Here is a 115,343-nt window from a genome sequence, read left to right as displayed (position 1 = left end):
TGAGCGTCTAGAGTTTTTAGGTGACTCAATTTTGAGTTTTGTGATTGCAAATGACTTATACCACCGTTTTCCAAAAGTAGACGAGGGCGATATGAGTCGTATGCGAGCAACGCTTGTACGTGGAAATACATTAGCAGAAATCGCACGTGAATTTGAACTCGGTGAGTGTTTACGTTTAGGGCCGGGGGAATTAAAAAGCGGTGGTTTCCGTCGCGAATCTATCCTTGCTGATACTGTTGAAGCACTGATCGGTGGTATTTTTTTAGATAGTGATATCCAAACGATCGAAAGAATTATTTTAGATTGGTATCAAAGTAGACTGATTGAGATCAGTCCGGGTGATAAGCAAAAAGACCCGAAAACAAGGTTACAAGAATATCTGCAAGGGCGCCATTTGCCACTACCTAATTATTTGGTTGTTCAGGTTAAAGGCGAAGCTCACGATCAAGAATTTACGATCCACTGCCAAGTTAGTGGTATTGACCAACCTATTAATGGTGTTGGCTCAAGCCGTCGTAAAGCAGAGCAAGCAGCAGCAGAGCAAGCATTGAAAATTTTGGAGCTTGAATGAGTGAATTACAATCCCACTGTGGTTTCGTTGCCATAGTTGGACGGCCAAATGTTGGTAAATCGACATTATTGAATCAATTACTGGGGCAAAAAGTTTCGATTACTTCGAGAAAGCCACAGACGACTCGCCATCGTATTATGGGGATCCATACAGAAGATAATTACCAAATTATTTATGTTGATACCCCAGGACTTCATATTGAAGAAAAACGTGCAATTAACCGCTTAATGAACCGTGCTGCATCCAGTTCAATTGGTGATGTTGAATTAGTTATTTTTGTCGTTGAAGGGACTAATTGGACCGCTGATGATGAAATGGTATTGACCAAGTTATCTAGCTTACGTTGCCCTGTTATATTAGCAATTAACAAAATTGATAATGTGACTGATAAAACGATACTATTGCCTCATATCAGTATGATCAGTCAGAAAATGAATTTTTTAGATGTTGTTCCGATTAGTGCTGAAAAAGGTACTGGTGTGGATACAATTGCTAAAATTGTTAAACAGCATATCCCTGAAGCTGTACACCATTTTCCGGAAGATTACATTACTGACCGTTCGCAGCGTTTTATGGCGTCTGAAATTATCCGTGAAAAGCTGATGCGTTTCTTGGGTGATGAGCTGCCATATTCGGTGACGGTAGAAATTGAGCAATTTAAGGTGACAGAGTCAGGTATTTACCATATCAATGGCTTAATTCTTGTTGAGCGTGAAGGCCAAAAGAAAATGGTTATTGGTAACAAAGGTAGCAAATTAAAAACCATTGGTACCGAAGCGCGTATCGATATGGAAAGAATGTTTGATAACAAGGTGCACCTTGAGCTTTGGGTTAAAGTTAAATCAGGCTGGGCTGATGACGAAAGAGCATTACGTAGCCTAGGTTATGTTGACGACCTAAAATAGTAGGTGGCAAAGTGAGTGGTTGGCAGCGTGCGTTTGTACTCCATTCAAGGCCTTACAGTGAGACGAGTTTATTGCTCGATTTCTTTACTGAAGGCGAGGGGAAAATACGTTTACTCGCAAAAGGCGCTCGTCGTAATCGCTCACCATTAAGGGGCTGCTTACAGCCCTTCACACCTTTGCTAATCCGTTGGGGAGGCAAAGGTGAAATCAAAACCTTAATTAATGCAGACCCGGTTTCTTTAGCCCTCCCTTTAACAGGAACCGTTCTATATAGCGGTTTATACCTTAATGAATTAACCGCGCGTGTATTAGAATTTGGTACACCGTATTCTGCACTATTTTTTGATTATCTCTCCTGCTTACAAATCCTTGCTGCAAGTGAGCACACTCCTGAATTTGCCTTGCGTCGCTTTGAGCTAGCTTTGCTTTCTTACCTTGGTTATGGTGTCGATTTTTTACATTGTGCTGGTAGTGGAGAACCTGTTGCTGACACAATGACTTACCGGTATAGAGAAGAAAAAGGGTTTATTGGCAGTTTGGTTATTGACCAACTTAGTTTTACAGGTAAACAGCTTAAAGCACTGGCGAGTCGCGAATTTCCTGATGCGGATACGCTTAAAGCAGCAAAACGTTTTACTCGACTTGCTTTAAAGCCTTATTTAGGTGGAAAACCTTTAAAAAGCCGAGAATTATTTCGCCAGTTTACTTATTCGCCAGTTGCGCAGAACAAACAGAGTTGAAATTGTTTTTAATTTTATTTTTACCTAGTTTGTTATACAGCTAATACCACTATATATTTCTGTCTCATGTATCTTTTTAGCTGAACTGGCTTTATCAAACAATATATTTTTTTGTCGATATAAAATCTTACGAAGCGCTTCGCAAAAATAAAATACAACTGCTGAAATAGGGTATGTATATTGGAATTTGCTTCGAATGATGAGAGATTTATTCCCTCAACACAGGAAATTACAGTAGGATAGTAGGTAGATGAGTTTATTAGCGTTTACTAATGGGGAATAAAAAATGGCAGAGCTTTTGTTAGGCGTAAATATCGACCATATTGCAACGGTTAGAAATGCAAGAGGAACCCAATACCCTGATCCAGTACAAGCTGCGTTCGTTGCAGAACAAGCGGGAGCTGATGGTATCACCATTCATTTACGTGAAGACCGCCGTCATATTACGGATAGAGATGTCACATTGCTAAATGAAACCATTCAAACTCGAATGAATCTTGAAATGGCGGTGACGGATGAAATGGTAGAGATTGCTTGTCGTATTAAGCCTACATTCTGCTGTTTAGTACCTGAAAAACGAGAGGAAGTGACAACGGAAGGCGGCTTAGATGTTGCAGGGCAAAAACAGAAAGTTGCAGATGCTGTTAAACGCCTCACGGAAGCGGGTATTTTAGTTTCATTGTTTATTGATGCAGACCACGCACAAATTGATGCTGCGCAAGAGTGTGGTGCTCCCTTTATTGAAATCCACACAGGAGCTTATGCAGACGCTAAAACAGAACAGGAGCAAGAACTTGAGTTTCGCCGTATTCATGATGGCGTTATATATGCGGCGAGTAAAGGAATTAAAGTCAATGCAGGTCATGGCTTAACCTATCATAACGTTCAACGTATTGCACAGTTGCCTGAAATTTATGAGCTTAACATTGGTCATGCAATTATTGGCCGAGCATTGTTCAGTGGGTTAGCTCAAGCCGTTGCTGATATGAAAAAAATTCTGTTGGAAGCGCGCAAATAATGGCAATTGTAGGGTTAGGCACAGATATTGTGGAAATTGCTCGTATTGAATCTGTGATTGAACGTACAGGTGACAGCCTTGCGAAACGAATTCTAACGGAGGCTGAGTTAGTCCAGTACCAACAACAATCAAAACCAGCCCGTTTTTTAGCAAAACGCTTTGCAGTTAAAGAAGCCGCAGCAAAAGCATTAGGCACAGGGATCCGCAATGGCCTTGCGTTTAACCAATTTGAAGTTACTAATGACAAGCTTGGGAAACCGTTATTGAGTTTAAGTGATGAGGCATTAAAGTTGGCTAATTGTATACATGCAACGCACTTTCATGTTTCGATAACCGATGAGCGGCATTATGCGGTAGCTACCGTGATAATTGAAAGTACTATAAAGAATTAAAGTATTTCTAATCAGTAGAAAAATATAGGTTATTTACTGCTTGCTTGATTAGCCAATAAATAACCTATTAAAATAAAGGATATATTATCCTAAATAAAAGTAAAATATTGTTTGTAAGTTAAATATCTATGCTTAAGTTATGTAATAAAATAGTTTATCAATTAGTTAATAGAAAAACTGGCTGGATAATAATGCATCGCTTTGTAATTACTCTAATTAAAAACTATTTTCCATGGTGAAATTATATTATTCTTTTACGAATTTTCTAATTTCCCATTCTAAAGTTCGCTGAGATTGTTCGTAAAAGTAGAAAAAGCCATTTGCAGCATAAATTGCGGTTCCTTGCTTAGATTTTCTTTTATAGCCAAGAGAGTCAAATAGTTTTATAGAACCATTTGCATAAATAGTAAATATATCTAATCTAGACTCAGTGGTATTTGTACATATAAGGAATTGTTTACCTTGATTAGGTTCATAAACTACTTGGAGGTCATCATGGAAAGTATCTAACACTCCATCTTGCACAAGATTTTTAAGATCTATTCTTCCATCTTTTGTTATTTCATAAATAACAAAAGACTTGTTCTTAGCTATACCAATAAAGTAATTATAGTCTTTTACAGTATAAACTAAGCTTGTAGTGTAATAATCATTAAATTTACTTTTTTGAACACTTTCATTTGATTTGGTCATAATATCCCTCTTTGTAAATTGGTAAAAATGAGGGGTTAATGTATCAAGAAATATTGATTTTAATAATAACAAATATTATCAAAATATAATGTTAATTATTATCTTTATTGAAAAATTCATTTTAATAAAATGCATAGTATGGAGATATTTATTGTTTTTGTTATTAAATATTGGCAATTAATTGTATAAAATAAAATTTATACAATTTTAAGCTGATAAGAATCCATCATAGGAAGTAAAATATCGCTAAAGATCATTGTGTCATATCTTTTCATAATGACGAATTCTTAACATAATATTAGAAATTTAAATTTTGTCTGCGTGGTGAATCATGACAAATTTATCCCATAGTTGCTCTTGGCTTTCGATATGATTGGGATCAATAATGATAGTATTGTTTATGGGACATACTGATTGGCAGGTAGGCTTATCATAGTGCCCTACACATTCAGTGCATAGGTTTGAGTCAATCTCATAAATTTCGTTACCCATAAAAATGGCATCATTTGGGCATTCAGGTTCACACATATCGCAATTGATACAGCGTTTTGTAATTAATAAAGACATATCAGTGACTTATACTCTGCTAAGTTAAAAAATAGTAACTTATACCTTGCACCTATTCGTTACTTCTATTCGATTCTTGTGTTTTTATGCAACCATTTTACATTGAAAAGCTTGAAAAAGTAATACTAAATTACAATACTTATTTTTTATATTGTTTAAATGTAAGCTTTATTTAAGTTTATTTTTATGCAGAATGGTTATTTTTCTATGAAAAAATAGAAATTTGCAAAAGAAGTTGTGTAGTTAAATCTATGAAAATGAACCGTTTGATATTATTAAAGGATTTTTATTGTTCTTTGACTGTGGGTTTTATTCTCAATAAAATCTGGAATATATTTTTAATGGAAAGATTTTTATTTAAAAATATATTGAAAGTGATTTTTTTAGCTAAAATTTGAATGTTAATTGTACTGTTTATCCACTAGTAAATAATCCGTTATTTTTCGGTTTTTATGGTGAAATATGATTGTTTATATCAATAAGGGCCTTTTAATCAGACCCTTATCCATTTTAAATTTTAACCTAAATATAATTCGGTGTTATTATTCCTCTATTGAATAGCTATGGATTTTCCAGTTTTTATCTTTTTCTGCTTGGCTATATATATGAATAAGACCATTAGCGACATAAAGCGTTGCTGATTGAATTGTATCTCCAACGTTGAAGTTATCAATATAGATCGGTTGTATACCTGCTTTATCATCTATTTGGTACAATTCGACAATTTTTTCATTTAAATTATATCCATATAAGTACTGTTTATTTTTTGCAGAATCATAGAATGCTTGAATATTACTAAGGTAGGATTTTAGTTTCCCTTTTTGTACTGGTGCATTCGGGTCAACTTTACCATTATCTGCCATAGAATATACAACGTAAGTTTTATCTTTTGAGTGACCTAAAAAGTAATTACGTTTAGCGGCACTAAAAGTCATCGTTGTTGGATAGAAATCTTCGAATGCACCATTTTGTACTAAGGTTCTAATAATAAGCATATATTTATTCCTTTTGTTGTTAATAATGAATAACAATGTGATTGCCTAGTAATCATAAATAAATAAGTTTGATTTAAAATAATCTTTATTATTAGTTCATTTCATATATCTAATTAATTGAATAAATATTCACAAAGAGTGAAAGTTATGATAAAAATAATAAAAAAGATAAAGGGTCAAAAATATGTTCGAAAATCTTGGTGTCCTTAACTTCTGGACTTATTTGGCAGGGTTAGTTTTAATCATTATTGTACCAGGACCTAACTCATTATATGTATTAAAAACAAGTACATCGAGTGGCACTCGGTTTGGTTACCGAGCTGCTCTAGGGGTATTTACTGGAGATGCAATATTAATTTTCCTGTCATTTATCGGTGTCGCTTCAGTGATTAAAGCATCTCCAACATTATTTATGATAGTTCGCTATTTAGGTGCGGCTTATCTACTATATTTAGGCGGTAAGATTTTATATAGCACATTTATGCGTAAAAAATCGAAACCAGACGGCATTGACGCTATCCCAATTAAAACAGAAAAACACTTTACTCGTGCCCTAGTGCTGAGCTTAACAAACCCGAAAGCAATTTTATTTTATATTTCTTTCTTTATACAATTTGTTGACTTTAATTACTCACATGCATGGGTACCTTACCTTGTACTTGCGACGATTTTAGAATTAGTGAGTTTTTTATACCTGAGCTTATTGATTTTTAGTGGCTATTTGATTGCGCGTTTTTTGCGTGAAAAACAACTCCTTGCAAAGCTTGGAAATTGTACGGTAGGCGCCTTCTTTATGGGGTTTGCAGCTAAATTAGCGATTTTTAGCAATTAAAATTAGGTTGCTATTACAGAGATAAAAGCATTTTAATTGCGGTCATTCTGACATTTGAGGATAATCCCGTGTAAAACGCATTGACCAGAGGTAAGAGTGACGCAAATAGAAATTGATGAATATTGGATGCAACAAGCCATTGAACTTGCGCTAAAAGCGCAAGATCTCGGCGAAATTCCTGTTGGCGCGGTCTTAGTTAAAGACAATCGTTTAATTGCTTCAGGCTGGAATCGTTCTATTATTGACCATAATCCAACAGCACATGCTGAAATTATGGCTCTGCAACAAGCAGGGCAAGTGTTGTCAAATTATCGGCTATTGGATACCACATTATATGTAACATTAGAGCCTTGCATTATGTGTGCAGGCGCAATGATCCACAGCCGTATTAATCGTGTCGTTTATGGTGCTAAGGATTTTAAAACTGGCGCTTGTGGTTCCTACCTAGATATTATGGGGCAAGCAGGGCTAAATCATTATGTGGATGTGACTGGTGGTGTTCTAGAAGATCAATGTTCTTCAATGCTGAGTGCTTTTTTTAAATTGCGTAGAGCGCAAAAAAAAGAACAAAAGCGCTAACACAGTAAAATTTAGCGCATTTATTTCATTTCAGTATGATTTATAGCGGGTTTTCAGGTGCTTCTGGTGGCGAGATAGGTGTTTCATCATCGGCCTCATCGGTATTTTGTGATGGGTGTAATGAAAGTAAATATTTTCCTAGTGGCAGCCTTTTTTCATCAAGAGTTTTAGATGGCTGCGCCGCAGAACTCATTTTCCCTAGGTTGGTTACACTAACTTTGTCAGGAATAGGGGACTGATTTTGCATTGCTTGAGATTCAGTTGTGGTATGGTTCTCAGGAGAAATCAAATAAATAAGTGACTTTTGTGCGATATCAAGTGCATGCTGCTTTCTTTCTTGGCTTTGTAAGTAACCCACTAAACTTTGATGATAACGACGAATATTCTCAACATAACGATAAGCTTCGTGGCCACGTGCATAACCATAAGTGAGTTGTGAGTAATATTTTTTCTGCGTCAATAAAGGTAAACGGGCTTTTACATCTAACCACCGGTTAGGGTCTCCGCCTAACATTTCAGTTAATTTACGGACATCCTGCATATGCCCATAGCCCATATTATAGGCGGAAAGGGCAAACCAGATACGGTCATCCTCTTCGATGGTTTCAGGTAAACGCTCCATTATATAAGCAATATAAGCGGCGCCGCCCTTTATGCTTTCTTCCGGGTCTAACCTATCCACAATACCCATTGTTGTTGCGGTTGGCTTTGTTAGCATCATTAGCCCGCGTACCCCTGTAGGCGAGGTCGCTAAAGGATCCCAATGGGACTCTTGCCATGCAATAGCCGCTAATAATTTCCAGTCAATTACCTGAGCATATTTTTCAAATAGAGGTTGATACTCGGGGAGTTTATTATCAATGGCTTTAATAAATGCCATTGTGTCGAAATAATCGAAAGACTCTACATGGCTGAAATATTTTTCATTAAGACGTGCAAGTAATTCGCTTTCATGGCTAATGTTGAAGAAATCAAGCAACGCAGCATCTAAACTGTTTTCTTTACTACGACGCATGTACCAAGTAACAGCATGATCATCCAATAAATCAAAAGCAACCGCTAATTGCGGGTGAATACGTTGCTGTAGTGCAACTGCAATAGAGTCTTCTAATGTGTAGTCAACCTCACCATCGGCAACCATTTCAAGGATTTGATTAGTATTGTATTTTGAGGTTTCTTCCCATTTTAGGTTTGGGTATTCTTTAGCGAGCTCTTTCAAGGTACTTGCATGCGCCGTACCCGCCGTCACCAATAATTTACCATTTATTTCATTGAAGTTTTTGGGGCGATTTGTTCCTTTGCGATAGATGAGTTGTTGAGTGACATTGAGATAACTTGGACCTGTTTTCGTTTTAGCTAAACGGTCTTTGTTATACAGTAAACCCGCAACCGCGATATCGGCATCGCCATTTTCAAGGTCATCAAATATTTGCTCGAATGTTGGGCGAATGGTTATCTTGAGTTTAACTCCTAAGTATGAGGCAAAGCCTTGAGCTAGCTCGTAGTCGAACCCACGCAGCTGTTTTTGCTCATCAATATAGATAAGTGGCGAGCTAACGGCACTAATACGTAATTCACCTTGAGAAATAATTTTATTAATTTGTGAATTCTGCGTATTGGGCCATCGGACGTTAAAACCGATGACCATAGTTGCTAGTAGCGCGATGACCACGATAATTAAATAGTTAACTTTTAAGTTATTCAAATAATAGTTTCTCGTGCATTGACTGGTGCTGTATGTCCATAAAAGAGTATGGCTAAGTAATGGTTATAATTCCAGTAGTCGGCTATTTTGCTCAACATTTAGGAACGGTGCAACCTATATTATCGTATTTAGCACAGAATAATATTTAACTAATCGCTTCATTTTTAATCACGCAAACGGTTTCGTATTGATGAACATTGCTTTATAATGTGTTCCGGTTTCCCTGCTTTCATGTTCAGGGCTGGCGTTTAAAAGAGAGAAATTAAGACGATGGAAATTTTGCGTGGTTCACCTGCTCTATCAGCATTTCGTATTACCCGCCTTTTGGCGCTGTTTGTAGAAAAACAGCTTCCTGTCACGGATATCTATGCTGAATATATGCACTTTGCTGAATTATCAGCGCCGTTGAGTGATAGTGAGCAAGGCAAACTGAGCAGTTTGTTAAAGTATGGTCCTTCTCTGGCTGAGCATGACCCATTTGGTAAGCTTATTTTAGTCACTCCTCGTCCAGGAACTATCTCTCCGTGGTCTTCAAAAGCCACCGATATTGCACATAACTGTGGCCTTGGCCAAGTAAAGCGTATTGAACGTGGTATTGCTTATTATGTTCAAGGTGATGCATTGACCCAAGAACAGTGGCATGAAGTGATCGCCATTTTGCATGATCGCATGATGGAAAGCATTTTCTCTTCTTTTGAACAAGCGAGCGCACTGTTTGTGCAGCAACAGCCGGCACCAATGAAATCTATTGATGTGATTACGGGTGGTCGACTTGCATTGGAAACAGCAAACAGGGAAATGGGCCTAGCGTTGGCTGATGACGAAATTGATTACCTGTTAGAGGCGTTTACGGGGTTAAAACGTAATCCAACGGATGTTGAGCTCTATATGTTTGCGCAAGCGAACTCTGAACATTGCCGCCACAAAATCTTTAATGCAGACTGGGTGATTGATGGTGAAGAACAACCTAAATCACTGTTTAAAATGATTAAAAATACGTTTGAAAAAACACCTGACTATGTTTTATCTGCTTATAAAGATAATGCTGCAGTTATGGAAGGTTCGTCTGTTGGCCGCTTTTTTCCTGAACCTCAAGGACGTACATACCGCTACCACCAAGAAGATGCTCATATCTTAATGAAGGTGGAAACTCATAACCATCCAACAGCGATTTCACCTTGGCCAGGAGCAGCAACAGGCTCTGGCGGTGAAATTCGTGATGAAGGCGCAACAGGGCGCGGCGCGAAGCCAAAAGCCGGTTTAGTCGGTTTTTCTGTTTCTAACTTACGCATTCCTGGTTTTGAACAGCCTTGGGAAGAAGATTTTGGTAAACCAGAGCGCATTGTGACGGCTTTGGATATTATGATGGAAGGGCCATTAGGCGGTGCAGCATTTAATAATGAATTTGGTCGCCCTGCGTTATTAGGCTATTTCCGTACCTATGAAGAAAAGGTCAATAGCCACAATGGTGAAGAGCTTCGCGGCTATCATAAACCGATTATGTTAGCAGGCGGCATAGGAAACATTCGTGCGGACCACGTGCAAAAAGGTGAAATTACGGTCGGTGCCAAACTCATTGTACTGGGTGGCCCTTCGATGAATATCGGGCTAGGTGGTGGAGCCGCGTCATCAATGGCATCTGGTCAATCAGACGCAGATCTCGATTTTGCTTCGGTACAACGTGATAACGCAGAGATGGAACGCCGTTGCCAAGAAGTGATCGATAGTTGCTGGCAGCTTGGTGATGATAACCCTATCTTATTTATCCACGATGTGGGTGCGGGGGGTTTATCGAACGCAATGCCAGAATTGGTGAGTGATGGAGGCCGTGGTGGACGTTTTGAGTTACGTAAAATACTGAATGATGAGCCGGGAATGAGCCCTCTGGAGGTTTGGTGTAATGAGTCACAAGAACGTTATGTGATGGCGGTTTCACCTGAACAGCTTCCTGTCTTTACGGCGATTTGTGAACGTGAACGTGCACCGTTTGCCGTGATCGGGGAAGCCACTGAAGAGCGTCATTTAATATTGAATGATGAACATTTTGCTAACCAACCTATTGATATGCCTCTGGATGTTTTACTAGGTAAAACACCAAAAATGCTGCGTGATGTAACAACATTAAAGGCAGAGCCTGATTCATTAGATAGAACAGCGATCAATTTAAATGAAGCGGTTAAACGTGTTCTACATTTACCTGCAGTTGCTGAAAAAACATTCTTAATTACCATTGGTGACCGCACCGTTACAGGTATGGTTGCACGTGATCAAATGGTTGGCCCATGGCAAATTCCTGTTGCTGACTGCGCGGTCACTACCGCTAGCTTAGATAGCTACTATGGGGAATCCATGTCAATTGGTGAAAGAACACCGGTGGCATTAGTGGACTTTGCTGCATCAGCACGAATGGCAGTGGGGGAAGCATTAACTAATATCGCATGTTCTTATGTGCAAGATTTAAAACGCGTTAAATTGTCGGCTAACTGGATGGCAGCGGCGGGGCACCCTGGTGAAGATGCGGGTCTATATGAAGCGGTTAAAGCGGTAGGAGAAGAACTGTGTCCTGCATTAGGTTTAACTATCCCAGTTGGTAAAGACTCCATGTCAATGAAAACGCGTTGGCAGCAAGATGGCGAAGAACGCGAAATGACCTCGCCACTTTCTTTGGTGATTAGTGCATTTGGCCGTGTTGAAGATGTTCGCTTAACAGTGACACCTGAATTAAAAGTAACTAATGATAATGCCTTGTTATTAATTGACCTTGGGCAGGGCAATAATGCGCTGGGTGGTTCTGCACTTGCACAAGTTTATCGCCAATTAGGCAACAAAGCACCGGATGTACGTAGTTCGGAGCAGCTGTTAGGTTTCTTTAATACTATTCAGAAGTTGTTATCAGAGCAAAAACTTCTAGCCTACCATGACCGTTCAGATGGTGGTTTATTCGTCACTTTAGTGGAAATGGCTTTTGCGGGTCATTGCGGTATTAATGTTGATATCAGCTCTTTTGATGAAGACACACTTGCAGCGTTATTTAACGAAGAGTTAGGGGCAGTCATTCAAATTAATGAAGCCGATAGGGCGCATGTAGCAGAATGTTTCGAACAAGCGGGGCTTGCAGGTTGCGTTCATTATTTAGGTTCTGCAATACATGATGACGCCGTGATTATTAATAGTCGAGATACGGTTGTATATCGTGAATCACGTAGTTTATTGCGTCAATGGTGGGCTGAGACCACTTGGCAAATGCAACGCCTGCGTGATAACGAAGTGTGTGCAGATGAAGAACACACCATGAAACAAGATAACCAAGACCCTGGTTTGAATGTGAAACTGACGTATGACATTGAAGAAGACATCGCAGCGCCGTTTATATTATCCGGCGTGCGCCCTAAAGTGGCTGTTTTACGCGAACAAGGCGTGAACTCGCATGTGGAAATGGCCGCTGCTTTTGACCGTGCTGGTTTTGATGCGGTTGATGTGCACATGAGTGATTTACTTGCAGGTAACTTGTCTTTGGAACAATTCCAAACATTGGTGGCTTGTGGTGGTTTCTCTTATGGGGACGTATTAGGTGCGGGTGAAGGTTGGGCAAAATCTATTTTATTCAATAATAAAGTTCGTGATGAATTTGCTGCGTTCTTTAACCGCCCAGACACCTTATCTCTTGGGGTGTGTAATGGTTGCCAGATGATGTCGAACTTACATGATCTGATCCCAGGCGCAGAATTCTGGCCTCGCTTTGTGCGTAACCGTTCAGAGCGTTTTGAAGCGCGCTTTAGCTTAGTTGAAATTGCGAATAGCCCATCGTTATTACTGCAAGATATGGCAGGCTCTCGTATGCCTATTGCCGTTTCTCATGGTGAAGGACAAGTGGAAACACGTGCAGCTGCACATTTACAGCAACTGGAAGATTACGGGTTGGTGGCGATGCGTTTCGTGAATAACTATGGTCAAGTGACTGAGCAATATCCAGCTAACCCGAATGGGTCAGTTAATGGTATTACTTCTGTGACATCGAAAGACGGCCGTGCAACGATTATGATGCCTCATCCTGAGCGTGTTTTCCGTACGGTAAGTAATTCATGGCACCCAGAGAATTGGGGGGAAGACAGCCCATGGATGCGTATTTTCCGTAATGCACGTAAACAATTAGATTAATGAGTATTTTAATAAATTAGCCGCTGAGCTAAATTGAATGCAAGCACGCTATCGTTAGGTATAAAACTAAAACGATAGCGTGCTTTTTTATTATTTAAATATTAATTAATTTTAAATTGGTTTTATGAATGAATCTCTTGATATATCAGATTAACTTTTTAATTAAAAAATAAATTAAATGTTAAATTATTGAATGCTAAATACGGCTAATTTAATTAATGGATTAGTCATTTACATTCAAATAAAATTTAACGAGTATTAATATGAATGCTATAAATAAATTAAAGGAAGCTATTCATTCAAACAAGACAATCGTAGGTTTAAATTATCGTGATAAAGGAGATGTATACATTAATTTAATGAAGAAAAACCTTGATTTAGGTGAAGGTAAAGGGCATGAAATCAAATTGGAATATACTAATAATGTACTTTTTTCAGGGGAGATAAAATCCAATTTATTTATAAAAGGGAATAAAAACAATAATGTATTAGATGCGGGGGAAATGAAAGCGTCTATTAATGGATATGGTGGGAATGATCACCTTATTTTTAGGGCGGGTGTTGCGAGAGGTGGAGATGGTGATGATAATTATTATTTACGCCGTTATCAATGGAAGAATGTTAAAAATAGAAGTATAACTAAATTAAATGCAAGAATCGTTGAGAACACAAAAGATAAGAGTGATGTTCACTTAGGGTATACTTTAGAGGAAATAGTTAACGTAAAACGCATAGATAATGACCTAGAATTAACAATAAAGGCAAAATCGCCATATAAAATCTCAGATGTTTTAGAACTAAATATTACATTAAAAAATGCTTATCAAGATACTTTAAATGGAAAAAAACTAAAACATCATTACCAGCTCTATACACATGATGGGTTTTGTTTAAATCCAATTTTAAATAACAGTAGTGATAAAAAAAATTCGGAAAAATTCTATGAGATTACCTATCTTCAAGATAATGATTATTTTAAGGGAAGTGATGAAAGTGATAAAGTCAAAATCAATCAAGAAAAGCAAAATATAATCATTAATAATCATGGATATTTTTCTCCTGCATGGGGTAACTTCAATTTTAATGGAAATATTAAAAACCTAACTTATACAGGTAGTGATCATAATGACCATTTAGTTATGGTTAATAGGAATAGCTATATTATTGCTACAAAGGGGAATGATATTTACCAGTTAAAACACAGTGATCTTGTGCCCTCGGAATTGGTTATTGACCTTGGTAATATGAAAGGGAATGATGGCCGTAAAAACAGTATTATTATAAAATTACCTGATGAATATGAAGACCAGTTACGTACAGATGGTCAATCAATATACGTTACTAATATTTTCGATGATAGAAAACTGGATATAAAATTTGTTGGCTATGAAAATAATGAATTTCAGCATATATATATTAAGGATGCAAATGATAATTTAATTAAGATTAATTTAAATAACGAAGGGCATGAAATAGCAACTAAAAAGATAACCAGTTTATTTACTGAACAATCGGATAAATTCAACCTTAGAAGGAAAGGGGACTATCTAGAGGCTATTGTTGATGCATTAGGTGGGGATGATTCCATTTATAATCATAGTGAATTTGGAATGATAGCTAATGGCGGTAATGGTAATGATAAACTTATAGCATATAAAGGGATGAATGTTTTATATGGTGGGTCGGGGAATGATGTTATAGATGGAGGTATGCAAGGGGATTTATTACTTTCGGATTTAGGTGATGATATTTTAAATGGCAATCATGGTAATGACCACTATATTGTTGATGGTTCCAAAGGTACTGGAACAACAATTATCAATGATACCAATGGTATTAATGATATCCACTTAATGTATTTTAATAAAGAATATAAAGAAGTAGAAGAGAATGGAATAAAGTATCAGGTGTTTACATCAATTTCAACATTACGTGAGGTGAAAATAAAGATAATATCGTCTAACGAAATAAATAAAAATCACATTCACCATTATGACAAACTTCCTGATAATATTCCTAACGATGTCAAAGAAAGTATGAGCCATATGGTAAGGTACCTGGCTGAGCAAAAAAAATTCTGGGAAAGAGAGTATCCACTAATACCTTGGCAGCCGATATTTGAATTTAAAGGTTTTTTTGAAAACACAAATTACTCAATAAGAGATTTATCTTCACTAGAGATTAATATTAAGAAGGATTCAAAACCTTTTCAGTTAGTTATGAGTTTAACTGGCAATCAACATAAAGTAGTCGATAAAAGCAAACACGGACGGGTATTTAAAGCAAAGATGGATATAGGAAGTGTATCTGTTGTACACAATAATGCTGGCCATAATGTTTTGTATGCTGAAGAAGGAAATATCGATTTATCCGGTGGTGATGGAAATGATGTGCTTATTGCTAACGGTCATAGTGGGGAATTAAGTGACCAAAAAGGAGAGAATACGTTTATTGTTAATGGGGAATTCGTAGGGAAGAGTATTATAAATCACTATAGTGATAAAGACACGATACACTTAATTAGCTTTAATAGAACACCAGAAATCTTAGAACCTGATGACCGAAATGAAATAGCCCGCCATGTGTACAGTTCAGAGTCCGGCTATAAAGTTACGCTTATCCAACGCAAAAATAACCAAGCGCCAGTTGTTGTCCATCATAATTCATTACCCGGTACGCGAAAATATACAACAGCTCAAAAGCTTGATTATTTAGTAAATACTTTAGCTGAAATGCGGTTACAAGATGAATATAACAGCGTTGGGACTCTTGATTTTGAAAGAATAAATAGTGATTGGCAACCCGTTCAGCTTGTGAACGATTTTTTGTCGAAGGGATAAGTATAAAAAGAATAGTATGTTAATGAGTTACTGGTTTTAAACGTTGTAGAGTGAATAAAATCAAAAGCCCTAAAATATTCTGTTGATTTTAGGGCTTAACTAGAAACATATTTAGCGTAGTTTAGGCCCAAAAACGGTCGATTTGCTCACGTAATGCTTCTGCCGTTTTTTTACCTTTTTCGCCCACTAATGCACGGCCAGCAATAAAGGCTTTGGCCTTGATACCGTTAAATAAATGGATATCCTCCGGCACGATACCGCCAGTAATGGACAACTCTAGTCCTAAATCAGACAGTTTGCGCATTTTTTCGATATCTTCAATGGTCCAGCCAATACCGGCGAGTTCAGCATCGCGGGAGCGGTGGTAAATCGCTTGGGAAATACCTAAATCGACCCAATTTTTGGCATCTTCAAAAGTCCAATTACCATAAATTTCAATTTGGATCTCACGATCAAACTCATCGGCAACTTTTTTACAGGCAGCAATAGTCGCAATATGAGCAGCTGCAGAGACCGTGATCCAATCTGCTCCTGCTTCAAATGCCATTCTTGATAAAATGGCGCCACCATCCGTCGTTTTCATATCACAAACAATAATATGGTTTGGATATTTCTGACGGAGTGTCGAAACGGCTTTCATGCCTTCTGCGAAAGCTAAAATGGTACCCACTTCGATAATGTCGACAAAAGTGTGTACATTGTCAGCCACTTCGAGTGCGGCAGGTAAGTTGGTTTGGTCTAAAGCAATTTGGATCAAAGGCTTTGTCATTGTGATTGTCCTAAAATATTTTCATGGATTAGACGTGCAAGGCCATCACCGTTATTATCTGTAGCACAGACGGAATTCGCATGTGATTTCACTGTGTCATCAGCATTTTTCATTGCAACTCCTAGACCCGCTAGCTCAATCATGGAGATATCGTTGTGGTTATCACCAACAGCAATAACTTGTTTTGAGTCATAACCCTGAGAGTGAAGATATTCCGCTAAACGCGTTCCTTTGTTATTGCCTTTTGCGGCAAAGTCGAAACGGTTTGACCATGACTTTTCGGCATTAAAAGTTTGTTTAATCCAAGGGGAATTTAAGAAACGTTCTAACGTAGACGGTTCACCTTCGACGACGAACTTCCAAATATAGTCAGCCTGCTGGACTTGTTCTTCAAATGAATCAATGCGATAAATTTTCGGCGGATGGCTCATGGTTGGGTCGTTAGCCCACTGTTCCATTGCACTCATGTAATCGATAGGGTCGATTTTTGAATACACCATGGCATCGGTGATATACATCACCATTTTCAGTTTATCGTTCTGCGCTAATTCGATGAATGTCAGTGCATTTTCTTTGGTAAGGGCATTGTGCGTGATGACTTTTTCATTTTGGTAATCATAGATATAAGTACCATTGCAACAAATAATCGGCGTAGTTAGCCCGAGTTCATCATAGTAAGGACGGGCAGCGGTATGGTGGCGGCCAGTGACTATCATGACGTGGCATTGTTTTGCTGCTTGTTTAATGGCTTGTTTGACTGCAGGGTGGATTGTATGTTCTTGAGTTAAAACCGTTCCATCCAAATCAAGCGCTAATACTTTATACATAGTTGATTACCTCTATCGCTAATTAATGATTCTCTTTTATTATCATTAAATTAGCATAATGCTTGATCAATAACCTGATAAACATCATCAATCGTGCGGCAACGGCGTAGTTTTTCAAGATCAACGCCGGTTTCACTGTCTTCATCATCGAGAACACGAGTGACTTCCATCAGACCTTCCATATGTTCATCGGATGAACTTCCTGCCAAGGTAATAAGTACGTCAACAGGCTCATCTTCGCCATCAAAAACAATCGGTTTTTCCAGTGTGACTAAAGCAAAAGCGGTTTTCAGTACCCCGTCTTCAGGCCTAGCGTGAGGAAGGGCTAAACTAGGTGCGATACAAATATAAGGTCCAAGTTTTTCAATACTGCTGATAATTGCTTCATGATAGCTAGGTTTTATCGCACCTGAAGCGATGAGCAAGTCTGTGCCTATCTTAATTGCATCACGCCAGTTGTCAGCGGATGCCTGTAGTTGTATCGAATTATTGTCGATTAATGATTGTTTAAATCCCATCATTGCCTTCCTATTTTTCTACATTAAGTGAATAGATACCGTTATGAGCGATATCTATACCCATGAGTGATGCTATTTATTACCTATAAAATTGGTATGTATGATATCGAGTAGTTCATCACCGAATGAGTTGGGGTTGAGCATATTTTGTACGCCAAGAATGAATTTACCATCACCGGGATCCATTTCTGAGCTTAAATGTTTAGATGAAACAATAATATCTGTAGCGATTAATTTTGATTTATAGTCAGATACGGCGCAGGAATCCATGATGTGCGGGATACCTTTTTTCTCAAGATACTGGCCAATTTTCATCTTCATCATCATGGAAGAGCCTTGTCCATTGCCGCAAACCGCTAATATGCGTACAGGCTTAGCACCGCTATGTTCAATAGATGCCGCTTCGGCTTCTTCAATGGTTTCTATTTCTCTTTCAATTGGATTTTGTGCATCTTCTTCAGCACGTAGTTTCTTCGCAGCAAAATACATATAGATAAGGGAGAGGGCGACAACGACAAAAAAGAACATTTTAGAGAAGGACAAACCCTGCATAATGACAGGGAAAGCTAATGCCCAATCAGCCATTCCCATCCAACCACTGAAATCAGTCCCCTGGCGATTGATAAGATCAATGGCCCAAGCAGACCCTAAAATCTCAATGATCCCCATGGCAAAACAGACTTTCATCACCGCTTTCCAGCCGCCAAAATGGTTGGCAAAGATCCCAATAGTGGCATTGGAGAAAAACATCGGGATAAAACCGGGAATAATCATAATTGGTGAGTTAAACGCCAACATACCCAACACAGCCACAAATTGGCCGATTGCCCCCCACATAAAACCAAATACCATGGCATTAGGTGAGAATGCATAGATAGCCGCACAATCAATGGCGAGCACGGCGTTAGGAATGACACGTTCGGAGATCCCTTTAAAGGCCTCAGAAAGCTCTGCAACAAACATGCGCACACCCGTTACAATGATTTGAATAGCTACGGCAAATTTTAAACCAGTTTCAATAATATAAATGGTCCAGTGAGTGGTACCTGCCATGGTTTGTAGGTTGGGAATGCCAAAAGAAATCAAAATAACGCCAAAGAATAAGGTCATCACAATGGCAGTAGCGGAAATGCTGTCGTGAAAAATATGCAGCCATTTGGGCAGTTTTAAATTATCTACACTGTCTTTTTTATCGCCCAGTTTAGGAGCAACTTTGGTTGCTATCCATGAAGCAAATTGTTGCTGATGACCAATAGAGAACCCAGCACCTCCCGTCACTTCTTGCGTCGGTTTAAACATAATATTGGAAGAAATTCCCCAATATAGCGCCATTAAAACTGCGGAATACAAAATAGTTTCCCACATGCTTGATCCGAGAACAAAATAGAAAACAGCGATCAAGCCTGCTTGTTGAAACATAATATGCCCTGTCAGCATAATGGTACGAATACCCGTGACGCGGCGGAAAAGGACTAAAAGAATATTAATTGCGAGAGCTAATAACACGGTATAGCCTACCCATGAATAGTTATCACCCATGGTTTCCATCGTCGCCATCATTGATGTATATGGGTCAATGACTGACCCTGTAAGTCCATGGTATTCAGACATTTTTTCAATAACGGGTTTGAAGCTTGAGACTAAGGTACTGGCACCAACCCCCACTAGCATAAATCCAACAATCGTTTTAATTGTTCCTTTTAAGATTGTGGTGCCATCACGCTTTAACAACCAGTAACCGATAAATGTGACTAAGCCTAGCAGTAGAGGCGCTTTGGTCATTACTTGGCTGTAAAAAATATAGAAAGCGTCGTATAAAAAATCCATATTTTTACCTCTAATCAAATTGTATTTGTAATTTATCTGGGTCAGAGATTAATCATATTGATCGTATCTGGTGTTATTGCGATATAATCATTTAAAGCGATTAATCAGTCTCGCAAAAATCAAATGTGATCATATGTAATCACGAATTGCTCTTTTTTGATTGTTCTCATTTGTGCGTTTTTTTACCAGCAAAAAAACAAATAAATGGCGACCTGATCACGTAAAATTTAAAATATACTTGTATATCAATAGTGTAAATTTATTTATGTCAAATATTGTGTTTTTACCTGAGCAAAGGTTGACAATAGTAAGTGAGATAAATAGAATCAAAACTAATCACTAATAATCATTATGAATCATAATGCATCATCAGGATGATTATTAACTAATAAGGCGATGATTATGAATGAAGTGCAAAGACACAATGAAATATTGTCGTTATTGGAAACACATCGAGTGATCAATGTTTCTCATATTACCGAACAGTTTAGTGTGTCTCCTGCAACAGCTCGTCGTGATATTTCAAAGTTAGATGGGCAAGGTAAATTGCGAAAAGTCCGTAATGGCGCTGAACGTATTGAAAATAAAAAGCGTAAGTGGACACCGTTAAACATCAACAGTACTGAACACTATGAAGAAAAATCTGAAATCGCAATTAAAGCAGCAGCGCTTTGTCTTCCAGGGGAAAGTGCTGTCATTAACTGTGGTTCTACCGCGTTTATGTTAGGGCAGCAATTGTGCGGGAAAAACGTGCAAATTGTGACTAATTATTTTCCATTAGCGAGCTATTTGATAGACCAAGACCATGATGACGTCATTTTAATCGGCGGGCAGTATAACAAAGCACAAAATATTTTTTTGAATCCGGCTTTGAACACGTTAATGGGTTATGCAGGTAACTGGATGTTTACTTCAGGTAAAGGGTTAACGGAGGCCGGCTTATATAAAGCTGACATGCTAACTGCGGTAGCAGAGCAGCAAATGCTTGACCAAATTGATAAATTAGTCGTTGTTGTAGACAGTTCCAAAGTGGGTCATCGAACCGGAATGTTATTCTGCCCAGCTAATAAGATAGATGTTCTTATCACTGGAAGAAATGCTAACTCTGAGGTTATCAAAGCGATTGCTGCACAGGGCACGCGAGTGATACTGGTTTAATTCCACCGTATACCTAATTTTTAAAACTTAAACTAATTCTGCCGCCATGCCTTAATTTCTCGATTAAGGCATCAGGCTCCCTACATCTAAAATTCTGGAAAAAGGTATTATTACTATGAGCAAAGTAAATGAAATCACACGTGAATCTTGGATTTTAAGTACGTTTCCTGAGTGGGGAACGTGGCTAAATGAAGAAATTGAAAAAACGGTTATTGAACCTAATACCTTTTCAATGTGGTGGCTAGGATGCACAGGAATTTGGTTAAAAAGTGAAGGAAATACCAATGTTTGTATCGATTTTTGGTGTGGAACAGGGAAAAAAACACAGAAAAACCCATTGATGAATAAGCAACATCAAATGATGCGTATGGGAGGGGTGGAAGCGCTACAACCAAACTTACGAACCGCGATTTTCCCTTTAGACCCGTTTGCCATTAAAGAAGTTGATGCGATTTTAGCGTCTCATGACCATGCTGACCATATTGATGTCAATGTGGCCGCGGCGGTAATGCAAAATTGCGGCGACCACGTTAAATTTATAGGTCCTCAAGCCTGTGTGGATTTATGGATTAAGTGGGGCGTACCAGTAGAGCGCTGTGTAGTCGCCAAAGTTGGCGATGTACTTGAAGTAGGGGATATGAAAATCCGTGTGTTAGATTCATTTGACCGCACAGCATTGGTGACATTGCCACAGGGCGTTTCTTCCACGGATAAGCAAATTTTAGATGGCATGGATTCTCGTGCAGTAAACTACCTGATAGAAACAACTGGCGGCTCTATTTATCATTCAGGCGATTCACATTATTCAAACTATTATGCGGCGCATGGTAATCGTTACAATATTGATGTCGCACTGCTTTCTTTTGGTGAAAACCCACGTGGTGTGACCGATAAAATGACTTCATCGGATATTTTGCGTGCAGCAGAGTCATTAGATTGTGAGCGGGTTATTCCATTCCATCATGATATTTGGGCAAACTTCCAAAATGACCCGCGTGAAATAGAAGTGTTGTGGAATATGAAAAAAGAGCGCCTGCAATATAAATTTGCCCCGTTCTTCTGGCAAGTGGGTGGGAAATATACTTATCCAACAGATAAAGACCGCATGCATTATCAACATTTCCGTGGCTTTAGTGATATTTTCAAAAATGAACCTGAATTGCCATATAAAGCATTTTTATAATTAAATTCTATAAAAAAAACAACGTTTAAGGAAACTTAGACGTTGTTTTTTTTATGAAATTTAACATATAGGCATTAAAATAATATGCATTATCAATATATTTATTGTTAATATGGTTTTGTTTTTTATTTTATCTATAGGTATTGACCACCTTAATTTAATATTCTTTAATTCTAGCATTATCAATGCGGATAACATTTTTATATAAATTAAATTTATTTAAGGTGAAAATATGATAAATGAAATAATGTTGCATGACTTAACCGAACGTATATCTTCAATTAGTGAAGAAATTGCGATGTATAATGAGGATGAAGAGATTGTATTAGATGAGTGGATATTAAACTAATGCCGCAATATGCGGCATTATCAAAGGAGAGATAAATATGTATAGTTTTATAGCAAAGCCAATGATAAAACGCTCCCATCATATTATTGAATCTGATAATGGAAATATTTGTATCGGTGAGATCCCTGGTAAAGCTAAGATAATCAAGGCTCCTCCTGAATGGGTTAAAGTCGTATTATCTAAATTAGATGGCGAACATACATTACCGAGAATAATAAAGGAGTTACTAAATAAAAATTTAAATGTTAATGAAAGTGAAGTAATCGATTTTATTAGAAAAATGATGTCATGTGGCTTAATTGAAGATAATATGATTTCATCAGCGAGACTTAGTTCTAGGGAGATTGAACTATACGATCGTCAATTACTACAGTTTTCTTTGGTCGATAATGATAATTTACCATCGATAAAGTATCAAGAACGTTTAAAAAAAAGTAGAGTTCTAATTTTAGGAATGGGTGGGTGGGGAACATGGTGTTCATTACAACTTGCATTAGCGGGTGTTGGAACATTAAGAATTGTTGATGGTGATATTGTCGAATTATCAAATCTAAATAGACAAGTCTTATATACGGAGGATGATATTGGGAAAAGTAAAGTTGACTCGGCTGAAAACGGAATATATAGGCATAATAAACACACTAAAATAGAAAAATATTTTGAGTTTTTAACGCCAAATGAACAGAGAGTTAATGATTTACTTAATAATGTTGATATGGTTTTGCTAGCATGGGCAAGTTTAGGTTACTACAAAAAAAATACCGTTGAGGAAATAGTACATAAAGTTGCTATTAATAAATCGATACCTGTCATTGAGCTTGGTGGTGACCCTCATGAAATATCTATAGGCCCTATTTATTTAAATAATCAAATAGGAAGAACATACTTTGATGTTAAACATCAAATAAAAAAAGCCTTTTATAGTAATGACTCGACAGTAAGAGAGTTCCAAGAAGCTAGAATGAAACAACAGTTTTTAAATGGAGTAAGAAAAGTTAATGCTTGGCAAAGCTCGCCGTCACTAGCTGCAATGTCAGGGTTAGTGGTTGACCAAGTCATTAAAGTTATCACTAAGTATGATGCTATCTCACTGGAGGGAAGAAAAGTTAAAATATCACTTAGAGACTTTAGCTTTATAGAGGAGAACCTATTCAATGGGAATAAATAAGCATAAAAAAACATTTTTGAGTAATGGATATACGAGTTTTGCAATAAAAAATTTTTTCCCTGAATTTGAAATTAATCTAAGCTTAATTAATAGTATTGAAGAAGATAAATGGAGTTTCATTATAAAAAATCGGCGAGGTGTAAATGATTTCTATCTTTCTGATACCAACATAGATAGTATTAATTATGAAAAAACAATTGCATCTGAAGATAGAGATAATGGCGATTTTTCATTTTCATTTAAAAGAATATGTTTCAATGATATGAAAGTAATTCTTTTTGATTTAATTTCAGTTGTTAATGATATTAAATTTAAAAATTTTCTAAGTGAATTAACAGGAAGTAAAATAAGTATGATATCAAATATATATTTAAGTAAGTTTGATAAAGATGATTTTTTAACTACACATTGTGACTCTGATGATGGCATAGGTATCGTGATTAATCTAACGAAAGAATGGAATTCAAATTATGGCGGGTTAACAATGATACTGGATCAGGATAAAAAAATAATTTTAGATACATTCATACCCACATATTTAAATATTTTAATTTTTGATACAAAAAGAAGAAAAATCCCTCATTTTGTTTCTACAATAACATCTAATATAGAGTACGGAAGAATTGCATTAGTTGTGAGGTACAATGAAAGCAGTTAAAATTCTTCTTTGTGCCACTTTAATATCATTAATATGGGGGAGTGCATTCCCTATATCAAAAATAGCCATTGAGCAAGTAGGTGTATGGGCTTTTAGAATTTATTCATTAATTATTTCAGTCATTTTTTTGTGTTTTGCGTTTATCTTTTTTTGTCGATGCCGATTTAATGTTCGAGATTTCGTAAAAAGTATTCCACTTGGTTTTTTAAATGTTTTTTTAGTACCTATATTAAATGGCTTGGCGTTAAAACACACAGAAGCTGTAAAAGCATCCGTTCTTATTTATACAATGCCAGTAATAGCAACATTTTTGTTGGGTATACTGAATAAGCACATTGAAATTCGTTCAGTATTTGTATCTTTGTTATGCACTAGTGGAGTTTTTATATTTATATCACCGGTTGGTATAGGTACTGGTGAAGCAATAATTATATTAAGTGCATTAGTGTGGGCTCTAGGAACCATTTTATCTGAAAAGGTTGTCTTGAAAATAAGCCTAACCGAAAAAGTATTTTACCAAAATATAATATCATTGATTTTTCTTGTTTTATTGATTCCTTTTTTAAATGTTGATGTAAATACATTGATTAATATAGATTTTGAATTTTTTATAGTTGTATATATCCCTATCATTTACATGGGGCTGGCTAATGGTGTGGTTGTTTATGTTCTTTGGTATTACATGATAGGACATGGTGGTGCAAAACTTTCATCATATTCAATTCTGATTTCACCAATCATTAGTGTCATGATCTCATCCTATCTTTTAGATGAGTCTATGACAATTTCAATGATAATCGGTATGTTATTTATTTTGTTAAGTATGCTAATTGTTTTTTTAGAAAAAAATAAAGTTTGACATTGGAATAATAGCTAACACGCTTTTGGTGCTTATCTTTTTATCGGGGCTGCGTATCCCTCCTCCTTTTATGGGGGGAGGGGTATATGCTACTCACATGTTAGGCTATCCTGTTGTTGGTAGGCTAGTTTTCATTGTTCTTGAACTAGGTTACTTCCCTGTATTTTATTCACCTGTTATCTAAAAACATTTATTATTATTTAATTACTCAAGAATAAACATGCCGTATGGGTGGATCTGCAAATAAAGTTTTTCCCCAATAGTGGGTTGCAACTGCGTCGCATTAATTTGCAGCAACATTGATTGATCATGCCAATCAACAGTGACTTCGTATTGAGGTCCCATATAGGCAACATGAGTAACCGTGCAGCGTTGGCTATCTTCGCCTTGCAAACTTAGTGTGATGGCTTCAGGACGGACCCCCACAGTCACCGCAGTTTTATCTGTAACAAACTGCTCTGGACGCGGTAAGCGATAATTGAAAATATCGACGGAATCAGCACTGAGTGTTGCAGGGAAAATATTTGCATCCCCCATAAAGCTCGCCATAAATTTTGACGCTGGCTGGCGGTAAAGCTCTTGCGGTGAACCTAACTGCATGATTTTCCCTTTATTCATGACCAATACCATGTCAGAAACCGCAAAGGCTTCGCTTTGGTCATGGGTGACATATAAAGAGGTGATATTGAACTGTTGCTGTAACTCACGAATTTTTTCACGCATGCTACGACGCAAATTTGCATCCAAGTTACTTAATGGCTCATCAAATAATAGCACTTTAGGCTTGAGTATCAGCGCACGAGCTAAGGCTACACGCTGCTGCTGACCTCCAGAAATTTGGTCAACGAAACGGTCAGCAAAGCCAGCTAAATCCACTAACTCCAATGCTTCATCAACCCGCTTTTTAATTTCCGCTTTGGGTAAGCCTAACATTTTTAAGCCATAACCGACGTTATCCCCTAACGACATATGTGGGAATAGGGCGTAGGATTGGAAAACCATACAAATATCACGCTGTTGAATTGAACGGTCAGTAACATCTTCACCATCAATAAACATACGGCCTTCGGTGGGTTTTTCTAACCCCGCCACTAGGCGTAATACGGTAGTTTTACCACAACCAGATGGGCCGAGTAGGGTCACCATGCTACCTTGCGGAATTGAAAGACTTAAATCATCGATGACGGTGTTGTTGCCAAAGCGTTTAGTCACATTTTTTAGTTCAACAAAATGATGTTGTGTCATGTCAGTTACTCCATGATTACTGTGCATTTTTGGCTTTGGAACGTGAAACACGGGCTTCGCCAATCAAATAGTCAAATAAGAAAATAATTGCCAGCATTACGACAATCAGGATTGAGCCATAGGCAATGGCAACGCCATATTCACCGTCTTCTACACGGTTCAAAATATAGGCTGTAGCGACGCGAGTATCAGGAGTAACCAAGAATACAATCGCACTGACCGTGGTGATCGCACGGACAAAGCTATAGATCAGCGCTGATAAAATGGCTGGGCGCAACAATGGCAGTAAGATAAAGAAGATGGTACGCATTGAACCCGCTCGTAAGCTGAGTGATGCTTCATCCAACGATTTATCAATTTGGCCTAAGCCTGCAATACCTGCACGGATCCCGACAGGAACGTTACGCATGGTCATTGATATAATGACGATAGCGGCAGTTCCCGTTAAATAAAACGGGGAATCGTTAAAGGCTAAAATGTATGACACACCCGCAACAGTTCCTGGCACCGCAAAGCACAGCATCGTGGTAAATTCGATAGTCTTTTTACCGCGGAACTCTTGGCGAACCACAATATAGGCGATAAGTAAGCCAAGAATCGCGGTGATGGGAGCGGCAATACCAGCGTACAGAAGCGTATCCAACAATGACGGCCACGCACCATCGCTCATACCTTGACCGAATAATTTAATAAAGTTATCGAAGGTTAAAGTGTAATCAACACCCCAGTTAACAGTGAAGCTACCGTAGAAAATACTGCCGTATAACAAGACGTTAAATGCAACCCAAATCGCTAAGAAAGTGGTTACGATAGTAATTAATGACGTTGGTAACGGTTGAACATCACCACGGTAAGATTTTCCTGATACGGTGACATAGGAGCGTTTACCTATCCACATATACTGAACACAGAAGACTAATAGTGAGAACACTAATAGTGATGCACCCAAGGTACTGGCGGCTTGATAATCCAGTTGTGAACCAGTGATATAAAAGTAAATTTGCGTTGCGAGTACGTCGAAGTTACCGCCTAAAACCAATGGGTTACTAAAGTCAGCGAGCGATTGTACGATGACGATTAAAAATGCGTTCGCCAAAGCAGGTTTCAGTAATGGCATAAAAACATTAAAGAAAGTTTGGTAACGGTTGGCACGTAAAGTATAAGACGCTTCTTCTAAAGATGGGTGAATGGTTTTAATCGCACCGTCTAAAATCATGAATGACATTGGAGTGAATGCCAGTACTTGCGCTAACCAAATACCCGTAAAACCATATAGCCAGTTGGTATTTTCCAGACCCATATAGGTCGCAAGGAATTCAGTAATATAGCCCGAACGCCCCATCATCAAGGTGACCCCTAGGCCAACCACAAATGGCGGAGTGACGATAGGCAAAATAGAAAAAACACGGCCAATGATGGCAGAGCGCTTAGCAATACGCGTCGTATAAATGGCTAAAATTAAGCCAAAGAAAGTACAGCCAGCCCCTACCGCTAACGATAAAAATACTGAGTTAATAATAACTTGGACAATGTGAGATTGCGTCAGAATTGCCACAAAGGCGAATGGTGCAAAGTCCCCATTCCCATCAGTAAACATCGGAATGAAAATAGCGACACTCGGGAACACAATAAACAGGGTTATCAAAGCAACAACGGTGATCAGCGAGCCAATAACGAATTGGTCTCCACCGAGCCACTCAAGGCGGGTTAACGCCAGTGTCATCACCATACCCAAGGCGATAAATAGTACAATAGTTGAGTAACCTAACCCTTTTCCTTCAAAATAAGAGGTTAAGATCACCACGGCTGCGGTGACAACTGCTACGCCAATATCGAAATAATGCCGTGTTTTATGATAACGATCCGCTGGTGTTAACGGGCGAATAAATAAAATGGACGGTAATAAATACCAAAGCCAGCTAATGTTTAGTCCACTCCAACCGTAAGCTGCTATGATTTCGTCTTGTGTTGAGTCAAGTACGCCATAGTCTAAGCTCCAAGAAGGCAGCAACGCGAAACCTAGCCAAGCAATCAACAGCCAAAAAAATATGCTATCTTTTTTGGTTGGGGTCGATAAGGTTAGGGTTTGAGACATAGTTCCCCCTAAGCTCGTCATATTTTGCGTTGTCACGGTGTTGGCTTCACTTCGTTACCCTAGTCACATACTTACTGTATGCGCCTAGGGATAACGTTATGCGCCGCTGGCGACAACTCAAATTATTCAGAGCTTAATTAAATTTAATTTTTATTTTAGTTTAGTAAGAGCTCAGTGCGGTGGATGACCACCGCACGAGATAGCTATTTGCTCATTTTGACTTCTGTTACCCATTTATTGATAAGGTTCTTACGGACATCAGCATCACCGTATTTGTCCATATCATAATTAATTAGGTTTAACTCATTGAGTTTTAATGAAATAGGAGAGGACTCTGCCGTTGTATTGGTTAAGATTTGATAAGATTTACCTTCTTTCCAACTTAACTCTTGGGCTTCTTTCGATAAGACGAAATCAACAAACAGTTTCGCATTATCCATATTGCGTGCATTTTTCAGGATGCTGATCCCGCCAATTTCATAGCCAGTACCTTCGCATGGTGCGATAAGCTCTAATGGCGCGCCATTTTCCACTTCTAATGAATAATCATGTAAGAAACCAATACCAATGGCGGACTCACCGCGGGCGGCATTACGTGCTGGGGCAATACCTGACTTAGTATATTGAGAGATATTCGAGTTTAATTTTTTCAGGTAATCAAAGGCTTGCTCATTACCCCATAATTGGTCGAAAGTGGCTAATGCGGTATAAGCAGTTCCTGAACTTTGTGGGTCTGCAATTTGAATCTCACCTTTATATTCAGGTTTAGTTAAATCTTTCCAGCAAGTAGGGATAGGTAAACCTTTCTCTTTTAGACGGTCTTTGTTAACGCCAAACCCTAAAATACCGATGTAAACAGCGGAAGAATAATTGCCTTTACGCTTTGCGGGATCTTGGAACTGCGGCATGATCTCAGCCAGATTTGGTGATTTGTATGGTTCAAGCAAATCCATTTCCCCGGCTTGTGAATGAGGGTCTAATGTACCGCCGTACCACACGTCAGCTTGTGGGTTACGTTTTTCAGCTTCGATTTTGGCTAACGTACTGCCAGAACCATTACGCACAAAGGTGGTTTTGACATCATATTTCTTAGCAAAAGCCTGCGTTTCCGTTTCACACATGGCGTTAGTGGCGCTACAGTAAACAACTAAACGGCCCGCAGCATTTGCAGTGGTAGTAATCGCTGCGAGGGATAAGCCAGCAGCAACAAGCGTAGAGAGAGTTTTCAGTTTCATTGTCAGTCCTTTATTCAGGTTTTATTATCAGAGGGTGAAACAGTGCCTGCTAAATGCTCTCGTTTGCTGACATTGGCAATCAATAGAGGCATTAGCAGTAATCCCATCAAAGCCGCAGCACTCGCTAGTAAAGAAAACATTCCTGACCAACCATAGTGTGCAATGACTTGAGAGAGTGGCCATCCCGCAATTGCAGCGCCTAAATAGGCATACAATCCAAGATAGCCAGTTACCGCTCCAGCTGCTTTTTTATGACAATATTCTGTTGCAGCTAGACCGATTAACATTTGTGGACCAAAAACAAAAAATCCAATCGCAAAGAAACATGCAGCCAATAAAGCATAGTGATGAATTGGCGTTAACCATAAGGCACTTACTGAGACACAAAGACCCAATGAAAACAGCAGGATCATGGGCGCTCGTTGGCCACGAAACAGAATATCAGAGCCCCAACCAGAGCAGAGTGCACCTAATAATCCGCCCAGCTCAAATAACGATAATGTTGCATTCGCACTGAGTAAATTGGTGCCATGTTTTTCTGTTAACCATAAATTTCCCCAATCGTTTATCGCCATGCGGATCAGATAAACCAAAATATAGGAGAAGCCCAGTAACCAAATCATACGGTTAAAAATGATGGCATCTTTTAATATTACTAGCATTGGCATTGGCGGTGATAAGCGTTCTTGGCGCATTTCCAAGACATCGTGTCGCCACAGCCCAACACTTGGTAGTTGCTCTTCTTGCGGTGTGCCGCGTAATTGGCGACACAACCATAGCCCAATGATGACACCAATGATCCCGGGAACAATTAAGGCCATTTGCCAACTGTATTGGGTTGCTAATAATGCCGTCAGCAAGGGAAGCAACATTCCCCCTAGATTGATGGAGATATTCCACAGTCCCCACCAAAACCCGCGTTCATTGCGTGAATACCAGTTCGTTAGAATGCGTGCACAAGGTGGCCAGCCCCAACCTTGAAAAAAGCCGTTTAGTGTCCAGACAATTAATAACGCTGGAAATGATAAGCAGTAGGCAAAAATAATATTCAGTAGCCCTGTCATCACTAAACCGGCACCCATAAACCAACGGTATCCTGTGATATCGTGGAAGATCCCCGATAAAAACTTAGAAATACCGTAGGTTAAATAAAAGGCAGTCGCTATCCAGCCAATGTCGCTTTTATCGAGAAACAGCTCGTTTTGCATCACAGGCATCACGAAATTAAAACTCTTTCGCGTAAGGTAAAAAGTGGCATAACCAATAATCATTGATAGCATTAAGCGGCGACGCCAAAAACGATACGTGTTATCCAGACTCAACGTGTCTTTACCTGTCATAGGGCGGTTTCTCTTGTTAGGCAAAATGTAATCAAATTTTTAACAAAAAGGATGAGAGAAGGTATTAGAGGGCTAGGAATTATTCCTAGTTTTACGATGTTTTATCTCAAAATGTGGGCAAGTTAACACTTATTTGTGTACCGTTTAGGGTTGTTAGTGTCCAGTCACCGCCTAAGGCTCTCACTCGCTCTTCAATACCGCGCAAACCAAAGCCACTCGTGCGTTTGCTAAATGGAATACCGACACCATTATCATTAACAATAAGCTGGATAGAGTCACCTATTTGCTCAAGTGAAATGTGGATTTGTGTGGCTTTTGCATGTTTACTGATATTGTTAAGTAGCTCTTGAACGAGGCGATAAAGTGTAAACAACACTGTTTCATTGATCGGTGTTGTTTGTAAGCCATAATGAAAGCGGCATTGAATATTATTCTGTGGAAAAGAAAATTCAGCAATTAAGTGTGTTAGTGCATTTTCAAGAGACATTTCATCTAACACAGGAGGGCGCAATTGGCGCAATAATTGCCGCGTAGATTGATGAATTTGCTGCGCTAATTCATTTATTTGACTGGCTGCTTGGTGACTGATGTCATCTGTCGCTGTTTTTTTCACTAGCATCGACTGAATTTGAATAGCAGTAATATTTTGCCCAATTTCATCATGCAGCTCACGGGCAATCACTTTTTTGATATCTTCTTCGGTGTGCACGAGCTGCAACATTAAGTCGCGCCGTGTTTTTAGTTCTTCTTCTAAGCGCTGGCGATAACGTTGTAGATTACTTGCCAGCTGTTTTTGTCGGCTAATTGCTATCCCAAGGCCAATACCAATTAAGGCCTGAGTGCTGAGAAACATTTCTAACTCTTCTAAATCAGCAAATGCACCGTGGAATTGCCGCGCAAAAGTAATGATTAAACTACCTAATAATGCAGAAAGTACGCCACCTTGCCAGCCATAACGATAGGCCATAAAAACGTTAGGAATAAACACCAGTAAGACAATTAACCGTTCAATTTCGGGAGCAAAAAATACTTGGGCGCTGAGCCCAACGACACAAAATAGAAAACACCAAACAATCAAAGAGGTTCGTAATTGTTTATCTGGCGTCCCATAATCAAGTAGCATTTGGTAGTGTTGTTCGTGTAGATATTCATAAATAAGGTAAACAAAAGGAGAAAGTAGTATCCCTCCGGTGAATGTTGTTAGGAATAATTGGCTAATAGAATAAGATGATAACCCACTGAATAATAAAGCATGCAATACACTATTTGCCGCAACGCCTGCGAGTAATAATAATAACCGCTGCCAATATAACGTATAACGCCACCAGATATTTTGAATAACAAAAGCCACACCGAGACTTAATAACGGTGATAACAGTAAAATAGGTTGGAAGAGAAGTTGCTCTGATGATAACCAAAAATTTAATATCCCTTCGCTAAGCAGTAGTGTTGGCCAGTAGCGTCTCCAAAGGATAATCATCAATGCTAGGCGTAAGCCTTGTGGCAGAAATAAAGTTGCCTGAAAACTGTTTTGACTTAAATAAAAGCCGATAATCCACAAGCCAATCCATAACAAGGAATAGGTAAAAAATAAGAAGATGGATTGCAGCGTTAACCGTAAGCTTTTATTCATGCCTGAATTACCGTGAAATTAGGTTATGTTCTAACGCGTAGTGAACAAGGTCGATGGTATTTTCGCATTGCAATTTGCCTAGTATATTTGCGCGGTGAACATGCACGGTTTTATGGCTTAATTCAAGTTGCTCTGCGATCACTTTTACACTCAAGCCAGCAACTAATAAATCAAATACTTCCCGTTCCCGAGGTGTCAATTCATGTAGACTTTGCTGTTGCTTAGGAGAGTGGCGTAGTGCTCGCATAGCATCGGCACATAAATAGCAGCCGCCTTGGTGGACAGAGCGAACCGCTTGCACTAACTCTTCAGGGCCACAGCGTTTAGTTAAATACGCACTGGCTCCCGCATCTAAAGCACTTTGCACAAAGGCTGGGGTATCATAAATGCTCAATATAATGGTGCGAAAATCAGGCTTTTTTTGACGCAACCGTGATAAAAGTTGTAAACCGTTTTCATCTGGCATTGAAATATCCATGATGGCGACATCAATATCTAAATTGAGTAAATTCGGCCATGCTTCTTGGGCATTTGCATATTGCCCAACAACTGAAATATCGGGTTCCAGTGTTAAAAGTTGTGCGAAACCAGAACGCACAACCACGTGGTCATCAACTAAAGCGATTTTTATCATATTTTTTATCAATTTGATGAGTAGGGTATTGGGAAATCTTATATCAAGACGAGAAGAGATAAGCTACTAACATAATTTAGAATTAGGATATTCATCAGAAAAGCAGGAGGAAGTCATGAAAATATGCCAATAGCCACAATACAGCTAAATACTGATAAGGTAATAAAACGAATGCTTGATGTTCTATTACCTGATGGTTATACAGCGTTTGCTTACATTTAAATAGGTAGCACTTCAATGAGCTTAACATGGGTACCTGTGCTAATAATTTGATTAAGCTTCAACCCAGCTTGGGAAAAAAGAGCCTCAAATTCTGCTTTGGTATGCTCACCGCCTTCAGAGGACAATTGAATGCAAATTAAATCGAGCTCTTTACCAAAGTCAGGGGTGTTATCATCGGCAACAATACAATCAACTAAGAGTAGCTTAGCGGTTTCTTTCATCGCACGGCGAATGGTGGTTAAAATTTCAACAACTTGTTCATCCGGCCAATCATGACTGATGTATTTTAATAAAAAGATATCGGCATCTGGGCATTTTTCAAAGAATGAACCGGGGTAAAGAGTCCAACGTGAACTATCGTTTAATGCATGTAGGACATGATTTTCTAACACATGCTCTCTGTCGAATAGAATGCCGTTTACGGTTGGGTTTTGTTGGAGAACTTCAAGAAGTAAACTACCAAAGCCACCTGCAATATCTGCAACAGTGGCATTTTCAGGGAAATTATAATGCTTAACGACATAATGGTTTTCCAAAGCAGACATGGAGGACATTCCATTATGAAAGTTATCAGCTAAATCAGCATTTTTTTCCCAATACTCGAAAAAATTACAGCCAAACAAGTTCTCAAATACAGGTTGTTTTAACGCAAGCTCACCTAACTGATAAAGTGGCATCCAGAAGGTTTGGTCGGTGAGCATTAAGACCGCTTGACGCAATGAATATGGGTGGTTTGCCATCAGGAAGCGGGCTTCTAAATTTAATGCAAACCGTGAATTACCCACAGATTCAAATATGCGGTGGCTCGCGAGTAGGCGTAGTATTTGATTAAGCGTGCGTTCTCGTCCCCCGATTTCTTGTGCCAACTGTTTCGCTGTTTTGGGCCCACTCTCCAAATGCTCAGCCAGATTGAGCTGTACTGCAGCACGTAATGCGGCTTGGTAAGAAAAACCAATGGCTTGTTGTAACACATATTGGCTAGCACTGAGTTCACATGATTTATTGTCTATTATCATCGTTCTATGTTCCATGGAATCCCCTACGATAAATTAATGGAAAAATGAATTCATTTCTTTGGTTTAAGTATTATCTGGTTTTGAAAAATAACAACCTATTCCCTTTAAATAAATTGCTGATTATTTTTAATTTAATTTATTGATTTTCATTAATAATAATGGTTTTGGTTAGTTGTGTGCTATTTTTCGGATGCTAATAAGTTATAAATATATTTAATGTTCTTTGACTGGAATTAACAAATTTGATTATACGTCACCCAAAAATGCGTATGTCTAAAATTGGCGACAGACGCCACTTTAGAGTGTCGTCAAAAGGAGACATTTATCTTATTGATAAATATAGATTTATAAATTTGATGTTTAGGGTGTCTTAAATTAGCGACAATATGGAGAAAGAGATAAGCCGTTTTAGTGTATCCAGAATCAATGAATAGACAGTAAAAAATAAATAATATTATTTTTCAATTAGTTAAAGAATAACTTGAAAAGTTGGCACGGCATGTGCATAATAATACTCAGTTGCTCATTCAACTTCTTATGTAGGTCCAAAATTAGTTGGGTACATACCACATAAACCAAGAATGACGCCAAAGTAAGGTGCCTACCGTCCAACAGCACAGATATTCGCCTACGGGCCTTATCAAACACAGGGCGACACGTGGAGTGAGGCACCACCTATATAATTATCTTTAATGTAAAGATATAATTATATAAAAGCAGTAACCATCAGAGTCGTTGTTATCGCTGGCGGGGTAAAGGTAAGTCCTTTATCCCGCCTTCCTATTTTATGCCCACCATAATGCCCGTCATACTTCGAACCGCAGCGTTGTTACCTGCGTTCAGACACTCTAGTCACATACTTTTGTATGCTACTAGAGATATCTTCACTTGGCGCCTAGCTGCAATTCGAATTATTTAGGACATAGCTAAGTGTTTTATTTTTAAAGAAAAAACTAAAGAAAAGCCGAAAGAATTTATTTAGTAAGACCTATCGATTCTTTTATGCTTTCGTTTATGCGAAAAAGGAACATCCGGAGTGATGAATATACCTATCTGAAAATTATCATTTTTTACCAATTAACTTGGCACGTTCATTGCTTTTTGATTGTTACACTTAGTCTGATTTTAACGCTATGGGACACATAATTTGGATTGTGCTTTTCGCATGACAAAGAGTTCTGCTACCATTGCAATACGTTTAATGGGTATGAGATGAATGTATTGAGTAAATGGCGTTTTTTCCCGCGCTCCTTGCGCCAACTCGTTGTGATGGCATTTTGGCTTGTACTACTTCCTTTATTAGTACTCGCTTACCAGGCGTATCAAAGCCTGGAGCAACTCAGTAACCAAGCTGCCAATATCAATAAAACCACGCTGCTTGACGCACGGCGTAGTGAGGTCATGAGTAGTCTCGCCTTAGAGATGGAGCGAAGCTATCGGCAATACTGTGTTTTACAAGATGCCACCTTGCAAACGCAATATCAGAAACAGTTTGCAGATTACCAGCAAATGTTCGAGCGTCAAAAAACAATCTTACCCACTTCGTCAGACACCTCCGCATTGGCTAACACTTTGGATGTACTTAAAACAGTCACTTGTGAAAATAATGAGCCAACAGAAAAAACCACACTAGCCTTAGAACAGTTTTCTGCCGAAAATGTCTCATTAGTGCAAGAAACTCGAGATGTGATTTTTAGCCGTGGAGAACAGCTACAAAAAGCAATTGCGAATAAAGGTCAATTATTTGGCTGGCAGAGCTTAATTTTATTCTTATTAAGCGCTTTGCTAGTGGCATTATTCACTAGGATGATTATTGGCCCAGTTAAAGCTATCGAACGAATGATTAACCGTCTTGGAACTGGACGCACGATAGCCAATAATATTGAGCGCTTCAAAGGTCCTAGGGAGCTACGGACAATCGCGCAGCGTATTATATGGTTAAGTGAGCGATTAGCATGGCTTGAATCACAACGTCATGAATTTCTTCGTCATATTTCGCACGAATTAAAAACGCCTCTTGCAAGTATGCGTGAAGGAACGGAGTTACTTGCTGATGAGGTAGCCGGGCCATTAACGGTGTCTCAAAAAGAAGTTGTAGAAATTTTGGATCACAGCAGTAAGCATCTTCAGCAACTTATTGAGCAATTACTTGACTATAACCGTAAGCTCGTAGATACCCCACCGGAAGCACAGATTGTTGATTTACAAAAACTCATTGACGATATTGTCAAAGCGCATAACTTACCCGCACGGGCTAAAAACATCAAAACAGAAGTGCGTTTAAAAGTGGATAGCTGTTTAGCTGAACCCTCACTTCTTGGGAGAGTTATTGATAATATCTATTCCAATGCGGTGCACTATGGTGGCGAATCAGGTAATATTTGGATCTCTAGTCGCCAAACTGGCAATAAACTGCTAATTGAAGTTGCGAATACGGGTATGCCAATTCCTGAATCTGAGCAAAGCATGATTTTTGAACCTTTCTATCAAGGTTCATTGCAAAGAAAAGGTGCTGTTAAAGGAAGTGGGCTAGGGCTGAGTATTGCGCAAGATTGTATTAAACAAATGGGGGGCGAGCTTTCTCTTGTTCCCACTAAATCAGCAGATGTCTGTTTTAGAATTGAACTGCCTCTAACCGCAGAGAATGAATAATGGTAAATCGGTCTACAGGTGTTTGGGCGGTACTTTACCGTAATGCATCGTTAAGTAAACATAGTCAAAGAGTACCTTATGTGATGAGACGTACAGGGCTCAATTTTGGGGCGGTCTTATTTTCCCTAATCTTAAGTGGGTGTGTCGCTAAAAATGGTCAGTCACCGCTCGAAACTCTAGCACAAGTCGTTGTGCCTGAGGTAAAAGTTACGGACTACCGGTATACATCATGTGAAACGATCTGGAATAATGACCAACCTACTGCACGGGAAAACGCGCTATTTTGGTTGCGAATGATGGACTGTGCCGATCGCACTGAAACCAGTCAAGCACGTGATGAAGCAGGTAAAATCGAGGTAACAAACTGGTCGAGTGCATTTCAACAAAATATATTGTTGAATTCTGCTGACCCGTCTATTGCTGAGCGCCGCAAAATGCTTGATAGCATCAATACGTACAGTTTGAATTTTCCAACAGCAGTACGGCCATTATTACAATTATGGCGTGAGCAACAAGTCCAAATTATCAACTTGTCTGACGCGGGTGTTCGCTATAAACGCCTACAACAAGAAATGGATACAAAGCTCGACCGCTTGAAAGAAGATAATGCTAAATTGGCTTTCGAACTGAATACGACCTCCCGTAAGCTTGAAAACTTAACGGATATTGAACGTCAACTTTCATCTCGCAAAAAGAGCACGAACGAAACTGAAAAAGAGGTGGAAAATGGGGTTGAAGGAGATAAACCTATTTCCTCTGAAGAGCCAAAGCCTGATAGCAGTGTATCTTCTCCAGTAGAGCAAAACTCATCGGAGAATGAACAAAAATGACGAATCGTAAGTCAGCAAATTTATTACTCGTGGATGATGACCCAAGTCTTCTGAAACTGTTAGGTATGCGTTTGAGTAGTGAGGGTTTTAAAGTCACTACAGCAGAAAGTGGTCCTGAAGCACTAAAAATCTTACAAAAAGAAAAATTAGATTTAGTCATCAGTGATTTACGTATGGATGAAATGGATGGCATGGCGCTTTTCGATGAGATACAAAAAGCCCATCCAAACATGCCTGTCATTATATTAACAGCTCATGGCTCGATTCCTGATGCCGTCGCAGCAACACAACGAGGCGTATTTAGTTTTTTAACTAAGCCAGTCGACAAAGACGCATTATATAAAGCGATTGATGAAGCACTCGCACTTTCTTCAACACCCATGAGTGATGAAGAATGGAGCTCAGGTATTGTCACACGTAGCCCCTTAATGATACGCCTGTTAGAACAAGCGCATATGGTGGCACAATCTGATGTTAGCGTATTGATTAACGGGCAAAGTGGTACCGGTAAAGAGGTTTTAGCGCAGGCGATTCATAAAGCTAGCCCTAGGGCACGTAAGCCGTTTATTGCCATTAACTGTGGTGCACTACCTGAACAATTATTAGAGTCTGAACTATTTGGGCATGCAAAAGGCGCCTTTACTGGCGCAGTCAGTAATCGCGAAGGGTTATTCTTTGCTGCCAGTGGTGGAACGTTATTTTTAGATGAAATTGGTGATATGCCAATGCCATTGCAGGTTAAATTACTGCGGGTATTGCAAGAGCGCAAAGTTCGTCCTTTAGGTAGCAACCGTGATTTAGATATTGACGTACGTATTCTGTCTGCAACTCACCGTAACCTACCAAAAGCAATGGAAAAAAATGAGTTTCGTGAGGACCTTTACTATCGTTTGAATGTGGTTAACTTGCGTATTCCTGCGTTAAATGAACGTTCAGAAGATATTCCATTATTAGCTAATCATCTATTGCGTGAAGCTGCATCACGTCATAAACCTTTTGTACGTAGTTTTTCCAGTGATGCAATGAAATGCTTAATAACAGCGAGCTGGCCGGGCAATGTCCGTCAATTAGTGAATGTTATCGAACAGTGTGTTGCATTAACGACGTCTCCTGTTATAAGCGAAGCACTGGTCAGCCAAGCACTTCAAGGTGAAAATACGGCGCTACCAACATTTGTTGAAGCTCGCAATCAGTTCGAATTGAATTATTTACGTAAGTTATTACAAATGACGAAAGGAAATGTTACTCAAGCTGCCCGAATGGCAGGACGAAACCGTACAGAATTTTATAAATTACTTGGTCGTCATGATTTAGAAGCTAATGATTTTAAAGAATAAATAAGTATTATTTACCACATGGTTGTTATCGATTACATTATGTGGAATAAGGCAATTCATATTCACGCTCCGGGAGAAAAAACACCTTATGAGCCGTAAGCTTAATATTTCACTAGCACAACTTAATTGGTTAGTCGGTGATATCGAAGGCAACTGCGATCGCATGCTGCAAGTTGTGAGTGAACAAGCACCAAACACAGATATTGTCATGTTTTCAGAACTGTCTTTGACAGGGTATCCACCAGAAGATTTAATTTTCCGAGCTGATTTCGAGGACCGCTGTTTAGTACAACTTGACCGTTTGCAAAAAGCTAGCCAAGAAACGGCGATTATTGTTGGTCATCCATGGTATGAAGGGGATGATATCTATAATGCGCTGTCCTTTTTCTATCAAGGTAAATTGCACGCTCGCTATTTTAAACAAGAGTTGCCAAATTATGGTGTGTTTGATGAACCCCGTTATTTCACTGCAGATGAAAAATCCTGCGTTGTTGAATTTAAAGGTTATCAACTCGGTTTATTAATTTGTGAAGACATTTGGTATGACGAGCCAGTAAATGCAGTCAAAGGGGCGGGTGCTGAAATATTATTAACCATCAATGCATCTCCTTATGATATTCATAAAGAGCATATTCGAACCGACTTATTAGTCGAACATTGCAAACGCACTCATATGCCAATTGTGTATCTCAACCAAGTGGGTGGGCAAGATGAATTGGTGTTTGATGGTGGCTCAAAAGTCATTGCGAATAAAGGTAAACAAATCTTTAAATTAGCAGAATTTAAAGAGCAGGTGATCACAGTACAATTTGATGAACTTGCATTGGTGAGCGAAGGTAGCGTATTTATTGAGAATGACCCAGTTGCTCAGGTATACCAAGCTTTAGTTATGTCAACTCGTGACTACATCAATAAAAATGGTTTTAATGGTGCAATCTTAGGGCTATCAGGTGGTATTGACTCAGGGCTAACGGTGGCCATTGCCGTTGATGCTATAGGGAAAGAGCATGTACAAGCTGTCATGATGCCATTCCGCTATACTTCTGAAATGAGTATTCACGACGCTAAAGAGCAAGCTGATTTGCTTGGGGTTGAATTCGATATCGTATCCATCGAACCGATGTTTGATGCCTTTATGGCCCAGTTAACCCCGATGTTTGAAGGAACCGCGGTTGATACCACTGAGGAAAACTTACAAGCGCGTTGCCGAGCGGTTATTTTAATGGCAATGTCAAATAAACGTCGTCGCTTAGTGTTGACGACCAGTAATAAAAGTGAATCTGCTGTTGGTTATTCAACATTATATGGCGATATGGCGGGTGGCTTTGACGTATTAAAAGATGTACCGAAAACTCTCGTCTTTGAGTTAGCTAAATATCGTAATACATTATCTCCAGCAATTCCTCAGCGTGTGATTGATAGGCCACCGTCAGCAGAACTTGCTCCAGGGCAATTAGATCAAGACAGTTTGCCGCCTTATGATGTGTTAGACGCATTATTGGAAGGCTACGTGGAAAAAGACTTGTCAGTTAATGATTTAATCAAACTTGGTTTTGATAAAGACGTGGTGAGAAAAGTTGTACGTCTTGTTGATATTAATGAATATAAACGCCGTCAGGCTCCTGTTGGGCCACGTATTACGATGCGTAATTTTGGTAAAGATCGCCGCTATCCGATCACCTCAGGTTTTGGCCGTAAAAACTGGTCATAACAGGAATTATTTATGAAAAAAATTGATGCAATTATAAAGCCATTCAAACTTGATGATGTTCGTGAAGCATTGGCAGAAGTGGGTATTACCGGAATGACGGTAACTGAAGTGAAAGGCTTTGGACGTCAAAAAGGGCATACCGAGCTTTACCGTGGTGCAGAGTATATGGTTGATTTTTTACCTAAGGTAAAAATTGAAATTGTTGTCCCTGATGACATTGTTGAAAACTGTGTCGAAACCATTATGCAAACGGCCCAAACGGGCAAAATTGGTGATGGGAAGATCTTTGTTTATGATGTAGCTCGAGTGATCCGTATTCGGACCGGTGAGCAAGATGAAGAAGCGATTTAATAAATTACGTTATGTGAAAAAGCGGTAACGGAAAATACACAGGAATGGGATTAGAATTGTGTATTTATTATGCGAGTCCGTTACCGCTAAATTTAGAAAAATGGCAAACACTTAACCATTTAAACCATTTTCTTCAGTTAACATGTTTCAGAGAATGCTCTTCTAAACAGAAGAGCATTTTTTATCCATTAATTGAGGGGTAATACTTTATGTGGTCCAAAACATTCATAGTGAATAGCATCGGCATCGACACCCATTGCAATTAGCTGTTTGCCTACGTGCTGCATAAAACCAACAGGGCCACAGAAATAGAATTGCATGTTCGGTTGTTCAATCCATTCACGTACCAATTCTAAATTCATTAAACCTTCATATTGGTAATCAAACCCGAGACGATCTTCCTCTCTTGGTTGATTAAACCAAATCGCAGATTGGCTGGTTTGTTGTTTTGCTAATAGTTGTTGAATTTCGTGCCTAAAGGCATGAACAGCACCATTTTCAGCGGCATGGAACCAATTAACTTGTGCATTGTGACCTTGTTCTGTTAGATGATTTAACATACTCAGCATTGGGGTTAAACCAACGCCTGCAGAGATCAAGGTAACAGGTGTCTGGTCATCAACATCAATGAAGAAATCACCACATGGTGGGGCGAGCAGTACGCTATCACCTTCATTTAATTGTTGATGTAAGAAATTAGAAACGGAGCCTTGTTCTTCACGTTTTACTGCAATACGGTAGCTACGGCCATTAGGCGCGGTCGTTAGTGAGTATTGGCGGATTTCTTGGTTTTCAAATCCCTGATTGTTGACATAAATAGTGATATATTGGCCTGGACGGTAATCTGCGACGGGTTTCCCATCGACAGGTATGAATTCAAAACTGGTGATTACATCGCTTTGTGGTTGTTTTTGTTTCAATTTAAATTCACGTAAACCCTCCCAGCCTCCAATTTTATCTGCATTCTCTTGGTAAATGACTGCTTCACGACCAATAAAGATATCAGCTAAGACCCCGTAAGCTCTTCCCCAAGCATCAAGCACTTCTTGGCCTGGACTAAGTAGTTCATCGATAGCCGCCAGTAAATTTTCCCCAACAATAGGGTAATGCTCAGGTTTGATATTTAAACTAACGTGTTTTTGGGCAATTTTTTCAACCGCTGAAATCAGTGCTTCAGGAGTTTCAATATTTACCGCATAAGCACAAATAGCGTTGAACAGAGCTTCACGTTGGTCTCCATTCATTTGGTGAGTCATGTTAAAAATATCTTTTAGCTCAGGGTGTTGTTTAAACATCCGATCATAAAAATGTGCGGTTAGTTTTGGCCCTGTTTCAGCGATGGCAGGAATGGTTGATTTAACAATGGCGATGGTTTGGCTATCTAGCATACAGGTGCTCCTGAATTATTTTCATGTTCTCATCGTAGTGAGCGTAAGGCGTCAGTTTTTAGTTTTGTACAAACATATCCTTTTACATCATTGGGATAAGTATATTTCATCCCAATAAATCACTCTTTTTTGAAAGACATAAAGTTTATTTATAAACATGCATTTTAAATACAACTTATAATATTTAAGGTTTTATGTAAAGACTCAAACTGGGAAAATATGTCGGAATTAGGCACATAATGAGAAGGGGCTAACAAATCTGGATGTTTCTACGTTAAAAATTAAAATTTAAGCTATTTTATAGTGGAGCCTTCAGAAGCAAATGAAGTGAAAAAAATTAATGCAATCGTTTGCGTATATTTTTTCTTTAGGGCTATCTCAAGAGAGAAAAAGAGTTTACACTGTGTGTCATTGCGATGAATCGATTTTCAACCTATTGAATTGCTGAGGCAGGAGAAGCGAATGTTAAAGCGTGAAATGAATATTGCTGACTACGATCCAAAATTATGGGAAGCAATGGAGCAAGAAGTACAACGTCAAGAAGAACACATTGAATTAATTGCTTCTGAAAACTATACCAGTCCACGAGTCATGCAGGCTCAAGGTTCTCAGCTAACCAATAAATATGCAGAAGGCTACCCAGGCAAACGCTACTATGGCGGTTGTGAGTATGTTGATGTGGTAGAACAATTAGCGATTGACCGTGCGAAAGAACTATTTGGAGCTGACTATGCGAACGTGCAACCGCACTCAGGTTCACAAGCTAACGCTGCTGTTTACATGGCGTTATTACAGCCAGGTGATACTGTTCTGGGGATGAACCTTGCACATGGTGGTCACTTAACTCACGGTTCACCAGTTAACTTCTCAGGTAAACTGTATAACATCGTGCCTTATGGTATCGATGAAAGTGGTAAAATTGATTACGATGATATCAAAGCGCAAGCTGAAAAACATAAACCAAAAATGATTATCGGTGGTTTTTCTGCGTATTCAGGTGTGGTTGATTGGGCAAAAATGCGTGAAATCGCAGATGGCATTGGCGCTTATTTGTTTGTGGACATGGCTCACGTTGCAGGTTTGATTGCTGCGGGTGTTTATCCAAACCCAGTTCCTCATGCACACGTTGTGACGACAACAACACATAAAACTTTAGCAGGTCCACGTGGTGGATTAATTTTAGCTAAAGGTGGTGACGAAGAGTTATACAAAAAAATCAATTCAGCTGTATTCCCAGGTTCTCAAGGTGGCCCTTTAATGCATGTGATTGCAGGTAAAGCGGTTGCATTGAAAGAAGCGATGGAACCAGAATTCAAAGTTTACCAACAACAAGTGGCTAAAAATGCCAAAGCAATGGTCGACGTTTTCCAAAAACGTGGCTATAAAGTTGTATCTGGTGGAACGGAAAACCATTTGTTCTTAGTGGATTTAGTAGACAAAGATATCACAGGTAAAGATGCAGATGCTGCACTGGGCCGTGCAAATATCACAGTTAACAAAAACAGTGTACCTAACGACCCTAAGAGCCCATTCGTAACGTCGGGTGTACGTATCGGTTCTCCTGCAATTACACGCCGCGGCTTTAAAGAAGCAGAAGCGAGTGAGCTAGCGGGCTGGATGTGTGATATCCTAGACAACCTCAATGACGAAGCGATCATTGAGAGCGTAAAACAAAAAGTATTAGCAATTTGCAAGAAATACCCAGTTTACGCATAATTTAAACGACAATTCGTGATTAAAACCCGCTTCTACATGCATGTATGAGCGGGTTTTTTGCATTGAAAAAAACGGAGGGATGATGGTCATTCCATCAACGCGTTGGCTAGCCATTGATTATTTTACCTATTTTTTTGCCTACAGTATTTTCTTACCATTTTGGTCAGTTTGGCTACAAGGTGAGGGAATTGATGCAGAAATGATTGGTGTTTTGTTAGGGGTAGGGTTAGCAGCCCGTTTCCTTGGCGCGATGTTCATTACTCCTTTAGTTAAAGAGCCCTCGAAACTGATTACTGCACTACGTTTACTTGCAGGGCTTTCACTCATTTTCTCTGTTGGTTTTGCTTTGGGCTCTCATTGGGCATGGCTGCTATTTGTAATGATAGGCTTTAACTTATTTTTTGCACCAATGGTTCCGCTGGGAGATTCACTGGCGGGGACATGGCAAAAACAATTTACCTTTGATTATGGCAAAATTCGCGTCTGGGGTTCGATAGCTTTTATTATTGGCTCCTCATTGATGGGTTATTTAGCAGGTGTTTGGGGTAATAAAGCCATCATGGTGGCGTTGATAGTAAGCTGTTTAGCATTATTACTCGGCGCAATGCTGAAACCAGCAATTATGCCAATGGGAGCGGCGAAAATTGAAGGTGGCAATAAAGTCACTTTTAAACAGTTGATTGCCGATAAAAACGTCGTTAGGTTTTTAATTTGTGTGACCTTATTACAAGGGGCCCATGCAGCTTATTATGGTTTTGCTTCCCTATTTTGGAAAGAGGCGGGTTATTCAGATTTAGTGATCGGTAATTTATGGTCGCTGGGTGTGGTTGCTGAAGTCATTGTATTTATGTTAAGTCACCGTTTGTTCCGGCGTTGGAGTGCGCGTAATTTACTGCTGCTATCCGCATTTTGTGGAATTATCCGTTGGGGGCTGATGGGGGCGTTTACTGCATTACCTGTGTTAATTGTAGTGCAAATTCTTCACAGTGGGACTTTTACGATTTGCCATCTAGCGGCAATGCGCTTTATCAGCGCAAGAAAAGAAAATGAAATTATCCCATTACAAGGTGTTTACTCTGCCCTCGCAACCGGTGGTGGGTTAGCCGTACTGACTATTATTGTGGGGTATATTTATGAACGAGTGCCTGCTCATCATGGTGTAGTTTTCTATTTAATGGCGCTTCTTGCTGTTCCTGCCGTATTTATCCGCCCTAAAGTTGTAGCTCAATCCTAGTATTTATCAACCAAGCTATAAAAGGGTTTATACCTATTTTTATAGCTTGGTTTGGTACTGAATTTGTTTCCCTGTATCGTCAATATAAATCATTGTTATATTTTCCCCATGATTAATTGTGGCGGTTGAAGGGAAGATTTGTGATGAAAATGGCGCAATCATCGAACTTTTTGTAATAGAACGGCTTTCATTATTAGCTAGATAAATATTGGCAATACTTAAAAAATAAGGGGTCGGGTTGTTGACGATAATACCATCTTTAGCTAAATGGAATTGAATGTTATTGATTGAATCATCGGGTTTATTTATAAGAGCAATTGGTCGATAAAAAACTTTAATCCGTGTTTGAATGGCAAATTGCAGCAAATTTGCACTATTTATTTGTTTTGGCTTTGGCGCAATGTCTAATACATTTAAATAAAATACAGACTCTTTATTCGTAGGGAGTTTGTCGCCAATAAAGCGTATTCGTAATTGAACTCCGTCATTTGCCGCGATTTTAGTCATGGGGGGGGTCACAATAAATGGCGCGTTCGTCGTTTCTGGTGTTGAATCGAGGTTACCTTCATCCACCCAGCTTTGAGTCAATGTGGCTTGTTCACTGTAATTAGTAAGTTGAATTCCGACGGCCTTTTTATCGCTAGGAAAAATAATTCGTGTTCCTTGTAAAACAAGGCTCGCACTTGTTTGGACGCTAAAAAATAGTAACGTAGCGAACCCTGTGATTTTAATTATTCCGGTCATAATATTTTCCTTTCTAATTGTATGACATCACCACGGTTGCAGTACTTGAGACTTGTCCTTGAATAACACTACTTGGGTTGTATGCATGGTAATAGGCACCTAAATTTACTGAAAAAGAAGGGGAAATCGGATTTCCCTTGAGAACAGTAAAAATATTTGTTGCCCCACTTTTATCTGCCACGCTATCCGAAAGTACTAATGGTGTATTGAGATTACTTGCGCTAACTAATCGGAAGCCAACACCCTTAGCACCTTGACTAATGGTATTATTCAATGTTGTTTTATCATTTGAGAGCAGGTTGCTACTGGATAAAAAAATAGATACATCACGAGAAGCATTACCACCTGCTAAAAAATCTTGGCAGGTAAAATTAAGTGTAAATGGCGTGTAGCCTGCTCTGGTTACAGTTTTCACCACATTGATACTTACTGGGGGTAGTGCAACGACTAAACCTTGGTTAACAAAATTACAGGTAGTGAGAATGGGATTATAAGTTAAGGTCATTGGTTGTAAGTAGATATCATCGGCACTGGTTGGCCATTGTAGCGTTAACAGAAAAGTGACTAATTTGACTACAATATCTAATAACCACTGTAGAATTCCCAAGCTGGATGCATCAGAGGCGAGTACAATAGGGGTAATTGTGGCGGTACTTCCTGATACTTCGACATAGTTGGTTCCGGGTTTGGTTGTGAGTAAATTAAATTGAACGGTAAAATTTGTATCGAGCTCACTACCTTGATGTATACCTTCCGTAAGGCCGACAACCCTATCTTTTTCTAATGCAGTGACTGTAATTGAGACAAACTGCTTTCCACCATTAAAACCAATAGTGGCTGTTCTGCCTTGGAAAGGGGATGCAATACCGATAGAGTTAGGGAAAAGCAGCCCTCTTGCAGTACAGGTAAAAGTTCCAGGGTAGATTGTTCTGCTATTTTTACTAACTGGAGTCGATGTACTGGTGAGTTCGGTCGATAAATCAAAAGCAATAGCGGGAGCCGTCATCGTAGATGTTTGTCTACAATGTGCGGAGGAATACTGACTATAAGCCAATATACTGGAAAGCATCAGTGCTAAAGTGACTTTTTTCATCATATTTACCTTTATCGACAGAGGTTTTTGTTTTTATCCATCGTATTGAGTAGTGGCTCAATAACACATGTTTGTTTCCCTTTAAGCTTTATGTGCAATGCCATAGGTAATTGCTCACTTTTGATATACATCACGCCAGATTGACCGACATAACCAACACTTTGCTGTTTAGCATCTGTGATTTCTGTACCAAAAGGTAAGCTATCGCCATTAGCAAGCACGCCTCGGATGAGATAAGTTTGTCGTGTATCGGTTTCGAGTTTGATGTAATTCACCGCTCCTTGATATGGACTTACATTGGCCATATTACCGAGCACCTCTGCACCTGCGGTTTTTTCTGTATCTGTTAAGGTATAGGTATTGGTTCTATATGGTGTGGAATTGGCAACTAAAACAACACCTTGTTGGTTGGTTAAGGTGGTTTTATCGGCGTTGACCATCATGTTACTGGCCATTGGTGCGTCAATGATGGTATAGGTTTGCCCTGTTTCCCCTGAAAAAACAATATGTCCAGGGATAGCAACTAGAGTCCCTCTGGCGCCTAAACCAGTTTGGCGGTAATTATTGGCTTCGGTGTAAGATCCTGAAAGCGTGCTAGAGGGGAGCTGATAGCTGGCGTTGCCACCCACTAAGTTATTCCCACCGCTTTGATTTGTTGCAGTTAGCGTATAATTGACTTGGTCATTTTTACCTGCAATACCACTGACACTTAGCGTAGTTTGTTGGTAACGAGAGTCAGTGAAATAACTTCCCATACTAATATTGGCGCGTTTTTCAAATAAAGAAAAAGGAACACTAAAATTGGCATAGATACGTGTTTCTTCTTCGCTGTCGTAATTACGAACACGTGAAACAGACACACTATAGGAAATATCGTTATAGTTGTTGGCATAGCCAGCTTGATATTCACGGCTATTACCGTTTGTATTCCAATAATCACGGTGTGTCCCCGAGATGAATACCGAACCATAACCATCAGCTAATTGTTGGTTTAAATTCAATGTAAATGTATTTTTAGCACGTGAACCGCGTAAGGCGTCATAATTAGTGAGTGAAAGTTCAGGTGGAATATTATTGCCGAGTTTTTCGGATAGCTGGTCTTGATAAGCTTTCCAAGCGCGATAATTGTCTTGAGAATAAATGGCATCAATAAAACTATAGTAACCACTAGTCGAATAACGATATGACGCCAAGGTTAAATTGGTCGACGTTGCGTTAATATATTTGTTATAAGTCAAGCGATAGCTTTGACCTCTATGATCGCCTGAATCTAATTTAGTATTTGCTTGCGTGATATCAGCTGAAATGGCCCCAAAACTAAAATTCCAACCACTCCCAATAACGCCGGAATAGTATTTTTCGCTAAATAACATTCCTGCATAAAGCGTCACTAAATTATTTAAACCATAGTGAAACTCGCCTTGAGTAAATTTGGGTTGGTAATGGGTACTATCGATTTTAGTTTGACCAACAATAAAATTGTAATTGTAGACACCTTGTTTGAGCATATCAGGTACAGCAGAATAGGGCACAGTAAAGGTTTCTTGCCTTCCATCAGCTTCTTGAATAACGACAAATAAGTCACCACCACCAGCACTAGGTTGAAGGTCATTAAATGCAAATTCACCGGGGGGAACGCTCTCTTGATAAACTAGATTATTATTTTGGTACACGCTGACTAAGGCATTTGTTTGAGCGACACCGCGTATAATGGGGACAAAATTTTGACTTGAATTTGGCAACATACTAGCTTCTGTTGCTAAGGCAATGCCTCGAACTCGAATACTATTAAATAGGGCTGCTGGCGTATAAAAATCACCTAATTTCAACCCGGATTTGATTGCACTAAGGGGGCGGTAAACATAACGGGTACTGTTTTTCCATTTTTGGCTACTATGAGAGCTATGTCGATAGCTGGATTCATCTCTAAATTGCCAGGCGCCCAAATTAATGCCTGAATTTAAGGTCGCATAAAAATTGTCACTGCTGGTTTTTGAGTTTTTTTTCTCTTTGTAACTATAATAATTTGTATTATAAGAAAAAATAATTGCAGGCTCGCCATAATTCCAGAGACTGGGGTCAACATAGTTAGCTTCGAGTTGCTTCAGAGCGACTTGAGGGACGATAATATCGAGCCTCAAGTCGTTGATATTAAATTTATATTTTATATTGGGTACTAAATCATCTATAGGAATAAGTGGCTGTTGTTTGGTTTGCTCAATCACCTCAGCAGATAAATTCAGGTTTAATTTCTGTACATCAGCAGCAGCAAGGCTAATCAGTTTGCCATCATTATTGACATCAATTTCAAACTGACCTTTCCAATTATTATTGACATAAAGATCGGCTAATTGTTTACCTGATGGAATGTTATTGTCAGTATAGAATCGTGAAATATCTCCTTGCGCAGATTTGCCAACCAATAGGGAAGTCTCAAACTCGTCCGCTATTGAGTTCTTTTGATAACTTTGCAGTCCTATTAAGATTAGGAGATAGAGATAATTTTCTTTTTTCACGATGATTTCTTCTATTAAAGTTTAATATTTTTAGATTTGAAAACACCATAGTCATCCACATACATTACAATCATGTCGTGGTTTTTTATTATTCCTTTAATAGGGAATTCTTTTTCAGACATAGGGGCAATCATCGCAGAATCAGTTAATGAATTATTTTTATCGTCAGATGGTGTGATAGCTGCAATAGTTAAATGGTATTGCGAGTTATTTTTAACTAATATTTTATTATTTTTAATCTGGTAGCTTGCATTATTAATAACCTCATCGGGGGGGGCAGTTAGCCCAATAGGACGATAAAAAATTTTAATTCTTGAACGTGTGGCTAGTTGAATTGCATTTTTGCCTTTAGCAGATTCTGGCGTTTTAGGAATGTCTAAAACATTTAAGAAAAATACACTTTCAATATTTTCAGGAAGTTTTCCGGGTATTTTTTTAATTTTTAGTTGCTGACCTTGTAAACCTTCAATTTTAACAATAGGAGGGGATAAATAAAAAGGCGCTTCAGAATTCTCAGGTGTGGAATTTTCATCACCGTTATCAATCCATGACTGAACAAGAGAAGATGTTTTGCTGTTATTAGTTAATTGTACAGCAATACTATCAGCGTCAGCAGGATATATAATTCGAGTGCCTGTAATAATAACATTAGAAAATGTTGTGCTCGAAAATAAAATAGTGAGTAATAAAACTAGAGTTTTCATAATAGCATCCATTTAAAGCCAGGCTAATAAAAGCCTGGCTAAGTCATAATTATAAATAGGAAACTGTATATATTACGTTTGATTGCAAAAGACCGACTTTGGCAGCAGTTGCATTAGTTTTATAATAACTGGCTATTAAATTAAGAGTAGCTCCTGTTGCGCCACCAGTGTCAGCCCCTGTAAGGTTAGTATCAAAAGCTACATTGAGTGGAATTGCAGTGGTTGGAGTACTGGTTTTAGATAAACTAAACCCGACGTTTTTGGCAACGGAAGCATCATTTTCATTCACGGAAGTATTCACTAAATACAAACCGGAAGGCGAAATGTTACTTGATGAATAAAAATGTAATTTCAGATTACTGACTGGGACGCTTGCGGGCGCACAATCTGAGAAAGTTAAAGAAAATTGTTTTTGATTTTTAGAAATAACCGTTGCGGCAGTTATCCCTGCATCTGTTACGGTTATTGGGTCAAGAACAACAGTCATATCGGCACTATTTCCGCCATTAATGGTACAGGTTGTATCGCTTATTGCTCCAGAAATTGAAATAATTCCCCCAGCACTATTCGTTATTGCAAGTGCTGAGCCTGATATAACAGATAAAGAAAGTAAAGACAGAGGTAGTATATATCTAGGCATAATTAACCCCATAAGGTCAAAGTAAGATAAAGTTATATAACTTTGATTAACAGCTGAATGTAAAATAGCTGTCTTGTTTTATGCTAGATATAAAATATATTTTTTTCAAATTCAAAATTAAAAAAATAAATAATGAGATTGGTGTGTTTTTTATATGTATGAATTTAATGTAATATTATTTTTTGATTATTTCAGGGTAACTCGTAATAAGTGTATTTGTTGGTGGTTGGCGGTTTGTCTATTTGAATGTTTCTTGTGGTAAGTGTTATTATGACAAGGGTAAAGATCAATTAACTTAATCATAAATTTAAGTAATATTAACTCATGGAATTAAATAAAATTTAATTTATAAAAAATAAGTTGATAATAAAATGGCAAATCATAGGAAATGATTTGCCATTGAAATATACATTTATCTTATAAGCTTGGTAGGAAAGTCGTAAATACAGGCATAAAAGTGACTAAGAGTAAAACGATAATTAATGCAAAGAATAAGGGCATAACTTCACGAATAAAATCAGAAATACGGACACCAGTAATCGATGTAGCTACAAACATGACAGTTCCCATTGGCGGTGTTAAGCAGCCGATAGCTAAATTAAGGATCATGACAATGCCAAAATGGATAGGGTCAATTCCTAATAATTTTACTGTAGGCATTAATAATGGAACAAGGACAATAATTGCGGCATTTCCTTCAATAAACATACCTAAGATTAACAACACCGCATTGACAATCATTAAGAAGACATATGGGTTATCAGAAAAATTGGTCATCATTCTGGCAACATCTTGCGCCACTTGCTCGTTCGTCAATACCCATGCTAATGCGGAACAAGTCATAATAATGAGCATGATACTTGCTGTTGAACGGGCTGTTTCTAAAAATGAGGCAGCAATGTCTTTTAACTTCATTTCACGATAAAAGAAGGTACCAATTACAATAACGTAAAGTACAGCAATAGCACCAGCTTCTGTTGGTGTAAAAATACCAAAGCGAATTCCGCCAATAATGACAAGAACTAATAGGAAAGCAGACATCGCTCCTTTACCTGTTTGGTAAACCTCAGCAAATGTAGGTGCTTTATCTCTAGCTGGCTTATATCCACGTTTTTTTGCAATCAGATAAATTGCAACCATTAAAGCAACGCAGCACATTAATCCAGGAATGATTGCAGCCATAAACATCTTACCAATAGAGACATCAGCGACAAATCCATAGATGATTAATGCAATACCCGGTGGAATTATAGGCGTTATTAATGATCCTGCGGCAGTGACAGCGGCAGAGAAGCTTTTTCCATAGCCTAATTTTGTCATTTCTGGCACTAACATTTTAGATAGCATTGCACAGTCAGCGAGGTTAGATGCAGAAAGCCCGCCCATCATTGTACTTAATAATACGTTAGATTGGGCAAGTCCTCCTGGATAGTGGCCAGACAGAGTGCCAGTAAATTTCAACATTCGTCTGGTAATACCAGTGTAATTCAAAAGGTTACCTAACAAAATGAAGAAAGGGATAGCAAGTAACGTCACATTTTCCCCAGCCCCAATAATGCGTTGTACTGCAATGAGGGGAGAAATGTCACCCGCAGAGAAAAAGTAGGTGAGTAATGCAATCAGTACACTTAAAAAGATGGGAACATTAATTAAAAAGCAGAATATTAATACGATACAGGCGATAATTACTGACATGGTTTATCTCCTTTTATTAATTTACTCATGTCTTCCAGTAAATGTTGGATAGAAAATAACACCATGATGGATGCGCCAATGGGTACAGAAAGGTCGATATAATAATAAGAGACACCAATTATTGGTGTTATTTTGTCTTCTGCGATAATAGAGAGTTCATATCCAAGATAACCAAAAATTGATAAAGCAATAATGGCCATAATATGAGTAACGACCGCAATAGCTAATTGTACTTTTTCAGGAAATAAAGAGGTAATTGCATCAATACTGACATGCATTCTTTTGCCTGCCGCAGATGCTGCGCCAATCATCACCAACCAAATGTAGCAAATGATTAAAACTTCCTCACTCCACATTAAAGGGTCATTAAGAAGCCAACGCATGAATACAGCAAGAATGGTAATAATGACAATAGCGGCAACGGCAAGAGAAGCTACTATATCACTTAATTTCCCCAGAAATTTAAACATAAAAGATCCTTGCGAGAATAATATTTAACCGTTTGTTTTGTAAAAATATTGGCGGTGTTAACCGCCAAGTAATAGGGTTAATTATTAATAATATCTTGAGTTTGTTGATATAAGTTCGCAGACCATTCAGGGAACTCATTATAGAAAGGTTTAGATTTTTCTTTGAAGAGTGTTCTATCTACTTCAACAACAGTAACGCCTTCATTTTTCATTTTCTCAATGATTTCTTTTTCTTGTTGTAAGACTAAATCTGTTAAGAATTGGCCTGCTTCATTTCCTGATTCAACTAAAGCTTGTTGAATATCTTCAGGTAATTTAGCGTAGGTTTTGCTGCCCATGACTAGGTTGGTTACGTTCTCTACATGACCCGTTAAAATCAAGAATTTGGCCGCTTCATGGTGTTTTTGCCCATATAGCACAGGAATTGGGTTTTCTGCGCCATCAATAATTTTAAGATTAAGTGCAGTATAAACTTCTGCTAAAGGTAATGGTGTTGGTGTGGCACCCATTGCCTCTAAACCTTTAATTTGAATTTTATTATTGGGGACGCGAATTTTTAAACCTTTTAGGTCATCTGGGGTTTGGATCATTTTATTGGCTAAGATATGGCGTGAACCATATAACCAATCTTTAGAAACCACGTGAAGGCCTTTTTTATCTAACTGTTGTTCTAAGGAACCATACCAAGGTGAGGCATTTAATTTAAAAATATCTTTATAAGATAGCCCTAAATACGGCCCAAACATAATGCCGTAATCAGGCACATAATCAGAAAAGAATGCACCATCTGCTAAGGTAATTAGTGGGCTACCTAACTTCATTTGTTCGATGACATCTTTTTTGGAGCCTAATTGTGAGCTTGGATAAGGAATTAATTCACCTTCACCATGAGTTTTTTCATTGAATTTTTTTGCCCATTCGTGAATAGCTAAGTCAAAAGGCTCACCAGGGTTATTTTCATAAGCGACTTTTAACTTATATTTAGCATCTGCAAATGCGGCATTTGTCATGCTGCCCATTAATAGCATTGTGCTGAGTGTTAAGCTAAGAAGTTTTTTTCCGTTTAATGTGCTCAGTTTCATAAAGGTATCTCCTGTAGGGGGATTTATTATTTTAAGTATTTATTTTCTTTTTCTAGCCAACGTATTTTTTGCGTAGCATTGATTCTGTACCGCTACTCAGAATTTCAGTGATTTTCTGGCTCACATCATCTTGTAATTGCGGTATTTCGTTGAGGTTTAATCCCCATAAATCAGACATTGCTAGCACATTTTCAGTAAGTTGTTTTACATTTGAGTCATAGAGTTCATGCCAAGCTTTAAAGCTTTCAAGTAAATGGTCATCATCATTTAAAGGAATGAGTTGTTCGGCCTGTTTTCCTCGATAGAAAACAATAAGTGCAGCAAGTGAAAATGAAATGCAATAAGGAATTTTATTGTATTGCCTAACATAAGATATTAATTGAGGTAATAGGCGAGTTTTAAATTTAGTTAACGAGTTTAGTGAAATTGAAATTAATTCATGTTCTATATATGGGTTATTAAAGCGGTCAATAACTGCGGAGGCAAAAGCTGCGAGCTCCGAAGGGTTTTGAGATAAAACAGGAATAACTTCATTATCAATTAAATCTTTAATGAAAGCTAAAAAGATTGGGTTGCTAGTGACATCACGAACAGTTCTGATCCCTGCCAAGTAAGCAACAGGAACCATCGCGGTGTGCGCACCATTTAAGATTGCAACTTTACGTTCTTTGTAGGGCTTTATGTCATCGACTACTTTGATATTTAATGGTAATTCATTCAGTTTTAGCTTCTTCTCTAGTATTTTTGGCCCTTGAATGACAAATAAATAGAAATATTCAGCAGTGACGAGAAAATCGTCTTTATAACCTAATTCTTTTTCTAGTTTCTTAATTTCATTTTTCGGGTAGCCAGTAACGATTCTATCGACTAACGTAGAACAAAACGTATTACTGCTATTTAGCCAAGCAATAAAATCTGCAGGGAGTTGCCAGTCATGTGCATGTTGATTTACAAACTCTTGTAATTTATCGCCATTATAGTCAATTAACTCACAGGGGATGATGAACAACCCTTTGCTACTATCGCCATTAAAATGTTGAAAGCGGTGAAATAAAAACTGAGTAAGTTTCGCTGGAAAACTACTTGCTGGTGTATCTTCTAAGCGTACGTCGTACTTATATACGATTCCTGCTTCTGTAGTGTTAGAGAAGATCCATTGTAATTCAGGATTTTCTGCACATTTTAAAAATTGATCATATTCAGAATAAATCAGTATTTCACGGTTAACCGAATTAATAATTCTTATATTCGAAACGCTTTGTTTTTGTTCATTGATTCCCCTGGTGATGGCAGTATAGAGTCCATTTTGTTGATTAATTGAGGGATTAGATGAGTCAATTGGCCTGACAAGCGTAATGCCACTATTGAAATCTGTTTTTTCATTCAGTTGGTCAATCATCCAGTCGATAAAAGCACGTAAAAAATTGCCTTCTCCGAATTGCAAAATTCTCTCTGGGTATTGCTTATTAGCCATTGACTGTCTATTTAAGTAATCCATGACCATTCCTCTAGTTATTATGTGTATTAATCATCCTGTGTTGATTCAGACTAGAAGTATTTTTTTCTATGGACTATTAATTGCATCAATTTTGTGGAATGAATGGCTTTTTGATGTTTTTATTCTGTTTTTTATCAGTTAAAAACAGATGAATTATTAATTGATTCAATCTATTTAGTAAGTTTGTTCTTTAATTGTATGAAAAATAGTAATATTTTTATTTGTCATAATTTTGATTAATAATAATTTTATAATTAAGTTGTTTTTTTACTAAAAAATTCAGATTTTTTCTGATGTGCATATTATCGAGCCAAAGAATAAGTCATCGTTGGCCATCCATTGGTCTTGTAACTCAATGTAATTTATTCATAAGTTTGTTGTATGGAATTAATCATAGTTCGTTTAGCGGTATCTAAGTGATGTCTAAGTTCATTCATCGCGACAATATCATTACGGCTAATCAAAGCACTTAAAATGGTCATATGTTCTTCAATTGCCAGTACATTTCTTTCTTTTAAATCTGATTCATCCCATTGATATTGAAAGTGAAATATCACAGTGATGATTTCAAGAGACTGATTAAAAAAGGGGTTATTGGCGCCTGATAAAATAAGACTATGTAGTTCATAATCTAGTTGGGAAAAGTCGCGGTAATTGATAGTAACGGTTTCCCGTAGTGTCCTATGTTTGAGTAATAGCTCTTTTGCTAAAATCCAACGATGGTCATCTGGTGGTAAATTTAAAAAATGAGTCAATGCATTGGTTTCTAGTAACTCCCTGAACTCAAATAGTTTTTCTGCATATTCACGTGAAAACTTCATCATATGCCAATTTCCTCGGTGAGTATTTTTAATTAACCCATAGCGGGAAAACTCCACTAAGAACTCCCGAACAATACTAGAACTCACATGACTTTTTTTTGCTAGTTGTAATTCAGTAAAAGTATCCCCAGGCATCAATTCTTTGCGTTTAATCATTTGGTAAAACGCTTTTTCGAATAAGACGATTTGTTGATCAGGGAGACTTGATTCAACAGGAAAGAAATCAGTTTTATTGGGGTAGCGAATGACATGATATTCATTCTCTTGTTTTTCAATGATTTTCTTTTCTAATAAATATTCGAGGGTATGTCTCACGGTGGTTCGACTGATATTAAACATCTCGGCTAAAGAAGATTGTGAGGGAAAGGGGGATGTTAATAAATTTTTATGTATAGCGTCTAAGAATTCATTAATTGACCCATAGCGTATATTTTTACTCCTCACCATTTAAACACTCCTTAGTCTGATTTTTATTCTTTAAAGACCGATTTAAAACCGATTTAAAAACATTTAATCACAAAATTTGGTTGTTAAGTATCTAGTTTATGTTTTTTAAATTAAAAAAGACAGATAAATTGATGGAGGGAAATATGAAACAATTGATATGCCAAGAACCTAAAAAATTAGTTTACCAACAAGTTGCTGAACCTACAGTTCAAATTGGGCATGTAAAAATAAAAATTCATGCGGTTGGAATATGTGGAACTGATATTCATGCATGGGGAGGAAACCAGCCATTTTTTCAATATCCACGGGTATTAGGACATGAAATTTCTGGAACTATTTGTGAGGTTGCACCTGATATCACACAGTGGAAAGTTGGGCAGCGTGTTGCGGTGATGCCTTATGTTGCATGTTACGAATGTGGTGCGTGCAAGGAAGGCAAAACAAATTGTTGTGAAAAAATTTCAGTTATTGGCGTTCACGAGGACGGAGGTTTTTGTGAGTATTTAAATGTGCCAGAGAAAAATGTATTAGCGATTGAAGACACTGTCACAGATATTGATGGCGCCTTGATCGAACCATTTTCAATCAGTGCTCATGCCGTTAGACGTGCGCAGGTTAAACCTCAGGATACTGTTTTAGTCGCAGGGGCTGGGCCGATAGGGCTTGGTGTTGCTGCAATTGCTAAAGCGGATGGTGCTAACGTATTAGTGGCTGATACCAGTGAGGCACGTCGTCAACATGTTGAAAAGGTATTAGGCTTAAAAACGTGCGATCCAGCCGCTGAAAATTACTTATCAAGTATTGAAAGCCATTTTTCAGGTATGCTTGCAGAAAAAGTCATTGATGCAACGGGGAACCAACACGCAATGAACACTGCGGTCAATTTAATTCGTCATGGTGGCTTAATTGTATTTGTTGGTTTATTTAAAGGTAATTTATCGTTTCCAGACCCTGATTTCCATAAGAAAGAGACAACAATGATGGGAAGTCGAAATGCCACTCCTGAAGATTTCAATAAAGTTGCAAGGTTAATGGCTGAAGGTAAGTTATCTAGTGGTATGATGCTAACGCATCAATTTGACTTTAATACCATTGGTGATATTTATGAAAGTGATGTCATTAATAATCGTGAATTAATTAAAGGTGTTATTTTGTTTTAAATAGCAATGTATTTTTAAACAACAAAAAAAACCCACAATAAAAGTGGGTTTTTTGTTTCTAGTTCGTCTCTAGAAAGAATGGGTTAGCGCTTTAATGCTTCCGATAGTTCATCTTTCATGACGGACAGTATGTCTCTAACAACACGTGGGCTACCAGCAACTAAGTTACCGGAGGCTAAATAATTGTGGCCGCCAATAAAGTCAGTCATGATGCCGCCAGCTTCACGCATGATCAGCTCACCAGCCATGAAATCCCACGGTTTTAAACCAATTTCAAAAAAAGCATCGACACGGCTAGAAGCCACATAGCATAAATCTAATGCTGCGGAACCAGTACGACGAAAGTCAGCACATTTGTTAAACATCGCAGTCATGATGTTCATATAGACAGGTGCATGTTGTTTTTGTTTGAAAGGGAAACCTGTCGCAACGATGGCGCCATCAAGGTCACGTTTTTCGTCGATACGAACACGATAACCGTTAAGCTGAGCGCCTTGTCCACGTACTGCGCTAAATAATTCATTACGCATTGGGTCGTAAACAACAGCGACTTCTGTGCGGCCTTTAACGCGCACAGCGATAGAAACAGAAAAATGAGGGAGACGTTTTGTGAAGTTGGTAGTGCCATCCAGTGGATCGATTACCCATTGAATATCATCATCTTTACCAATTAATTCACCACTTTCTTCAGTGATAATAGTGTGGTCAGGATATGATTTGCGGATGATTTCAATAATCAGTTGCTCAGATTCTTGGTCAACGTTAGTAACGAAATCGTTAGTGCCTTTCTGAGTGACTTTAATATTGCTAGGCATTTCATAGTTTTTAGCTATGTGATTACCGGCCTTACGTGCTGCACGTATGGCGATGTTAAGCATCGGATGCATGGGCTTTTTCCACTGGGATGTTAAAGAACGAAAAACTTGAGTGCCGAAGTATATAGATGTTCGTCACAATAAGCAATTTTGTGTTAAGCTATTGCGATAATTTTTTCATTAAACGTATAAACCATGTTAGATAATATCCGTATTGTTCTTGTTGAAACCTCACACACTGGTAATATGGGCTCAACGGCTCGTGCCATGAAAACCATGGGGCTTTCTAATCTGTACCTCGTTAATCCTCTCGTTGAACCTGATTCACACTCTATTGCACTTTCTGCTGGGGCAAGTGATGTTATCGGTAATGCGAAAATAGTTAAAACTCTCGATGAAGCTTTAGAGGGCTGTAAGTTAGTTATCGGCACGAGTGCGCGTTCTCGCACCTTATCTTGGCCAATGGTTGAGCCGCGCGAATGCGGTGTGAAGTCCGTTGAGCAATCCAAAGAATCACCTGTTGCTATCGTATTTGGCCGTGAGCGAGTGGGCTTAACCAACGAAGAACTTCAAAAATGCCAATATCATTTATATATCCCCACAAACCCAGAATACGGTTCTTTGAATTTAGCGATGGCAGTGCAATTGGTGAGTTATGAAATACGCATGGCGTATCTTTCAATGGATGAAAAAAATACGGTAATTGCAGCTGATGATGAGGTAGAATACCCACCGTCAGAAGATGTTGAACGTTTTTATGTCCATCTTGAAAGTGTGTTGAATGAATCAGGTTTTATTCGTAAAGCGCATCCCGGCTTAATTATGAATAAATTACGCCGTTTATTCACTCGAGCGCATATCGAAACCCAAGAGTTACATATCCTGCGGGGTATCTTAACGTCAATGGAAAAATGGGCGAAAAAATGAGGCAAAATCCGTGGTAAAAGCAGGTGAATAATACTTGAGTAAATTAGTCAGGTAAATAGTTGACTAAATTACTCAGGAATGTCACAATCTGACCATAATTTACCACGGAGTAATATGTTATGAGACTCACTTCCAAAGGGCGTTACGCAGTAACTGCGATGTTAGATGTCGCATTACACTCTCAGTCAGGTCCAGTGCCTTTAGCTGACATTTCTGAACGTCAGGGAATTTCCCTCTCTTATCTTGAGCAACTTTTCTCTCGTTTACGTAAAAATGAGTTGGTTTCGAGTGTGCGCGGCCCTGGTGGCGGTTATTTGCTGGGTAGAGACGCAGACCAAATCTTTGTTGCTGAAGTAATCGCTGCGGTAGATGAATCTGTTGACGCTACTCGTTGTCAGGGTAATAAAGAAGGTTGTCAAAATGGCGACCGCTGTTTAACTCACGCATTATGGCGCGATTTAAGCGATAGAATTACAAGTTTCCTTAGCAGCATTAGCCTTGATGAACTGGTTAAAAACCAAGAAGTCATGGTTGTTGCTGATAGACAAGATAATGAACAGCGTAAGACCATGCCAAATGGGATTACACCTGAATCGATTATCAATGTACGTGCTTAAAAATATTAAAAAAATTGCAGTCGATACATCTTGGTGAGTTATTGGACGAAGAGCTAATTTCCGCCATTTGTATCTTTAAAAATTAAAGGCAAGTTAGCTTGTCCTTTGGAGTAAGTGAGCAATGAAATTACCAATTTATCTTGATTATTCAGCAACAACACCGGTTGACCCACGTGTGGCTGAAAAAATGATGCAATGTTTAACAATGGATGGGAACTTTGGTAACCCAGCGTCCCGTTCTCATCGTTTCGGCTGGCAAGCTGAAGAAGCGGTGGATATTGCTCGCAATCAAATCGCTGAATTAGTGGGTGCTGACCCACGTGAAATCGTATTTACCTCAGGCGCAACTGAGTCTGATAACTTAGCGATTAAAGGCGCTGCTAATTTCTATAAAAAGAAAGGCAACCACATCATTACCTGTAAAACGGAACACAAAGCCGTTTTAGATACCTGCCGCCAATTAGAGCGTGAAGGTTTTGAAGTGACTTATCTGTCACCGCAAAGCAACGGTTTAATTGCTATGGAAGACCTACAAGACGCTATCCGCGAAGACACCATTTTAATTTCTATTATGCATGTTAATAATGAAATAGGTGTGGTTCAGGATATCGCAGCTATCGGTGAATTATGCCGTAGCAAAGGAATTATTTTCCACGTTGATGCAACACAAAGTGTGGGCAAATTGCCCATTGACCTAAATGCATTAAAAGTCGACTTAATGTCGTTTTCTGCTCACAAGCTTTATGGTCCAATGGGGATTGGTGCGCTGTATGTTCGCCGTAAACCTCGTATTCGCCTTGAAGCACAGCAGCACGGTGGTGGTCATGAGCGCGGCATGCGTTCTGGGACATTACCTGTACACCAAATCGTGGGTATGGGCGAAGCTTACCGTATTGCCAAAGAAGAAATGGCAGAGGAATCTGAACGCTTACGCGGTTTAAGGTTACGTTTGTGGAATGGCATTAAAGATATCGAAGAAGTTTACCTCAATGGTGATTTAGAACACGGTGCGCCGCACATTCTGAACGTCAGCTTCAACTATGTTGAAGGTGAATCACTGATGATGTCATTAAAAGATTTGGCTGTATCTTCAGGTTCTGCATGTACTTCTGCAAGCCTAGAACCTTCTTATGTACTGCGCGCTTTAGGGATGAATGATGAGCTGGCACATAGCTCAATCCGTTTCTCTTTAGGTCGTTTCACGACAGAAGAAGAAATTGACTATGCAATCAAAATGATTCATGGCGCAATTGGCCACTTACGCGAGCTGTCTCCTTTATGGGAAATGTTCAAAGACGGCGTAGATCTTAACAGCATCGAATGGTCTCACCATTAATCAGACGGTTTCAGGAGTTTAAAAATGGCTTACAGTGAAAAAGTTATCGATCATTATGAAAATCCACGCAACGTTGGTTCGTTTGACAACAGCGACCCAAGCGTAGGAAGCGGTATGGTGGGTGCACCTGCCTGTGGTGACGTCATGAAATTACAGATTAAAGTAAATGATGACGGCATTATTGAAGATGCACGCTTTAAAACGTATGGTTGCGGTTCAGCCATTGCATCAAGTTCACTCGTGACTGAGTGGATGAAAGGCAAAAGTTTGGACGAAGCGGAGTCAATCAAAAATACAGCGATTGCCGAAGAGTTAGAATTACCACCAGTGAAAATTCACTGTTCAATTCTGGCTGAAGATGCAATTAAAGCTGCTATTGCTGATTACAAAAGCAAACGCCAAAGCAAATAAGTTTTTAATCAGTCTATAGGGCAATCCATATTAATAAATAACAACAAGTTATCGTCCTATAACTGGAACAATACCCACGGCGTCTAGGCTAAACATCGCTGAGTTTCTTAGTTTAGAAATAGGGTAGGTATAAAATAATTTGAAGGCGGATGCGACTCATGAGTAGCATCTGCCTTGTTTGTTTCTAAAGTGAGGTTTGCAATGTCTATTTCTCTTACAGAAAGTGCTGCGCAGCGTATTCAATCCTTTCTACAAAATCGTGGAAAAGGCGAAGGCTTGCGTTTAGGTGTAAGAACTTCAGGTTGTTCAGGAATGGCTTATGTTCTTGAATTTGCTGACACAATCAATGAAGAAGACACAGTTTTTGAAGATAAAGGTGTGAAAGTCATCATCGATGGCAAGAGCATCGTTTATCTTGATGGTACTGAGCTGGATTTCGTGAAAGAAGGCTTAAACGAAGGGTTTAAATTTAATAACCCTAACGTCAATAGTGAATGCGGATGCGGTGAAAGTTTTCACGTATAATGCGTTTTATTAAGCCTAATTTTCGGCCAATCTCACTAATTTTAGTTTATTAGTGGTATTGGTAACCGGTTCGAGAAACTGAGCACTTATGGATTATTTTACTCTTTTTGGATTGGCTCCCATCTATGCCATCGATAGCGAGCAACTGACGCTACGTTTTCAAGACTTACAGCGTCAATTCCATCCTGATCGTTTTGCAACCTGTTCTGAACAGGAGAAAATGCAAGCGCTGCAAAAAGCAGCAACCATTAATGCTGCTTATCAAGCCCTTCGTCATCCGCTAAAACGCGCGGAATATATGCTTTCATTGCATGGTTTTGATATTAATAACGAACAACATACCATGCATGACACGGCATTTTTGATGGAGCAACTTGAGCTACGCGAAGAGTTAGACAATATTGAAAACAGTGATGACGCACTTGATCTATTGGCTAAATTTATGCAGAACGTCAAACAAATGCAGCAAGCACGAAGTGCACTGATGGTGACAGAACTAGATGCCATGCAGTGGGAAAAAGCCGCTGATACCGTACGTAAACTACGTTTTCTCGACAAGCTTCAGCAGCAAGCTGAACAACTCGAAGAACGGTTACTAGATGAATTTTAAGAGAAAACGATTATGGCGTTACTACAAATCAGCGAACCCGGTATGACCGCAGCTCCGCATCAGCGCAAATTGGCTGCAGGCATTGATTTAGGTACCACCCACTCTTTGATTGCGACAGTGCGTAGTGGTGAAGCTGCGGCTTTACCTGATAGCCAAGGGCGCTTTTTATTACCATCGATTGTTAATTATCAACCTGAAAATAGATTAGTGGGATGGGAAGCTAAGCAACTTGCCGAACAAGACCCGGTAAATACTATCATTTCTGTAAAACGCATGATGGGACGTTCTCTAACCGATATTCAAAAACGCTACCCCGACTTGCCCTATCAACTGAGTGCCAGTGAAAACGGTTTACCGTTGATTCAAACCGCGGCTGGCCAAGTTGACCCAATCCAAGTTTCTTCTGATATTTTAAGAACACTAGCAAAACGTGCTGAAGAAACCTTAGGTGGGGAAATGGATGGCGTAGTGATCACGGTACCGGCTTATTTCGATGACGCACAACGTCAAGGCACGAAAGACGCAGCTCGCCTTGCGGGGTTGCACGTGTTACGCCTATTGAATGAGCCGACTGCAGCGGCAGTTGCTTACGGATTAGACTCTGGGCAAGAAGGTGTGATAGCCGTTTATGACCTCGGTGGTGGCACTTTTGATGTGTCTATTTTGCGCCTGAGCCGTGGTGTATTCGAAGTGTTAGCAACGGGCGGCGATACCGCGCTTGGTGGAGATGACTTTGACCAAGTACTGGCTCAGTGGATTGCTGAGCAGGCAGGGGTTTCATTACAAGGTGACCATCATTTAAATCGTCAGTTATTAAATGTGGCGACAGAAACCAAAGTTATGCTCAGTAATGCTGAAACTGCGATGATCCAACTTGCTAATTGGCAAGGGGAAATCCGTCGCGAGCAGTTTGAAGCGTTGATTGAAAACTATGTAAAACGCACATTGATGGCTTGCCGCCGTGCGTTGAAAGATGCGGGTGTTGAGGCGCAAGAAGTGCTGAACGTTGTCATGGTCGGTGGTTCGACTCGTGTGCCATTAGTTCGTCAAAAAGTCGGGGAGTTTTTTGGTAAATCACCACTGACATCCATCGACCCAGATAAAGTTGTCGCCATTGGGGCTGCCATTCAAGCGGATATCTTAGTCGGAAACAAGCCTGACAGTGAAATGCTGTTGTTAGATGTGATCCCTCTTTCCCTTGGTTTGGAAACGATGGGGGGATTAGTCGAAAAAGTGATCCCGCGTAACACCACCATTCCCGTTGCTCGTGCGCAAGAGTTCACCACCTTCAAAGATGGTCAAACGGCGATGAGCGTTCATGTGGTACAAGGTGAACGTGAAATGGTCGCAGACTGTCGTTCACTTGCACGTTTTGCTTTACGTGATATCCCCGCAATGGCCGCGGGTGGCGCTCATATTCGTGTCACTTTCCAAGTCGATGCGGATGGGCTACTGAGTGTCAGCGCCATGGAGAAATCCACAGGCGTAGAAGCATCGATTCAAGTTAAGCCATCGTATGGGTTAACGGATAACGAAATTTCAAACATGATTAAAGATTCAATGACTAACGCGCAAGATGACTTAAATGCGCGCCGCTTAGCGGAGCAAAAAGTTGAAGCAGCAAGAGTGCTTGAAAGTTTAACGAGCGCATTAGCCCAAGATGGCAATTTACTGACGCCAGAAGAAGAGTCAGAAATTGATAATGCGGTCAATGAGTTAATTAAAGCGGTTGAGGGTACAGACCCAATCGTAATTGAAAATGCCATTAAACAACTGGATAAGCAATCGCAGGAGTTTGCAGCGCGTCGCATGGATACGTCCATTCGCCAAGCGTTGTCAGGCCATTCTGTGGATGAGATATAATTATGCCTAAAATAGTTTTTTTACCTCATAGTGATTTATGTCCAGACGGTGCAGTAGTTGAAGCACAAGAAGGCGAATCTATTTTAAATGTTGCACTACGCAGCGGTATTGAGCTTGAGCATGCCTGTGAAAAATCCTGTGCTTGTACAACCTGTCATTGCATCGTTCGTGAAGGCTTTGATTCACTGGAAGAAAGCAGTGAACTCGAAGACGACATGTTAGACAAGGCATGGGGATTAGAGCCAGAAAGTCGCCTAAGTTGTCAGGCGCTGGTGACGGATGAGGATTTAGTGGTAGAGATCCCGCGTTATACTATTAATCACGCCCGCGAACACTAATTTTTGTCATACTTCACGCTGTAGCGTTGTTGGCTTCTTTCAAGTACTCGGGTCACATACTTTTGTATGCTCCCCGAGATACTCTCAATCGCCGCCTAGCTACAACGTGAATTATTTTAAAATAATAATAAATCGCCATTAATATGTATTAATGGCGATTTATTGTGTTTGAATTTTTAGGTTATTTTTAATTTTAAAATTATTTAAATATTATAAAGTGGCTTGATTTTATTTATTAGCTGGTTTGATGGGGTAATTTATTTTTTGCTTTTTATGATTTATTTTTTGTGTTATAGGTATGTCCGAATTAAATAATTCCATTTGGTTAAGATGTAATAATTTAACATTTATATAATTGCTAATTAAATAAAATTAGATATGAAAAGGAATTTCACCATGAAATGGAAATATCGTTTTGGTATATCACTTGGTAATATGCTCGAGCATTATGATATTGCAGTGTTTGCAGCAATATCTGTCTATCTTATTAAGGAGTTAAATAAGCTTAATATAGGGAATGCATCTGAAATTATCTGGGGGATATTCGCCTTGAGATATATATTACGGCCCGTTGGTGGATACATTGTTGGGTGCTTTGCCGATAAGTCAGGGAAAAAAGCAGCTTTAATTTTAACAAGTGTAGTGACTGGTTTTTCAACATTACTAATGGCCTTGTTGCCTATTGAATTATTAGGTGGGTATACGCCAATAGTCATGCTGATTTTACAATCTGCATTATGCTTTAGTTTTGCAGGAGAGTATCCATCATTAATTAATTACCTACTTTATAATTGCCCTAAAAATGAAACTTCAAAAGTTTCTGCTTTAGCCGCTATAAGTTCATTATTGGGATTTATAATGGCATTCTTTATCATTTATATGTTAGAAAGTATATTGACAGTTAAGGAAATGGATAGTGTTGGTTGGCGTATTCCTTTACTACTTGGCTTAATAAATATTTTTATCAGTTTTTGGTTTAGAAGTAACCTACCTGAGCAGCCGACTATTAGCATAGAGCAACGGAAAATTAAATTGAAAGAGGTTTTAAGTGTTTTCATTGTTGCAATACCTGCGACAGTGACCTTTTACACACAAAATATATCATGGTCTTTAATTCTAGAATATTTATCATTAGGTGAAAGTAAGAAATATTACTCTTTGTTATCATCATTGTTATTATTATTTTCTGTATTTTTATGTTCTTGGATAACGGATAAAGTTAGTTCTCCAATTAAAGTTTTTAATGTTGGGGTTGTAGGACTAATTATTTTATCCGTCCCGTTATATTATATGATGACTCAGGGTGGGGTTTGGTTAATTATATTATCTCAAATAATTATGACTATTTATATATCTATGATTTGGTGTAATTCTGCTTTTATTCTTGTTCATGCTTCTGGTGGGAAGGTAGCTACGTTAGGCGTAGGCTTTAATTCTACAGTTGTAATATTTGGTGGTTTAACTCCATTAATTATTAATCAATTGTTGGATTTGGGAGTAGTGTATGTGGGGGGCTTCCTATGCTGTTGTGGTTTTGCTTTTTTACTTAATTGGAAATTCAATGGATTAGCGAGTAAGGCGACCTTATGAATATAGAAAATATTTTTATAGAGAATGCATGTAATGAATTAAAAAAACAGTTTGTAAGTGTTTTTGATTGGAATGAAATTGATGTTACTATCAATAAAATAAACACCAAGAATAAGTGTGTGAATATAATATCTAATAATTATGAATGGCAATTAATAGGCTGGGGTGACGATTTAGATTTATTAGTTAATGAGAGGTTAAAATATAGAATTCAATATTGGGATTTTTACTCTAGTCCGTTTCAGAAAACTTTAGCAAAGGCGGCAAAAAATAAATTTAAAATAGATATTTGTAGTCGGTATGGCGATATTTTTGAGATCACCACAATAAATGCTAATAGGCAATTGACATTATCAGATATGATTCAATTTTACAGTTTAAAGCCGATTTTAGCAGATTATGCTCATAGGATATGGTCAAAAACTCCGGAGCTGTTATTACCGCTCAGAGCTTGTGTTCCTATGGCTTCAGAATTAGATGATATAAAAAAAAATGAGAGATCTCAGCTATTATCTGAACACAAATATATGCGTTTTGGTGATATTCGTTTTACACGAAAAGAGATGATAACCATACGGTTATTACTTTCACACTGTAAGGTAAAAGAAATCAGTTATATTCAGGGGTGTTCAGAAGCGACTGAAAATAAACGAATTCAAAGAATAAAGGAAAAGTTGGGTTACCCTTATGTATCATCAAGCGGCCTGTTTACTGCATTAAAAGAGCAAGGTATTACACTGGCTTGCCTGGAAACACTTATCGATTTACCTCTCACAAATAGTATAATGAAGAATAACTGAAAGAGATCCGTTGATATGATTCAAAGGATTATAATTCGAAAAATAATTGTTCGTATAATGAGAGAAAGACATGAGTTTAAAATGGTCAAATAGCCGCGAAATCGGTGAAGCACTGTACGACGCATTTCCAGATGTCGACCCTAAAACTGTACGTTTTACCGATATGCACCAGTGGATTTGCGACTTAGAAGAATTTGATGATGACCCGCAAAAATCGAATGAGAAAGTCCTAGAAGCCATTTTGTTAGTTTGGCTGGATGAGTTCGAATAATCAGCAATTAATATTAAAGACCGAGCAATCATTAGAAAATGTGCTCGGTTTTTTATTTTATATCAGCACTATAATGATATCCCTATTGGTATTTATCAGTTAAGGTAATGCCATCTGCCGACAGAATAAATGGGCTTTTACTGTCTGCAAAAATAGACAAAGTGAGAAAAACGATGACAAAACAAATTATGCCAGTAATGATTTCTTGTGAGCCTGCTGCACCTTGTTGGGGTGAGGGCGCATTGTTAAGCTCTAGTGATAAAGGGATGACAATCCACCTGAAACATGCAGGTAAATTATGTGCAGTACAAAGCGCTGGCCGTAAATTAGATGGCCAAGGGATCCGCAATGTTGCTTTGGCTGGCGAAGGCTGGGATTTAGAAAAAAGCTGGGCATTTTGGCAAGGTTTTCGTGCACCAAAAGGGGCGAGAACGATTGAATGGCCAGTATTACCTGAAGCAGACCGCAAAGAATTAGAAAACCGTATTCGGACCATTGATTGGGTACGTGATGTCATTAACGCACCTGCAGAAGAGTTAGGGCCAGAACAACTCGCACAACGCGCCATTGATTTACTCTGCACCGTGGGCGCACAAGACATTAGCTACCGTATTATTAAAGGCGATGACTTATTAGAACAGGGTTATACTGGTATTCATACGGTTGGCCGTGGTTCAAGTCGCCCACCTGTCTTTTTAGCGTTAGATTACAACCCAGGTGCCAACCCAAATACCCCTGTTTTTGCTGCGTTAGTCGGCAAAGGTATCACTTTCGATTCAGGGGGATACAGCATCAAACCTTCTTCTTCCATGAATTCAATGAAAGCCGATATGGGCGGTGCAGCAACCTTAGCGGGTTCATTGGCACTAGCTATTTCTCGTGGCTTACAGAAACGCGTAAAAATGTTCCTGTGCATTGCTGACAATATGGTTAGCGGCAATGCATTCAAATTGGGTGATATTATTCGTTACCGTAACGGTAAATCCGTTGAAATTATGAATACGGATGCTGAAGGCCGTTTAGTGTTAGCCGATGGTTTAATTGATGCAAGCAAAGAAAAACCAACGCTGATCATTGATGCTGCAACCTTGACGGGCGCTGCGAAAACCGCTGTGGGCAATGACTACCATTCAGTGTTGAGCTTTGATGACAAGTTAGTTGCTGACTTAATGAATGCTTCAGACGCTGAGTTTGAATTATTCTGGCGCTTACCATTAGCAGAGTTCCATCGCCAACAGTTACCATCTGGCTTCGCGGATTTGAACAACATCGCGGCACCATCGCACACTGCAGGCGCAAGCACCGCTGCGGCATTTTTATCGCATTTTGTCGAAAATTATCGTCAAAATTGGGTGCATATTGACTGCTCAGCGACTTACCGTAAATCTGCAGTTAGCTTATGGGCAGAGGGCGCAACCGGTACAGGTGTAAGAACACTGGCAAACTTATTAATCAGCAAATCAAAATAAACTATGTTTGATTAATAACAGGCACGGGAAGATGGCTTTTCGTGCCTATTTTTTTACCTTGACGTATTTGCGAGTATAATAAGCACTTCTTTTTAATAGCAGGGGATTGGCAATGTCGCAGCAATCGAATAATAACAGTTCCAACCAAGAAACTGAGATCCAATTTACTGAATTAACCGTACCGAAAGGCTCATCACTGAAATTAAGTGCGTTAGAGGAACAGCCGCAGGCTATTGTTGAGGCGCTTAGCGAATTTTTTAAACAACACAAAGTGGTGAGACGCGGTTTTATGGTCTCCGCAGTAGAGAGTGATGACGCTGAAGAAATGCCAATATTAATGATAGCGTTAGAGTTTACTGCAGGGGCAGAAAATATTGATTCCATTATTCATGAGGCGGGGACACTTGCTTGTGAGTTTTTAGCCGATGACGAGTCTATTGATTTTTGTGTGGTAAATGAGAATGAGCAAGGTGTTAGCCACTTTATTACTCAACACATTCAGCCTTTTTATCAGCGTCGCCTTGGTAGCTTCTTGCGGGACACAATCCCAGTAAAAAACACCTAATAATTTCATGTATAGAGTGAGGAAAATGCTTTTCTCACTCATAAAATGCATATTGCTCATTTATTAAAGATATATTCTGCTTACTATTTGAAAAATATTATTTCATTTCTCTGTTTTTCTCGTCCATCATTTTTTCCGTTTTGTCTGATAGGTGTTCTTATAACATTCTGTTAAATTATTTCGATAATTGAAACAATATTGGCAATATTCATCTAGACATATTTTTAGCCATTTCCAAGCAAGTATATAGTGGGTTTTAACCTCCTGTTAAAACCTTAAAAAACAGAATAAATTTTAACTAATTAAAGGGCGGGCGGTAATGAAACAACAATCTAGTTGGGCTTCATTGGCGGGTCTAAAAACCAAAAAGCGTTATTTAGCACTTGCGTTGGCGTCGGTTGTGGCATTGGCCGGTTGTGATAATACAGAAGAAGCAACCAAAAATGAGCCAAATGTTTCCACGACAGCGCCAGAAAATCAAACTAAAACAGCGCCAGTTGCAGAGCAGAAAAAAGCAGCACCAAAACTTTCCACTGAAGAAATGGTAAAAAAATATGCAGGGAAAGATCTCACCATTTTGGATGCGTCTGAATTGCAGCTTGATGGTGCGAGTGCCATGGTGGTGACATTCTCTGTTCCACTGCAAGCCAACCAAGATTTTGGCCAGTACATTAACCTTATTGATGTTAAAACCGGTAAGTTAGATGGCGCTTGGGAACTGTCTGATAACCAAATGGAATTACGTTTTCGCCACCTTCCACCGTCTAAAGAATTAAACCTCACCATTAACCCGGGCATTAAAGCGGTTAATGAGCGTACGACGACCGAAAATTTTGAGAAAAAACTTACCACGGCGCAAATCATCCCAACCGTTGGTTTTGCGAGCAAAGGCTCGTTATTACCTAGCAAGGTTGCCCAAGGCTTACCTGTGATTGCCTTGAACGTTGATAAGGTCGACGTCAATTTCTTCCGTGTGGATGAAAAACAATTACCGCAATTTTTAGCGCAATGGCAATACCGCAGTAATTATGAGTATTGGTATTCCGAAGAGTTTCTCGACAAAGTGGAGCTGGCTTATACCGGCCGTTTTGATTTAAATCCAGATAAAAATACCCGCCAAACCATTTTACTGCCGTTGAAAGATGTCAAAGAGTTACAGCAAGATGGCGTATATTTAGCCATCATGCAAAAAGCAGGCAGCTATAGTTATCAATTCCCTGCAACTGTCTTCACATTGAGTGATATTGGTGTATCACTACACAGTTACCAAGACCGTGTCGATATTTTCACGCAATCCTTAGCGAAAGGCTCTGCCATTAAAGGCGTTGAGCTACGTATTTTGGATGAAAAAGGCCAGTTAGTGACAAAAGGTAGCACAGATGGTGATGGTCACGCTCAATTAGATAAATTAGCGGGTGGAAAATTATTACTGGCAACCCATGAAGGGCAAACCAGTATGATTGATCTTACGCAGCCAGCACTTGATTTATCTGAATTTGATATTTCAGGGCCAGAAGGCTACGCAAAACAATTTTTCACCTTCGGTCCTCGCGATTTATATCGCCCAGGTGAATTATTACTGGTAAACGGTCTATTGCGTGATGGCGATGGTAACCCAGTCAAAACTCAGCCAGTTAAAGTTGATGTATTAAAAACAGATGGGCAAGTGGTTCGTAGTTTCGTGTGGCAGCCGGAAGAAAACCAAAATGGGTTATATCAATATCAATTTGAAATTCCTAAAAATGCAGAAACGGGCGGTTGGTCGCTACGTTTTGATTTAGGTGACGGTTCACCGCAACGTTATTACAAATTCAATGTTGAAGATTTCATGCCAGAACGCATGGCGCTGGAAATTGTTGGCAGTGATGTTCCTCGTTTAACTGACCAGTCAGTTGATTTTGATATTCAAGGCCGTTATTTATACGGAGCACCTGCAGCAGATAACCAGTTGCAAGGCCAAATTGTTTTAAAAGCAGATCGTGAAGCGGTAGCAAAATTACCCGGTTTTGAATTTGGCGCTGTCAATGAAGAGGGCTTACCTCGTAAATTAGATGAATTTGACTTGACGCTGGACAGCAACGGTGAAACGGTAATTTCAATTCCAAACAGTAATTGGAGCTCGACTCGCTCACCAATTTCAGCTGTTTTGCAGGCCAGTTTGCTTGAGGCAGGTGGTCGCCCTGTGACGCGTCGTGCTGAGCAAGCCATTTGGCCCGCGGAAAAACTGGTCGGTATTCGTCCATTATTCGCCAAAAAAGAAATTTACGATTACCGCACAGACCGTTATGTCAAACGCCACAATGTGGATGAAAACTCGTTAGCTGAGTTTGAATTAGTTATGGCAGACGCCGCGGGTAATAAACTGGCAGCAGAAAACTTAACCGTGCGTTTAGTGTACGAACGCCGCGATTATTACTGGAGTTGGTCTGAAAGTGCTGGTTGGTCTTCAAATTATGACCAAAAAGACCTCGTCATGGCGAATGAAAATATTGCCATCGCCAAAGACGGTACAGCGAAAGTCTCCTTCCCTGTGGATTGGGGGGCATTCCGTTTAGAGGTATTAAACCCAGAGAATCAGCTCGTTTCCAGCGTCCAGTTCTGGGCGGGGTATTCATGGCAAGATAACACAGGGGGAAGCGGTTCAGTTCGTCCTGACCAAGTGAAACTCAGCCTGAATAAGCCTGCATATTTACCGGGTGAAAAAGCCAAAGTTCGCATTGAATCCCCTAAAGCCGGTAAAGGCTATATATTGCTCGAGTCGAGTAATGGCCCACTGTGGTGGGAAGAAATTGATGTACCAGAAAAGGGCTTAGACGTTGAAATCCCAGTCAATAAAGAGTGGGCTCGTCATGATTTATACGTTTCTGCCGTCGTTGTTCGTCCAGGTGATGACTCTAAAGAAGCCACAGTGAAACGTGCGGTGGGTGTGTTGCATTTACCGATTGCAGATGAAAACCGTAAGATTGCATTGGCCTTAACGACGCCAGACAAAATGCGCCCTAATCAAGACTTAACGGTAAAAATTAAAGCGACAGCGCAAGATGGCAAACCGTTACCTGAAAAAGTGAATGTGCTGTTATCTGCAGTTGATACTGGTGTATTAAATATCACGGATTTCAAAACCCCAGACCCGTATGACGCCTTTTTTGGCCGCAAGCGCTATGGCGTTGATCAGTATGACGTTTATGGCCACTTAATTGAAGGACAAGGTAAGATTGCTAACTTACGCTTTGGTGGTGACAGCGAGGATGCGGCATTAGAGCGTGGTGGTATGAAGCCACTCACTGAAGTGCAAATCATTGCGGAGCAAGCCAAACCTGTCACATTAAATAAAGACGGTGAGGGTGAAATTAGCCTTGCTATCCCTGATTTTAACGGGGAATTACGTGTGATGGCCCAAGCATGGAATGAAAAAGAGTTCGGCCATGCGGATAGCAAAGTGATTGTCGCGGCACCATTAGTGACACAAATGTCGATGCCTCGCTTTATGGCGGGCGGTGATAAGTCTTACTTTGCGCTTGATTTGACCAATATGACGGATAACACACAAAATGTGACTGTTAATTTCAAGGCATCAGGAATGGTGAAACTTGATGGCGTCAGCAGCCGTGAGTTGGAGTTACCAAAAGGCAAACGCACCACCATTAATTTACCTGTCAGAGCAGACTACGGCTTCGGTGAAGGCGAAGTGTCGATGACCATTAATGGCGTGAAAATTCAAGGCGAAGCCAATAAAGACTACAGCAATAGTTGGAAAGTGGGTGTTCGTCCGGCACAGCCAGCAGAAACGGTTTCTTTTGCTACCGCGATTGAGCCAGGTACTTCATGGGCACTGCCAACTAACCAAATTGCTGGCCTGCAACCGGATACCATTGAAGGGCAAGTCCTGTTAACCAGCCGTCCGCCATTAGATATCTCACGTTATATTCGAGAGTTATTTGCTTATCCATACGGTTGTTTGGAACAAACTATCAGTGGTTTATACCCTTCATTGTTCTCAACCCAAGCCGAACTGAATAAGTTAGGAATTAAAACGCAAACAGATGCAGACCGCCATAAAGCGATTGAAATTGGTATTCCACATTTGTTAAGTATGCAACGTAATGATGGCGGTTTTTCGCTGTGGGATAGAAACGGCCGCGAAGAATATTGGTTAACTGCGTATGCGGCGGATTTCTTGAATAAAGCTAATCAACGTGGCTTTACTGTCCCGCAAGAGGCTATAAGTAACGCCAATACGCGTCTACTGAGCTATTTACAAGATGGTAGCCAAATTAACTACCCGTATACGGAAAACCAAGAGGGCGCTCGTTTTGCTACTCAGGCCTATGCAGGTTTAGTATTAGCATCACAGCAAAAAGCACCGTTAGGCGCATTACGTCAACTTTATAACCAAAGAAACGCTGCAGCAAGTGGCTTACCTCTGGTTCAGCTTGGAGTTGCATTGAACTTGATGGGTGATAAATCACGTGGTGAGAGTGCAGTGATTGACGGACTGAAAAAACAACGTAACCGCTACAGCTATGTAGGGGATTACGGTTCGGTGATCCGTGATGACGCGATGATTGTTGCGCTATTAAATGAATATAATTTAATGCCAAAATCCCGTGACCAAAAACTGCAAACTTTGTCTAATAATTTAACTTCTCAACGTTATTTCTCAACACAAGAGAGCAATGCGTTATATTTAGCGGGCCGTTTTTACTTAAATGAAAGTGAAGCACCGTGGAAAGCTACGATTAATGGCCAAGAACCTCCGATGGTCTCAGATAAACCTGTGAGTGAGTTCCTGAGTAAAGATCAGTTGGAGACAGGTTATAGCATCGAAAACAGTGGAACGAATACTCTGTATACACGCTTAAATGTGGTGGGTTATCCACAACATTCACCAAAGCCAAGCTCGAATGTATTAGGTATTACTCGTAGCTACTATGATATGAAAGGCAATCGCATTTCATTAGATAGATTAAGAAGCGGTGAAATGGTGGTGGTTAAATTGGAAGTTCAAGCATCCCAAAGTGTGCCAGATGCGTTAGTGGTTGACTTGCTGCCAGCAGGCTTAGAACTGGAAAACCAAAATTTAGCGAACAGTAGCGCTAATTTGAGTGAGTCCGCGCCGAACTTGCAAGAATTAATTGATGATATGCAGCAATCGCAAATACGCCATATGGAATATCGTGATGACCGTTTTGTGGCTGCGGTTGAAGTTCAGCAATACCGCCCAACTACCTTAGTCTACTTAGCGCGAGCGGTAACGCCGGGTGTGTATAGTATTCCGGTACCACAAGTTGAATCAATGTATGTCCCTGACTGGCGTGCGACTGGCTACTCGGATGGCCAATTAGAAATCGTTCGCTAATCACCTTCTAAAGCCCTTATATTGATACTCAGATATAAGGGCTTTTTTAATTTATTTTCGGTACTCCCATCAATGAAAAAATGGTTACGTCGCACAGGCATTACACTGGTTCTGTTGGTCATTATTTTGCCACTGGCTTTTTTAGCCGCTGATAAAATTTGGCCGTTGCCGATTAAGCAAATTGAAATGGCACGAACCGTGGTTGCAGCGGATGGTACACCATTGTGGCGCTTTGCAGACAAAGAGGGAATTTGGCGCTTTCCTGTTACACTCGAAGAGGTTTCTCCTGATTTTATCGAAGCGTTACTAACGTATGAAGATCGTCATTTTTATCGTCATCCGGGGGTAAACCCGTTTTCGCTGATTAGAGCCGCGGGGCAGTTTGTGAGTTCAGGGCGTATTGTGTCGGGCGGAAGTACCATTTCGATGCAAGTGGCACGGTTAATTGACCCCCATGAAAGAACACTGGGCGGTAAGCTGAAACAGCTTTGGCGTACGGCTCAACTCGAATATCACTATTCGAAAGATGAAATTTTAGAAATGTATTTAAACCGTGCTCCGTATGGCGGAACCATTGAAGGTATTGGCGCAGCTAGCTGGGTATATTTGAATAAGTCACCGGCAAAATTGACGGCGAGTGAAGCGGCATTATTTGCCGTATTGCCGCAAGCTCCGAGCCGTTTAAGACCGGATAGATATCCAGAAAGGGCACAAGCCGCCCGTGATAAAGTATTGGATAGACTAGAGGAATACCAAGTCTGGAGCTCTGAAAAAGTTGCCGATATTAAACAAGAACAAATTTGGTTAGCACCGAGGAAGAACCCACATTCAGCCCCTTTGCTTGCAAGGCGGGTGACCAAAGATACGCAACAGTCCATCATTGAAACCACTATCGATGCCAGTTTGCAAAGGCAACTGGAAGACATGGCCATGAATTGGAAAAACCAACTACCAAAACAAACATCATTGGGAATTTTGGTGGTTGATCATACAGATATGGCAGTGAAAGCATATATTGGCTCAATTGATTTTCAAGATGATAGCCGTTTTGGCCATGTGGACATGATTAGCGCTTGGCGCTCTCCAGGCTCAACGTTAAAACCATTTTTATATGCATTAGCAATGGATGACGGGCTCATCCATGCGGAATCGTTATTACAAGATGTTCCACGGCGCTTTAATGATTACCGTCCAGGGAACTTTGACAGTGGTTTTAATGGGCCAGTGAGTGTTAGCGATGCTCTCGTTCGTTCATTGAATTTACCGGTGGTTCAGTTATTAGATGTGTATGGCAGTAAACGATTTACCGCTCAACTACGCAATGTTGGGACTGAGCTGCGCTTTCCGTTAGGGAGTGAACCAAACTTGTCACTGATTTTAGGCGGCACAGCCACACGGATGGAAGATTTAGTTTCTGCCTATAGCGCATTTGCGCGAAAAGGTAATGTGTCACCGTTACGCTTTAAACCAACCGATGAAATTCGCGATAGGGCGCTGATGTCACCAGGAGCTGCATGGATAGTGCGTCGTATTATGGGCAGGGAAGCACGCCCTGTTCCTGAGGCTAATTTAGCAGGGCAACTCAATTTGGCATGGAAAACGGGAACCAGTTATGGTTATCGTGATGCGTGGGCGATTGGTGTTAATCCGCGTTATACCATCGGCGTTTGGGTTGGTCGGCCAGATGCAACGCCTGTAGCAGGGCAGCTAGGCTTTGCAACCGCTATTCCGATTATGAATCAAATTAATGGCATGTTACTGAGCAAAATCTATCAATCCCACGAACCGCTACCAAAAGATGTGAAACCTGCCAGTGTGAGCCAAGCGGTGATCTGTTGGCCGGGAGGAACTTCATTACTGAAAGATGATAATAATTGCCGCCAAAGGCGTCTTAGTTGGATCTTGGATAACACCATTCCACCCACGTTAATGGCGCGAGACCAAGAGTCACTATTAGGATTAAGACAAAAAATCTGGGTGAATGACAAAGGGCAACAAGTCGCGGCAGATTGCCCAAATGCACAGGAAAAAGAAGTACATTTATGGCCGATTACTGTGGAGTCATGGTTACCAAGCAGTGAGAAACGGGAAAATCGGTTACCTAAGGCGGATTCAGCTTGCCCGCCATTGAAGCTAGAAATGCCGCCATTATTGATTTCTGGTATCCGTGATGGGGAAGTTTTACAGCGTCTACCCGGGAAAACCAGCTTAGATTTACGTTTAGTCACGCAGGGTGGACAAGGGCAGAAATGGTGGTTTTTAAACGGAGAACAAGTGAATACAACCGAGCAAAACGGTTCTATTTTGCTGACACTTGATAAAAGTGGAAACTACCAAATTTCGGTATTAGATTTAAGCGGCCAAGTGACGGCAATGAGCTTTAGAGTGAAGTAATAGATGAAAAACGTGACTTACCCGAAAAAATAGTGTTTTTTGCTATAAAAAGTTTAACAAAATGTTGTTGTGACTGTAGGAAATTGTAATCAGAGCCCCTATAATCATCGCCTTATTTTTCTTTTTCCTAGATATGGTTGCTTTTGAAGTCTAAAAGCCTAACAATAGAATTAGAAATAATATAAAAAACTACAACATGCCTATTTTAAGTTCTTACATCCTAAGTCACAGGGAAGAATAAAGAATAAAGGCCTAATGAATCGCTAAGAGGTTATTTATGACTGTTCAACGTACATTTTCTATTATTAAACCAAACGCTGTGAAGAAAAACGTTATTGGTGCAATCTACAACCGTTTTGAAAGCGCGGGTTTCACAATCATCGCTGCTAAAATGATGCATTTGACTCGTGAGCAAGCTGAAGGCTTCTACGCTGAACACAAAGGCCGTCCTTTCTTTGAAGGTCTGGTTGAATTCATGACTTCAGGCCCTATCATGCTGCAAGTGTTAGAAGGTGAAAACGCAATCCAACGTCACCGTGACCTGATGGGTGCAACTAACCCAGATAACGCATTAGCGGGTACTTTACGTGCAGACTATGCAGACAGTTTCACTGAAAACGCAACTCACGGTTCAGACTCTGAAGAATCTGCTGCACGTGAAATCGCGTATTTCTTCACTGCGGATGAAATCTGCCCACGCTAAGACTTCTTTAACTAATGCATTAGCATTATTGTTATAAAGTTTGTACAATGCGACGCCCTGCTATGATTAGCGGGGCGATTATATTTTTAAGACCGCAAAAATTACGTCGTGCTATACTCACCACTAGCACTGCCGAAAGTGTAACAACGAGGCAATACACCATGTCTGATATGACGACAGATGCACAATGTGCAACTTCTTCCGCTATTTCTGTCACACCAGAAAAAACGAACCAAAAAACCAATTTACTTGATTTAAACCGCAAGCAAATGCGCGAGTTCTTTGCTCAAATGGGTGAAAAACCATTCCGCGCGGATCAGGTCATGAAATGGATTTATCATTATTGCTATGATGATTTTGACCAAATGACCGATATTAATAAAGTCCTTAGAGCAAAACTGAAAGAAGTCGCGGAAATCCGTGCACCGGAAGTTGCTGATGAACAGCGTTCATCAGATGGCACCATTAAGTGGGCAATCAAAGTGGGTGACCAACTGGTTGAAACGGTATATATCCCAGAAGCAGACCGTGCAACATTGTGCGTTTCTTCACAAGTAGGTTGTGCATTGGAATGTAAATTCTGCTCGACGGCGCAACAAGGCTTCAACCGTAACTTACGTGTTTCAGAAATTATTGGTCAGGTTTGGCGAGCAGCCAAAATTATTGGTTCGCTAAAGTCCAGTGGACGCCGTCCAATTACCAACGTCGTGATGATGGGAATGGGCGAACCATTGCTGAATTTGAATAACGTCGTTCCTGCGATGGAAATTATGTTAGATGACTTCGGTTTTGGTTTATCTAAGCGCCGTGTCACGATTTCCACTTCAGGTGTTGTACCTGCACTGGATAAACTAGGGGATATGATTGATGTTGCGTTAGCGATTTCATTGCATGCGCCAACAGATGATATCCGTGACGATATCGTTCCAATTAATAAAAAATACAATATTGAAACCTTCCTCAACAGTGTGAATCGTTATTTAACGAAATCGAATGCTAATGCAGGGCGAGTAACCGTTGAGTATGTGATGTTAGATCACGTGAACGACAGTGTTGAGCAAGCACATCAATTAGCGGAATGTTTAAAAAATACACCGAGTAAGATTAACTTAATTCCATGGAACCCGTTCCCAGGGGCGCCATACGGTAGAAGTTCGAACAGTCGTATTGACCGTTTTTGTAAAGTATTGATGGGATATGGTTTCACCACGATAGTGCGCAAAACGCGGGGTGATGATATTGATGCTGCCTGTGGGCAACTTGCTGGCGACGTGATCGACAGAACAAAACGAACGTTGAAAAAACGCTTAGCAGGGGAACCTATCAAGGTAAAAACAGTCTGATTTATAAATAAGCTTGAATCAGTGAATTAGGTGATGATTTAGGGCGTTTTAGAGTTAGGCAAAACGCCTTTGTTCACCTACAATACGCCTTTGTTCACCTACAATAGTAGAAGCAATAAGAAAAATTTAATTGTTGTTTCAACATGATGATAAATTATTGACGAATAAAGCTGCTCAATGTTCGCTTTATATCTTTTAAACTTGGAAATAGTGTTGCCAGCAAATGACTATCGAAAATAATACCGAACAAGCTACGACCACAGTAGGACAATTATTGACGCAAGCACGTGAGCGCATGGGTCTAACCCAAGATGTTGTTGCAGAACGATTATGCCTTAAAATCAGTACGGTAAAAGAGATAGAACAAGATATTGCTCCCGCTGGCGTGGAACCGACATTTTTGCGTGGTTATATTCGCCTTTATGCTCGTATGGTAGGCATACCCGAGAGCGAATTAAAAACGTATATGAAAACAGAAGAAACCGTTACATTAGCCAAAGTTTCTCCTATGCAAAGTTATTCTTTGGGGAAAAAACGCAAAAAGCGTGAAGGTTGGTTAATGAAACTGACTTGGTTGATTGTGATTGTTCTCATCGCAATGGTTGGCGTATGGTGGTGGCAAGATCATAACGCCCAAAAAGATGAGCTAGTTTCAATGGCAAATCAAAATGATTTGATTTTGTCCCAACAAGATAACAACACCACACCAGTTGAATTACTGACATCAACAGAGGTCGCCTCAACTGATACAGTGCCTGTTGTACCGGAAAATACTCTTGAATTACAAACTCAAGAGCCCGTATTAGCGACTGACCCTATTACTGAGCCGGTCAGAACAATTCCATTACCTAATGCACCACAATCTTCAGTTGCATTAGACAGAACACAAAATACAGAAACGACTGAACCTGTTGCTGTAAGCAGCCAAGCCCTAGTATTGAATTTTACTGGCCAATGCTGGTTAGAAATTCGTGATGCAAATAATAAAATCTTATTCAGTGGCACCAAAAATAGTGGTGATAAGTTGGAACTTGATGGGCCGCAACCTTATCGCTTGAACATTGGTGCACCTGCGAATGTCACTGTACAGTTTCAAGGCAATACTGTTGATTTAAGCCGCTTCATTAAAGCGAAACGTCCGGCAAAATTGAAGTTACCTGAAGCCTAAAAACAGACAGGCAAAAAGAAGCAAACTATATCCGAAAACATCTTTTTTGATAGGCTATAGTTTGCTTTCTTGTGTATAGTTGAGCGTATAAAAATAATCGTTAAAACTATATCACGGTAACAAAGAATATCACGGTAACAAAGAGTACCACGGTAACAAAGAGCACATGGACGTTCGGAGAATTAAACCAAAATGCATAATGAATCACCGATAAAAAGACGTAAATCCACTCGTATCAACGTAGGTAGCGTGCCAGTAGGCGATGGCGCACCTATCGCTGTCCAGTCAATGACTAATACCCGTACAACTGATGTCGAAGCCACCGTTCGCCAAATAAAATCCCTTGAGCGTGTTGGTGTTGATATTGTGCGTGTTTCTGTTCCTACCATGGATGCCGCTGAAGCATTTAAACTGATTAAACAACAAGTTAATGTTCCACTGGTGGCGGATATCCATTTTGACTATCGTATTGCATTAAAAGTAGCGGAATACGGCGTTGATTGCTTGCGTATTAATCCAGGTAATATTGGTAGCGAAGAACGTATTCGCCAAGTTGTTGATTGCGCACGCCACTACAATATTCCAATTCGTATTGGGGTTAATGGTGGTTCCCTTGAAAAAGATATTCAAGAGAAGTACGGCGAGCCAACACCGGAGGCATTAGTTGAGTCAGCAATGCGCCATGTGGACATCTTAGACAGACTTAATTTTGATCAGTTTAAGGTCAGCGTAAAAGCATCAGATGTATTTCTTGCTGTCGGCTCTTACCGTTTATTAGCGAATAAAATCGATCAACCTCTGCATTTAGGTATTACCGAAGCCGGTGGTGCCCGTGCAGGTTCAGTAAAATCTGCAATTGGTTTAGGAATGTTACTGTCTGAAGGTATCGGTGATACCTTGCGTATTTCTTTAGCAGCTGACCCTGTTGAAGAAGTTAAAGTGGGTTTTGATATCTTAAAATCACTGCGGATTCGTTCGCGTGGTATTAATTTTATTGCTTGTCCAACTTGTTCACGGCAAGAATTTGATGTGATTGGTACAGTGAATGAATTAGAACAGCGTTTAGAAGATATCATTACACCTATGGATGTATCGATTATTGGCTGTGTGGTTAATGGTCCCGGTGAAGCGGAAGTTTCTACGCTAGGCGTTGCAGGGGCAAAAACCAAGAGCGGTTTTTATGAAGACGGTAAACGTCAAAAAGAGCGTTTTGATAATGACAACATTATCGATCAGTTAGAGGCTAAAATTCGAGCCAAAGCGGCGATGATGGATGAAAGCAAGCGGATTGAAGTCAACTTAAAAGACTAATTTTGTGTATTCTACTGCTAAGCGGCTCACTGAGTCGTTTGGCATGTTTAGAACAAACACTATATCAATCGTCCGCATTTTTTTCTAAAATCGGTCGCTCACCGTACAAATTGACAGATAAATCCCGATTAGTATCAGTAATTGGTGTTTGTTGATTGAACCAGATGATATTTCGCTCTTATAATCAAACTTATGTAATTCTGAAAATAGAGAAATAAAGTGGGAAAAAATATCCAAGCCATTCGCGGCATGAATGATTACTTACCAGCTGACACGCGTGTATGGCAGAAAATCGAAGCAACATTGAAAAATATTTTACAGGGTTATGGTTTTAGTGAAATTCGTACCCCGATTGTAGAGCAGACCCCGCTATTTCGCAGAGCGATTGGTGAAGTGACGGATGTCGTTGAAAAAGAAATGTACACTTTCAATGACCGTAACGATGAAAGTCTGACATTACGCCCTGAAAATACCGCTGGTTGTGTTCGTGCCGGTATTGAGCATGGTTTGCTGTACAATCAGGAACAGCGTTTGTGGTATTTAGGACCTATGTTCCGTTATGAGCGCCCACAAAAAGGCCGTTATCGTCAATTTCACCAGTTAGGGGCTGAAGTTTTTGGTCTCGCTGGTCCTGATATCGATGCTGAAGTCATCTTAATGACGGCGCGCTGGTGGAAAGCGTTAGGCATAAGTGAGCATGTGACTTTAGAGCTGAACTCGATTGGCTCATTAGAAGCGCGTGCCAATTACCGTGAGGCTTTAGTTGCTTTCTTAGAACAGCATAAAGACAAGCTGGATGAAGATTGTAAGCGTCGCATGTATACAAATCCTTTACGCGTTTTAGATTCTAAAAATCAAGAAATTCAGGCTTTATTGAATGATGCACCTGAACTGTTTGATTACCTTGATGTCGAATCACGTGAGCACTTTGATGGCTTATGTAAGTTATTAGAAGCTGCAGGGGTTCAATATCGTGTTAATCAACGCTTAGTTCGTGGTCTTGACTACTATAACCGCACCGTTTTTGAGTGGGTAACAACGGCACTGGGCTCACAAGGCACAGTTTGCGCGGGCGGTCGATATGACGGCTTAGTTGAACAATTAGGCGGTCGTGCAACACCTGCGGTTGGTTTTGCCATGGGTATGGAACGAATGGTGCTATTAGTCCAAGAAGTGAACCCAGAATTTACAGCGGATGCTTCAGTTGCTGATGTTTATCTTGCTTCTTTTGGCGAAGATAGCCAGCAAGCAGCGATGTTAGTGGCCGAAAAAGTACGTGATGCACTACCAACACTACGGTTAATGACTAACCACGGTGGCGGTAACTTCAAGAAACAGTTAGCTAGAGCGGACAAACAAGGCGCTAAAATTGCACTGATCTTGGGGGAAGATGAAATTAAAAATAGCGAAGTCACATTGAAAGATTTACGCACAGGCGTACAAGAAACCATTTCGCAGCAACTTATGGCGTCACGCATCGCCGAGTTATTAGGTTAAGGAGAGACAAGTGGAAGTCTATACAAACGAAAATGATCAAGTCGATGCGATTAAACGCTTTTTTGCGAATAATGGCGTGGCATTAGTTGTTGGCCTCGTAATTGGCGTTGGTGGTGTATTTGGTTGGAATTACTGGCAGTCTCATAAAACGAATGTACTGCAGGAAAGTGCGCAAAAGTTTGAAGCAGTAAATAGCCAATTACGTTCAGGCTCAGAGCAAGGTATTGTTGCAGCGCAAAAATTCGCGGCTGAAACCGACGATGTATACAGTGCGATGATGGGCTTAGAGCTTGCGCAAATCGCGGTGGATAAAGGCGATTTAGCGAATGCACAAACTGCATTGACCAATGCACTAGCCAAGGCAAAAACCGTGGATATGCAAGATTTAATTAACTTGCGTTTAGCGCGAGTGCAATTAGCCCAAGGTAATGCTGATGGCGCGATAGCGTCAGTTGCAAATATTAAAAGTAAATCATGGCAAGCAACGGCACAGGATGTCCGTGGTGATGCTTTACTCCATAAGGGCGATAAAGCAGGTGCAAAAGCCGCTTATGCTCAGGGGTTAGAAAGTGAAGGCTCTCAATCTATTAGAGGTATTTTGACTCTGAAGTTGAACAACGTATCTAATTCATAAGAAGAAAGGAAACGACAAACATGCAGTTGCGCAAAACACTTTTAGTTGGCCTAGTCGCTTCAGCTTTACTTGCCGGTTGTTCCAGCGAAACTGATTCTATTATCATGGCGCCACTTCCACAGGTTGAAAATCAATTCACCCCATCAATTGTTTGGGATAAATCGGTTGGAAATGGTGTTGAACAATTTTATTCTGAATTATCACCTGTTTGGGATGGTTCAGCGGTTTATGCAGCAGACCGTAAAGGTTTAGTTAAAGCCTTTGAACTCGATAGTGGCAAAGAACTGTGGTCAGTCGATTTATCTAAACGAACAGGTTTTCTTTCTGCTAACTTGTCAGCATTGCTATCCGGTGGTTTAACCGTTGATGGCGACAAAATTTTTGTGGGTACTGAGCGCGGAACCGTTATTGCTCTGAATAAAGAAGATGGCCAAGTTGCTTGGGATGTCGAAGTTGCAGGCGAAGCCCTTTCTAAACCTGTTGTGAGTAACGACTTTGTTATTATTCACACCAGTAATGGTCAACTACAAGCTTTAGATGTCAATAGTGGTGAAATCAAGTGGACCGTTAACATGGATACCCCATCGTTGTCATTACGTGGTGAATCTGCTCCTGCGGTTGCTTTTGGTGCTGCGATTGTCGGTGGGGATAACGGCCGTGTCAGTGCGGTGCTATTGTCTCAAGGCCAATTAATTTGGCAACAACGTATTTCGCAAGTGACAAGTTCGACAGAAATCGGCCGCTTAAATGATGTCGATATGACACCAATTATTGATGACGGTAAAGTGTATGCGATTGCTTATAATGGTACTTTAGCAGCGCTGGATATGCGTTCAGGCCAAATTCTGTGGAAACGCGAGCTTGGCTCAATCAATGACATGGTGATGTCAGGTGAAAACCTGTATCTTGTCGACCAAAATGACCGCGTGTTATCTGTTCGCAAAAGCGATGGTGTAACGCTGTGGACACAGGAAGATCTGTTAAACCGCGGGCTATCTGCGCCAGAAATGTATAATGGTTATCTTGTGGTCGGTGATAAAGAAGGTTATCTGCATTGGCTAGACATGAGTACGGGCGGGTTTGTCGCACAAAACAAATTAAACAGCTCCGGTATTCACAGTCGTCCAGTGGTTGCAAGTGATAAGCTAATGGTTCAGACAAAAAACGGAACAGTTTACCTGTTAACACGTTAATTTTCTGACAAACCGCCAATTTATCGATAAAATCAACGGTTCCTGAAGACAGGAGCCGTTTCGTTTTTTTGTTTTCTGAGTTAAAGCCTCAGAATTCCTTTAGTTAATAAAAGTTGTGAGGCATCTAAAAATGATACCCGTCGTAGCGCTGGTAGGGCGTCCAAACGTAGGAAAATCCACGTTATTTAACCGTTTAACCCGTACCCGTGACGCATTAGTAGCGGACTTTCCCGGTCTGACTCGTGATCGTAAATATGGTCGTGCTGAAGTTGAAGGGCATGAATTCATTATTATTGACACGGGTGGTATCGATGGGACTGAGGAAGGCGTAGAAACGCACATGGCAGCACAGTCCTTGCAAGCAATTGAAGAGGCAGATATTGTTCTGTTTATGGTTGATGCAAGAGCCGGGTTAATGCCCGCTGATGAAGGCATTGCCAAACATCTTCGTAGTCGCAAGAAAAAAACCTATTTAGTCGCAAACAAAACCGATGGAATTGATGTAACTACGGCAATCGGAGATTTTTATTCTCTTGGCCTAGGCGAAATTCACCCGATCGCGGCATCACATGGTCGCGGTGTTACTCAGCTAATTGAACAATCGTTGAAACCTTTTGTGGGAGAAGACGAGGAAGAAGTTGAGCTGACTGAGGAAGAAGAAAATGCGGCATATTGGGCTGAGTTAGAAGCTCAAGGTGAGCTTGATGAAGACGAAGAAGATGACTTCGACCCAACAACATTACCAATTAAATTAGCCATCGTTGGCCGTCCGAATGTCGGTAAATCGACATTAACCAACCGTATTTTAGGTGAAGAGCGTGTTGTGGTGTTTGATATGCCGGGAACTACACGTGACAGCATTTACATTCCAATGGAACGCGATGAGCGTGAGTACATTTTAATCGATACCGCCGGTGTGCGTAAGCGTGGAAAAGTTACAGAAACAGTGGAAAAATTCTCTGTTATCAAGACATTGCAGGCGATTGAAGACGCGAACGTCGTACTCTTAGTTATCGATGCACGCGAAGGTATTTCAGACCAAGATTTATCTTTACTTGGCTTTATCCTCAATGCGGGTCGTTCATTGGTGATTGCAGTCAATAAATGGGATGGTATGAAGCCAGAAGACCGCGAGCACGTTAAAGACATGCTTGAACTGCGCCTTGGTTTCGTTGATTTCGCGCGTATTCACTTTATTTCTGCACTGCATGGTAGTGGTGTGGGGAACCTATTTGAGTCAGTGCAAGAAGCGTATGAGTCTGCAACTCGTCGAGTAGGTACTGCATTATTAACTCGTATCATGAAGATGGCAGAAGATGAGCACCAACCACCGCTTATTCGCGGTCGTCGTGTTAAAATGAAGTATGCCCATGCGGGGGGACACAATCCACCAATTGTGGTGATCCACGGTAACCAAGTTTCTGATTTACCAGATAGCTATAAGCGTTATTTGATGAATTACTTCCGCCGTTCATTGCAAGTGATGGGAACGCCAATTCGAATTCTGTTTAAAGAGGGGGAAAACCCTTATGCAGATAAGAAAAATAAGTTAACGCCAACCCAGTTGCGTAAGCGTAAGCGTTTGATGCAGCATTTGAAAAAACGCTAGTCAATAAGGCACTGATGAAAGATTAATTAGCCCTATTGAACGCATAAAAGCCGTAACAAAGTCATTATGTTACGGCTTTTTAATATTATCTGGATAATACTTTAAGAATGAATATCGACCTTACGTTAATAACATATATCATGATGAACGTAGGGTAAGAATCAAAGATTGAGGAAAATTATGGACACTCGTTCTTCTACACGTTTAAACAAATATATTAGTGAAAGTGGTATTTGCTCAAGGCGTGAAGCTGACCGTTATATTGAACAGGGTAATGTATTTATTAATGGTAAGCGTGCAGGAATTGGCGACCAAGTTTTTGCTGGTGACGTGGTAAAAGTTAATGGGCAATTAATCGAACCGCGTAATGAAGAAGATTTAGTGTTAATCGCACTTAATAAGCCTGTCGGTATTGTTAGTACGACAGAGAGTGGTGAAAAAGATAATATTGTTGATTATGTTAATCATAGTACCCGAATTTTCCCGATTGGCCGCTTAGATAAAGACTCTCAAGGGCTAATTTTTCTCACCAACCATGGGGATTTGGTGAATAAAATTTTACGGGCAGGCAATTCTCATGAAAAAGAGTATTTAGTCACTGTCAATAAACCCGTAACAGATGACTTTATTCGTGGAATGGGGGCTGGAGTACCCATTCTTGGTACAATGACGAAAAAATGTAAGGTCAAGAAAGAGGCCCCTTTTGTTTTTAGAATTACCCTTGTACAGGGGTTGAACCGTCAAATTCGTCGTATGTGTGAGCACTTTGGTTTTGAAGTCACTAAACTTGAACGTGTTCGCATCATGAATGTTAAGTTAACAGGCATTCCTGTCGGGGAGTGGCGTGATTTAACAGATGATGAACTGATTGAATTATTTGATATGATGGAAAAATCTGAATCAGATGTAAAATTGAAAAAGCCACAGAAGTCAGCTTCTGCTAACAAAAGTAATACAAAGCAGAATTCGCCAAGTAAACCTAAAGTAAAACCAGAAAACCCGACACGTAAAAAGTTTACACAACCAGGCAGAAAAAAGAAAAAACGTTAACGTGCAGGTTTGATTAATAAGGCTGAATAAAAGAGTTGTTTTAAGCTCTTTATTATCGGCCTTTATGTTTTATAGAAAAATTAATCTTAAATTAGTTTAATACTGTTTATATAAATTATTGCAGTTTTACAACTAATCCAACATCTAACCAGCTTTGCTGTGTTTTTTGCGCGATATTATCATCAAATAATTTCTTAGCAGCACGGATCGTTGCATCAGCAAATTCGATAAATGTTGCCTTTTTTGTCACCTTGTTGTCAGACACAGCTTCAAGCCAAATTTTACCGGCGATGTCCCATGTATAACCTCCAAGACTCTTAGCTAATAGGTAAAAGGCTCTATTTGGGATACCTGAATTAATATGTACGCCGCCATTATCAACAAAAATAGGTAAATCCTGATATTGAGACATATGACCAACTTGTGGATCTCTAACATCGTCAGAAAGATAATAAGCATCCCCTGGATTTATCATAGAACGTAGTGCCGGCGCGTTTATTTGGTCAATAAATAAATTTTCGCCTAGTAACCAATTAGAAGTATCAGCTGTTTCATTATTTAAATATTGTTTCACCATAATCCCAAGTACATCTGCGACAGACTCATTGAGCGCACCAGATTGGTAAGTATATCTAAAATCAGCTTTTGAACTAATGAAGCCGTGAGCCAGTTCGTGAGCGATTATATCGATGTCATTATAGAATGGACCAAAAACGATTCCATCCCCGTCACCAAAGAAAATAGCTTGAGAATTCCAAAATGCATTAGCGTAGTTTGTTCCATAATGGATAACCGCATTAATATCAGCAGAACAGCCAAAAATTTGGTCAATATTTAATTTTTCCTTAAAAAAGGTACGAATAATGCCAATTGAATTAAATACTTGCCCCGCTGGTTTTGATGGTGCATGAGTATCTTCTTCGCGCATAATCACCGCGTAGTCATCATGTGGCATATGGCTATCAGGTGGAAGTCCTGAACGTTCACAAATTGGCAGGTCGGAATGCCAGTGATTTTTATGTGGGACAGGGCGTTGAGCATCGCGAATAAAGCGATTATAACGCTTTCCTATCATATCTATAGGGCAAGTTGAAAGATTATTGCGGTGGAATAATGCATCTTCATGTGAATAGGTTCGGCTCATAATATCATTGATATGCGTGAGCGTTGATTTTAAGTCTGTATGGCCTGATTTAGTTACTAAACTTGCTAATAAACAAGGTGATAATAATGAACGGCCTAAAATTTGATTCATATTACAACTCCATTCAGTTGGGTGAAATGGAATCATAATCTGTCGTGATTGTTTTGTAACTACCTGATATTTAAGCTTTAAAATCAATTATTGTTATTTTATGTTAGAAAGGTAGAACGGTTATCTTTCTACCTTAATTTATAAACCAGTGTTATTAATTATGGCGAAACCCACTCTTTATTTAAGACTAAAAATTCAGTATAGAGGGCAGCTTCTGGGCTACTAGGTTCGGGATGATAGTCGTATTCCCAGCGAACAAGTGGTGGCATTGACATTAAAATTGACTCTGTGCGGCCTCCGCTTTGTAAGCCAAATAATGTACCTCTATCCCATACTAAGTTGAATTCTACGTAGCGGCCGCGACGATATAATTGGAATTGACGCTCTCTTTCACCCCATACATGATCTCGGCGTTTTTCAACAATCGGGACATAAGCATCTAAAAAACCATTACCCACCGCTTGAGTGAAGCTAAAACAAGACTCAAAACCACCTTGGTTAAGGTCATCATAAAATAGTCCACCAACACCACGAGGTTCATTTCTATGTTTCAGGAAAAAGTATTCATCGCACCAATTTTTATATTTAGGATATACATCAGTGCCATAAGGGCGACATAGATCACGAGCAACGGTATGCCAGTGGATGACATCTTCATGGAAACCATAGAAAGGGGTTAAATCAAAACCGCCACCAAACCACCAAACGGGCTCACAACCTTCTTTTTCAGCGATAAAGAAACGAACATTAGCATGGGTAGTTGGAATGTAAGGATTCAGAGGGTGAATAACGAGAGAGACGCCCATTGCTTGGTAGCTACGGCCAGCAAGCTCGGGCCGATGTGCAGAGGCTGATGCAGGTAACTTTTCTCCTTTAATATGCGAGAAATTAACCCCGGCTTGTTCAAATAATGCCCCTTTAGTTAGTACTCGGCTGCGACCGCCACCACCTTCAGCTCGTTCCCATGTTTGTTCTAGAAAAGTTTCCTTACCATCTAGCTCAGTAATTTTTTGGCAAATAGTCTCTTGCAAATTCTGCAAATAGGCTTTTACGCGATCAATATCTGGGTAATTCATTGTTTTATAATAGAACCATAGCAAAAAAATAATGGTTAAAGTATACCCTTTTGCTCGAAGAAAGGCATATTGAATATTGATTGTGTTGCAAAAGCAGAGATAATGGCAGAAAGATTAGCTTAAGTAGGCAAATGAGATGGAAATACGAGTCTTTCGGCAAAGTGATTATGAAGACGTCCTGACCTTATGGGAGCGTTGTGCTCTCAATGAGTTTTCAGGAGATCCTGAACTCGATATTGAACGCAAATTACAGTGTGGGGCAGACTTATTTTTAGTGGCTGAAGTTGCCGGTGAAGTTGTCGGTACTATTATGGGGGGCTACGATGGCATCCGTGGCACCGCTGTTTATCTTGCCGTTCACCCTGAATATCGTGGCCGTGGTATTGCTAATGCATTAGTGAGTCGACTAGAAAAAAAACTGATAGCCAGAGGCTGCGGAAGAATAGAATTATTAGTGAGTGAAGAGTCTGATGCTGCTATCTGCATGTTTGAAAAAATGTTGTATGAAGAAGAACAACCTGAACGTTTGATTTATTCGAAAAAATTAACGCACGAAACGGATTTTTAAGTTAATTGACTATTTATTTAACTTTCCATGGAATGTTTTAGTAAATAAATTGTCACAATATGCATTATGCGACTCATAAAAGAGGATGATATGTCCCAACATGCAAAGTTGAACAGTAATAATGGATTATCGCCGTTGCTGAAGGTTTCTCTACTCTGTGGAGCTGTCTTGTTATCAGGGTGTGCGGGTGTAAAGGTTTTTTCGCCATCGACTTGGTTTAGTGGCCCTCTGGTGGTTTCTAGCTCTGGGCTTGGTCAAGTGACAAGTTTTACACCAATGCAAGCGGATATCATTAAGAAACAACTTAGTGATCGCTATACATTACGCAGCGGTATGCAAATGGAAAGTGGGGATGTGGTCACAGTTTTCCAAGGCATGAATGACAATGAGGTAAAATTAGAAATAGTCGGCCCTGAGCACGGTTATGTATCACGTATAACCGTGAATGACCCGAATATCGTCACCGAATGGGGGCCTGCAATAGGCACCGAATTTAGCGAAATTTACCAAAAAGCTTTCGGTATATGCGGTTTAGGTGAGCGAGTGAATGACGTTCCGACTATTGAATGTAATTCACCGCAATCAAGTAAAGTGGTTTATCGTTTTACCGGTAAATGGCAAGGGCCAGAAGATTTAATGCCTCCAGATGATGACCTAAAAACATGGCAAATCTCACAAATTATTTGGCATAAATAGTTTTATTTCGTTAATGATATCGCCGGGCCTATTCAGGCTGGCGATATCTTCCCATTAATACTTCTTTTTCGTTGTTTTCAAAGAAATTTCCCCTTTCTTAAATTTTCTTTCTTATAATAGACCTGAAACCTATATTCCCTTGCGTTAAAACAAGGTGAACATCATGGCGATAAGATAGGATATTAATATCGTTTTATATAAGAAATAGGTTATATAACATATTCATTTTACGAGGTTTACCGTATGTCTCATTCTCAAAGTGGTATTTTGAAAGAACATAGCCGTTTTGGTATTTTTATTGAAGCGCAAGTGCAAGAGGGATCTCTGGATGAAGTCAAGTCTGGATGTAAAAGCTTTGTCGAGGCTTTAACCAAATTACAAGCGCAATACCCAGATGATCGCCTCGGCGCGGTTATCGCGTTTGGCTCTGACATCTGGAAACAGCTCGGTAAGGCAAATAGTGCCCCTGAATTGAAACCATTTCACACGCTAGGTAAAGGACTCGCTCCTGCCACTCAACGGGATATGTTTATTCATATTCAATCACTGCGCCACGATATTAACTTTTCATTAGCACAGGCGGCTTTAAAAGCATTTGGTAAATCTATCTCTGTGGTTGAAGAAATTCATGGCTTCCGTTGGGTAGATGATAGAGATTTAAGTGGTTTTATTGATGGAACCGAAAATCCGCAAGGGGAAGAAATTGCGGAAGTCACATTAATCGAAGACGGTGAAGATAAAGGCGGAAGCTATGTTTTAGTCCAACGCTATGAACACGATTTAAGAAAATGGGATCGTTTTTCGGAACATGAACAAGAGAAAATGATTGGTCGGACGAAAAAAGACAGTATTGAGCTGGACGAAGATGCTCGTAATGTTACCTCTCATGTTTCCCGTGTGGTTATTGAAGAAGAAGGTGAAGAGCTTGAAGTTATGCGTCACAGCTTGCCATATGGAACAGCAAGCGGTAAGCATGGCTTATTCTTTGTGGCTTATTGTGCAAGATTACACAACATCGAACAGCAATTATTAAGCATGTTTGGTGAAAAAGACGGTAAATACGATGATTTACTACGTATGACGAAAGCGGTTTCGGGCAGTTATTACTATGCTCCGTCGATTGAGACATTGACGTCTCTGTAGCGTTACTCGTCATTCTTTGCGTTACAGCGTTGTTGGCTACGTAAGATTACCTTAGTCACATACTATTGTATGCTCCTAGGGCTAATCTTCCTTGCCGCCTAGCTGTAACACAAATTATTTAGAGTAACTGTTTATACTTAGCAATTTAAACATAATGATTTGTATTTATTCTATTATTATTAACTCGTTATCATTAATGCTTACTTACTACCTAGTAATGATTTAACTTATAGAATACCCCTCCATTGAGTAATATTCATATCGCTAACTAATTAAAATATCAGTTAATTTTTCTGCTTATGACGTTCATTTCTTTGTTATTCCAATTTGATATATAAAAAGGTGATTGATAGCTACCCAGTTATAACCAAAACAGATACAGTGGTTTTAATCTTAGTCATTTGGGTTTAGTTACGAACAGGTGTGGAATGAAAAAATCATTTTTGAAAAAAACGGCACTCGCGAGTTTGGCAACGGTCTCATTACTCGGCAGCTCGCCACTAATTGCAGCTGAACTGCTTAACAGTTCTTATGATATTGCTCGTGAATTATTTGTGGCATTGAACCCATCATTTGAAAAACAGTGGAATGAAGCTCACCCTGATGACAAATTAACCATCAAGCAATCACACGCAGGCTCATCAAAGCAAGCCTTGGCCATTTTACAAGGGCTAAAAGCAGATGTGGTGACCTACAACCAAGTCACAGACGTACAAATTTTGCATGATAAAGGCAATTTGATCCCAGCAGACTGGCAGGCTCGCTTACCAAATAATAGCTCACCATATTATTCCACAATGGCGTTTTTAGTGCGTAAAGGAAATCCTAAAGGAATTAAAACGTGGGATGATTTAGTCCGTGAAGATGTCAAATTAATCTTTCCGAATCCAAAAACTTCCGGAAATGGCCGTTATACCTACCTTGCGGCATGGGGGGCTTTTAACCAAGAAAATAAAGGTGATAAAGCGAAAACCCGTGAACAAATGAAACAATTCTTGAAAAATGTCGAGGTATTTGATACCGGAGGGCGTGGTGCAACAACATCATTTATTGAGCGGGAGCTTGGTGACGTCCTGATTAGCTTTGAATCCGAAGTGAATAATATTCGCTCTCAGTATGGTGAATCAGACTATGAAGTTATTGTGCCACCAGTGGATATCTTAGCAGAGTTTCCTGTTGCTTGGGTCGACAAAAATGTACAAAAGAATGGGACTGAAGACGTCGCTAAAGCTTACTTAAATTATCTCTATAGCCCACAGGCGCAAGAAATCATCACTCAGTATAATTATCGGGTGAATGATAAAGCGGTAATGAATGCGAATAAGGATAAATTTCCTGAAACTCAGCTGTTTACGGTTGAATCTCAATTTGAGAGCTGGCCAAAAGTGATGGATGTTCATTTCTCCACTGGAGGAGAATTTGACAAATTAATGGCAGAAGGGCGCCGTTAATGAATCGTTCAGGAAAGCGCTTTTTGCCAGGTTTCGGGCTAACGCTAGGTAGCAGTCTATTTTATACCTGTTTGATATTATTATTACCCATGAGCGCATTGGTAATTCAGTTATCAGAAATGACATGGCAGCAGTATTGGGCCGTCATAAGTTACCCGCAAGTGGTTGCAGCGTATAAAGTGACGTTACTGTCAGCGTTAGTCGCAAGTTTGTTTAATGCGGTATTTGGCATGTTATTAGCTTGGATTTTAACGCGTTATCGCTTTCCTGGGCGTTTGTTTTTAGATGGTTTAGTGGATTTACCCTTTGCGTTACCTACCGCTGTGGCAGGGCTGACATTAGCAACCTTGTTTGCAACCTCGGGATGGTATGGGCAATATCTGCACCAGTTTGATATTAAAGTTGTTAATACTTGGCTGGGAATTGCGGTTGCAATGGCTTTTACCAGTATTCCGTTTGTTGTGCGTACGGTTCAACCAGTGTTGGAAGAGCTCGGCCCTGAGTACGAAGAAGCTGCTCAGACCCTAGGCGCAAGCCGTTGGCAAACCTTTCGCCGAGTGGTATTACCGGAGCTTTCACCCGCCTTATTAGCCGGAACGGTTTTATCCTTTACACGTAGTTTAGGTGAATTTGGTGCCATTATATTTATTGCGGGGAATATTGCGTGGCAGACCGAGGTTGTCTCATTAATGATTTTTAGTCAGTTACAGCAATTTGATTATCCGGCCGCCAGTGCTGTCGCCTCAGTTATTTTAGCGGTTTCATTGTTACTGTTATTTAGTGTCAATTTAGTACAAAGTCGCTTCGGTAAACGGTTAGGAGGCAAGTAATGGCGCAAATTACCCCCATTCATACGGCTAGTCGTACCCAAATTAACTGGGGGAAATGGCTATTAATTGCGATAGGTTTATTGTTTTCATTTTTACTATTAGTTATTCCAATTGTTTGGATATTTATTACAGCTTTTCAAAAAGGGTTAGATGTCGTTTTACTGAATTTGGCGGACCCTGATATGCTGCATGCCATTGGTTTAACAGTATTAATTGCTTTAATTACGGTTCCGGTAAATTTAGTCTTTGGTACCATGATGGCGTGGTTAGTGACGCGATTTCAGTTTCCTGGTCGCCAATTATTACTAACCCTAGTTGATATTCCGTTTGCGGTTTCACCTGTTGTTGCAGGTTTGCTGTACTTACTTTTTTATGGCTCAAACAGTTGGTTTGGTGGATGGCTTGAAGGTTTTGACATCCAACTGATGTTTTCATGGCCCGGTATGGCGTTGGTGACTATTTTTGTCACTTGCCCATTTGTGGTACGTGAATTAGTCCCGCTAATGTTAAGTCAGGGTAGCCAAGAAGATGAAGCGGCGGTTTTACTAGGGGCCTCAGGATGGAAGATGTTTTGGCGTGTGACATTACCCAATATCCGCTGGGCATTATTGTATGGGGTAGTTCTAACTAACGCCCGCGCGATCGGTGAATTTGGTGCGGTTTCGGTGGTTTCGGGGGCTATTCGCGGTGAAACATACACCTTACCGTTGCAAGTTGAATTATTGCATCAGGATTATAATACGGTGGGCGCATTTACGGCCGCAGGGATCCTCGCACTAATGGCAATTATCACCTTAATACTTAAAAGTGCATTGCAGTGGCATTTGAGTCGCCAGCAATCTGAATCAGGAGTCCATTAATCATGAGTATTGAAATTGAAAAAATCGGTAAATTATTTGGTAAAACCCAAGTACTCAACGATATTTCACTGGATATTGCATCGGGTGAAATGGTTGCCCTATTAGGGCCTTCCGGTTCAGGAAAAACAACCTTATTGCGTATTATTGCAGGGCTTGAGCAACAAAGTCAGGGGCTATTGCGTTTTCATGGTCACGATGTCAGTAAAATCCATGCTAAAGATAGGCATGTTGGCTTTGTATTTCAACACTATGCATTATTTCGCCATATGACAGTGTTTGATAATGTGGCCTTTGGTTTGACTGTCTTACCAAGAAAACAGCGCCCATCAGCTCAGGCTATTAAAGATAAAGTAACAAAATTGCTGGAGATGGTTCAACTGGGTCATTTGGCTTCACGTTACCCTGCACAACTTTCAGGGGGACAAAAACAGCGTGTAGCATTAGCAAGGGCTTTAGCCGTTGATCCGCAAATTTTATTATTAGATGAGCCTTTTGGGGCGCTCGATGCACAAGTACGTATTGAATTACGCCGTTGGCTACGTCAATTACATGATGAATTAAAATTTACCAGTGTTTTTGTGACTCATGACCAAGAAGAAGCCATGGAAGTTGCAGACAGAGTGGTGGTGATGAGCCAAGGTCATATTGAGCAAGTTGGCACACCGAGTGATATATGGCAGCGGCCAGAAACACGATTTGTCCTTGAATTTATGGGAGAAGTTAACCAAATCTCTGCCCATATCAAAGGTTCAACATTAAATATCGGTGGCTATGATTTCCCACTGAACCATACCAGTGTTCAACAAGGTGAAGTTGACGTATTTTTACGACCTTGGGATATCTCATTGCAGTCTGAAGTGGATGAGCAGCACCGTTTACCTGTAAGGGTCACTGAATCGGGGCCAAGAGGGCATTTTTGGCAATTAACCGTTCAACCGCTAGGTTGGGGGAAAGAGCCGTTGTCAGTGATTTGGCAGTCTGAAAAAACAATCCCCACTCGAGGTGAACGTTATTTTTTAGGCAGCCAGCAGGCAAAGATTTATCAGGGGGAGCAGGCGTTAATTTTTCCACAGCTCGCTGAAAGTGCATGAATATAAAATTCAATAATTTATAACACTAATATATTATATTATTGGTGTTATTTTCTCTATTACCATCTAGGTATATCATCGATAATTAGACTTTATATTTAAAATATTCAGTCTAATCCTTTCTATATTTAAAATTCAACCTAACGTATTGATACTAATACATTAATTGTTTTATTTTTATGCCAAATATAACTGGTAATTCTATAAACTTATTGTAATATAATATATCAATTAGCTATATCAGAAGTGGCAATTAAGATAATCTATTTTTCTAATATGAATGTGAAGAAATTTCAATTTTCACATATCAATATTGGGGTAATATCTTATTTCTATTGTTTCTTATTTATATATAAAAATTATAAGGATGGTAAAGTGTCGGCTCTGGAACAGTTTATCGGTAATACCCCACTAGTAAAACTTCAGCGTTTAACACAAGGGATTGAAGCGGAAATTTGGGTAAAACTTGAAGGCAATAACCCCGCGGGTTCAGTGAAAGATCGTGCGGCATTTTCAATGATTAATGAAGCGCAATTACGGGGTGAAATTAAGCCAGGCGATACGCTAATTGAAGCAACTAGCGGTAATACCGGTATTGCCCTCGCGATGATAGCTGCAGTAAAAGGCTACAAATTAAAATTACTCATGCCTGATAACATGAGTAAAGAGCGACAAGCCTCAATGCAAGCTTATGGTGCAGAACTCATCTTAGTCAGTACGGCTGTCGGTATGGAAGGTGCACGGGATCTTGCTAAAGAAATGGAGCAGCGAGGAGAGGGGAAAGTTTTAGACCAATTTAATAACCCTGATAACCCATTAGCCCATTTTAAAACAACGGGTCCTGAGATTTGGCAGCAAACTAATGGCGCTATTACCCATTTTGTGTCGAGTATGGGAACAACGGGGACCATTACAGGGGTTAGCCGCTATTTAAAATCCCAGTCAGCGGACGTGCACGTTGTTGGCTTACAACCTGCTGAAAAAAGCCAAATTCCGGGTATCAGGCGCTGGTCACCGGGGTACTTGCCCGGCATCTTCGATGGCTCATTAGTTGATAGCGTACTGGATATAAACCAGCAAGAAGCCGAAGAAACCATGAGAGCCTTAGCGAAGGTCGAAGGTATCTTTTGTGGTGTGAGCTCTGGTGGAGCGGTTGCTGGTGCTTTAAAAGTGGCTCAAGCTAATCCGGGAGCGGTGATTGTGGCAGTCATTTGCGACCGAGGAGACCGCTATTTATCAACAGGCGTGTTTAATGGGTGAGTAAATTTGATTGCCACTGGCGTGCAATAAAGTGCCCCATCAATGAAAAACCATCAGGCAAGCCTGATGGTTTAAGCTAATTATGGGTAGTTGAGTTATTTCTTAATACGCATGACGACAGTTTCACCCACTGTCACTGAGCCTGTCAGTTTGTTTAGCTCTTTGATTTCGTCCATATTAGAAATGACAACTGGAGTTAGAACTGATTTTGCTTTCTCTTCTAATAGCGCTAAATCAAACTCAATGATTAAATCACCTTTTTTCACTGCTTGGCCTTCTTCGGCGATGCGTTTAAAACCCTCACCTTTAAGCTCAACAGTATCAATACCGAAGTGAACAAATAGTTCTATGCCATCATCTGATTCAATAGAAAACGCATGGTTAGTTTCAAAAATTTTACCAATTGTACCGTCTACAGGGGCAACGATTTTGTTACCTGCGGGTTTAATCGCAATACCATCACCAACAATTTTTTCTGCGAACACAACGTCTGGAACATCTTCAATATTGACAATTTCACCCGATAAAGGCGCGATAATCTCAATACTGCCACTGCTACTTTTGTCTTCCGAAACGAGTGATTTCAGTTTGTCAAACAGACCCATGGACCTTCTCCTAATCGTTTTATATGGGACCGAACTAATGTGCTGTTCTTAGCATAACGTTTTTTCTTGGATAAAGGTATCTACAAGTTTCATCAATTCATCCGCTGTTGGTTGAGCAAGTGCTTGTTCAGCCAAAGCTTGAGTATCAGTAAAGCTCGCATTGCGAATTAACTTTTTGATACGTGGAATTGAAATTGCGCTCATACTAAATTCATCCAGCCCCATGCCAAGTAGCAATAAGGTTGCACGCTCATCTCCAGCTAATTCCCCACACATCCCAGTCCATTTACCTTCAGCGTGTGATGCATCGATCACTTGCTTAATTAAGTTTAGGACAGCAGGTGACATCGGGTTGTAAAGATGAGAAATCAGTTCATTACCACGGTCGACCGCTAAAGTGTATTGAGTGAGATCGTTCGTCCCAATACTAAAGAAATCAACTTCTTTTGCCAAATGGCGAGCAATAACAGCAGCTGCTGGCGTTTCAACCATCACTCCGACTTCAATTGACTCGTCAAAAGCCTTACCTTCTTCACGTAACTGAGCTTTTAGCATTTCTAGCTCTGCTTTTAGTTCACGAACTTCTTCAACGGAAATGACCATTGGGAACATAATACGCAGTTTACCAAATTTAGAGGCTCTTAAAATAGCTCTTAATTGTGAGTGTAAGATTTCTTTGCGATCAAGACAAATACGAATTGCACGCCAGCCGAGGAATGGGTTCTCTTCTTTCGGCAAATTCATGTATGGCAGGTCTTTATCACCGCCGATATCCATAGTGCGGACAATAACGGCTTGGCTGCCCATTGCTTCTGCAACTGCTTTATACGCCTGAAATTGTTCTTCTTCAGTAGGAAGAGAGTCTCTATCCATGAATAAAAATTCAGTACGATAGAGGCCAACGCCTTCTGCGCCATTGCGTTCTGCACCGGCAACATCACGCACGGTACCAATGTTGGCACAAACTTCAACTTGATGACCATCAAGGGTGATAGCTGGCAAATCTTTTAATTTTGCGAGCTCTTCTTTTTCTTGAAGATATTCATCACGGAAGGCTTTTAGTTTATCGATTTCGGCTTCAGATGGATTCAAGTGGATAGTGTTGTTGACACCATCTAACACAATGAAATCGCCATTTTTAATTTTGCTGGTGGCATCGCTCGTGCCGACAATGGCAGGTAACTCGAGAGAACGCGCCATAATTGAGGTATGCGATGTACGGCCACCTAAATCAGTAATAAACCCTAATACTTTATCTAAATTTAGCTGTGCGGTTTCTGAAGGGGTTAAATCCGCAGCGACTAAAATAACTTCTTCGCTGATTGCACTTAAATCAACGATAGGAATATTTAAGATGTTTTTTAATAAACGTTTACCAATATCGCGTACGTCAGCAGCACGCTCTTTAAGGTATTCATCGTCAAGAGATTCAAGTGCTTGGGCTTGGTCTTCAATAACGGAATATGCAGCTGCATCCGCCGTTTTTTTATCACCTTTGATTAAAGAAACAATTTCTTGCTCCAGCTCTTCATCTTCCAGCAGCATGATATGACCTTCAAAAATCTCAGCTTTTTCGGCTCCAAGATTTTTTTCGGCTTTCTCTTTAATCAAATTGAGTTGTTCGGCTGATTTGTTACGGCCCTCAATAAAACGAGCGATTTCTTTATCAACCTGATCGTCAGCGATTTTTTTTGTGCTAACAACGATAGGATCTTCTTTGAGGATTAAAGCCTGACCAAAAGCAAAACCCGGGGATACTAAAATTCCTGAAATCATAATATTACCTTACTGCTGCTAGTGCTGGGAGTTCTGATGTTGCAGAGACGACAATGAATATAGCTGATTATACAAATGTCCCCGAATGACATCACTCAGGGACATTGAATGAAATCAGTAAATGCTATTTTCCTGCGAAATTATTCTAATTCGCCCATCAGTTTAACTAAATGCTCAACGGCTTCTTTTTCATCTTCGCCTTCAGCAGAAATTGTCACTACTGTGCCTTGTGTTAGGCCTAAGGTTTGTAATTTAAACAAACTTTTCGCGCTAGCGGATTTGCCGCCAGAAATTAAAGAAATGTCGGAAGAGAATGCTTTTGCTTCTTTTACGAATTGAGCTGCAGGACGAGTATGTAGACCATTTGGTGCCGTAATAGTAACTTCTTGCTGAAACATAGTATTTCCTCAATAACTTTCGTTTTTTTAATTACCCAGCCAATTGTAGATGAAATAGACTAGGTTTGCGTATAAGTTAGATTATTAACTTGGAAAAAGGTTTCCTACTTTGTGCGGTATCAACCCTTTTTCTGTTTTTTTGCGAACTCGTAACTTTTTCTCGTTGGCAAATTATTTTACTTGGCCTAGAGATTGGCTAAAAAGTGATTAATTTCGAGGTGCAAAATAATTACTATGTTTAATACTAAACCCCGAATTAGAAATCATCTCCATCCGTGCTAAAGTTTGATCCATGCCACAAAAAAAGCACCATTTAGGTGCTTTTTTAACGATATTGTAACGAAATTATGTTATTCAGCAGAAATGTCAGCAAACAGGACAGTTGACAGATAACGCTCACCTGAAGAAGGTAAAATAACGACAATATTTTTGCCTTTATAAGCAGGGTCAGCGGCAATCTTAGTGGCAGCAGCAATAGCAGCACCCGATGAGATCCCTGCGAGAATACCTTCTTTTTCCATCAGTTCACGTGCGGTTTTAATCGCTTCGTCATCACTGATTTGAATGACTTTATCAAGCAATTTTAAATCTAAGTTACCCGGAATAAACCCTGCACCGATCCCTTGTATTTTGTGAGGACCCGGCTTAATTTCTTCACCCGCCAAAGCTTGGGTAATGACAGGGGATGTTTCGGGTTCAACTGCGACGATAGTTACATCTTTACCTTTGGTATTTTTCAGATATTTTGCAATACCAGTAATTGTCCCACCTGTACCGACACCTGCGACCACAACATCTACATTGCCATCGGTATCTTCCCAAATTTCAGGCCCTGTGGTTTTTTCATGAATTTCAGGGTTTGCTGGGTTATTAAATTGTTGAAGTAATAGGTATTTTTTAGGGTTGCTATTCACTATCTCTTCAGCTTTAGCTATTGCACCCTTCATGCCTTTTGCTCCCTCGGTTAAAACGAGGTTGGCGCCCAATGCTTTGAGCAGTTTACGACGCTCAATACTCATGGTTTCAGGCATGGTCAAAGTCAATTTATAACCTCTTGCCGCAGCGACATAGGCTAAAGCTATACCCGTATTACCACTGGTTGGCTCAACTAACTCTTTGTCTTTATTTAGGATACCTTTTTTCTCTGCGTCCCAAATCATGTTCGCACCAATACGGCACTTAACGCTGAAGCTTGGGTTGCGAGATTCCACTTTTGCTAAAATATTGCCATTACCAAAATGCTTTAAACGGACAAGAGGGGTGTGGCCAATGGTCAACGAGTTATCATCATAAATTTTGCTCATGGGATATCCTTAAAAATCGGTTAGCCAGTAATGTAATCGGTATTAATAAAAAAATAATGAGATGGATTCAACATACGTTAAGAACAAATTAATGCAAATATGATTTGAGTATAAGCTTATAACGTAATGCTATTTTAGATCCAATTGTTCTAAGAAATTTTGCTGAAAATAGGTGAAGTATTCGATGAAAGAAAAGCGCAGGTGATAAACCTGCGCAATGACTGATATATAACAATTGATATATTAGTAGCGTGCGTAACGGTCACGATAGCGGTCAACCCACATCAATGTTGCACCACAGACGGCAACAGGCATGATCACTAAGTTGACAAAAGGCACCATCATTAACAGGCTAACAACGCCACCAAATTGAACATTTCTCATCCGTTCTTTGGCAAGTGCTTGCTTCATTTCACTGAAACCAACACGGTGATTATCAAACGGGTAATCGCAATATTGGATTGACATCATCCAAGCACCAAATAAAAACCACAGTACCGGAGCGACAGTTTGGCCAATACCAGGTATGAAAAATAGGATTAATAACCCAATAGCACGAGGTAAGTAGTAGCCGATTCGGACAAACTCGCGTTTTATCATACGAGGGACATCTTTTAATAACTCAGCCACACCCGTATCTGGTGATGGCTTACCCGTTAGCTCAGCTTCGAGTTTCTCTGATAGCCAACCGTTAAAAGGCGCCGCGATAATATTAGCAACCGTACTAAAGAAATAGGTAAATACAAGCAGTATTGAGATAACGGCGATTGGCCAAATAACATAGTCGAGCCATTGTAGCCAGTCAGGAACGTAACTCATCACTTGGTTTATCCAGCCACCAAGCTTGGTATATAACCACCAAAATGCGCCGCCTAAGAATAAAATATTGGCTAATAGGGGCAAAATAACAAAACGTTTAATACCGGGACGAGTGATTAATCTCCAGCCTTGTGTAAAATAATAAAAACCGGAATGGTCTTTTTGTGTCGAAAATGTCGATTGGGTCATACTTCTTGTTCTCTCCTTTTCGGTTGACCATGTATCATATAGATATGAAATTAGGCTGACTAGCCATTATTCGCTTAAAAAAGCAGCAAATGAAAGCGGAATATTCTCTTTCTTGTAAGAAAATCGTTCTGGGGGTTGCACTTAGAGCCATTGAGAAATAATCTTAGGGTAGTTTCCGCCGTGTTGGCATTATCATTCATCAACTAGAGATAGCAGCGATGCAGGATTTGCGTCTGATATTAGTGGTCGTAGGTGCGATAGCGATTGTCGCTTTATTACTGCATGGTTTATGGACCAGCCGTAAAGAGCGCTCAAAGTTATTTCGTGATAGACCCGTAAAACGTAGAAAAAACGATATGCAAGAGAATTCATCAGAATATGATGATTCTGCATTATTTACTGAAAATCAACCTACTCAGCAAGCGCCTGTTCACTCCGCTGCGACTGAGCCTGTATATCCGGTAAAAAATGAGTCTCCAGTTGAACCTAATATACAGCCACAGGCATCGGTTGAACCTGACATTATTATGAATATGCAGCCAGAGGCTAAATCGCCAGTTCATAATGAGCTTACGATGCACCAACGAACTGAACCTGTTCATGTACCTGAGCAGCTCACCATTAATATGAGTGAAGAAGTGGCAATTGAGCCAGAAGTTCGTACTCAGCCAGTCATTGGTACTGCCGCTGAGCCGCATATTGATTCAACTAAATTGAGCGAAGAGCCTCAGCCGAGTACCTATGAACAAGAGACGCAGCATATTGAGAAGAAAGCTGAGCCGCAGGAAAATTCTGCTACAACAAGTAGCAAGGAGACAGTCCTGGTACTTCACGTAGCCGCTCTTCAAGGACAAGAACTTCAAGGTGAATTGTTACTGCAGAGTATTTTACAAGCCGGTTTCCAATTTGGGGAAATGAAAATATTCCATCGTCATGTGAATCCGTCTGGTACAGGGCCTGTGCTGTTTAGCTTAGCTAACATGGTGAAGCCGGGCTCATTTGACCCTGAGACAATGGCTGACTTTACCACCCCTGGGGTTTCCATGTTTATGATGGTACCGTCTTACGGTGATGCAGGGCAAAATTTCAAACTGATGTTGCAAGCAGCTCAACGTATCGCATCAGATGCGGGAGGGGTTGTTCTCGATGACGAACGCAAAATGCTGACACCTCAAAAAATAGAGGTGTATCACGCACGAATTAGAAACACACTAAATTAAATAAACGTTGAACAAAACCCCCATTATTGGGGGTTTTTTATCTGTATGAGTGAATCATGACTACCAAACAAGAAATAGACGAATTAAAAAAACAGTTACGTCATCATGAATATCAATACCATGTATTAGATGCGCCTGAAATTCCAGACGTGGAATATGACAAGTTAATGCAACGTCTAAAAGAGATAGAGGCGCAGCATCCTGAACTTGTCACCAGTGATTCACCGACTCAACGTGTTGGTGCTGCACCATTAGCTGCATTTGATACCGTACGCCATGAAATTCCTATGTTGTCTCTAGATAACGTTTTTGATGAAGAAAGCTATCTTGCGTTCGATAAGCGAGTTAGAGATCGCTTAAAAAATCATCAAGAACTGACTTTTTGTTGTGAGCTCAAGTTAGATGGGCTAGCGGTCAGTTTGCTGTATGAAAACGGTGAGCTAGTACAGGCCGCGACTCGGGGCGATGGAACCGTAGGCGAAAATATTACAGCGAATGTTCGAACCATCCGCGCTATCCCATTGCGTTTAACGGGAAGCAATATTCCTGATCGCGTTGAGATCCGTGGGGAAGTTTTTATGCCCCAAAAAGGTTTTGAAGCGCTTAATGAGCAAGCACGCAAAACGGATGGCAAAGTCTTTGCAAACCCACGTAATGCAGCAGCAGGTTCTTTACGCCAATTAGACCCACGTATTACCGCCAAAAGGCCGCTTACTTTTTATTGTTATGGTGTTGGGGTGGTTGAAGGTGGCACTTTACCGGATACACATTATGACCGTTTGATGCAATTCAAGGCATGGGGTTTACCGGTTAGTGATTATGTTCAATTACGTGTTGGTCATCAGGCAGTATTGGATTTTTACCATGAAATTGAGCAAGTTCGACCTGAGCTTGGCTTTGATATCGATGGTGTGGTTATTAAGGTTAACTCGATTGCGATTCAAGAAGAGTTAGGGTTTGTTTCTCGAGCACCTCGCTGGGCGACCGCGTTTAAATTTCCAGCGCAAGAACAAGTGACATTATTAAAAGATGTTGAATTTCAAGTCGGGCGTACCGGTGCTATCACGCCTGTCGCGCGTTTAGAGCCTGTGCAAGTTGCAGGCGTCGTGGTCAGCAATGCGACTTTACACAATGCCGATGAAATCGAACGCCTTGGCGTGCATATTGGTGACACAGTTATTATTCGTCGAGCCGGAGATGTTATTCCGCAAATCGTCAGTGTTGTGGTTGATAACCGCCCTGCAGATAGCCGGGAAATTGTTTTCCCAACTCATTGCCCAGTATGTGGCTCTGATATCGAACGAGTCGAAGGCGAAGCGGTAGCGCGCTGTACAGGTGGGCTTATTTGTGGGGCACAACGCAAAGAAGCACTGAAACATTTTGTCTCACGCAGAGCAATGGATGTCGATGGCATGGGCGATAAAATTATCGACCAACTAGTTGAAAAAGAGTATGTCAAAACGCCAGCAGATTTATATCAATTAAGTGCAGGTATCTTAACAGGCTTGGATAGAATGGGGCCGAAATCGGCACAAAATCTGGTTGATGCACTCAATAAGTCTAAACAAACGACGTTAGCTCGTTTTATTTATGCCCTTGGAATTCGTGAAGTTGGTGAGGCAACAGCGGCAAACTTAGCCGCGCATTACACCACACTTGACGCCGTGATGACGGCAGATGAAGAGTCACTAAAAACGGTTCAAGATATTGGCCATGTGGTCGCGAAGCATGTGGTCAATTTTTTCCGCGAACCTCATAACCAAGCGGTGATTGAAGATTTACTGACTAAGGCAAATATTCATTGGCCTGAAGTGAAAGTCGTCAACAGTGCAGAAATAGATAGCCCATTTGCAGGTAAAACGGTAGTGCTAACAGGGTCAATGAGTATCTTGACGCGTGATGAAGCCAAAGACAAATTAGTCGCTTTAGGTGCAAAGGTTTCAGGAAGTGTCTCTAAAAAAACAGATTTGGTGATTGCTGGTGAGGCCGCAGGTTCTAAATTAGCGAAAGCGAATGAACTTGGCATACGTGTTATTGATGAAAATGAATTGATTCGTTTGCTGAATATTCAATAGTGAACTATATTCAATTTGGCTTAGTTGCCTACAATCTCTGTAGGCAACAATTTTGTACGCAGGTTGTTGTAAGTCTTAACTTAAATTCTCAGTAAAATTTCTGTGCAAAAAAAGCGAATACTAGGACTTGTTATAGCTGAAACGTGATCCCCTTCTTCTTTTTGCAAAATACACCTAGTAAGCTTTCATATTAATGTGACCCCCGTCTCATTTAAATGTTGTCTATTACATAGAATATGCACATAGACTGATTCTTAAATTTGTTGGAGTCGCATATGACCTCGATCCTGCATTTCGTTTTATCTTTAGTAGTAATTGCTGCTCTTGCAATTTTAGCTAGTAGTAACCGTAGAGGAATCCGCCCTCGCTATGTTGTTCAACTACTGGTTATTCAAATTGCATTAGCTTATCTGTTCTTAAAATCGAATATTGGCGAATCATTTGTTCTTGGTGTAGCAGGAGTGTTTACCCACTTGCTAGGCTATGCAGCAGAAGGGACTAAATTTATTTTTGGCGGTATGATTGAAGGCAACTTAGCGTTCTTCTTCTTACAAGTGTTATGTCCAATCATCTTTATTTCTGCATTGATCGGGATCTTACAGCACGTCAAAATTCTTCCTATCGTGATCCGTATCATCGGTACCGTGTTATCGAAAGTGAATGGTATGGGTAAATTGGAGTCATTTAACGCAGTCAGCTCATTGTTATTGGGTCAGTCAGAAAACTTTATTGCGTATAAAGACCAATTGAATCGGATGTCAGATCGCAGAATGTACACCATGGCCGCAACAGCCATGTCAACGGTATCTATGTCTATCGTTGGGGCATACATGACCATGTTAGAACCACGTTTCGTGGTCGCAGCATTGGTTCTGAATATGTTCGGTACTTTTGTTGTACTCTCACTGATTAACCCGTATCCACCGGAAGGTGAAGAAGATATTCAAATGAGCAACCTGCATGAAGGGCAAAGCTTCTTTGAAATGTTGGGAGAATATATTCTTGCTGGGTTTAAAGTAGCGATTATCGTTTCAGCGATGTTAATTGGTTTTATTGCCCTCATTGCAATGATTAACGGTATTTTCTCAGCTGTATTCGGTATCGACTTCCAAACTATGTTAGGTTACGTATTCTATCCGTTTGCGTGGATGCTCGGTATTCCTGCTGAAGAAGCCTTACAGGTTGGCGGAATTATGGCAGTGAAAATGGTAACGAATGAATTCGTTGCGATGGATGGCTTACAAGCGATTGCTGGTGGGTTATCTGAGCGCTCTATTGGTATCTTGTCAGTATTCTTAGTTTCTTTCGCTAACTTCTCATCCATCGGTATTATTGCGGGTGCGATTAAAGGCTTAGATGAGAAACAAGGTAATACCGTGGCTCGCTTCGGTTTAAAATTACTGTATGGTTCAACCTTAGTTAGCTTCTTATCCGCAGCCGTTGTTGGGTTAGTTTTGTAATCCACTAAAACATGCTAAATTAAGAAACGGCGTTCAAATGAGCGCCGTTTTTTTATGCTTTGATACAAAAGAGAACTAATAATGGAAAAACAAGATCTCATCGATATGGCCAATACCTATATGCCATTTGGTAAATATAAAGGCTGCGTATTAATTGATTTACCCGAAGAATATTTATTATGGTTCTATAAGAAAGGAGAGTTTCCTGCTGGGCGTTTAGGGCAGTTAATGGAGATGACCCTAGGGTTAAAAATAGAAGGTTTAGAAGGGCTAGTAAAGCCTTTAAAGCGAGGTTAATCGTGCCCCAGTGCGTGAGTAATCTTCTGGCTTAAAGTAATAAATAGCTTTTGTTCTTGGGGCGTTAATGCGGCTTTGACCTTTTCTGCATTTTCAGCACGTCCTGTGGCGGCTCGTTGCAAAAAGTGATGCCCTTTTTCGGTTAAACGGGTGATCAGTTCCCGTCTATCTTCTTCAGATTGATATTGCTCGACAAATTCATAAGATTTCAGAACTCGAAGAAACTTTGATAAATTTTGGCGAGAAAGGCCAAGTGCTTGGCTTAACTGGCTTGGTGTTAAATCCCCTTTTAATCTCAATATTTCTAACACATCATATTGGCCCCAAGTTATTTGCTCAGGGGTAAAGCTAACTCTGCGTGCAACTAGGGTGCATTGCAGTAGCGAAAGCGCATCTTCTAGAGAATTTGGCATTATGGTGATTCCGTAATATTCAGTCTATTGAGTATATATTGATTTTAATAATAAGACGACTTATTGATTAACTTTAGTTAATTAATTATAGTTAACTAAAGTTAATTATAATAGAGGTGAGCTATGGGTAAATTTAATCAGCGAGTTGCGCTTATAACAGGGGCATCGACAGGTGTCGGTTTCACTATTGCACAAAAGCTGTATTCACTTGGCGCGATAGTGGTAATTACGGGGCGTAATGAGGCAGCTTTACAACAAGCCGCTAAAGAAATAGACCCAACAGGACAACGTGTCTATACCATAAAAATGAATGTCGCAAATGCACAAGACTTTAAAATAACAGTTGAAAAAATTGAGCAACAATACGGTGCATTGCACTACTTGGTGAATAATGCAGGGATTACTGGGCCTCATGGCGTCAATATTGAAGATTATCCTTTAGAGGCTTGGCATGAGGTGATTGAGACCGATATAACAGGAACATTTCATGGTTTGAAGTACAGTATTCCTGCGATTTTGCACAGTGGTGGGGGAGCTATCGTGAATTTATCAGCTTGCAATGGGGTAACAGGGATCGCGGGTATAGCACCTTACACCGCAGCAAAGCATGCGGTACTAGGGTTAACGCGTTCAGCAGCCTTAGAAAACGCTCAAAAAGGTATCCGTATCAATGCGGTTGGCCCTGGCTATGTAGAAACACCGAATATTAGCGTATTACCACAGGAAACGCAGCGATGGATGGCTTCAACCCACCCAATGGGTAGAATGGCAACTCGGCGAGAAATTGCTAATGTTGTCGCTTTTTTGTTATCAGAAGAGAGTAGCTTTATAACAGGGGCATTTATTCCTATTGATGGTGGTTATACCGCGCAGTGATGCAAAATAATCAAGGTTTGGCGTCAGCCACAAAATGAGGGAAGACGCCAAAATTACTACCAGTCTACGAGCCTGCTTTTGATCCCTTGGTGGCTAGGGAAATGCGGTAAAACCTCTTCAGCTATTTCTTGTAGTACTTCTAAAGCTGGGCGCTCAGAGTATTGAATTCCAATCGCGGCATGGTTAACTCCCGCAGCTTGCCATTCTTCGAGTAGTTGAATCAAACCGTTACGGCCTGTTCGTAGAGTGAATCCTCCTCGTAATGGAGTGCGTGGGAAATCAGGATCATCGACAAGGTCAATCCATTCATTTGTCATATGTGGCCTAAAGTCATGTTCAGGGATGAGGGCGCGCCAGGCTGCAATTTTCTCCGCTAAACGAAGAGCGCCTTCTGGATGACTGGTAGCTTCAGGATAGGATAACCAACCATCAGAATAGTCGGCAATCCACTGTTTAGATTGGCCTGATCCTCCTGTGACGATTAATGGTATTTGCCCAGCAATTGGTTTCGGGAGTAGCTGTGCTCGATTGAACTCACCTAGTGGGGATTGAATGTTCAGTAACCCATCCGCCAATAACTGCCTAAAGTAATCAACAGCCTGTGCAAATCTTTTTGCACGTTGCTCATAATTAATACCATAAGCAGGAAACTCAATCGCTCTATCTCCTGAGGCGATACCCATTACTAGCCGGTTACCTGAAAGTTGGTCAATTGTGGTGGCCGCTTTGGCTAAATCAATCGGGTGTCGTAATGAAAAAATCGAGCTTCCTGTAACCAATGCAACATTTTTTGTTCTGGCAGCAATAAAGGACAAATAGGTCAGAGGATCAAATAGCTGGCCTGCATCACCAAACAACGGGTCGAATAAGGGAATATCTCGCACCCAAACTGCAGCAAAATTATATTCATCAATATGTTCGATTAACTTTATTTGCCCCTTTAATATCTGAGTATCTCCTTGATAGAAACGTAAGGGCAGAAAAATTCCGACAGTAAGTTTGTTAGGAGAAAACATACGACTATAGCCAATATGAGATGCAAAGGATGATGATGGCTGTGCTTTTTGTTTAGGGAAAAATGGAGATGTATTCATGTCATTGTCCAATATTAGGCTTCTGTAGCAGGGGCGGGTAGAGTGATCCCTTTCATGACTGCGGATCTCAAGGTGACTCGGTCATACCATCTCGTTAAATGTGTGTGTTGGCTAAAATCGAATGCAATAACCTGAGCAATGTGTAACCAGCCGAAATTAGCAATATCTGCGATGGAGTAATCAGAGCCTGCAAGATAAGGTGCATTTTCGAGTTGTTTGTCTAATACCGCGAGTGCTTTGTGGGTCATATTAAAATAGCGCTCCACAATATCTGGCTTTGGTGATTTATCGAAAATAGCGAAGTTTACCCATTGACCTATAATCGGCCCTAAACTGGCAGAATGGAATTGTAGCCATTTAATGGCTTCCCATTTTTGTTTAGGGTCAGCGGGAAGAAGTTGGCCTGTTTTTTCAGCAAGATATAATAAAATTGCGGCTGATTCAAAGAGAGTAATCTCTGTTTGTGGATCATAAATAACAGGAATACGTCCATGAGGATTTAACTGTAAAAAAGCGGGTTGCTGGTGGTCATGATAAGCCATGGCCAGCGAGGTTCGCGTATTATTTAGTGATGTTACCAGAATCTATTGATAAACCAGAAGTTTTAGCATTTTTAAATTGGATTAAATCGGAAGCTAAACAGACTGAAAGTGTAGAAAGTTAATGGTGGAGCTAAGCGGGATCGAACCGCTGACCTCTTGCATGCCATGCAAGCGCTCTCCCAGCTGAGCTATAGCCCCAATTGAAATGTTTTGTATTGTGCCATCTAACAGGGAATTAGATGGTGGAGCTAAGCGGGATCGAACCGCTGACCTCTTGCATGCCATGCAAGCGCTCTCCCAGCTGAGCTATAGCCCCAAACAAAATCTTTTGGACGGGATGCATCATATTCAAGCTAACTTAGAGTGTCAATAAAATAATCGGGTTTTAGGTTTAATTGCTGAAATATAGAACATTTTGCAATCAGTTTAGTCAGGAAAGGAGGGGGCAGAGAACTGGCCCCCAATAAATTAGGGGCCGAAAATTTTAAATTATTGAGCCGAAGCTTCACGCTCAGCGATAAACGCTAAGGCTTTTTCAATACGAGCGATTGAACGGGCTTGGCCGATAGCGTGAACAGTGACATCAAGGCCTGGAGATTGGCCAGCACCTGTCACCGCAACACGTAAAGGCATACCCACTTTACCCATACCTACTTCTAACTCAGCTGCAGTGGCTTCGATGGCCTGATGGACATTTTCTGCTGTCCAATCCGTAATTGCAGCTAACTTATCTTTTACGACTTCTAAAGGTTGACGAGCGACTGGGCGCAAGTGTTTTTTCGCTGCGTCAGCATCAAACTCATTAAAATCCTGGTAGAAATAGTGACAAGATTCCGCCATTTCTTTCAATGTTTTGCAACGCTCACCTAGTAATTTGATTAAATCAACTAATTGAGGACCTGTGCTGGTATCAATATTTTGTTGCTCAATATGCCATGCAAGATAGGTTGCAACTTCTTCTGCTGGTAACGTATTGATATAGTGGTGGTTTAACCATTGCAGTTTTTCAGTGTTAAACGCACTTGCTGATTTACTGATTGCATCAAGGCTGAAATATTCTTTCATTTCTTCAACGGTGAAAATTTCTTGGTCACCATGAGACCAACCTAAACGTACCAGATAATTAAGAAGCGCTTGCGGCAAATAACCGTCATCACGATACTGCATAACGCTAACTGCACCATGGCGTTTTGACAGTTTTTTACCATCATCACCTAGGATCATTGACACGTGAGCATACACAGGCACTGGTGCGCCTAATGCTTTTAGAATATTGATTTGGCGGGGTGTGTTATTAATATGGTCTTCACCACGAATAACATGAGTGATTTCCATATCCCAGTCATCAATTACGACACAGAAATTATATGTCGGGGAGCCATCAGTACGGCGAATGATTAAGTCATCCAGTTCTTGGTTACTAAACTCAATTGGTCCACGAATTTTGTCGTCAAAAATAACGGAACCTTCTTGTGGATTACGAAAACGAACAACGTGTGGTTCATCTGGTGTATGGTTGTGAGCATGATCACGGCAGAAACCATCGTATCGAGGCTTTTCGTTATTTGCCATTTGTTCTTCACGTAACGCTTCTAGACGCTCTTTTGAGCAATAACAACGATAAGCGGTACCCGCATCTAACATTTGGTCAATGACGTCATTATAACGGTCAAAACGTTTAGTTTGATAATAAGGGCCTTCATCCCAATTTAAATTCAACCAGTTCATACCGTCCATAATGGCGTCGATAGCTTCCTGAGTTGAACGTTCTAAGTCAGTATCTTCAATACGCAGGACAAATTCGCCCTGATTGTGGCGACTAAATAACCAGGAATACAGAGCGGTACGTGCACCACCAACGTGTAAATAGCCAGTTGGGCTTGGCGCAAAACGGGTTTTGATTTTACTCATCGAGATTGCCTTAATTGCAAAACATGTTTTTGAAGCGCTTATCTATTTACTGTAGAAGACTAAAAACAAGCACAGTTAACTGGGTAGCAAGTTTGATGTTCTAAACAGTGAAATGTTTAAGCATTGCTAAAATGTGTATCTATTCTATCATCCTACAATGATTCCTCAATCAAGTTATCAGGATAGAAGACAAGAAATTACGCAGTTTCGCCAAATTTGACATAAATAAATGCGCTTTAAAAATAATTTCTGTTTTTGTTCTTAAAAGAACAAAGAGAAAATGATAGGTAATTGATTAAAAAGGCAGCTTTTCTGGTGAATATTGAAACATCTTGATTATTTTTGCAACGAACGATAAAAATCTATTGAAAAAGCGTTGACTCAGAACTCAGTATCCCTATAATGCACCTCCATCGACGACGGGGCGATTAGCTCAGTTGGTAGAGCACCTCCCTTACAAGGAGGGGGTCAGTGGTTCGAGCCCGCTATCGCCCACCACCGTTGACGATGAAAAATAAATAATTGGGCGATTAGCTCAGTTGGTAGAGCACCTCCCTTACAAGGAGGGGGTCAGTGGTTCGAGCCCGCTATCGCCCACCAATTATTTATTACAATGTGATAGTATAAGTCATGAAGTGGGCGATTAGCTCAGTTGGTAGAGCACCTCCCTTACAAGGAGGGGGTCAGTGGTTCGAGCCCGCTATCGCCCACCACTTCATCCGTTACTCGCATTAAAATACAAATTTAGATGGGTCGTTAGCTCAGTCGGTAGAGCAGTTGACTTTTAATCAATTGGTCGCAGGTTCGAATCCTGCACGACCCACCATCTAAACCAGTATAAAATCAGAATTTCCAAGATGGGTCGTTAGCTCAGTCGGTAGAGCAGTTGACTTTTAATCAATTGGTCGCAGGTTCG

98 protein-coding genes and 6 tRNA genes (1 of these 104 running past the window's edge) are annotated in these 115,343 nt (G+C 40.0%); 64 read left to right on the top strand and 40 right to left on the bottom strand.

Annotated elements, in window-relative coordinates; translation table 11 throughout:
* The 5 genes from rnc to acpS form a co-directional block, all read left to right on the top strand.
* A protein-coding gene (gene rnc, locus PSF28_RS16225) for a ribonuclease III (protein ID WP_210837126.1) crosses the window boundary here: on the top strand, positions 1-571 show its 3' portion. Its footprint begins 110 nt before the window's first position; only the last 571 of its 681 coding nucleotides appear in the window; its start codon lies beyond the left edge, outside the window; the stop codon is at positions 569-571.
* Positions 568-1,476 (top strand): GTPase Era, encoded by a 909-nt coding sequence (gene era / locus PSF28_RS16220; protein ID WP_272665920.1) that lies wholly within the window; start codon positions 568-570, stop codon positions 1,474-1,476. Before rnc ends, era begins: the two co-directional genes overlap by 4 nt.
* Positions 1,477-1,487: 11 nt before the next feature.
* Positions 1,488-2,216 (top strand): DNA repair protein RecO, encoded by a 729-nt coding sequence (recO, locus tag PSF28_RS16215; protein WP_210837128.1) that lies wholly within the window; start codon positions 1,488-1,490, stop codon positions 2,214-2,216.
* A gap of 286 nt (positions 2,217-2,502) precedes the next feature.
* Positions 2,503-3,234, top strand: coding sequence for a pyridoxine 5'-phosphate synthase (gene pdxJ / locus PSF28_RS16210; protein ID WP_210837129.1), 732 nt, complete (start codon positions 2,503-2,505; stop codon positions 3,232-3,234).
* A complete protein-coding gene (gene acpS, locus PSF28_RS16205) occupies positions 3,234-3,626 on the top strand; it encodes a holo-ACP synthase (RefSeq protein WP_210837131.1) in 393 nt (130 codons plus the stop codon). Before pdxJ ends, acpS begins: the two co-directional genes overlap by 1 nt.
* 246 nt (positions 3,627-3,872) lie before the next feature.
* Here acpS and PSF28_RS16200 read toward each other — a convergent pair whose 3' ends face one another.
* From PSF28_RS16200 to PSF28_RS16190, 3 genes are all read right to left on the bottom strand, one after another.
* Positions 3,873-4,319: a hypothetical protein gene (locus PSF28_RS16200; RefSeq protein WP_272685345.1), complete on the bottom strand. Its 447-nt coding sequence runs from the start codon at positions 4,317-4,319 to the stop codon at positions 3,873-3,875.
* Between the two features lie 306 nt (positions 4,320-4,625).
* Entirely contained in the window at positions 4,626-4,886 is a 261-nt protein-coding gene (locus tag PSF28_RS16195; RefSeq protein ID WP_210840545.1) for a YfhL family 4Fe-4S dicluster ferredoxin, read from the bottom strand.
* Between the two features lie 542 nt (positions 4,887-5,428).
* Entirely contained in the window at positions 5,429-5,881 is a 453-nt protein-coding gene (locus PSF28_RS16190; RefSeq protein ID WP_272685344.1) for an XRE family transcriptional regulator, read from the bottom strand.
* 184 nt (positions 5,882-6,065) lie between these two features.
* On the opposite strand from PSF28_RS16190, the gene leuE reads away from it, so the two are divergent.
* Both leuE and tadA read left to right on the top strand, forming a co-directional pair.
* Positions 6,066-6,713, top strand: coding sequence for a leucine efflux protein LeuE (gene leuE, locus PSF28_RS16185; protein ID WP_210840212.1), 648 nt, complete (start codon positions 6,066-6,068; stop codon positions 6,711-6,713).
* 96 nt (positions 6,714-6,809) lie between these two features.
* On the top strand, positions 6,810-7,292 hold the full coding sequence (gene tadA, locus PSF28_RS16180; protein WP_210840213.1) for a tRNA adenosine(34) deaminase TadA: 483 nt from the start codon (positions 6,810-6,812) through the stop codon (positions 7,290-7,292).
* 40 nt (positions 7,293-7,332) lie between these two features.
* On the opposite strand, the gene mltF is transcribed toward tadA, so the two are convergent.
* A complete protein-coding gene (gene mltF / locus PSF28_RS16175; protein ID WP_272685343.1) occupies positions 7,333-8,997 on the bottom strand; it encodes a membrane-bound lytic murein transglycosylase MltF in 1,665 nt (554 codons plus the stop codon).
* A 270-nt stretch (positions 8,998-9,267) separates the two neighbouring features.
* On the opposite strand from mltF, the gene purL reads away from it, so the two are divergent.
* Positions 9,268-13,155, top strand: a complete 3,888-nt coding sequence (gene purL, locus PSF28_RS16170; RefSeq protein WP_272685342.1) for a phosphoribosylformylglycinamidine synthase — start codon at positions 9,268-9,270, stop codon at positions 13,153-13,155.
* Between the two features lie 263 nt (positions 13,156-13,418).
* Entirely contained in the window at positions 13,419-15,995 is a 2,577-nt protein-coding gene (locus PSF28_RS16165) for a calcium-binding protein (RefSeq protein WP_272685341.1), read from the top strand.
* A gap of 121 nt (positions 15,996-16,116) precedes the next feature.
* On the opposite strand, the gene PSF28_RS16160 is transcribed toward PSF28_RS16165, so the two are convergent.
* The 4 genes from PSF28_RS16160 to PSF28_RS16145 form a co-directional block, all read right to left on the bottom strand.
* Positions 16,117-16,764, bottom strand: coding sequence for a 3-keto-L-gulonate-6-phosphate decarboxylase UlaD (locus tag PSF28_RS16160; RefSeq protein WP_210840091.1), 648 nt, complete (start codon positions 16,762-16,764; stop codon positions 16,117-16,119).
* Entirely contained in the window at positions 16,761-17,591 is an 831-nt protein-coding gene (locus tag PSF28_RS16155; RefSeq protein ID WP_210840090.1) for a Cof-type HAD-IIB family hydrolase, read from the bottom strand. The genes PSF28_RS16160 and PSF28_RS16155 overlap by 4 nt, the downstream gene beginning before the upstream one ends.
* Before the next feature lie 50 nt (positions 17,592-17,641).
* Positions 17,642-18,109 (bottom strand): PTS sugar transporter subunit IIA, encoded by a 468-nt coding sequence (locus PSF28_RS16150; protein WP_210840092.1) that lies wholly within the window; start codon positions 18,107-18,109, stop codon positions 17,642-17,644.
* A 72-nt stretch (positions 18,110-18,181) separates the two neighbouring features.
* On the bottom strand, positions 18,182-19,936 hold the full coding sequence (locus tag PSF28_RS16145; RefSeq protein WP_272685340.1) for a PTS ascorbate-specific subunit IIBC: 1,755 nt from the start codon (positions 19,934-19,936) through the stop codon (positions 18,182-18,184).
* Positions 19,937-20,338: 402 nt separating this feature from the next.
* On the opposite strand from PSF28_RS16145, the gene ulaR reads away from it, so the two are divergent.
* The 6 genes from ulaR (at position 20,339) to PSF28_RS16115 (ending at position 25,311) form a co-directional block, all read left to right on the top strand.
* Positions 20,339-21,094 carry an HTH-type transcriptional regulator UlaR gene (ulaR, locus tag PSF28_RS16140; protein WP_210840088.1) on the top strand — a complete coding sequence of 252 codons (756 nt, stop codon included), beginning with the start codon at positions 20,339-20,341 and terminating at the stop codon, positions 21,092-21,094.
* A 115-nt stretch (positions 21,095-21,209) separates the two neighbouring features.
* Positions 21,210-22,277: an L-ascorbate 6-phosphate lactonase gene (ulaG, locus tag PSF28_RS16135; RefSeq protein ID WP_210840087.1), complete on the top strand. Its 1,068-nt coding sequence runs from the start codon at positions 21,210-21,212 to the stop codon at positions 22,275-22,277.
* 232 nt (positions 22,278-22,509) lie between these two features.
* The gene (locus PSF28_RS16130) at positions 22,510-22,626 is read left to right on the top strand and encodes a pantocin A family RiPP (RefSeq protein ID WP_272685339.1); all 117 of its coding nucleotides are present in this window, start codon (positions 22,510-22,512) and stop codon (positions 22,624-22,626) included.
* 37 nt (positions 22,627-22,663) lie between these two features.
* Positions 22,664-23,794 (top strand): ThiF family adenylyltransferase, encoded by a 1,131-nt coding sequence (locus PSF28_RS16125; RefSeq protein WP_210840085.1) that lies wholly within the window; start codon positions 22,664-22,666, stop codon positions 23,792-23,794.
* The gene (locus tag PSF28_RS16120) at positions 23,781-24,452 is read left to right on the top strand and encodes a 2OG-Fe(II) oxygenase family protein (protein WP_272685338.1); all 672 of its coding nucleotides are present in this window, start codon (positions 23,781-23,783) and stop codon (positions 24,450-24,452) included. The genes PSF28_RS16125 and PSF28_RS16120 overlap by 14 nt, the downstream gene beginning before the upstream one ends.
* Entirely contained in the window at positions 24,439-25,311 is an 873-nt protein-coding gene (locus tag PSF28_RS16115) for a DMT family transporter (RefSeq protein WP_210840084.1), read from the top strand. Before PSF28_RS16120 ends, PSF28_RS16115 begins: the two co-directional genes overlap by 14 nt.
* A 204-nt stretch (positions 25,312-25,515) precedes the next feature.
* On the opposite strand, the gene fbpC is transcribed toward PSF28_RS16115, so the two are convergent.
* The 7 genes from fbpC to PSF28_RS16080 all read right to left on the bottom strand — a co-directional run bounded on the left by fbpC (position 25,516) and on the right by PSF28_RS16080 (position 34,746).
* A complete protein-coding gene (gene fbpC, locus PSF28_RS16110; protein ID WP_272685337.1) occupies positions 25,516-26,556 on the bottom strand; it encodes a ferric ABC transporter ATP-binding protein in 1,041 nt (346 codons plus the stop codon).
* A gap of 16 nt (positions 26,557-26,572) precedes the next feature.
* Positions 26,573-28,651 (bottom strand): ABC transporter permease, encoded by a 2,079-nt coding sequence (locus tag PSF28_RS16105; protein ID WP_210840082.1) that lies wholly within the window; start codon positions 28,649-28,651, stop codon positions 26,573-26,575.
* A gap of 203 nt (positions 28,652-28,854) precedes the next feature.
* Entirely contained in the window at positions 28,855-29,886 is a 1,032-nt protein-coding gene (locus PSF28_RS16100; protein WP_004912741.1) for an ABC transporter substrate-binding protein, read from the bottom strand.
* Positions 29,887-29,900: 14 nt separating this feature from the next.
* Positions 29,901-31,226, bottom strand: coding sequence for an MFS transporter family glucose-6-phosphate receptor UhpC (gene uhpC, locus PSF28_RS16095; protein ID WP_210840081.1), 1,326 nt, complete (start codon positions 31,224-31,226; stop codon positions 29,901-29,903).
* A gap of 106 nt (positions 31,227-31,332) precedes the next feature.
* Positions 31,333-32,859: an MASE1 domain-containing sensor histidine kinase gene (locus PSF28_RS16090; protein ID WP_210840080.1), complete on the bottom strand. Its 1,527-nt coding sequence runs from the start codon at positions 32,857-32,859 to the stop codon at positions 31,333-31,335.
* Positions 32,860-32,866: 7 nt separating this feature from the next.
* Positions 32,867-33,493, bottom strand: a complete 627-nt coding sequence (locus tag PSF28_RS16085) for a response regulator transcription factor (protein WP_210840079.1) — start codon at positions 33,491-33,493, stop codon at positions 32,867-32,869.
* 218 nt (positions 33,494-33,711) lie between these two features.
* Entirely contained in the window at positions 33,712-34,746 is a 1,035-nt protein-coding gene (locus PSF28_RS16080) for a methyltransferase (protein WP_272665905.1), read from the bottom strand.
* Between the two features lie 1,197 nt (positions 34,747-35,943).
* Here PSF28_RS16080 and PSF28_RS16075 point away from each other — a divergent pair.
* From PSF28_RS16075 to glnB, 5 genes are all read left to right on the top strand, one after another.
* Positions 35,944-37,383: a sensor histidine kinase gene (locus PSF28_RS16075; protein WP_272685336.1), complete on the top strand. Its 1,440-nt coding sequence runs from the start codon at positions 35,944-35,946 to the stop codon at positions 37,381-37,383.
* Positions 37,383-38,213 (top strand): two-component system QseEF-associated lipoprotein QseG, encoded by an 831-nt coding sequence (gene qseG, locus PSF28_RS16070; RefSeq protein WP_210840042.1) that lies wholly within the window; start codon positions 37,383-37,385, stop codon positions 38,211-38,213. The genes PSF28_RS16075 and qseG overlap by 1 nt, the downstream gene beginning before the upstream one ends.
* Complete coding sequence (glrR, locus tag PSF28_RS16065; protein ID WP_210840041.1) at positions 38,210-39,550, top strand: two-component system response regulator GlrR; 1,341 nt, start codon at positions 38,210-38,212, stop codon at positions 39,548-39,550. Before qseG ends, glrR begins: the two co-directional genes overlap by 4 nt.
* An 88-nt stretch (positions 39,551-39,638) precedes the next feature.
* Complete coding sequence (locus tag PSF28_RS16060; RefSeq protein ID WP_210840040.1) at positions 39,639-41,261, top strand: NAD+ synthase; 1,623 nt, start codon at positions 39,639-39,641, stop codon at positions 41,259-41,261.
* A gap of 12 nt (positions 41,262-41,273) precedes the next feature.
* A complete protein-coding gene (gene glnB, locus PSF28_RS16055; protein ID WP_004912721.1) occupies positions 41,274-41,612 on the top strand; it encodes a nitrogen regulatory protein P-II in 339 nt (112 codons plus the stop codon).
* A 188-nt stretch (positions 41,613-41,800) separates the two neighbouring features.
* Here glnB and hmpA read toward each other — a convergent pair whose 3' ends face one another.
* The gene (gene hmpA / locus PSF28_RS16050; protein ID WP_210840039.1) at positions 41,801-43,000 is read right to left on the bottom strand and encodes an NO-inducible flavohemoprotein; all 1,200 of its coding nucleotides are present in this window, start codon (positions 42,998-43,000) and stop codon (positions 41,801-41,803) included.
* Positions 43,001-43,462: 462 nt separating this feature from the next.
* Between hmpA and glyA the strand changes: the two genes are divergently transcribed.
* Both glyA and PSF28_RS16040 read left to right on the top strand, forming a co-directional pair.
* Positions 43,463-44,716 (top strand): serine hydroxymethyltransferase, encoded by a 1,254-nt coding sequence (gene glyA, locus PSF28_RS16045; RefSeq protein ID WP_210840038.1) that lies wholly within the window; start codon positions 43,463-43,465, stop codon positions 44,714-44,716.
* An 82-nt stretch (positions 44,717-44,798) separates the two neighbouring features.
* Complete coding sequence (locus PSF28_RS16040) at positions 44,799-45,950, top strand: 3-phenylpropionate MFS transporter (protein WP_115166964.1); 1,152 nt, start codon at positions 44,799-44,801, stop codon at positions 45,948-45,950.
* A 39-nt stretch (positions 45,951-45,989) separates the two neighbouring features.
* Here the strand turns inward: PSF28_RS16040 and PSF28_RS16035 are convergent, their stop codons facing one another.
* The 10 genes from PSF28_RS16035 to PSF28_RS15990 all read right to left on the bottom strand — a co-directional run bounded on the left by PSF28_RS16035 (position 45,990) and on the right by PSF28_RS15990 (position 57,660).
* Positions 45,990-46,694 carry a fimbrial biogenesis chaperone gene (locus tag PSF28_RS16035; RefSeq protein WP_272665904.1) on the bottom strand — a complete coding sequence of 235 codons (705 nt, stop codon included), beginning with the start codon at positions 46,692-46,694 and terminating at the stop codon, positions 45,990-45,992.
* Between the two features lie 13 nt (positions 46,695-46,707).
* Positions 46,708-47,787: a fimbrial protein gene (locus PSF28_RS16030; RefSeq protein WP_336298959.1), complete on the bottom strand. Its 1,080-nt coding sequence runs from the start codon at positions 47,785-47,787 to the stop codon at positions 46,708-46,710.
* 11 nt (positions 47,788-47,798) lie between these two features.
* Positions 47,799-50,303: a fimbria/pilus outer membrane usher protein gene (locus PSF28_RS16025; protein WP_272685334.1), complete on the bottom strand. Its 2,505-nt coding sequence runs from the start codon at positions 50,301-50,303 to the stop codon at positions 47,799-47,801.
* A gap of 14 nt (positions 50,304-50,317) precedes the next feature.
* Positions 50,318-51,007, bottom strand: a complete 690-nt coding sequence (locus PSF28_RS16020; protein WP_210840367.1) for a fimbrial biogenesis chaperone — start codon at positions 51,005-51,007, stop codon at positions 50,318-50,320.
* Between the two features lie 49 nt (positions 51,008-51,056).
* On the bottom strand, positions 51,057-51,647 hold the full coding sequence (locus tag PSF28_RS16015) for a fimbrial protein (RefSeq protein ID WP_210838804.1): 591 nt from the start codon (positions 51,645-51,647) through the stop codon (positions 51,057-51,059).
* A gap of 417 nt (positions 51,648-52,064) precedes the next feature.
* The gene (locus tag PSF28_RS16010; protein ID WP_109911474.1) at positions 52,065-53,342 is read right to left on the bottom strand and encodes a TRAP transporter large permease; all 1,278 of its coding nucleotides are present in this window, start codon (positions 53,340-53,342) and stop codon (positions 52,065-52,067) included.
* The gene (locus PSF28_RS16005) at positions 53,333-53,812 is read right to left on the bottom strand and encodes a TRAP transporter small permease (protein WP_210838802.1); all 480 of its coding nucleotides are present in this window, start codon (positions 53,810-53,812) and stop codon (positions 53,333-53,335) included. The genes PSF28_RS16010 and PSF28_RS16005 overlap by 10 nt, the downstream gene beginning before the upstream one ends.
* Positions 53,813-53,889: 77 nt before the next feature.
* Entirely contained in the window at positions 53,890-54,894 is a 1,005-nt protein-coding gene (locus PSF28_RS16000; RefSeq protein WP_210838800.1) for a C4-dicarboxylate TRAP transporter substrate-binding protein, read from the bottom strand.
* A gap of 52 nt (positions 54,895-54,946) precedes the next feature.
* Positions 54,947-56,392, bottom strand: a complete 1,446-nt coding sequence (locus tag PSF28_RS15995) for a tagaturonate reductase (protein WP_272685333.1) — start codon at positions 56,390-56,392, stop codon at positions 54,947-54,949.
* Between the two features lie 362 nt (positions 56,393-56,754).
* Positions 56,755-57,660, bottom strand: coding sequence for a GntR family transcriptional regulator (locus PSF28_RS15990; RefSeq protein WP_210838797.1), 906 nt, complete (start codon positions 57,658-57,660; stop codon positions 56,755-56,757).
* Between the two features lie 131 nt (positions 57,661-57,791).
* On the opposite strand from PSF28_RS15990, the gene PSF28_RS15985 reads away from it, so the two are divergent.
* Entirely contained in the window at positions 57,792-58,820 is a 1,029-nt protein-coding gene (locus PSF28_RS15985) for a zinc-binding alcohol dehydrogenase family protein (RefSeq protein ID WP_210838795.1), read from the top strand.
* A gap of 83 nt (positions 58,821-58,903) precedes the next feature.
* On the opposite strand, the gene suhB is transcribed toward PSF28_RS15985, so the two are convergent.
* The gene (gene suhB, locus PSF28_RS15980) at positions 58,904-59,707 is read right to left on the bottom strand and encodes an inositol-1-monophosphatase (protein ID WP_210838794.1); all 804 of its coding nucleotides are present in this window, start codon (positions 59,705-59,707) and stop codon (positions 58,904-58,906) included.
* A gap of 123 nt (positions 59,708-59,830) precedes the next feature.
* On the opposite strand from suhB, the gene trmJ reads away from it, so the two are divergent.
* The 24 genes from trmJ (at position 59,831) to rluF (ending at position 89,218) form a co-directional block, all read left to right on the top strand.
* On the top strand, positions 59,831-60,562 hold the full coding sequence (gene trmJ, locus PSF28_RS15975; RefSeq protein ID WP_272665898.1) for a tRNA (cytosine(32)/uridine(32)-2'-O)-methyltransferase TrmJ: 732 nt from the start codon (positions 59,831-59,833) through the stop codon (positions 60,560-60,562).
* 119 nt (positions 60,563-60,681) lie between these two features.
* Positions 60,682-61,179 carry a Fe-S cluster assembly transcriptional regulator IscR gene (iscR, locus tag PSF28_RS15970; protein WP_004264917.1) on the top strand — a complete coding sequence of 166 codons (498 nt, stop codon included), beginning with the start codon at positions 60,682-60,684 and terminating at the stop codon, positions 61,177-61,179.
* 121 nt (positions 61,180-61,300) lie between these two features.
* The gene (locus PSF28_RS15965; RefSeq protein ID WP_272685332.1) at positions 61,301-62,515 is read left to right on the top strand and encodes an IscS subfamily cysteine desulfurase; all 1,215 of its coding nucleotides are present in this window, start codon (positions 61,301-61,303) and stop codon (positions 62,513-62,515) included.
* 24 nt (positions 62,516-62,539) lie between these two features.
* Complete coding sequence (gene iscU / locus PSF28_RS15960) at positions 62,540-62,926, top strand: Fe-S cluster assembly scaffold IscU (protein ID WP_004264914.1); 387 nt, start codon at positions 62,540-62,542, stop codon at positions 62,924-62,926.
* A gap of 201 nt (positions 62,927-63,127) precedes the next feature.
* Positions 63,128-63,451: an iron-sulfur cluster assembly protein IscA gene (iscA, locus tag PSF28_RS15955; protein ID WP_004912669.1), complete on the top strand. Its 324-nt coding sequence runs from the start codon at positions 63,128-63,130 to the stop codon at positions 63,449-63,451.
* A gap of 88 nt (positions 63,452-63,539) precedes the next feature.
* The gene (gene hscB, locus PSF28_RS15950; RefSeq protein ID WP_210838788.1) at positions 63,540-64,061 is read left to right on the top strand and encodes a co-chaperone HscB; all 522 of its coding nucleotides are present in this window, start codon (positions 63,540-63,542) and stop codon (positions 64,059-64,061) included.
* Positions 64,062-64,073: 12 nt separating this feature from the next.
* Positions 64,074-65,924, top strand: a complete 1,851-nt coding sequence (gene hscA / locus PSF28_RS15945; protein WP_210838787.1) for a Fe-S protein assembly chaperone HscA — start codon at positions 64,074-64,076, stop codon at positions 65,922-65,924.
* A 2-nt stretch (positions 65,925-65,926) separates the two neighbouring features.
* Positions 65,927-66,262, top strand: a complete 336-nt coding sequence (gene fdx, locus PSF28_RS15940) for an ISC system 2Fe-2S type ferredoxin (protein WP_004912660.1) — start codon at positions 65,927-65,929, stop codon at positions 66,260-66,262.
* 396 nt (positions 66,263-66,658) lie between these two features.
* A complete protein-coding gene (locus PSF28_RS15935; protein WP_272685331.1) occupies positions 66,659-67,852 on the top strand; it encodes an MFS transporter in 1,194 nt (397 codons plus the stop codon).
* On the top strand, positions 67,849-68,652 hold the full coding sequence (locus PSF28_RS15930) for a helix-turn-helix transcriptional regulator (protein WP_272685330.1): 804 nt from the start codon (positions 67,849-67,851) through the stop codon (positions 68,650-68,652). Before PSF28_RS15935 ends, PSF28_RS15930 begins: the two co-directional genes overlap by 4 nt.
* Before the next feature lie 70 nt (positions 68,653-68,722).
* Positions 68,723-68,923 carry a Fe-S cluster assembly protein IscX gene (iscX, locus tag PSF28_RS15925; protein ID WP_272685329.1) on the top strand — a complete coding sequence of 67 codons (201 nt, stop codon included), beginning with the start codon at positions 68,723-68,725 and terminating at the stop codon, positions 68,921-68,923.
* A gap of 173 nt (positions 68,924-69,096) precedes the next feature.
* Positions 69,097-70,392 carry an aminopeptidase PepB gene (gene pepB / locus PSF28_RS15920; protein ID WP_210838781.1) on the top strand — a complete coding sequence of 432 codons (1,296 nt, stop codon included), beginning with the start codon at positions 69,097-69,099 and terminating at the stop codon, positions 70,390-70,392.
* Between the two features lie 112 nt (positions 70,393-70,504).
* Positions 70,505-70,957: an enhanced serine sensitivity protein SseB C-terminal domain-containing protein gene (locus PSF28_RS15915; protein ID WP_210838779.1), complete on the top strand. Its 453-nt coding sequence runs from the start codon at positions 70,505-70,507 to the stop codon at positions 70,955-70,957.
* Positions 70,958-71,276: 319 nt separating this feature from the next.
* Entirely contained in the window at positions 71,277-76,316 is a 5,040-nt protein-coding gene (locus PSF28_RS15910) for an alpha-2-macroglobulin family protein (protein ID WP_272685328.1), read from the top strand.
* Between the two features lie 72 nt (positions 76,317-76,388).
* Positions 76,389-78,710: a peptidoglycan glycosyltransferase PbpC gene (pbpC, locus tag PSF28_RS15905; protein WP_272685327.1), complete on the top strand. Its 2,322-nt coding sequence runs from the start codon at positions 76,389-76,391 to the stop codon at positions 78,708-78,710.
* Between the two features lie 277 nt (positions 78,711-78,987).
* On the top strand, positions 78,988-79,413 hold the full coding sequence (gene ndk / locus PSF28_RS15900) for a nucleoside-diphosphate kinase (protein WP_004264899.1): 426 nt from the start codon (positions 78,988-78,990) through the stop codon (positions 79,411-79,413).
* Between the two features lie 161 nt (positions 79,414-79,574).
* On the top strand, positions 79,575-80,756 hold the full coding sequence (locus PSF28_RS15895) for a bifunctional tRNA (adenosine(37)-C2)-methyltransferase TrmG/ribosomal RNA large subunit methyltransferase RlmN (RefSeq protein ID WP_004912645.1): 1,182 nt from the start codon (positions 79,575-79,577) through the stop codon (positions 80,754-80,756).
* A gap of 223 nt (positions 80,757-80,979) precedes the next feature.
* Positions 80,980-81,924, top strand: a complete 945-nt coding sequence (gene rodZ / locus PSF28_RS15890) for a cytoskeleton protein RodZ (RefSeq protein WP_210837984.1) — start codon at positions 80,980-80,982, stop codon at positions 81,922-81,924.
* A gap of 192 nt (positions 81,925-82,116) precedes the next feature.
* Complete coding sequence (gene ispG / locus PSF28_RS15885) at positions 82,117-83,235, top strand: flavodoxin-dependent (E)-4-hydroxy-3-methylbut-2-enyl-diphosphate synthase (RefSeq protein ID WP_140172321.1); 1,119 nt, start codon at positions 82,117-82,119, stop codon at positions 83,233-83,235.
* Positions 83,236-83,454: 219 nt separating this feature from the next.
* Positions 83,455-84,732 (top strand): histidine--tRNA ligase, encoded by a 1,278-nt coding sequence (gene hisS / locus PSF28_RS15880; RefSeq protein ID WP_272685326.1) that lies wholly within the window; start codon positions 83,455-83,457, stop codon positions 84,730-84,732.
* Between the two features lie 10 nt (positions 84,733-84,742).
* Positions 84,743-85,366, top strand: coding sequence for a YfgM family protein (locus PSF28_RS15875; RefSeq protein ID WP_004912636.1), 624 nt, complete (start codon positions 84,743-84,745; stop codon positions 85,364-85,366).
* A 20-nt stretch (positions 85,367-85,386) separates the two neighbouring features.
* Positions 85,387-86,559, top strand: coding sequence for an outer membrane protein assembly factor BamB (gene bamB, locus PSF28_RS15870; RefSeq protein WP_210837980.1), 1,173 nt, complete (start codon positions 85,387-85,389; stop codon positions 86,557-86,559).
* A gap of 130 nt (positions 86,560-86,689) precedes the next feature.
* A complete protein-coding gene (gene der, locus PSF28_RS15865; protein ID WP_210837978.1) occupies positions 86,690-88,168 on the top strand; it encodes a ribosome biogenesis GTPase Der in 1,479 nt (492 codons plus the stop codon).
* Between the two features lie 180 nt (positions 88,169-88,348).
* Positions 88,349-89,218 (top strand): 23S rRNA pseudouridine(2604) synthase RluF, encoded by an 870-nt coding sequence (gene rluF / locus PSF28_RS15860; RefSeq protein WP_210837976.1) that lies wholly within the window; start codon positions 88,349-88,351, stop codon positions 89,216-89,218.
* Between the two features lie 115 nt (positions 89,219-89,333).
* On the opposite strand, the gene PSF28_RS15855 is transcribed toward rluF, so the two are convergent.
* Together PSF28_RS15855 and hemF are read right to left on the bottom strand one after the other, a co-directional pair.
* Positions 89,334-90,473: a M4 family metallopeptidase gene (locus PSF28_RS15855; protein WP_210837974.1), complete on the bottom strand. Its 1,140-nt coding sequence runs from the start codon at positions 90,471-90,473 to the stop codon at positions 89,334-89,336.
* Positions 90,474-90,631: 158 nt separating this feature from the next.
* On the bottom strand, positions 90,632-91,549 hold the full coding sequence (gene hemF, locus PSF28_RS15850; protein WP_272685325.1) for an oxygen-dependent coproporphyrinogen oxidase: 918 nt from the start codon (positions 91,547-91,549) through the stop codon (positions 90,632-90,634).
* A 136-nt stretch (positions 91,550-91,685) separates the two neighbouring features.
* Here hemF and PSF28_RS15845 point away from each other — a divergent pair, with 136 nt between their 5' ends.
* The 8 genes from PSF28_RS15845 to cysM all read left to right on the top strand — a co-directional run bounded on the left by PSF28_RS15845 (position 91,686) and on the right by cysM (position 99,448).
* Positions 91,686-92,117 (top strand): GNAT family acetyltransferase, encoded by a 432-nt coding sequence (locus tag PSF28_RS15845; RefSeq protein ID WP_004912619.1) that lies wholly within the window; start codon positions 91,686-91,688, stop codon positions 92,115-92,117.
* Positions 92,118-92,207: 90 nt separating this feature from the next.
* Complete coding sequence (locus PSF28_RS15840) at positions 92,208-92,813, top strand: RpoE-regulated lipoprotein (protein ID WP_272685324.1); 606 nt, start codon at positions 92,208-92,210, stop codon at positions 92,811-92,813.
* A gap of 243 nt (positions 92,814-93,056) precedes the next feature.
* On the top strand, positions 93,057-93,956 hold the full coding sequence (locus PSF28_RS15835) for a Dyp-type peroxidase (protein WP_272685323.1): 900 nt from the start codon (positions 93,057-93,059) through the stop codon (positions 93,954-93,956).
* Between the two features lie 428 nt (positions 93,957-94,384).
* Positions 94,385-95,407: a sulfate ABC transporter substrate-binding protein gene (locus PSF28_RS15830; RefSeq protein WP_004912611.1), complete on the top strand. Its 1,023-nt coding sequence runs from the start codon at positions 94,385-94,387 to the stop codon at positions 95,405-95,407.
* Positions 95,407-96,237, top strand: coding sequence for a sulfate/thiosulfate ABC transporter permease CysT (gene cysT, locus PSF28_RS15825; protein WP_004912608.1), 831 nt, complete (start codon positions 95,407-95,409; stop codon positions 96,235-96,237). The genes PSF28_RS15830 and cysT overlap by 1 nt, the downstream gene beginning before the upstream one ends.
* Complete coding sequence (cysW, locus tag PSF28_RS15820) at positions 96,237-97,097, top strand: sulfate/thiosulfate ABC transporter permease CysW (protein ID WP_272685322.1); 861 nt, start codon at positions 96,237-96,239, stop codon at positions 97,095-97,097. The genes cysT and cysW overlap by 1 nt, the downstream gene beginning before the upstream one ends.
* Before the next feature lie 2 nt (positions 97,098-97,099).
* Positions 97,100-98,188, top strand: a complete 1,089-nt coding sequence (cysA, locus tag PSF28_RS15815; RefSeq protein WP_272665881.1) for a sulfate/thiosulfate ABC transporter ATP-binding protein CysA — start codon at positions 97,100-97,102, stop codon at positions 98,186-98,188.
* 375 nt (positions 98,189-98,563) lie between these two features.
* The gene (cysM, locus tag PSF28_RS15810) at positions 98,564-99,448 is read left to right on the top strand and encodes a cysteine synthase CysM (RefSeq protein WP_210839199.1); all 885 of its coding nucleotides are present in this window, start codon (positions 98,564-98,566) and stop codon (positions 99,446-99,448) included.
* 95 nt (positions 99,449-99,543) lie between these two features.
* On the opposite strand, the gene crr is transcribed toward cysM, so the two are convergent.
* The 5 genes from crr to cysZ all read right to left on the bottom strand — a co-directional run bounded on the left by crr (position 99,544) and on the right by cysZ (position 104,539).
* On the bottom strand, positions 99,544-100,053 hold the full coding sequence (crr, locus tag PSF28_RS15805; RefSeq protein ID WP_004912598.1) for a PTS glucose transporter subunit IIA: 510 nt from the start codon (positions 100,051-100,053) through the stop codon (positions 99,544-99,546).
* Between the two features lie 48 nt (positions 100,054-100,101).
* Positions 100,102-101,829: a phosphoenolpyruvate-protein phosphotransferase PtsI gene (ptsI, locus tag PSF28_RS15800; protein ID WP_004264877.1), complete on the bottom strand. Its 1,728-nt coding sequence runs from the start codon at positions 101,827-101,829 to the stop codon at positions 100,102-100,104.
* Between the two features lie 140 nt (positions 101,830-101,969).
* Entirely contained in the window at positions 101,970-102,227 is a 258-nt protein-coding gene (gene ptsH / locus PSF28_RS15795; RefSeq protein ID WP_004264876.1) for a phosphocarrier protein Hpr, read from the bottom strand.
* 350 nt (positions 102,228-102,577) lie between these two features.
* Complete coding sequence (gene cysK, locus PSF28_RS15790) at positions 102,578-103,531, bottom strand: cysteine synthase A (RefSeq protein WP_004912592.1); 954 nt, start codon at positions 103,529-103,531, stop codon at positions 102,578-102,580.
* Between the two features lie 243 nt (positions 103,532-103,774).
* Positions 103,775-104,539 carry a sulfate transporter CysZ gene (gene cysZ, locus PSF28_RS15785; protein WP_210839197.1) on the bottom strand — a complete coding sequence of 255 codons (765 nt, stop codon included), beginning with the start codon at positions 104,537-104,539 and terminating at the stop codon, positions 103,775-103,777.
* 218 nt (positions 104,540-104,757) lie between these two features.
* Here cysZ and zipA point away from each other — a divergent pair, with 218 nt between their 5' ends.
* The 4 genes from zipA to PSF28_RS15765 all read left to right on the top strand — a co-directional run bounded on the left by zipA (position 104,758) and on the right by PSF28_RS15765 (position 109,591).
* Complete coding sequence (zipA, locus tag PSF28_RS15780; RefSeq protein ID WP_210839195.1) at positions 104,758-105,759, top strand: cell division protein ZipA; 1,002 nt, start codon at positions 104,758-104,760, stop codon at positions 105,757-105,759.
* Positions 105,760-105,815: 56 nt separating this feature from the next.
* The gene (gene ligA / locus PSF28_RS15775) at positions 105,816-107,834 is read left to right on the top strand and encodes an NAD-dependent DNA ligase LigA (protein ID WP_210839193.1); all 2,019 of its coding nucleotides are present in this window, start codon (positions 105,816-105,818) and stop codon (positions 107,832-107,834) included.
* Between the two features lie 275 nt (positions 107,835-108,109).
* Positions 108,110-109,294 (top strand): NupC/NupG family nucleoside CNT transporter, encoded by a 1,185-nt coding sequence (locus PSF28_RS15770; protein WP_210839191.1) that lies wholly within the window; start codon positions 108,110-108,112, stop codon positions 109,292-109,294.
* Positions 109,295-109,375: 81 nt separating this feature from the next.
* A complete protein-coding gene (locus PSF28_RS15765) occupies positions 109,376-109,591 on the top strand; it encodes a DUF3820 family protein (RefSeq protein ID WP_004912576.1) in 216 nt (71 codons plus the stop codon).
* On the opposite strand, the gene PSF28_RS15760 is transcribed toward PSF28_RS15765, so the two are convergent.
* Positions 109,588-110,004 carry a MarR family winged helix-turn-helix transcriptional regulator gene (locus PSF28_RS15760; RefSeq protein ID WP_210839188.1) on the bottom strand — a complete coding sequence of 139 codons (417 nt, stop codon included), beginning with the start codon at positions 110,002-110,004 and terminating at the stop codon, positions 109,588-109,590. The two genes, PSF28_RS15765 and PSF28_RS15760, sit on opposite strands and share 4 nt — an antisense overlap.
* Before the next feature lie 123 nt (positions 110,005-110,127).
* Here PSF28_RS15760 and PSF28_RS15755 point away from each other — a divergent pair, with 123 nt between their 5' ends.
* Positions 110,128-110,880 carry an SDR family NAD(P)-dependent oxidoreductase gene (locus PSF28_RS15755; RefSeq protein ID WP_210839187.1) on the top strand — a complete coding sequence of 251 codons (753 nt, stop codon included), beginning with the start codon at positions 110,128-110,130 and terminating at the stop codon, positions 110,878-110,880.
* 56 nt (positions 110,881-110,936) lie between these two features.
* On the opposite strand, the gene PSF28_RS15750 is transcribed toward PSF28_RS15755, so the two are convergent.
* The 5 genes from PSF28_RS15750 to gltX form a co-directional block, all read right to left on the bottom strand.
* Positions 110,937-111,974, bottom strand: a complete 1,038-nt coding sequence (locus PSF28_RS15750) for an LLM class oxidoreductase (RefSeq protein WP_272685321.1) — start codon at positions 111,972-111,974, stop codon at positions 110,937-110,939.
* 14 nt (positions 111,975-111,988) lie between these two features.
* Entirely contained in the window at positions 111,989-112,516 is a 528-nt protein-coding gene (locus tag PSF28_RS15745) for a glutathione S-transferase family protein (protein WP_210839183.1), read from the bottom strand.
* 122 nt (positions 112,517-112,638) lie between these two features.
* Positions 112,639-112,714 (bottom strand) — tRNA-Ala (locus tag PSF28_RS15740).
* A gap of 42 nt (positions 112,715-112,756) precedes the next feature.
* Positions 112,757-112,832: transfer RNA gene (locus PSF28_RS15735), tRNA-Ala, on the bottom strand.
* A gap of 173 nt (positions 112,833-113,005) precedes the next feature.
* On the bottom strand, positions 113,006-114,427 hold the full coding sequence (gene gltX, locus PSF28_RS15730) for a glutamate--tRNA ligase (protein WP_272685320.1): 1,422 nt from the start codon (positions 114,425-114,427) through the stop codon (positions 113,006-113,008).
* 422 nt (positions 114,428-114,849) lie between these two features.
* Between gltX and PSF28_RS15725 the strand changes: the two genes are divergently transcribed.
* The 4 genes from PSF28_RS15725 to PSF28_RS15710 all read left to right on the top strand — a co-directional run bounded on the left by PSF28_RS15725 (position 114,850) and on the right by PSF28_RS15710 (position 115,253).
* Positions 114,850-114,925: transfer RNA gene (locus PSF28_RS15725), tRNA-Val, on the top strand.
* Positions 114,926-114,951: 26 nt separating this feature from the next.
* Positions 114,952-115,027: transfer RNA gene (locus PSF28_RS15720), tRNA-Val, on the top strand.
* 37 nt (positions 115,028-115,064) lie between these two features.
* Positions 115,065-115,140 (top strand) — tRNA-Val (locus PSF28_RS15715).
* A gap of 37 nt (positions 115,141-115,177) precedes the next feature.
* Positions 115,178-115,253: transfer RNA gene (locus PSF28_RS15710), tRNA-Lys, on the top strand.
* Positions 115,254-115,343 lie beyond the last annotated feature (90 nt).

Origin of the sequence: Providencia sp. PROV130 (assembly GCF_028482225.1) — a bacterium.
Lineage (GTDB): Bacteria > Pseudomonadota > Gammaproteobacteria > Enterobacterales > Enterobacteriaceae > Providencia > Providencia rettgeri.
Note: the sequence above shows the minus strand (reverse complement) of the source record. Positions and strands in the feature narration are given on the sequence as shown.

Bases quoted from the DNA above. Each gene is read 5' to 3' on its own strand.
- era (WP_272665920.1), top strand. From the start codon at position 568: ATGAGTGAATTACAATCCCACTGTGGTTTCGTTGCCATAGTTGGACGG.
- pdxJ (WP_210837129.1), top strand. From the start codon at position 2,503: ATGGCAGAGCTTTTGTTAGGCGTAAATATCGACCATATTGCAACGGTT.
- acpS (WP_210837131.1), top strand. From the start codon at position 3,234: ATGGCAATTGTAGGGTTAGGCACAGATATTGTGGAAATTGCTCGTATT.
- PSF28_RS16200 (WP_272685345.1), bottom strand. From the start codon at position 4,319: ATGACCAAATCAAATGAAAGTGTTCAAAAAAGTAAATTTAATGATTAT.
- PSF28_RS16195 (WP_210840545.1), bottom strand. From the start codon at position 4,886: ATGTCTTTATTAATTACAAAACGCTGTATCAATTGCGATATGTGTGAA.
- PSF28_RS16190 (WP_272685344.1), bottom strand. From the start codon at position 5,881: ATGCTTATTATTAGAACCTTAGTACAAAATGGTGCATTCGAAGATTTC.
- leuE (WP_210840212.1), top strand. From the start codon at position 6,066: ATGTTCGAAAATCTTGGTGTCCTTAACTTCTGGACTTATTTGGCAGGG.
- purL (WP_272685342.1), top strand. From the start codon at position 9,268: ATGGAAATTTTGCGTGGTTCACCTGCTCTATCAGCATTTCGTATTACC.
- PSF28_RS16165 (WP_272685341.1), top strand. From the start codon at position 13,419: ATGAATGCTATAAATAAATTAAAGGAAGCTATTCATTCAAACAAGACA.
- PSF28_RS16160 (WP_210840091.1), bottom strand. From the start codon at position 16,764: ATGACAAAGCCTTTGATCCAAATTGCTTTAGACCAAACCAACTTACCT.
- PSF28_RS16155 (WP_210840090.1), bottom strand. From the start codon at position 17,591: ATGTATAAAGTATTAGCGCTTGATTTGGATGGAACGGTTTTAACTCAA.
- PSF28_RS16150 (WP_210840092.1), bottom strand. From the start codon at position 18,109: ATGGGATTTAAACAATCATTAATCGACAATAATTCGATACAACTACAG.
- PSF28_RS16145 (WP_272685340.1), bottom strand. From the start codon at position 19,936: ATGGATTTTTTATACGACGCTTTCTATATTTTTTACAGCCAAGTAATG.
- ulaR (WP_210840088.1), top strand. From the start codon at position 20,339: ATGAATGAAGTGCAAAGACACAATGAAATATTGTCGTTATTGGAAACA.
- ulaG (WP_210840087.1), top strand. From the start codon at position 21,210: ATGAGCAAAGTAAATGAAATCACACGTGAATCTTGGATTTTAAGTACG.
- PSF28_RS16130 (WP_272685339.1), top strand. From the start codon at position 22,510: ATGATAAATGAAATAATGTTGCATGACTTAACCGAACGTATATCTTCA.
- PSF28_RS16125 (WP_210840085.1), top strand. From the start codon at position 22,664: ATGTATAGTTTTATAGCAAAGCCAATGATAAAACGCTCCCATCATATT.
- PSF28_RS16120 (WP_272685338.1), top strand. From the start codon at position 23,781: ATGGGAATAAATAAGCATAAAAAAACATTTTTGAGTAATGGATATACG.
- PSF28_RS16115 (WP_210840084.1), top strand. From the start codon at position 24,439: ATGAAAGCAGTTAAAATTCTTCTTTGTGCCACTTTAATATCATTAATA.
- fbpC (WP_272685337.1), bottom strand. From the start codon at position 26,556: ATGACACAACATCATTTTGTTGAACTAAAAAATGTGACTAAACGCTTT.
- PSF28_RS16105 (WP_210840082.1), bottom strand. From the start codon at position 28,651: ATGTCTCAAACCCTAACCTTATCGACCCCAACCAAAAAAGATAGCATA.
- PSF28_RS16100 (WP_004912741.1), bottom strand. From the start codon at position 29,886: ATGAAACTGAAAACTCTCTCTACGCTTGTTGCTGCTGGCTTATCCCTC.
- uhpC (WP_210840081.1), bottom strand. From the start codon at position 31,226: ATGACAGGTAAAGACACGTTGAGTCTGGATAACACGTATCGTTTTTGG.
- PSF28_RS16090 (WP_210840080.1), bottom strand. From the start codon at position 32,859: ATGAATAAAAGCTTACGGTTAACGCTGCAATCCATCTTCTTATTTTTT.
- PSF28_RS16085 (WP_210840079.1), bottom strand. From the start codon at position 33,493: ATGATAAAAATCGCTTTAGTTGATGACCACGTGGTTGTGCGTTCTGGT.
- PSF28_RS16080 (WP_272665905.1), bottom strand. From the start codon at position 34,746: ATGGAACATAGAACGATGATAATAGACAATAAATCATGTGAACTCAGT.
- PSF28_RS16075 (WP_272685336.1), top strand. From the start codon at position 35,944: ATGAATGTATTGAGTAAATGGCGTTTTTTCCCGCGCTCCTTGCGCCAA.
- qseG (WP_210840042.1), top strand. From the start codon at position 37,383: ATGGTAAATCGGTCTACAGGTGTTTGGGCGGTACTTTACCGTAATGCA.
- glrR (WP_210840041.1), top strand. From the start codon at position 38,210: ATGACGAATCGTAAGTCAGCAAATTTATTACTCGTGGATGATGACCCA.
- PSF28_RS16060 (WP_210840040.1), top strand. From the start codon at position 39,639: ATGAGCCGTAAGCTTAATATTTCACTAGCACAACTTAATTGGTTAGTC.
- glnB (WP_004912721.1), top strand. From the start codon at position 41,274: ATGAAAAAAATTGATGCAATTATAAAGCCATTCAAACTTGATGATGTT.
- hmpA (WP_210840039.1), bottom strand. From the start codon at position 43,000: ATGCTAGATAGCCAAACCATCGCCATTGTTAAATCAACCATTCCTGCC.
- glyA (WP_210840038.1), top strand. From the start codon at position 43,463: ATGTTAAAGCGTGAAATGAATATTGCTGACTACGATCCAAAATTATGG.
- PSF28_RS16040 (WP_115166964.1), top strand. From the start codon at position 44,799: ATGGTCATTCCATCAACGCGTTGGCTAGCCATTGATTATTTTACCTAT.
- PSF28_RS16035 (WP_272665904.1), bottom strand. From the start codon at position 46,694: ATGACCGGAATAATTAAAATCACAGGGTTCGCTACGTTACTATTTTTT.
- PSF28_RS16030 (WP_336298959.1), bottom strand. From the start codon at position 47,787: ATGAAAAAAGTCACTTTAGCACTGATGCTTTCCAGTATATTGGCTTAT.
- PSF28_RS16020 (WP_210840367.1), bottom strand. From the start codon at position 51,007: ATGAAAACTCTAGTTTTATTACTCACTATTTTATTTTCGAGCACAACA.
- PSF28_RS16015 (WP_210838804.1), bottom strand. From the start codon at position 51,647: ATGCCTAGATATATACTACCTCTGTCTTTACTTTCTTTATCTGTTATA.
- PSF28_RS16010 (WP_109911474.1), bottom strand. From the start codon at position 53,342: ATGTCAGTAATTATCGCCTGTATCGTATTAATATTCTGCTTTTTAATT.
- PSF28_RS16005 (WP_210838802.1), bottom strand. From the start codon at position 53,812: ATGTTTAAATTTCTGGGGAAATTAAGTGATATAGTAGCTTCTCTTGCC.
- PSF28_RS16000 (WP_210838800.1), bottom strand. From the start codon at position 54,894: ATGAAACTGAGCACATTAAACGGAAAAAAACTTCTTAGCTTAACACTC.
- PSF28_RS15995 (WP_272685333.1), bottom strand. From the start codon at position 56,392: ATGGATTACTTAAATAGACAGTCAATGGCTAATAAGCAATACCCAGAG.
- PSF28_RS15990 (WP_210838797.1), bottom strand. From the start codon at position 57,660: ATGGTGAGGAGTAAAAATATACGCTATGGGTCAATTAATGAATTCTTA.
- PSF28_RS15985 (WP_210838795.1), top strand. From the start codon at position 57,792: ATGGAGGGAAATATGAAACAATTGATATGCCAAGAACCTAAAAAATTA.
- suhB (WP_210838794.1), bottom strand. From the start codon at position 59,707: ATGCATCCGATGCTTAACATCGCCATACGTGCAGCACGTAAGGCCGGT.
- trmJ (WP_272665898.1), top strand. From the start codon at position 59,831: ATGTTAGATAATATCCGTATTGTTCTTGTTGAAACCTCACACACTGGT.
- iscR (WP_004264917.1), top strand. From the start codon at position 60,682: ATGAGACTCACTTCCAAAGGGCGTTACGCAGTAACTGCGATGTTAGAT.
- PSF28_RS15965 (WP_272685332.1), top strand. From the start codon at position 61,301: ATGAAATTACCAATTTATCTTGATTATTCAGCAACAACACCGGTTGAC.
- iscU (WP_004264914.1), top strand. From the start codon at position 62,540: ATGGCTTACAGTGAAAAAGTTATCGATCATTATGAAAATCCACGCAAC.
- iscA (WP_004912669.1), top strand. From the start codon at position 63,128: ATGTCTATTTCTCTTACAGAAAGTGCTGCGCAGCGTATTCAATCCTTT.
- hscB (WP_210838788.1), top strand. From the start codon at position 63,540: ATGGATTATTTTACTCTTTTTGGATTGGCTCCCATCTATGCCATCGAT.
- hscA (WP_210838787.1), top strand. From the start codon at position 64,074: ATGGCGTTACTACAAATCAGCGAACCCGGTATGACCGCAGCTCCGCAT.
- fdx (WP_004912660.1), top strand. From the start codon at position 65,927: ATGCCTAAAATAGTTTTTTTACCTCATAGTGATTTATGTCCAGACGGT.
- PSF28_RS15935 (WP_272685331.1), top strand. From the start codon at position 66,659: ATGAAATGGAAATATCGTTTTGGTATATCACTTGGTAATATGCTCGAG.
- PSF28_RS15930 (WP_272685330.1), top strand. From the start codon at position 67,849: ATGAATATAGAAAATATTTTTATAGAGAATGCATGTAATGAATTAAAA.
- iscX (WP_272685329.1), top strand. From the start codon at position 68,723: ATGAGTTTAAAATGGTCAAATAGCCGCGAAATCGGTGAAGCACTGTAC.
- pepB (WP_210838781.1), top strand. From the start codon at position 69,097: ATGACAAAACAAATTATGCCAGTAATGATTTCTTGTGAGCCTGCTGCA.
- PSF28_RS15915 (WP_210838779.1), top strand. From the start codon at position 70,505: ATGTCGCAGCAATCGAATAATAACAGTTCCAACCAAGAAACTGAGATC.
- PSF28_RS15910 (WP_272685328.1), top strand. From the start codon at position 71,277: ATGAAACAACAATCTAGTTGGGCTTCATTGGCGGGTCTAAAAACCAAA.
- pbpC (WP_272685327.1), top strand. From the start codon at position 76,389: ATGAAAAAATGGTTACGTCGCACAGGCATTACACTGGTTCTGTTGGTC.
- ndk (WP_004264899.1), top strand. From the start codon at position 78,988: ATGACTGTTCAACGTACATTTTCTATTATTAAACCAAACGCTGTGAAG.
- PSF28_RS15895 (WP_004912645.1), top strand. From the start codon at position 79,575: ATGTCTGATATGACGACAGATGCACAATGTGCAACTTCTTCCGCTATT.
- rodZ (WP_210837984.1), top strand. From the start codon at position 80,980: ATGACTATCGAAAATAATACCGAACAAGCTACGACCACAGTAGGACAA.
- ispG (WP_140172321.1), top strand. From the start codon at position 82,117: ATGCATAATGAATCACCGATAAAAAGACGTAAATCCACTCGTATCAAC.
- bamB (WP_210837980.1), top strand. From the start codon at position 85,387: ATGCAGTTGCGCAAAACACTTTTAGTTGGCCTAGTCGCTTCAGCTTTA.
- der (WP_210837978.1), top strand. From the start codon at position 86,690: ATGATACCCGTCGTAGCGCTGGTAGGGCGTCCAAACGTAGGAAAATCC.
- rluF (WP_210837976.1), top strand. From the start codon at position 88,349: ATGGACACTCGTTCTTCTACACGTTTAAACAAATATATTAGTGAAAGT.
- PSF28_RS15855 (WP_210837974.1), bottom strand. From the start codon at position 90,473: ATGAATCAAATTTTAGGCCGTTCATTATTATCACCTTGTTTATTAGCA.
- hemF (WP_272685325.1), bottom strand. From the start codon at position 91,549: ATGAATTACCCAGATATTGATCGCGTAAAAGCCTATTTGCAGAATTTG.
- PSF28_RS15845 (WP_004912619.1), top strand. From the start codon at position 91,686: ATGGAAATACGAGTCTTTCGGCAAAGTGATTATGAAGACGTCCTGACC.
- PSF28_RS15840 (WP_272685324.1), top strand. From the start codon at position 92,208: ATGTCCCAACATGCAAAGTTGAACAGTAATAATGGATTATCGCCGTTG.
- PSF28_RS15835 (WP_272685323.1), top strand. From the start codon at position 93,057: ATGTCTCATTCTCAAAGTGGTATTTTGAAAGAACATAGCCGTTTTGGT.
- PSF28_RS15830 (WP_004912611.1), top strand. From the start codon at position 94,385: ATGAAAAAATCATTTTTGAAAAAAACGGCACTCGCGAGTTTGGCAACG.
- cysT (WP_004912608.1), top strand. From the start codon at position 95,407: ATGAATCGTTCAGGAAAGCGCTTTTTGCCAGGTTTCGGGCTAACGCTA.
- cysW (WP_272685322.1), top strand. From the start codon at position 96,237: ATGGCGCAAATTACCCCCATTCATACGGCTAGTCGTACCCAAATTAAC.
- cysA (WP_272665881.1), top strand. From the start codon at position 97,100: ATGAGTATTGAAATTGAAAAAATCGGTAAATTATTTGGTAAAACCCAA.
- crr (WP_004912598.1), bottom strand. From the start codon at position 100,053: ATGGGTCTGTTTGACAAACTGAAATCACTCGTTTCGGAAGACAAAAGT.
- ptsI (WP_004264877.1), bottom strand. From the start codon at position 101,829: ATGATTTCAGGAATTTTAGTATCCCCGGGTTTTGCTTTTGGTCAGGCT.
- ptsH (WP_004264876.1), bottom strand. From the start codon at position 102,227: ATGTTTCAGCAAGAAGTTACTATTACGGCACCAAATGGTCTACATACT.
- cysK (WP_004912592.1), bottom strand. From the start codon at position 103,531: ATGAGCAAAATTTATGATGATAACTCGTTGACCATTGGCCACACCCCT.
- cysZ (WP_210839197.1), bottom strand. From the start codon at position 104,539: ATGACCCAATCGACATTTTCGACACAAAAAGACCATTCCGGTTTTTAT.
- zipA (WP_210839195.1), top strand. From the start codon at position 104,758: ATGCAGGATTTGCGTCTGATATTAGTGGTCGTAGGTGCGATAGCGATT.
- ligA (WP_210839193.1), top strand. From the start codon at position 105,816: ATGACTACCAAACAAGAAATAGACGAATTAAAAAAACAGTTACGTCAT.
- PSF28_RS15770 (WP_210839191.1), top strand. From the start codon at position 108,110: ATGACCTCGATCCTGCATTTCGTTTTATCTTTAGTAGTAATTGCTGCT.
- PSF28_RS15765 (WP_004912576.1), top strand. From the start codon at position 109,376: ATGGAAAAACAAGATCTCATCGATATGGCCAATACCTATATGCCATTT.
- PSF28_RS15760 (WP_210839188.1), bottom strand. From the start codon at position 110,004: ATGCCAAATTCTCTAGAAGATGCGCTTTCGCTACTGCAATGCACCCTA.
- PSF28_RS15755 (WP_210839187.1), top strand. From the start codon at position 110,128: ATGGGTAAATTTAATCAGCGAGTTGCGCTTATAACAGGGGCATCGACA.
- PSF28_RS15750 (WP_272685321.1), bottom strand. From the start codon at position 111,974: ATGAATACATCTCCATTTTTCCCTAAACAAAAAGCACAGCCATCATCA.
- PSF28_RS15745 (WP_210839183.1), bottom strand. From the start codon at position 112,516: ATGGCTTATCATGACCACCAGCAACCCGCTTTTTTACAGTTAAATCCT.
- gltX (WP_272685320.1), bottom strand. From the start codon at position 114,427: ATGAGTAAAATCAAAACCCGTTTTGCGCCAAGCCCAACTGGCTATTTA.